87 protein-coding genes (2 of these 87 cut by a window edge) are annotated in these 115,343 nt (G+C 52.1%); 35 read left to right on the top strand and 52 right to left on the bottom strand.

Features of this window, described 5'->3' with window-relative positions; translation table 11 throughout:
* On the bottom strand, positions 1 to 2,912 hold the 5' portion of the coding sequence (locus tag K3T83_RS10110) for a type I polyketide synthase (RefSeq protein ID WP_220202847.1). The gene continues 1,036 nt to the left of window position 1, outside the view; only the first 2,912 of its 3,948 coding nucleotides appear in the window; its start codon is at positions 2,910 to 2,912; its stop codon lies off the left edge, out of view.
* 74 nt (positions 2,913 to 2,986) lie between these two features.
* Positions 2,987 to 8,257, bottom strand: a complete 5,271-nt coding sequence (locus K3T83_RS10115) for a type I polyketide synthase (RefSeq protein WP_220202848.1) — start codon at positions 8,255 to 8,257, stop codon at positions 2,987 to 2,989.
* Positions 8,258 to 8,666: 409 nt separating this feature from the next.
* Between K3T83_RS10115 and K3T83_RS10120 the strand changes: the two genes are divergently transcribed.
* The gene (locus K3T83_RS10120) at positions 8,667 to 9,236 is read left to right on the top strand and encodes a hypothetical protein (RefSeq protein ID WP_220202849.1); all 570 of its coding nucleotides are present in this window, start codon (positions 8,667 to 8,669) and stop codon (positions 9,234 to 9,236) included.
* 66 nt (positions 9,237 to 9,302) lie between these two features.
* Here the strand turns inward: K3T83_RS10120 and K3T83_RS10125 are convergent, their stop codons facing one another.
* A complete protein-coding gene (locus K3T83_RS10125; protein WP_220202850.1) occupies positions 9,303 to 9,692 on the bottom strand; it encodes a PPOX class F420-dependent oxidoreductase in 390 nt (129 codons plus the stop codon).
* A 155-nt stretch (positions 9,693 to 9,847) separates the two neighbouring features.
* Here K3T83_RS10125 and K3T83_RS10130 point away from each other — a divergent pair, with 155 nt between their 5' ends.
* A complete protein-coding gene (locus K3T83_RS10130) occupies positions 9,848 to 10,699 on the top strand; it encodes a helix-turn-helix transcriptional regulator (RefSeq protein WP_220202851.1) in 852 nt (283 codons plus the stop codon).
* A gap of 89 nt (positions 10,700 to 10,788) precedes the next feature.
* Here K3T83_RS10130 and K3T83_RS10135 read toward each other — a convergent pair whose 3' ends face one another.
* The 5 genes from K3T83_RS10135 to K3T83_RS10155 form a co-directional block, all read right to left on the bottom strand.
* Complete coding sequence (locus tag K3T83_RS10135) at positions 10,789 to 14,073, bottom strand: S41 family peptidase (protein ID WP_220202852.1); 3,285 nt, start codon at positions 14,071 to 14,073, stop codon at positions 10,789 to 10,791.
* Positions 14,074 to 14,352: 279 nt separating this feature from the next.
* A complete protein-coding gene (locus K3T83_RS10140; protein ID WP_220202853.1) occupies positions 14,353 to 15,336 on the bottom strand; it encodes a hypothetical protein in 984 nt (327 codons plus the stop codon).
* A 219-nt stretch (positions 15,337 to 15,555) separates the two neighbouring features.
* Complete coding sequence (locus K3T83_RS10145; RefSeq protein ID WP_220202854.1) at positions 15,556 to 16,620, bottom strand: glycoside hydrolase family 16 protein; 1,065 nt, start codon at positions 16,618 to 16,620, stop codon at positions 15,556 to 15,558.
* Between the two features lie 167 nt (positions 16,621 to 16,787).
* Positions 16,788 to 18,455 carry a M20/M25/M40 family metallo-hydrolase gene (locus tag K3T83_RS10150; RefSeq protein ID WP_220202855.1) on the bottom strand — a complete coding sequence of 556 codons (1,668 nt, stop codon included), beginning with the start codon at positions 18,453 to 18,455 and terminating at the stop codon, positions 16,788 to 16,790.
* Between the two features lie 56 nt (positions 18,456 to 18,511).
* Entirely contained in the window at positions 18,512 to 19,879 is a 1,368-nt protein-coding gene (locus K3T83_RS10155; RefSeq protein ID WP_220202856.1) for an MFS transporter, read from the bottom strand.
* A 926-nt stretch (positions 19,880 to 20,805) separates the two neighbouring features.
* Between K3T83_RS10155 and K3T83_RS10160 the strand changes: the two genes are divergently transcribed.
* The gene (locus K3T83_RS10160; protein ID WP_220202857.1) at positions 20,806 to 23,544 is read left to right on the top strand and encodes a DUF8726 domain-containing protein; all 2,739 of its coding nucleotides are present in this window, start codon (positions 20,806 to 20,808) and stop codon (positions 23,542 to 23,544) included.
* Between the two features lie 19 nt (positions 23,545 to 23,563).
* Here the strand turns inward: K3T83_RS10160 and K3T83_RS10165 are convergent, their stop codons facing one another.
* From K3T83_RS10165 to K3T83_RS10215, 11 genes are all read right to left on the bottom strand, one after another.
* Positions 23,564 to 24,337, bottom strand: a complete 774-nt coding sequence (locus tag K3T83_RS10165) for a 4'-phosphopantetheinyl transferase family protein (protein WP_220202858.1) — start codon at positions 24,335 to 24,337, stop codon at positions 23,564 to 23,566.
* A gap of 14 nt (positions 24,338 to 24,351) precedes the next feature.
* A complete protein-coding gene (locus tag K3T83_RS10170) occupies positions 24,352 to 24,732 on the bottom strand; it encodes a hypothetical protein (protein WP_220202859.1) in 381 nt (126 codons plus the stop codon).
* Positions 24,733 to 24,744: 12 nt separating this feature from the next.
* Positions 24,745 to 25,518, bottom strand: coding sequence for an enoyl-CoA hydratase-related protein (locus tag K3T83_RS10175; RefSeq protein WP_220202860.1), 774 nt, complete (start codon positions 25,516 to 25,518; stop codon positions 24,745 to 24,747).
* 70 nt (positions 25,519 to 25,588) lie between these two features.
* Entirely contained in the window at positions 25,589 to 26,470 is an 882-nt protein-coding gene (locus tag K3T83_RS10180) for a phosphotransferase family protein (protein ID WP_220202861.1), read from the bottom strand.
* Positions 26,467 to 28,101, bottom strand: a complete 1,635-nt coding sequence (abc-f, locus tag K3T83_RS10185) for a ribosomal protection-like ABC-F family protein (RefSeq protein ID WP_220202862.1) — start codon at positions 28,099 to 28,101, stop codon at positions 26,467 to 26,469. The genes K3T83_RS10180 and abc-f overlap by 4 nt, the downstream gene beginning before the upstream one ends.
* Positions 28,102 to 28,743: 642 nt before the next feature.
* Positions 28,744 to 29,568: a heavy metal-binding domain-containing protein gene (locus tag K3T83_RS10190; RefSeq protein WP_220202863.1), complete on the bottom strand. Its 825-nt coding sequence runs from the start codon at positions 29,566 to 29,568 to the stop codon at positions 28,744 to 28,746.
* 66 nt (positions 29,569 to 29,634) lie between these two features.
* On the bottom strand, positions 29,635 to 30,609 hold the full coding sequence (locus K3T83_RS10195; protein ID WP_220202864.1) for a heavy metal-binding domain-containing protein: 975 nt from the start codon (positions 30,607 to 30,609) through the stop codon (positions 29,635 to 29,637).
* 88 nt (positions 30,610 to 30,697) lie between these two features.
* Positions 30,698 to 31,093: a hypothetical protein gene (locus tag K3T83_RS10200; RefSeq protein ID WP_220202865.1), complete on the bottom strand. Its 396-nt coding sequence runs from the start codon at positions 31,091 to 31,093 to the stop codon at positions 30,698 to 30,700.
* 231 nt (positions 31,094 to 31,324) lie between these two features.
* Positions 31,325 to 32,506 (bottom strand): phosphoribosylaminoimidazolecarboxamide formyltransferase, encoded by a 1,182-nt coding sequence (locus K3T83_RS10205; protein WP_236064864.1) that lies wholly within the window; start codon positions 32,504 to 32,506, stop codon positions 31,325 to 31,327.
* 215 nt (positions 32,507 to 32,721) lie between these two features.
* Positions 32,722 to 33,840 carry a Gfo/Idh/MocA family protein gene (locus tag K3T83_RS10210; protein WP_236064865.1) on the bottom strand — a complete coding sequence of 373 codons (1,119 nt, stop codon included), beginning with the start codon at positions 33,838 to 33,840 and terminating at the stop codon, positions 32,722 to 32,724.
* Positions 33,824 to 34,588, bottom strand: a complete 765-nt coding sequence (locus K3T83_RS10215; RefSeq protein ID WP_220202868.1) for a sugar phosphate isomerase/epimerase family protein — start codon at positions 34,586 to 34,588, stop codon at positions 33,824 to 33,826. Before K3T83_RS10215 ends, K3T83_RS10210 begins: the two co-directional genes overlap by 17 nt.
* Positions 34,589 to 34,980: 392 nt before the next feature.
* On the opposite strand from K3T83_RS10215, the gene K3T83_RS10220 reads away from it, so the two are divergent.
* From K3T83_RS10220 to K3T83_RS10235, 4 genes are all read left to right on the top strand, one after another.
* A complete protein-coding gene (locus tag K3T83_RS10220) occupies positions 34,981 to 35,760 on the top strand; it encodes a TIGR01458 family HAD-type hydrolase (RefSeq protein WP_220202869.1) in 780 nt (259 codons plus the stop codon).
* 255 nt (positions 35,761 to 36,015) lie between these two features.
* The gene (locus K3T83_RS10225) at positions 36,016 to 37,251 is read left to right on the top strand and encodes a protein kinase domain-containing protein (RefSeq protein WP_220202870.1); all 1,236 of its coding nucleotides are present in this window, start codon (positions 36,016 to 36,018) and stop codon (positions 37,249 to 37,251) included.
* Between the two features lie 152 nt (positions 37,252 to 37,403).
* The gene (locus K3T83_RS10230) at positions 37,404 to 38,738 is read left to right on the top strand and encodes an FHA domain-containing protein (protein ID WP_220202871.1); all 1,335 of its coding nucleotides are present in this window, start codon (positions 37,404 to 37,406) and stop codon (positions 38,736 to 38,738) included.
* A gap of 149 nt (positions 38,739 to 38,887) precedes the next feature.
* Positions 38,888 to 39,979 (top strand): serine/threonine-protein kinase, encoded by a 1,092-nt coding sequence (locus tag K3T83_RS10235; protein ID WP_220202872.1) that lies wholly within the window; start codon positions 38,888 to 38,890, stop codon positions 39,977 to 39,979.
* 59 nt (positions 39,980 to 40,038) lie between these two features.
* Here K3T83_RS10235 and K3T83_RS10240 read toward each other — a convergent pair whose 3' ends face one another.
* From K3T83_RS10240 to K3T83_RS10260, 5 genes are all read right to left on the bottom strand, one after another.
* Positions 40,039 to 40,521 carry a response regulator transcription factor gene (locus K3T83_RS10240; protein WP_220202873.1) on the bottom strand — a complete coding sequence of 161 codons (483 nt, stop codon included), beginning with the start codon at positions 40,519 to 40,521 and terminating at the stop codon, positions 40,039 to 40,041.
* 59 nt (positions 40,522 to 40,580) lie between these two features.
* A complete protein-coding gene (locus K3T83_RS10245) occupies positions 40,581 to 42,737 on the bottom strand; it encodes a GAF domain-containing protein (protein ID WP_220202874.1) in 2,157 nt (718 codons plus the stop codon).
* A gap of 328 nt (positions 42,738 to 43,065) precedes the next feature.
* Positions 43,066 to 44,208 carry a hypothetical protein gene (locus K3T83_RS10250; protein WP_220202875.1) on the bottom strand — a complete coding sequence of 381 codons (1,143 nt, stop codon included), beginning with the start codon at positions 44,206 to 44,208 and terminating at the stop codon, positions 43,066 to 43,068.
* 33 nt (positions 44,209 to 44,241) lie between these two features.
* Positions 44,242 to 45,171 carry a heme-binding protein gene (locus K3T83_RS10255; protein WP_220202876.1) on the bottom strand — a complete coding sequence of 310 codons (930 nt, stop codon included), beginning with the start codon at positions 45,169 to 45,171 and terminating at the stop codon, positions 44,242 to 44,244.
* Between the two features lie 104 nt (positions 45,172 to 45,275).
* Entirely contained in the window at positions 45,276 to 46,298 is a 1,023-nt protein-coding gene (locus K3T83_RS10260; protein ID WP_220202877.1) for a cupin domain-containing protein, read from the bottom strand.
* A gap of 483 nt (positions 46,299 to 46,781) precedes the next feature.
* Between K3T83_RS10260 and K3T83_RS10265 the strand changes: the two genes are divergently transcribed.
* Positions 46,782 to 46,940, top strand: coding sequence for a hypothetical protein (locus tag K3T83_RS10265; protein ID WP_220202878.1), 159 nt, complete (start codon positions 46,782 to 46,784; stop codon positions 46,938 to 46,940).
* 67 nt (positions 46,941 to 47,007) lie between these two features.
* On the opposite strand, the gene K3T83_RS10270 is transcribed toward K3T83_RS10265, so the two are convergent.
* Positions 47,008 to 47,391 (bottom strand): antibiotic biosynthesis monooxygenase family protein, encoded by a 384-nt coding sequence (locus K3T83_RS10270; RefSeq protein WP_220202879.1) that lies wholly within the window; start codon positions 47,389 to 47,391, stop codon positions 47,008 to 47,010.
* A gap of 134 nt (positions 47,392 to 47,525) precedes the next feature.
* On the opposite strand from K3T83_RS10270, the gene K3T83_RS10275 reads away from it, so the two are divergent.
* Positions 47,526 to 47,870, top strand: coding sequence for a winged helix-turn-helix transcriptional regulator (locus tag K3T83_RS10275; protein ID WP_220202880.1), 345 nt, complete (start codon positions 47,526 to 47,528; stop codon positions 47,868 to 47,870).
* A gap of 210 nt (positions 47,871 to 48,080) precedes the next feature.
* Positions 48,081 to 49,187 carry a zinc ribbon domain-containing protein gene (locus K3T83_RS10280; protein ID WP_220202881.1) on the top strand — a complete coding sequence of 369 codons (1,107 nt, stop codon included), beginning with the start codon at positions 48,081 to 48,083 and terminating at the stop codon, positions 49,185 to 49,187.
* A gap of 53 nt (positions 49,188 to 49,240) precedes the next feature.
* Here the strand turns inward: K3T83_RS10280 and K3T83_RS10285 are convergent, their stop codons facing one another.
* A complete protein-coding gene (locus tag K3T83_RS10285) occupies positions 49,241 to 50,152 on the bottom strand; it encodes a dihydrodipicolinate synthase family protein (protein ID WP_220202882.1) in 912 nt (303 codons plus the stop codon).
* A 307-nt stretch (positions 50,153 to 50,459) separates the two neighbouring features.
* Here K3T83_RS10285 and K3T83_RS10290 point away from each other — a divergent pair, with 307 nt between their 5' ends.
* A complete protein-coding gene (locus K3T83_RS10290) occupies positions 50,460 to 51,344 on the top strand; it encodes a DUF5666 domain-containing protein (RefSeq protein ID WP_220202883.1) in 885 nt (294 codons plus the stop codon).
* Positions 51,345 to 51,510: 166 nt separating this feature from the next.
* Here the strand turns inward: K3T83_RS10290 and K3T83_RS10295 are convergent, their stop codons facing one another.
* On the bottom strand, positions 51,511 to 52,413 hold the full coding sequence (locus K3T83_RS10295) for a J domain-containing protein (RefSeq protein ID WP_220202884.1): 903 nt from the start codon (positions 52,411 to 52,413) through the stop codon (positions 51,511 to 51,513).
* 123 nt (positions 52,414 to 52,536) lie between these two features.
* Here K3T83_RS10295 and K3T83_RS10300 point away from each other — a divergent pair, with 123 nt between their 5' ends.
* Together K3T83_RS10300 and K3T83_RS10305 are read left to right on the top strand one after the other, a co-directional pair.
* Positions 52,537 to 53,226, top strand: a complete 690-nt coding sequence (locus K3T83_RS10300) for a DUF6062 family protein (protein WP_220202885.1) — start codon at positions 52,537 to 52,539, stop codon at positions 53,224 to 53,226.
* A 48-nt stretch (positions 53,227 to 53,274) separates the two neighbouring features.
* The gene (locus K3T83_RS10305; protein ID WP_220202886.1) at positions 53,275 to 54,348 is read left to right on the top strand and encodes a cation diffusion facilitator family transporter; all 1,074 of its coding nucleotides are present in this window, start codon (positions 53,275 to 53,277) and stop codon (positions 54,346 to 54,348) included.
* Between the two features lie 98 nt (positions 54,349 to 54,446).
* Here K3T83_RS10305 and gltB read toward each other — a convergent pair whose 3' ends face one another.
* Complete coding sequence (gltB, locus tag K3T83_RS10310; protein WP_220202887.1) at positions 54,447 to 58,973, bottom strand: glutamate synthase large subunit; 4,527 nt, start codon at positions 58,971 to 58,973, stop codon at positions 54,447 to 54,449.
* 1,163 nt (positions 58,974 to 60,136) lie between these two features.
* Between gltB and ppc the strand changes: the two genes are divergently transcribed.
* Positions 60,137 to 63,040, top strand: a complete 2,904-nt coding sequence (gene ppc, locus K3T83_RS10315; RefSeq protein ID WP_220202888.1) for a phosphoenolpyruvate carboxylase — start codon at positions 60,137 to 60,139, stop codon at positions 63,038 to 63,040.
* A gap of 66 nt (positions 63,041 to 63,106) precedes the next feature.
* Here ppc and K3T83_RS10320 read toward each other — a convergent pair whose 3' ends face one another.
* Positions 63,107 to 64,270 carry a cytochrome P450 gene (locus K3T83_RS10320; RefSeq protein WP_220202889.1) on the bottom strand — a complete coding sequence of 388 codons (1,164 nt, stop codon included), beginning with the start codon at positions 64,268 to 64,270 and terminating at the stop codon, positions 63,107 to 63,109.
* Between the two features lie 698 nt (positions 64,271 to 64,968).
* On the opposite strand from K3T83_RS10320, the gene argG reads away from it, so the two are divergent.
* From argG to K3T83_RS10345, 5 genes are read left to right on the top strand one after another with little or no spacing between them, the layout of a single operon-like run.
* The gene (gene argG / locus K3T83_RS10325; RefSeq protein WP_220202890.1) at positions 64,969 to 66,270 is read left to right on the top strand and encodes an argininosuccinate synthase; all 1,302 of its coding nucleotides are present in this window, start codon (positions 64,969 to 64,971) and stop codon (positions 66,268 to 66,270) included.
* A gap of 3 nt (positions 66,271 to 66,273) precedes the next feature.
* Positions 66,274 to 67,683 carry an argininosuccinate lyase gene (gene argH, locus K3T83_RS10330; protein ID WP_220202891.1) on the top strand — a complete coding sequence of 470 codons (1,410 nt, stop codon included), beginning with the start codon at positions 66,274 to 66,276 and terminating at the stop codon, positions 67,681 to 67,683.
* 53 nt (positions 67,684 to 67,736) lie between these two features.
* On the top strand, positions 67,737 to 69,011 hold the full coding sequence (locus tag K3T83_RS10335) for an argininosuccinate synthase (RefSeq protein WP_220202892.1): 1,275 nt from the start codon (positions 67,737 to 67,739) through the stop codon (positions 69,009 to 69,011).
* Positions 69,012 to 69,059: 48 nt separating this feature from the next.
* Complete coding sequence (locus K3T83_RS10340) at positions 69,060 to 69,809, top strand: metallophosphoesterase family protein (protein ID WP_220202893.1); 750 nt, start codon at positions 69,060 to 69,062, stop codon at positions 69,807 to 69,809.
* Positions 69,810 to 69,828: 19 nt separating this feature from the next.
* On the top strand, positions 69,829 to 70,308 hold the full coding sequence (locus tag K3T83_RS10345) for a GNAT family N-acetyltransferase (protein ID WP_220202894.1): 480 nt from the start codon (positions 69,829 to 69,831) through the stop codon (positions 70,306 to 70,308).
* Positions 70,309 to 70,411: 103 nt separating this feature from the next.
* Here K3T83_RS10345 and K3T83_RS10350 read toward each other — a convergent pair whose 3' ends face one another.
* Complete coding sequence (locus tag K3T83_RS10350; RefSeq protein ID WP_220202895.1) at positions 70,412 to 71,269, bottom strand: NAD(P)H-binding protein; 858 nt, start codon at positions 71,267 to 71,269, stop codon at positions 70,412 to 70,414.
* A 98-nt stretch (positions 71,270 to 71,367) separates the two neighbouring features.
* The gene (locus K3T83_RS10355) at positions 71,368 to 71,805 is read right to left on the bottom strand and encodes a DoxX family protein (RefSeq protein WP_220202896.1); all 438 of its coding nucleotides are present in this window, start codon (positions 71,803 to 71,805) and stop codon (positions 71,368 to 71,370) included.
* Between the two features lie 329 nt (positions 71,806 to 72,134).
* Here K3T83_RS10355 and K3T83_RS10360 point away from each other — a divergent pair, with 329 nt between their 5' ends.
* The gene (locus K3T83_RS10360; RefSeq protein WP_236064867.1) at positions 72,135 to 72,719 is read left to right on the top strand and encodes a GH25 family lysozyme; all 585 of its coding nucleotides are present in this window, start codon (positions 72,135 to 72,137) and stop codon (positions 72,717 to 72,719) included.
* A gap of 107 nt (positions 72,720 to 72,826) precedes the next feature.
* The gene (locus tag K3T83_RS10365; RefSeq protein WP_220202898.1) at positions 72,827 to 73,429 is read left to right on the top strand and encodes a nitroreductase family protein; all 603 of its coding nucleotides are present in this window, start codon (positions 72,827 to 72,829) and stop codon (positions 73,427 to 73,429) included.
* Between the two features lie 46 nt (positions 73,430 to 73,475).
* Here the strand turns inward: K3T83_RS10365 and K3T83_RS10370 are convergent, their stop codons facing one another.
* On the bottom strand, positions 73,476 to 74,009 hold the full coding sequence (locus tag K3T83_RS10370; protein WP_308441672.1) for an adenine phosphoribosyltransferase: 534 nt from the start codon (positions 74,007 to 74,009) through the stop codon (positions 73,476 to 73,478).
* Between the two features lie 240 nt (positions 74,010 to 74,249).
* The gene (gene mscL / locus K3T83_RS10375; RefSeq protein WP_220202899.1) at positions 74,250 to 74,738 is read right to left on the bottom strand and encodes a large conductance mechanosensitive channel protein MscL; all 489 of its coding nucleotides are present in this window, start codon (positions 74,736 to 74,738) and stop codon (positions 74,250 to 74,252) included.
* A 577-nt stretch (positions 74,739 to 75,315) separates the two neighbouring features.
* Here mscL and K3T83_RS10380 point away from each other — a divergent pair.
* A complete protein-coding gene (locus K3T83_RS10380; protein WP_220202900.1) occupies positions 75,316 to 75,891 on the top strand; it encodes a hypothetical protein in 576 nt (191 codons plus the stop codon).
* Positions 75,884 to 76,297: a GntR family transcriptional regulator gene (locus K3T83_RS10385; protein ID WP_220202901.1), complete on the top strand. Its 414-nt coding sequence runs from the start codon at positions 75,884 to 75,886 to the stop codon at positions 76,295 to 76,297. The genes K3T83_RS10380 and K3T83_RS10385 overlap by 8 nt, the downstream gene beginning before the upstream one ends.
* Positions 76,298 to 76,390: 93 nt before the next feature.
* Here K3T83_RS10385 and K3T83_RS10390 read toward each other — a convergent pair whose 3' ends face one another.
* A complete protein-coding gene (locus K3T83_RS10390) occupies positions 76,391 to 78,829 on the bottom strand; it encodes an endonuclease MutS2 (RefSeq protein WP_220202902.1) in 2,439 nt (812 codons plus the stop codon).
* Between the two features lie 293 nt (positions 78,830 to 79,122).
* Entirely contained in the window at positions 79,123 to 80,433 is a 1,311-nt protein-coding gene (locus tag K3T83_RS10395; RefSeq protein WP_220202903.1) for a hypothetical protein, read from the bottom strand.
* A gap of 299 nt (positions 80,434 to 80,732) precedes the next feature.
* Here K3T83_RS10395 and K3T83_RS10400 point away from each other — a divergent pair, with 299 nt between their 5' ends.
* The 3 genes from K3T83_RS10400 (at position 80,733) to K3T83_RS10410 (ending at position 82,649) form a co-directional block, all read left to right on the top strand.
* Positions 80,733 to 81,086 carry a peptidoglycan-binding domain-containing protein gene (locus K3T83_RS10400; RefSeq protein WP_220202904.1) on the top strand — a complete coding sequence of 118 codons (354 nt, stop codon included), beginning with the start codon at positions 80,733 to 80,735 and terminating at the stop codon, positions 81,084 to 81,086.
* 186 nt (positions 81,087 to 81,272) lie between these two features.
* Positions 81,273 to 81,704 (top strand): hypothetical protein, encoded by a 432-nt coding sequence (locus K3T83_RS10405; RefSeq protein ID WP_220202905.1) that lies wholly within the window; start codon positions 81,273 to 81,275, stop codon positions 81,702 to 81,704.
* Positions 81,705 to 82,049: 345 nt separating this feature from the next.
* Positions 82,050 to 82,649 (top strand): hypothetical protein, encoded by a 600-nt coding sequence (locus K3T83_RS10410; protein ID WP_220202906.1) that lies wholly within the window; start codon positions 82,050 to 82,052, stop codon positions 82,647 to 82,649.
* A gap of 78 nt (positions 82,650 to 82,727) precedes the next feature.
* Here the strand turns inward: K3T83_RS10410 and lepB are convergent, their stop codons facing one another.
* A complete protein-coding gene (lepB, locus tag K3T83_RS10415; protein WP_236064868.1) occupies positions 82,728 to 83,474 on the bottom strand; it encodes a signal peptidase I in 747 nt (248 codons plus the stop codon).
* Positions 83,475 to 83,506: 32 nt separating this feature from the next.
* Positions 83,507 to 83,638, bottom strand: a complete 132-nt coding sequence (locus tag K3T83_RS57175) for a hypothetical protein (protein ID WP_268963449.1) — start codon at positions 83,636 to 83,638, stop codon at positions 83,507 to 83,509.
* A 494-nt stretch (positions 83,639 to 84,132) separates the two neighbouring features.
* Here K3T83_RS57175 and uvrA point away from each other — a divergent pair, with 494 nt between their 5' ends.
* Positions 84,133 to 87,312 (top strand): excinuclease ABC subunit UvrA, encoded by a 3,180-nt coding sequence (gene uvrA / locus K3T83_RS10420; protein WP_220202907.1) that lies wholly within the window; start codon positions 84,133 to 84,135, stop codon positions 87,310 to 87,312.
* A 3-nt stretch (positions 87,313 to 87,315) separates the two neighbouring features.
* Here the strand turns inward: uvrA and K3T83_RS10425 are convergent, their stop codons facing one another.
* The 4 genes from K3T83_RS10425 to K3T83_RS10440 all read right to left on the bottom strand — a co-directional run bounded on the left by K3T83_RS10425 (position 87,316) and on the right by K3T83_RS10440 (position 92,268).
* Positions 87,316 to 88,575 (bottom strand): glycosyltransferase family 4 protein, encoded by a 1,260-nt coding sequence (locus tag K3T83_RS10425; protein WP_220202908.1) that lies wholly within the window; start codon positions 88,573 to 88,575, stop codon positions 87,316 to 87,318.
* A gap of 132 nt (positions 88,576 to 88,707) precedes the next feature.
* Complete coding sequence (gene prmC / locus K3T83_RS10430) at positions 88,708 to 89,592, bottom strand: peptide chain release factor N(5)-glutamine methyltransferase (RefSeq protein WP_220202909.1); 885 nt, start codon at positions 89,590 to 89,592, stop codon at positions 88,708 to 88,710.
* 7 nt (positions 89,593 to 89,599) lie between these two features.
* Positions 89,600 to 90,013: a DUF2203 domain-containing protein gene (locus K3T83_RS10435; protein WP_220202910.1), complete on the bottom strand. Its 414-nt coding sequence runs from the start codon at positions 90,011 to 90,013 to the stop codon at positions 89,600 to 89,602.
* Positions 90,014 to 90,300: 287 nt separating this feature from the next.
* Positions 90,301 to 92,268, bottom strand: coding sequence for a hypothetical protein (locus K3T83_RS10440; RefSeq protein ID WP_220202911.1), 1,968 nt, complete (start codon positions 92,266 to 92,268; stop codon positions 90,301 to 90,303).
* 300 nt (positions 92,269 to 92,568) lie between these two features.
* Here K3T83_RS10440 and K3T83_RS10445 point away from each other — a divergent pair, with 300 nt between their 5' ends.
* Positions 92,569 to 93,177, top strand: coding sequence for a sulfite oxidase-like oxidoreductase (locus K3T83_RS10445; RefSeq protein ID WP_220202912.1), 609 nt, complete (start codon positions 92,569 to 92,571; stop codon positions 93,175 to 93,177).
* Between the two features lie 57 nt (positions 93,178 to 93,234).
* On the opposite strand, the gene K3T83_RS10450 is transcribed toward K3T83_RS10445, so the two are convergent.
* The 6 genes from K3T83_RS10450 to K3T83_RS10475 form a co-directional block, all read right to left on the bottom strand.
* The gene (locus K3T83_RS10450; RefSeq protein ID WP_220202913.1) at positions 93,235 to 93,456 is read right to left on the bottom strand and encodes an AbrB/MazE/SpoVT family DNA-binding domain-containing protein; all 222 of its coding nucleotides are present in this window, start codon (positions 93,454 to 93,456) and stop codon (positions 93,235 to 93,237) included.
* Positions 93,457 to 93,548: 92 nt separating this feature from the next.
* Positions 93,549 to 94,163 carry a DUF488 domain-containing protein gene (locus K3T83_RS10455; RefSeq protein ID WP_220202914.1) on the bottom strand — a complete coding sequence of 205 codons (615 nt, stop codon included), beginning with the start codon at positions 94,161 to 94,163 and terminating at the stop codon, positions 93,549 to 93,551.
* A gap of 255 nt (positions 94,164 to 94,418) precedes the next feature.
* The gene (locus tag K3T83_RS10460; RefSeq protein ID WP_220202915.1) at positions 94,419 to 95,867 is read right to left on the bottom strand and encodes a SpoVR family protein; all 1,449 of its coding nucleotides are present in this window, start codon (positions 95,865 to 95,867) and stop codon (positions 94,419 to 94,421) included.
* Positions 95,868 to 95,882: 15 nt separating this feature from the next.
* Positions 95,883 to 97,028: a sporulation protein YhbH gene (gene yhbH, locus K3T83_RS10465; protein WP_220202916.1), complete on the bottom strand. Its 1,146-nt coding sequence runs from the start codon at positions 97,026 to 97,028 to the stop codon at positions 95,883 to 95,885.
* A gap of 153 nt (positions 97,029 to 97,181) precedes the next feature.
* Positions 97,182 to 99,077 (bottom strand): PrkA family serine protein kinase, encoded by a 1,896-nt coding sequence (locus K3T83_RS10470; RefSeq protein ID WP_220202917.1) that lies wholly within the window; start codon positions 99,075 to 99,077, stop codon positions 97,182 to 97,184.
* Between the two features lie 806 nt (positions 99,078 to 99,883).
* On the bottom strand, positions 99,884 to 100,717 hold the full coding sequence (locus K3T83_RS10475) for an SAM hydrolase/SAM-dependent halogenase family protein (RefSeq protein ID WP_220202918.1): 834 nt from the start codon (positions 100,715 to 100,717) through the stop codon (positions 99,884 to 99,886).
* A gap of 376 nt (positions 100,718 to 101,093) precedes the next feature.
* On the opposite strand from K3T83_RS10475, the gene K3T83_RS10480 reads away from it, so the two are divergent.
* A complete protein-coding gene (locus tag K3T83_RS10480) occupies positions 101,094 to 103,310 on the top strand; it encodes a hypothetical protein (protein WP_220202919.1) in 2,217 nt (738 codons plus the stop codon).
* 55 nt (positions 103,311 to 103,365) lie between these two features.
* Here the strand turns inward: K3T83_RS10480 and murA are convergent, their stop codons facing one another.
* From murA to K3T83_RS10500, 4 genes are all read right to left on the bottom strand, one after another.
* The gene (murA, locus tag K3T83_RS10485) at positions 103,366 to 104,706 is read right to left on the bottom strand and encodes a UDP-N-acetylglucosamine 1-carboxyvinyltransferase (RefSeq protein ID WP_220202920.1); all 1,341 of its coding nucleotides are present in this window, start codon (positions 104,704 to 104,706) and stop codon (positions 103,366 to 103,368) included.
* Between the two features lies 1 nt (position 104,707).
* The gene (locus K3T83_RS10490; RefSeq protein ID WP_220202921.1) at positions 104,708 to 106,255 is read right to left on the bottom strand and encodes a phytoene desaturase family protein; all 1,548 of its coding nucleotides are present in this window, start codon (positions 106,253 to 106,255) and stop codon (positions 104,708 to 104,710) included.
* A 155-nt stretch (positions 106,256 to 106,410) separates the two neighbouring features.
* Positions 106,411 to 107,934, bottom strand: coding sequence for an FHA domain-containing protein (locus tag K3T83_RS10495; RefSeq protein WP_220202922.1), 1,524 nt, complete (start codon positions 107,932 to 107,934; stop codon positions 106,411 to 106,413).
* Positions 107,935 to 108,193: 259 nt separating this feature from the next.
* A complete protein-coding gene (locus K3T83_RS10500) occupies positions 108,194 to 108,898 on the bottom strand; it encodes a hypothetical protein (protein ID WP_220202923.1) in 705 nt (234 codons plus the stop codon).
* 349 nt (positions 108,899 to 109,247) lie between these two features.
* Here K3T83_RS10500 and dnaA point away from each other — a divergent pair, with 349 nt between their 5' ends.
* The 6 genes from dnaA (at position 109,248) to K3T83_RS10530 (ending at position 114,300) form a co-directional block, all read left to right on the top strand.
* The gene (gene dnaA / locus K3T83_RS10505) at positions 109,248 to 110,816 is read left to right on the top strand and encodes a chromosomal replication initiator protein DnaA (protein WP_220202924.1); all 1,569 of its coding nucleotides are present in this window, start codon (positions 109,248 to 109,250) and stop codon (positions 110,814 to 110,816) included.
* A gap of 81 nt (positions 110,817 to 110,897) precedes the next feature.
* The gene (locus tag K3T83_RS10510) at positions 110,898 to 111,374 is read left to right on the top strand and encodes an RpiB/LacA/LacB family sugar-phosphate isomerase (RefSeq protein ID WP_220202925.1); all 477 of its coding nucleotides are present in this window, start codon (positions 110,898 to 110,900) and stop codon (positions 111,372 to 111,374) included.
* A 189-nt stretch (positions 111,375 to 111,563) separates the two neighbouring features.
* The gene (locus K3T83_RS10515) at positions 111,564 to 112,142 is read left to right on the top strand and encodes a hypothetical protein (protein WP_220202926.1); all 579 of its coding nucleotides are present in this window, start codon (positions 111,564 to 111,566) and stop codon (positions 112,140 to 112,142) included.
* A gap of 185 nt (positions 112,143 to 112,327) precedes the next feature.
* Positions 112,328 to 112,639 carry an ATP-dependent Clp protease adaptor ClpS gene (locus tag K3T83_RS10520; RefSeq protein ID WP_220202927.1) on the top strand — a complete coding sequence of 104 codons (312 nt, stop codon included), beginning with the start codon at positions 112,328 to 112,330 and terminating at the stop codon, positions 112,637 to 112,639.
* 331 nt (positions 112,640 to 112,970) lie between these two features.
* Entirely contained in the window at positions 112,971 to 113,486 is a 516-nt protein-coding gene (locus K3T83_RS10525; RefSeq protein ID WP_220202928.1) for a universal stress protein, read from the top strand.
* 217 nt (positions 113,487 to 113,703) lie between these two features.
* Positions 113,704 to 114,300 carry a GAF domain-containing protein gene (locus K3T83_RS10530; RefSeq protein WP_220202929.1) on the top strand — a complete coding sequence of 199 codons (597 nt, stop codon included), beginning with the start codon at positions 113,704 to 113,706 and terminating at the stop codon, positions 114,298 to 114,300.
* 137 nt (positions 114,301 to 114,437) lie between these two features.
* On the opposite strand, the gene K3T83_RS10535 is transcribed toward K3T83_RS10530, so the two are convergent.
* Positions 114,438 to 115,343, bottom strand: partial view of a DUF711 family protein gene (locus tag K3T83_RS10535; protein WP_220202930.1) — the 3' portion only. Its footprint extends 273 nt past the window's final position; only the last 906 of its 1,179 coding nucleotides appear in the window; its start codon lies off the right edge, out of view; the stop codon is at positions 114,438 to 114,440.

A 115,343-nucleotide genomic window follows, 5' to 3' on the forward strand; every position in this document is an offset into this window, starting at 1 on the left:
AAGAAGTCGAGCTTGCTCTTATCCAGCAGTTTGTGCAGCAACCAGCTTCCCACAACCTTTGGGCGGAATACCTCTTCCAGCGCTGTCGCATCCAGGTTCGCCAGAGGACGCACCAGCGATTGTCTCTGCGCATCCTGCCAGACAGAGGCGGCATGCATCACCCCACGAATCGGAGGATGACCCTGGCGAGCAAAGTTCTGGATGAAGGCCCGCAAGTCACGCTCATCAGTGACATCGACAGTGGCACAATAGACCTGAATACCCGTTCGTTCCAGTTCGCGTATCCCAGCGATCAGGCGAGCCAGACGACTTCCCGACTCGACGCGATCCCACTCGCTACGTGGCGGCACCTCTGTACGCCCCATCAGCACAAGATGGCGAGCGCCCTTTTGTCCCAGCCAGCGCGCGATCTCGAAACCAAGTCCCCAGAAGCCTCCTGTGATGAGATAGCTGGCGTCCGGGCGAAGCGTCACATGTTGCTGGGTCCAGTTCTGGCTACGAACCATCCGGGCGACGTAGCGCTCACCCTGACGGAATGCCACCTGATCTTCGCCGCTCTGATCGGCAACCACGCTGAGCAATTGCGCAGCCGAGTCATCGACGGCTGCCTTTGGATCGAGATCAACCAGCCCGCCCCATAGTTCGGGATGCTCCATTGCGCTGGTTCGGCCCAGCCCCCAGAGAGGAGATTGCACGACCGCTAGCGACGCAGCATCCTCGCTAACAGCCTGAGCGCCCTGGCTCACTAACCAGACGCGTGGCGGCTCAGCAGTATTAGCATGATGAATAACCGCCTGCAACGTCGATAGCGCGCTGCCTGTGCTTAACTCCTGATCTTCCACCAGCGACGCGGCTCCGGTCTGCTCAACGGGCGTCGTATCAAGGCTCCATAAATGCACGACTCCGCGCAATGGCGTCCTATCAGCCTCCTGTACTAGTTTGACGACGCGCTGAAGATCTTCCGGGCGAGCCGGGTTAACCTGATATTGTCTGTTCCCCAAAACCTGGAAGTTCTTCCCCGATACCACTTCAAAGCAGCTCGCGCCCTGGTTCATCAATATTTCTGCCAGCCGATAACCAACCCCGGCGTTATCCATAAAGAGCAGCCATTTGCCCACACGCTCCCGTGAGAGGCGCTGCGATGCTTCAATTGTTGCTGGCTCCCAACGCAGTTCATACAGCCAATCGGCCAACTCTTTTGACTGTTCCACACTCTGTTTCGTGGATGTAGTAGCACCAGCCGGGACAGAGCGCTGAAGCTGCATCCCCTCCACTTCAATCAACACCTGCCCATGTTCGTCCAGAATACGCACATCACCCTCGAACAGATCATCAGCCTGCTTCGTTTTCAGCAGCGCGTGACTCCATACTTGCTTGCCGGGTCGCTGATGAAGCTGGAAGCTCCCTAATCCTGTTGGCAAATACAAGGCTCCATCATCTGCAAATAGAGCGTCTGGCAATGCCGCAATTAAAACTTGAAGGCTGGCATCCAGCAAGGTTGGATGAATCTGATAGAGGTCGGCGTCCTGCTCAAAAACAGCAGGGATGCGTACTCTACCCAGCGCCTCACCATCGCGTCGCCACAACCGTTCAATCCCCTGAAAACTGTCTGCAAGCTGAATGCCTCGCTCGGATAAGCGATCATAAAAGGCTGGCACCGCAACCTCTTCTCGACACCGCTGCTGCACAGCTTCCAACGTATCGTTCTGCTGGTCTTCAACGGGCTGCTGTGCGCCATTTCCGTTGGTCGGCTTCGTCGCTGGATCTGTCTGCTCATGCATCACAACCCAGGGCGATACAGGCTGCTTCCCCACTAATTCTGCCTCGCTCCGCTGCCTCAATTGATCGAGATAGACCATGCTATTCAAGGCCACATCCACGTCTAGCCCGAAATCAAGCTGACAGGCGACCTCGTTCACACCGGCCTCTTGCAGTTGCGCCACCAGATTTAAACAGCTCTCCGGCGTTCCAAAGAGGACGCGTTGCGCCGAAATCAAACGATCCAGCACAAATTCCAGATATTCGTTGAAATCCTGTTCGGACAACGAGGCAAGATCAACCTTCTGTCCACGACTATAAGCAATCGCTCCAAAGAGATGCGAGGCTCCCTTCAGATAGTTGACAAAAGGCTCATGCACCTGCTCGCGAACAGTTTGCAGGTCCGCACCAATGAAGGTGTGCAGCATGACCGAAACCTGGCCCGTTGCTGGATCATAGCCATGCTTCGCCCTGGCATCGCGGTAAATACGAATCTTCTCTGCCAGTTCCTCGACGCTCTGATTGTACATGTGCGTGAGCAGATTGGCCCCGATCTCACCGGCTCCGGCAAACGTTTTGGGGTTGCCAGCTGCCGTCACCCAGATAGGTAATTCCGACTGAATCGGCCTGGGATAAACATGCAGTTCAACCTGCTTGCCGTCGCCTCCTGTCGCCTGAACCGTCTCTCCGCGCCAGATCTTCCGCACCGTCTCGATCCCCTGATACATAATTTCGTTGCGGTTAGCATAATTGTCAGGGGCCAGGGCAAAGTCGTTGGGGTGCCAGCCGGAAGCAAAGGAGAGTCCAACACGCCCGCCCGACAGATTATCCACCATCGCCCACTCTTCAGCGACACGAATTGGATTATGCAATGGCAACACAACGCTTCCCGCTCGCAGGCCAATCTGTTTCGTTTCACGCGCAATAGCCGCTTGAAGGACCGCCGGGTTGGGATAGAGCCAGCCCTCCTTCGTAAAGTGGCGCTCAGGAATCCAGATTGAAGAAAAATCATGCTGATCTGCGAACTTCGCGCTCTCCATCACCAGACGATACTTGTCTCCACTTTGAGGAGCCTCACTACTCGCAAAGAAAATCAGGCCGAACGTAATCCTTCTGTCATTCTTGTGTATTTCATATAATGAGTTCGATGTCACGATATCCTCCAGAAGAACATCCTTGCCGCCTGCAAAAATGAAGAAACGCAAGCGGCAAAAGAGTCTCTACTTCCCTAGCTATGACGGACCTTCCCGCTGGCATGCAGCGACCAGAGATTGCGAGGTTGATCCGGCACACCCACAGAATGACTGTAGACATGGAATGATACATGCTCATTCGCATCAGAGGAAAAAACGACCTGGACCTTTTGAGGCCCACGTTCTGGCAGGAGAAGGAGCTTCTTCAGTTCAATCTCTGTTAGCCTGTGCGCCCCCGGTCCAAAGACTTCCACAGTAGCGGCTTGAGCCATCTCGATATAGAGCGAGACCGGCACCGCCATAGCTCCTTGAATGCGATGATCGTTCAGGTAGGGAAGACGTTGCTTGTCCAGTGCGGTTTCCCACACGTGGACATTGGACGGGACCACAAGCTCAACATGTGAAGCCAGCAAAGGATGTCTCTGCGTCCCCTGCGCAATCTCGGTGCTGGTTTCCCGGGATACACCGTTGTTACTCTCACTTGCGACCTCGGTGGGGGTTGTCTCCACGTTGGTCTCAAACCAACAATACTCGCGCTCAAAAGGATACGTTGGCAACGCTACACGATGACGCACATAATCGCTATCAAATCCGGCCCAGTCCACTTTTACCCCTCGGACATACAACGCCGCCACGCTCTCCAGCAACACCTGCCAGTTATCTTGATCTTGCCGCAGAGATGGGAGCCAGGTATATGAGGCATCAGGCAAACAACGCCTCCCCATATTCGACAGCACCGCCTGTGGCCCAATCTCGATAAACAGATCATACCCCAGTGCCGCCAACGACTGCATCCCGGCAGCAAACTGCACAGCACCTCGCGTATGTTGACGCCAGTAGGTTGCGTTGAGCGTCTCCCCTGCCTCCACTACGCGACCGGTCAGATTGCTCACTAGCGGAATGCGCAGAGGAGCATAGTTGATCTGCCGCGCCGTTTGCTCAAAAGCTTCCAACATCGGCTCCATCAATGGCGAGTGGAAGGCGTGCGAAACGACCATCGAATGGGTGATGACCCCATCGGCCTCCAGATGTTGGACAATCGCTTTGACGGCCTCGCTCTTCCCAGAGATCACAGTGTTCTGTGGACCATTCACCGCCGCAAGCGATACCTGCTCGCTGAACCCTCCCAGAGCATTGACGACGCGCGACTGATCGGCGAAGATAACCGCCATCTCGCCACGCTCCGGTAGCTCTTGCATGAGCCGCCCACGCGCTGCGATCAACTTCAACCCATCTTCCAGGCTAAACATACCAGCGACACAGGCCGCGACATACTCGCCCACGCTATGGCCCATCACGATATCAGGCTCGATGCCCCACGAGCGCCACATTTCCGCCAACGCATATTCAAGTGCGAACAAAGCAGGCTGCGTATACGCAGTTTCGTGCAAAGACGAGGTTCCTTCTGGATAAATGATGGATAAGAGCGATTGATCCAGATATTCACGAAGTATCTGATCGCACCTGTCAAGAGCCTGACGGAAGGTTGGCTGCGTCTCGTACAATTGACGAGCCATATCATAATACTGCGATCCCTGCCCAGTAAACAGGAATGCCACACGTGGACGTCCAGTTGCAGCAACACGCCCACTCAGCACACCTTTTGTGGGCTTGCCGGCCACGAATGCCGATAAGCGCTCGTGCAACTGCTCAGCAGAATCGGCCACTACCGCCAATCGATGGGCAAAATGCGAACGTCCGGTATTGGCCGTATAAGCAATATTGGCAATCGAAAGAGCAGGGCTAGATGCCAGCGCCTCTTCGTAGCGACGGGCCAGCGTTTGCAGCGCCGTTTCGCTCTGTGCAGAGAGCGCCAGCACCTGACTCTGCCGTTCCAGTTCGCTTGCCGCTGGCTGCACCTGCGGCGCTTCTTCCAGAACGACGTGAACGTTGGTGCCACCAAAGCCAAAAGCGCTCACTCCGGCCAGGCGACGCCCACTTGTCGGCCAGGGACGCCGCTCTGTTGGGATGCTGAACGTCGTTCCTTCCAGCGAGATATGCTGGTTCAGCTTCTTGAGATGCAGGTGAGGCGGTATCTCGCCATAATACAGACTCAATACAGCCTTGATCAGCCCGGCAATTCCTGCCGCCGCTTCCAGATGTCCAATATTCGTCTTGACAGAACCGATCAGGCAAGACTGATCCGGCCTGCGATTGCGCATCAAGACGGCCTTCAGCGCATCGTACTCGATGGGATCACCAAGCGGCGTGCTGGAACCATGCGTTTCAACATAACTGATCTGATCAGCCGTGACCCCTGCATTACGCAGCGCTTGCTGAATCACCGCCTCCTGCGACGGCCCATTGGGAGCGGTGAGACCGTTGCTGCGTCCATCCTGATTTACAGCCGACCCGCGAATCAGTCCCAGCACCCTATCACCATCGCGCAGAGCAGCTGAGAGGGGCTTCAACACCACCAGTCCGCAACCTTCAGAGCGTACATAGCCATCGGCTGCATCGTCGAAAGTCTTGCAATGTCCATCCTCCGACATCATGCGCGCCTGCGAGAAGGCAATGGTCAATTCAGGCGTCAAAATCAGGTTGACGCCTCCCGCCAGCGCCAGATCACACTCACCGCTACGCAAGCTCTGACAGGCCAGATGCACCGAGAGCAGCGACGACGAACAGGCCGTATCTACCGCCATGCTTGGTCCGCGCAGATCGAAGAGATAGGAGACGCGGTTCGCCACGATGCTATGGGCGTTGCCAGTTCCTGTGTAGGCATCGATAGCCGCTGGATTCTGCCCTCGAAATTGCAGATGTGCATAATCAATGCCACTCACGCCAACAAAGACACCCGTTTGGCTGCCTGCCAGCTTCTCAACGGCAATCCCGGCGTTCTCCAGGGTCTCCCACGCCACCTCTAACAGAAGCCGCTGCTGGGGGTCCATACGCGCGGCCTCACGTGGCGAGATGCCGAAGAAATACGGATCAAACTGATCCACATTCTCGACGAAACCGCCCCAGCGCGTGTTCATCTTGCCGGGCATCGCTCGCTCAGGCTCATAGAACTTCTGCAAATCCCAGCGATTGGCCGGAACCTCGGTAATGCCATCCACCCCATCGCGCAACATCTGCCAGAACGCTTCAGAGTTTGGCGCACCAGGGAAGCGACAACCAACGCCAATCACAGCAATCGGCTCGTTTGCCGCCGTTCGATCTTTCTGCGCTGGCTCCTCGCTACTGTCTTCGTCGGACAGATGACGCGCCAATATATCGATATTGGGATAATCATAGACCAGCGTAGGCGGCAGATCGCGCTCTAACCATTCCTCCAAATCAGAGGAGAGGCTGACGGCTTGCAGAGAGTCCATGCCATAGTGGGCAAACGGCGTCTGCACGTCTACCTCTTGCGGCTTGATCTTCAACGCCTCCGCCACATGCGTTAACAGCCAGGATCGAATATCAGCCGCACTCTTTTTCACAACTGGCGGTTGGGCTGGTTTGATCTCGGCTTGCACATCCGCATCAGCCTTGCTCACTTCCTCAACTGGCGATTCGACCGCCTCGGTGCTCTCCTGGTGCTTCGTAACTTGCAGTGCGGAGAGATCTTGCGGCCACGTACCCACAATTTCCAGGCTCCCTTCAAGAAGAGCCTCTCGTGTGGTACGTCGCTGCACTTTGCCGCTGGAAGTCTTTGGAATGCTGCCAGTTTTGATCAGCACAATCGCATAGGTCTGTAGCTCGTGCAGTTCGGCCACCGCCTGACGAATAGCGCGAAATACCTCGCCGAAATCGTACTTGAGATACTGGCGCTCCACTTCCTGAATGAGCACCAGCTGCTCTTCGCCATCGACATCAATCGAACAGGCAACTCCACAGGCCGGGCGCAAAGCTGGATGAGCCTTCTCAACTGTCAGCTCGATGTCCTGGGGATAATGATTGCTACCACGAATGATGATCAGGTCTTTCAAACGACCAGTAATAAAGAGTTCGCCGTCCAGCATAAAGCCAAGATCGCCGGTACGCAGGAATGGCCCTTCATTGCTCTCAGCCAGATACGCGCGGAAGGTATGCTTGCTCTCCTCGTCGCGTCGCCAATAGCCTTGAGCCACGCTAGGACCAGCAACCCAGATTTCGCCCACGCGCCCCGGAGAACAGAGCAGGCGCGTCTCAGGGTCCACGATCTCCACGCGCTGATCGGCATGGCTGGCTCCGATGCTAACCAGCGTGCGAGTGTCCTTGCTCTCGTCGCCCTCAGCCACCGGCACAGCCTGATTCTGCTCAAGTTCCTTACCCTGGAATGTCTTTACGGTTGGGAAGACGCCCTTTGTGCCAGCCGAAACTACCAGCGTCGCCTCTGCCAGCCCATAACAGGGATAGAAGTAGTTGCGACGGAAACCACAGGAGGCAAAGGCTTCAGAGAAGCGCTCCAACGTCTCCGCACGCACCGGCTCCGCACCATTTGCGACAATCTCCCAATGGCTCAGATCCAGCGTCTTCTTCTGTTTATCCGTCACCTTACGCGCACAAAGGTCATACGCAAAATTTGGAGCGCCGCTGATTGTTGCCTTTGTGCGCGAAATAGCTTGTAACCAGCGAATGGGACGCTGTAAGAAAGAGGCGGGAGACATAATGGTGGACTCGTAGCCAGCATAGAGCGGCTGAAGCACACCACCAATCAAGCCCAGATCATGGTAGAGCGGCAACCATGTTACTCCATGTGCGTCTTCGGGATGCAGGCAATAGCGCTCCACAAGCGAAGAGTTATGTAAGAGGTTACCGTGATTGACCATCACGCCTTTAGGCAGCCCGGTCGAACCGGAGGTATACTGGAAAAAGGCCAGTGTGTCAGCATGTACCGTCGGAACCTGCCATTCCTCAGCCAGGTTGGTCGGTAATGTATCTGTCACGACGACAGGGGTAGCCTGTAATTCAGGCGAGAGCGCTAGAAGGCTATCAACGCGGGAAGCAAGAGATGAAGTGGTCAGAATAACCGCAGGTTGAGCATCGTTGGCAATCGCGCGAAACTTGGCTAACGTTCGGTCTGATCGTGCAGCAGAAGGAGGATAGACAGGGACGGCAATAATTCCACTATATAAGCAGCCAAAAAATGCAGCAATAAATTCGAGTCCAGAAGGATAGACCAGCAGAGCACGTTCCCCGCTTTGTATCTCCCTCTGAAGCGAAGCACCGATCATACGGGCCTGAAGGTCCAGATCCGCATACGTCAGGCGATCCCTCTCTATTTCTCCATCAGACAAGAAGGTATAGGCTCTCTGTTCCGGCTGCTGAGTTACTCTCCAGCGAAGAAGATCAACCCAGGAGGAAAGCGCGGAAGAGGAGGCCGAAATACGTTTACTCAAGGTCAAATGCGTCCTGGTAAAGAGGCGATAAAGCCTCCTTGCTACTATACTTAGGAACTAGAGTGGGGTAGCACATTTAATGTTCGGCTTGATTATACATTCGATATTTTGACGTGTCAACCGCAATGTGTGTTCCCCGCTTACAGATTATATATATTATATCTCCCACTACACCTCAGCCGAAAGTACAGGCAATGGTCAATATACTTCACCCTGTACCAATTTTGACGAGATGGTCATCAATCAGATACACGCCATAGCATCCATTATGACCCCCCTCCTATCCCTCTATCGGTATGATCCGCCTGGCGCTTCAATCCGTAAATAAAAGAAAGACATTTGATGGTATTCTATCATTAGAATATACAGTTGATTATTACTTCTATGAGGGGTAAAAGGAGAAAGAAACATGGCAACATCGTTCCACTTTGAGCCAGAGAGAGTCGCCTATTTTGAAGCAGCCGGGTGGCGTGCATATTATGATCGCCGCTGGTTCGCTATGTTACGCCTGATCGTCGAGTTGTGCCAGGAGCAGTTCCGTATCCCTTTTCCCCAATCGCTGCTCGCCGCCTACTATTCCATTCGCGCCGCCATTGCTTGGATGCCCAAACAACATAACGAGCAGAAAGTACAGCGCTACCTGGAGGAGTTCTATCGCATTGCACGACGCTATTCGCATCTCCCGTTCTCTCCGGCAAAAGTGGCAGGACTGGAACTGCGCTACTTTGAAGTGCATCGGCGGCTGGTGGGTGCCGCCGACAAGAGCGAATTTGTGGAGGCGCTGGTCCATCTCCACAGCGCGCTCTTCGATCTGACGCCAGAACAGGTACACGAATCGGCCCGTTTGCGCGTGCTGGCCGCTGATACCGTAGATCGCATTACCAGCGGCCAATCCACGAATCGCGAGGAAGATTGGCGACAATTAGAGGTGTATCTCCGCCAATGCTACCAATCGATTCATCAAGCGCTTTCGCAATAACTCAAACATCGCTGAATGTAAGGGTGAGGTCAAGCGTATCTCTATTCATCGTTCAATTTATCCTTCTTAAAGATTCTGCCCAACGATACGCTGCACCTTGACATATAGGACCACGCGTGGATCGCCGGGGTTGCGCCAGGGCGTTCCATAGTGTTCTGCTAGCGTATTGAAAAAGGTCGCATCAGCATCTTCTTCAATCCGTTCAACCACGCCACGAAACTCGGCATAGGTATAGGGCGCTTCAAGGTCCGTAATCGAAATCGAGACGCGCGGGTCGCGCTGGATATTTCGATATTTTTTGCGGTCGGTGGCGTGAGTGAATTTGATATATTCTCCATCCCATAAGAACCACATGGGAGACGATTGCGGCTCTCCATTAGGGCCAATTGTCGCAAGATGGGCAAATGTCTTTGATTGTAAGATCTTCTGAACTTTCGGATTATTCAAATCGGCCATCACAAAAATCCTCTTTTCTCTGCTATCTAAAATGGATGAACTTCGTTATCTCATCTTTCTGTGATAGAATTATGCAATCACTTTCCATCTGGAACCAGAACTGAAAATATCCTGGCATAAAAAGTGCCAGGATACCCCAGGAAGATTTTGCTGTGATGAACGATCAGGAACGACGCCAGGAGCTGGCACATTTCTTACGAACACGACGAGAGCGGCTCTCGCCAGAAGCGGTGGGACTGCCAACGGGAGGACGCCGCCGCACGCCAGGGCTGCGCAGAGAGGAACTGGCATTTGTAGCAGGGATCGGGGTAACATGGTATACGAGACTGGAGCAGGGGCGCGATATCACTGTTTCTCCACAAATTCTGGAAAGCCTGGCAAAAGTATTCGACCTGAACGCTGCCGAACGCAATCATCTCTTTGTGCTGGCACGCGAACAGGTGCCAGCCGACCCTCATCCTCTCACGGATATTATCAGCCCCGCGCTTCAGCGCATTCTGGACACGATGGGCGTTTATCCGGCCTATATAGCGAATCCGAGCTGGGATATTGTCGCCTGGAATCAGGCTATGTGCCGCGTCTACACAGATTTTAGCATACTTCCCATCCACGAACGCAATATTCTCAGATTCATGTTCACCAATCCCAAACAGCGCTCTTTGCTGGTTGATTGGGAAAAAGAGGCGCAAGGTCTGCTCGCCGTGTTTCGCGCCAGCACCGAGCGCTATGTCGGAGAGTCATGGTTCAAAGCGCTGGTGGCCGATCTTCAGCAAAGCAGTCCCGAATTCCAGGCATGGTGGCCGCGCCATGATATTCAAGCAGCTCACGCCAGTTCCAAAGAACTGAACCATCCCCTCGTGGGAAAATTAGCACTGCAATCAAGCTCGTTCCAGGTCATGGATGCACCTGATTTACGTATGGTAATTTACACCGCTTTACCAGAGGCAAATACAGAGCAAAAGCTGGCTCAACTGGCTAAAGCGCGAGAGGTTCAGTTCGCAGGCTAGAGTCTTTTCGTTAGATACAATAAATAAAATGCTATAAAACTGCACTTGTGTGGCTTTATAGCATTTTATTTTCTTAGCTCGCTTGTCTTTTATTCTTCTTTTTTGCTACGCCCCAGATATGGCCGCTCACCGGGCTTTGGTTCCAGCGCGGGTCGCTCTTCGATCATCTTGAGCGCTTCGGCAATGGCGCGGTCCAGTTGAGGATCAATATTGTTGGCGTAATCCTGCGGCGCAACATCGACCTCGATATCGGGATCGGTGCCATAGTTCTCGATGTTCCAGCCTACATCTTTGAACCAGAACGAGTATTCCGGTTGCGTGGTGACGGTGCCATCGACCAGCCGGTGACGCGGAGAGATGCCAATGACGCCTCCCCAGGTGCGCTTGCCAATCAGCGGACCCAATCCCAACAACTTAAAACCGTGACTGAAGATGTCACCATCTGAACCTGCCTGCTCGTTGGTCAGTGCCACCATCGGGCCTCGTGGCGACTCCTGAGGATAGGGAGAGGGCAATCCCCAGCGCGGGAAGTCATAGCCGATACGACGGCGCGCCAGCTTCTCCAGTAACAGGCTCGACACATGACCACCACTGTTCCAGCGCACATCGACGAGCAGCGCGGGATAGTCATACTCCGTCAGGTAGCTCCGGTGAAATTCCCCAAAACCTCTGACACCCATATCGGGAATATGCACATACCCCACACGTCCATCAGAGACCGTATGCACATACTGACGCTGGCGCTCCACCCACTCACGATAGCGCGCACGCCACTCGCCTCCTACCGCCTTCACCACAATGGTCCGTATCTCTTGCGTGTCCGCCTTTTCAATCGTCAACTGCACCTCATTACCGCTCTGATTGACCAGCAATTCCTGTGGGGTGCGCTCACGGCTCACGCGCTGCCCGTTGATGGAGAGTACAGCATCCCCAACAGCCACATTGAGTCCTGGCGCGAGCAATGGAGAAGTGGTCTCGTTTTCGGAGGGGTCGCCCTTGACCAGATGGGTAATGCGATAACGATCGTGTTCGGCATCGTAGGACCAGTCCACACCGAGGAAGCCTTGATGATAATGTGGCCGCACGCGATACTCACCGCCCATTTCATAGGCATGAGAGGTTCCCAACTCGCCCTGCACCTCCCAGAAGAGATCGGAGAGTTCCGAGCGAGACGCCACCCGCTCCACCAGCGGCGCATATTGCTTGTAGACCGCATCCCAATCGATACCCGACATATTTTCCACCCAGAACTGCTCTCGTTGCAATCGCCAGGCTTCCGCAAACATCTGCCGCCATTCAGACGGCGGGGAAACCGACACCTTGACGCGTCCCAGATCCACCCAGCCAGTCTCTTTGGTATGCCCGCCATTGTCCGCCTTCGGCTTCTCACCCGCTTTGAGCACACGCAAACGCTCATGCGAGCGATAGGCCAGCGTTTTATAATCGCGCGAGATGGTAAAACTGCTCACTCCGGTCAGCACTTGCTCGCTCTTATAGTTTTCAAAATCATAGGCATCGATAATTCCTCTGGGTTCTGGTCTGCTCCCAGGAGTGCTGTTGGCCGGACTTTCTACCGGAACCGAGAGATAGAGCGCTTTGCCTTTGATGCCTTGAACGCTCAGAAAGCGTCCCTCGCCAACAGGAAATGGCACTACACGTTCGGCGATCCCCTCCAGATCGATCACCACTGGCTTCTTCGCTTCGCCATTCTTTTTCTCGCCGTTCTCCTGAGCCTCACCCTTTTTCTCCTCCTCGCTCCCCTCTTCCTTCTTTGCCTCCTCCCCTTTCTCCTTCTCCTGCTTCTCTTTTTCCTTCTCCTCAGCGGATTTTGGCTCCGGCACAAACGGGGAGCGAGTATCGCGCTGCAACATAATCGCATATGGTTTGGCCCCACGCGGGAAGCCCAACTCAAACTGCAAGTTGTCGTAGGTGGGTTTGAAGATGCGATAGCCCAGGAAGTAGAGGTACTTGCCCTCGGGATCGAATGATGGTTTGACATCATACAAAATCGGCTCGGTGATCTGATGCGTCTGGCCACTCTCGACCTCACAGAGCTTGATCGCCGCTTTGCGCGAAGGCAGACCAAAGCCATAGGCCAACCAGCGTCCATCCGGCGACCAGGACACACCTCTGATCGGTTCGGCCTCGCTACGGTCCAACACCCGAGTTGTAGCGTTCTCCAGATCGACCACGACCAGTTCATTGCGATGATTGGTCAGCGCAACGACATCATCAGTGGGAGAGACATACAAACTTGATACGCGCCCAAATTCAATATCGCTCAATATTTTCGGCTCACCCGCCTCTTCCGGGTCAAAGATGATCAGCGCCTCTTGTCCGGGCGCGTCACAGACCGCGACGTAGCGCTTGCCATCGTTCAACCACTCCAGGAACCGATAGCGCACCCCATCCAGTTCCCCGTGCTGCAAGACGGGTCCCTCCCAGTTGCCCAACGAGAAGGCCTTCCCGCGTGTGGTCAGCGCCAGCTTATGGCCCTGGGGATGCAAGGCATAGGTATCCAGGTAGCGTCGGGCAGACACAAATTTGCGGTTGCGCTGCGTCCGAATGCTTGGCAGTTCTACAGAGAGCTGACGCGTCTCGCCAACCGCCGGATCATAGAGGTAGAGTTCAGCTCCCGCGTGATAGACCAGGCGCTCTCCATCGCTGGCAAGGCTGCGTGCATAAAAATCCTCGTGGTTCGTATGTCGCTGCACGTCTTCCCCCGCCGGAGTACAGGAATAGAGGTTCCCAACCCCTTCATAATCAGAGAGGAAGTAGATGCGCTCGCCCACCCAACAGGGATCAGCCACATTCCCATTGACATGCAGTAACCGCTGAAAGGTGCCGCTCCCCCGCGCATCACACCACAAGTGTCCAACAGTTCCCCCACGATAGCGCTTCCACCGCGCCATATCCCTGATATTGCGGCCAAGCACAATCCCTCCCTGTGGCCCATAGGCAATCGCGTTGGCCTGTCCAAGAGGAAGCTCACGCGGCATGCCTCCGCCCAGAGCAACAGCAGAAATGGTGTAGTAGCGTGGGGAAAATTGATGCGCATTGCTGGCATACAAGACTTCATCGCCCGACTGTGACCAGCCCAGCACACGACAATCACCGGCGTCATAGGTCAAACGGCGGGCAGGCTCGCCATTTGCAGGCATCACATAGACTTCACTTGGCCCCTCTTCTCTTCCCACAAAGGCCAACCATTGTCCATCGGGAGAAAAGCGGGGAGAACTCACCTCACCCACTCCCGCCGTCAGGCGCTCAGCACGCCCTCCCGAAGCCGATACCAGCCAGAGATCATCCTCAGCCACAAACACAATACGATCCTGAAATACATGAGGAAAACGCACATATCCTTGTGATGGCATATTTTCTCCTTTTGATGCAATCACATCTTTTGATACTTCAAGAGAGATGCACTTACTATTCGTAATTAAAGGCTCTTTTTTATGAACGGAAGTCCTGATAGAAATTGGCTATTATGACAGTATAGGCATTATATCACCACCAGAACAAATCGCAGAGGCAACAATAATCATTTCGATAAATGTAGATCCAGGGAGAATGCACTACTAATATGAGGATGTGCGGGACCACCGCGATAAGATGATCCCTATGGAAGGGGAGAAAGGCGAAAAATAGTTAGACTATCCTGGCTGGCTACTTTCCGTATGCCAGTGGAAAAGCTCCTGTTCAATTTGCTGCCAAACCTGTAACTCTGCCTGCACAATGGTTAAATTAAACTGTAACATGACGCGTGCCACACGTTGTTGAAAATCGGAAAAATACTGTATTTGTACCTCACGAGGTGGCACCGGCCAGAGCGCGATTAGCTGTGAATCATAGAAATCTTCGGGATCAAACGCTAGAGCCAGCAGCTCGGCATAACTCTCAACCAGTGCATAACGTGCGGAATGAAAATAATCGGGCTGGGTACTGGAAACAAGCAAACTACCAGCTATTTTGCCACAAAGCATGATAGGAACCGCAACGGCGCTCTCCTCCCAGGCATCCTGATAGCCCGGTGCAGCGTTCACAGCCTCGCTCAGACGTTGATTCATCTCCATGTGCCCGGAACTGACCACATGCCCGGTCAACGATTCCGCTCCCAGCAAGATAGCCTGCTGCGCCAGGTCACGCGGCCAGGGCGACGTTCCCTTGCCCGCACGCACTCGTAAGCTCCGTATCCTCTGATCAAGAGAGGGAGGCATACAGCTCGTCACAATAATCGCTATTCCCAACTGGCTGGGGTCAAGCTGTTCCAACGCCTGCTGTAAAATCAAATTACTCAACGAGGAAAAACGTAGCATCACGGGGAGATATGGCAATGTATGATGAATCTGTCGATAAAACTCTGCCGGGATTGCATCTGCAACCACCTGCGGCTCTTCTTTCGCCCCCACAAGAAACCCCTCAAACTCTTCTTCCAACAGCGGTAACAACAAGCTCCGTTGCTGAGGCAACGCCGCCAGCAAACCACGCAGATTATGCGCTCGCGGCTTCGATTCACCACTGACCCAGCGGAGGAGAGTCACCATGCTGACCCCCAATTCTCTGGCTAAACGTTGGCGCTCCTGGGCATCAGCAATGACCGATCCCAGCAATTCGCGCCATGTTCGCGGCTTTTGCATTGCATTTTAACCCTCATCAATATGGTTTTGCTTAACCTCATCTTTCTATGTAGAATAGCATAACAGTAGTACGAGCATATGTCAATCCTGAAAAGAACCGGAGAGCAGCTTCTATTCTGTATTAAAATATTATTAAGAATAGAAGCTCCACCTTATTAATACTCTTCATTCTATTATAATACAACGTCACAGTGTGGCTCTTCCGGCGTAGAGCCATTTCTATTGATACACACGCACGTAGTCAGTGTCGTTATATTGTGGAAAAAGGCTACTCGCATCGGGCGCACCGGGCCAATCCGAGGCATCTCCAATGGCAGTGCAGATCAACAGATACATGCGCTGATGAGGCACTGCTCGCGTCGTCGTCCCGACATGTTGCCCATCGATGTAGAACGTCAGCGACGAAGCGGTCCAGAGCAGAGAGAAGGTATGAAACCCCTGCGAGTAGTCGGTCCCCTGCAAACTATGCAGATATTGATCGATCTGTTGCTGGTCCTGATGCGTCGTCAGATACACGAGAGCCGGGTCTTTTCCGAGCAGCTCCATCATGTCAATTTCGTTCTGTTCATTCCCCTCTGACAACAGCCAGATGGCAGGCCAGTAGCCTTTGGAGATGGGGAGCCGCGCTCGCACGTCGATACGCCCATACAAAAAAGAAAACTTCTTCTCAGTCGTGACCGCACCGGAAGTGTAGTGCTTGCCGCCAAGATCTCGTTTCTGGCTGAGAATGCGCAATAGCCCGTTCTGTACAGTAATATTGTCTGGCGTATAATACTGCTGCCCGTCATAGAGGCAACACGCCTGATAGCCGCTGCCATTATCTTGCACATTCCATTTGCTGGCATCGAGCGAAGCTTCATCAAATTCCTCATCCCAGAGCAGGTGCATACCAGGATACGTTGAGACGCTGCTCGTAGGGGTGGGCGCGATGCCAGGCGTCGCAGCAGTATCTGTTGAGGTCGCCATTGAACTTGTTTTTACAGTTGGAGTTGGCGTTGGAGTGGATGTAATGCTTATGGCAGGGTTCGCAGTGAGTTCCTTTTCGGGCGTGGATGTCGGCATATTGCTTGCTGGTTTCGCCGGAAGAGTCACACCTGCCCCTGACATCGGCGAAGATAGCGTCGTTGGGCTTCCCTTCACAACATGGGCATCAGAGGGATTGGTATTCTTCATATGTGTCGAAATATTGGCAAAAAAGGCATACGATGTCACAACTATCATGAGTAGCGCTAACGATCCTGCCACATATTTCCACCGCATGAGATGCGGACGGACCTGCTTCATACAACGCTCCTCCTGACAATGCTCGTTTGCTCCCTTGCCCCACACAAATACATAATGGATTTGTACTTGAACCCCCTGTCGTAACTATACTGTACAGCGGACTGCAAAGCAAGCGCTATAGGACCAGGAAGAGGTTTCCATATAGAGAGGAATGGAAGAGAGGCACACTAAGCCTCTCTTGTTTCATCTAGCAGAAGAGCGAGTTGCTCTATTGTCTCATATAACAACTGGGGCAAAGCCTCAAAAGAATAGGGCATCTGCACACTCTCATCGCGCTGATGTGCTCCTCGACCATGCACGCCCCAGTTGAAAACAGGCGCACCTAGCTTTTGCATTGCCTCTAATGGCAAGCGGTACGAACCAGGGCGAGGCGCTGTTGCAGCATCATCCCAGACCGGCATATTGGCTGTCAGCGCGGTCAAATCGGCATCATCTGCCAGTTGTAAATAGCTCATATCAGAAAGGAGTGGGAAATACTCTCGCTGTATCAATTTTTGTTCAGGATGAGTCGAAATCACCGCTGTAATCGCGTCCTGAAGCAGACCAGGGGTGGCAGCTACATGCGGATAATAGGGAGGAGAATAATAGATCACTACAGTCGGTCCCTGCCTACCACTCAAGGCCCAGAGCCGATGCACCAGATGCAGGCTGCGTTCTCGCTTATCCAGCGTTCCTGGCCAGCGCTCCCACTCATCCGACAAAGCAGCTCGCACACGCTCTTCGCCTAACGCCTGCACCGTCTCGGCATATACTTCTGCATAGGTGAGAATGGATATAGAGCGTGCTTCCTGCATGGCGACCTCCTGCCCGCTCGCCTGTTGCCAACGCCGCTCGGTCGCATCGATACGCTGCAACATCTGCCCCAGCACAGTCTGACAACGCTGACGTAGAGTTTCCAGCAGTTCTCCGGGTTCGGTGGTCAGCGTCAAAATGTTGAGATAGAAATAGGCCATAAACGGAAGCTGCACATCATAATGCGTTTTGAGATCGGTTGCGTGCAACGTAACAGGGGGAGCCGTGACCAGCCCGCCAGCCGCATCACACAGTGCATCGTTCATAGAAAGGTCGCGAATAAGCTCAGCAGCTATTAAGTTGGCATCCAACCCCTGAAAAGGTGTGCCAACATGCGATTCGCGCCCTATACACAGGAAGCTGGGCAATAATTTCCCAACGGTGCCAGCATAAATATAATGATGAGGATCACCCGGATAGAGCGCCGTTGCATAATCGGTATTGATTACGCCAACATAGTTCAACCCATATTGCTCGCCGAGACGCAGCAAAAAGCGAACTCCCTGAAGAACGCCCGCCGATTCATTCTCCTCATCAGGAGTTGCCAGCAACACCACAGAGAACGGCAACGGCTCTTCGCGCGCCTGCATCGCCAGTTGTCGCATTAAAGCGATATTGACCGCAACGCCGCTCTTCATGTCGGCAGCACCACGCCCAAACATCCAGTCGCTAACATCATTGCTCACAGCTTGCTCTGATGCAAGCAGCTGCTCTGCCCGTTTAGCAAGTTCATCAGGGGCGAACGCCCAACGCTCTAACGAACCATAATCTATGGTATCGACGGTATCGATGTGTCCGAGCAACACCAGTGTTACAGGCAGCTTGCCCCGTAGAAATACAAATGCATTTTGTCTCTGATACGGATCATTCTCTATAGGATCAAGGCCAGACGCCGTATAGATGGCGCTCAAGTCATCAGCACAAAGCAGATCCAGTACAGCCTGAGCCACCTGAATCTCGCCCTGGCCGGGGCTGACACTGCGAATCGCCACCAATCGTTCCGTATAATCGCGTACCAGATGAAACCAATTCTTCTTATCCATGCATACGAGCATATCATACTTCTACGTAGGAACAAAGTGGCAGGCAGGCTCGCTTATCAGTGAGAAATGGTCTCCAGAACGCGCCCGGTACTTTTCGGTCCCAGCCAGGCCACATCCACGCACAACACTACAAGAATGATAGCGGTTCCAACAAAAACCGCGACGGGTCCAGACGATTTCAATACAGGTAAGGCCACAAAAGGCAGGACGGCACTGGTCACGCGGCTCAGGCTATAGGCAATCCCAACAGCAGTTCCCCGCATACGGGTGGGAAAGATCTCGGCCTGATAGATGTGAAACGAGTTCGAGAAGATGTTGCTAACAGTGGTTAAAAGAAAACCGGATGCGACGATCAGCGGCACAAACGTTGCAAAGCCAAAGCTCAGGCCAAAGAGGGCAATCAGAATGGCCGAGCCGACAATCAACCACTTGCGCTCGAAACGCTCCACCAGAGGGATTGATAGCAACGAGCCTAATGGATAGCCCAGAAACGAAAGCGCTGCATAGTTGAGGGAGGAGACGACGCTAAAGCCCTTTGAGACCAGCACCACCGGGGCCAGCGAACCAAAGCCATAATAGCCAACAGTTTGTAGAATCTGGAAGATCCAGAGCATCGTTGTACGCCGGGCATAGATACCGCTAAAAATTTCGGCAATCGTCGCCTGCTTTTGTGGCTCAACCACGACCGGTTGCGGCTCTGGCAGCGACTCCAGACGATGCTCTCGCATTACCTGTTGCTCAATCGTAGATAAAGTAGCGTCGGCGGCGACATCGTTGTTGCGGATTTCATGCCAGCGAGGAGATTCGGGCAAATTGCGGCGCAGAAACCAGACAATGAGCGCTCCTAACGCTCCGATGATCAGCAACCAGCGCCAGCCAGATAATGAAAGGATGCTGGTTTGAGCAACAAAATAGCGGCCCACAAATCCCGCCAGCGGCACGCCCAGGAACCCCAACGTATAAGACCAGGCGGTATAGCGACCACGCGCCTGCCTGGGTATCATCTCCCCCAGATAAATATCGGTCAGAGGAGGCTCGGCCCCTAAACCAAATCCGGCCAGGAAACGAAATATCACGATCCAGAGGAAACCGGGAGCAAAGGCAGCAGCGAGAGAAAAGAGCGAATAAATCAGCAAATTGATCATATACATCGCGCGCCGACCGATATAATCCGAAACCACACCCAGGACGACCGCACCCACAAACATACCCATAAAGCCAGAGCTGATAATCAGCGCCGTCTCCAAGGTCGTGAGATGGAACGGTTCCACCAGCACGGCACCCAGCAGGCCGCCGAGGAAGATATCATACAGATCGAAAAAGGTTCCAACACCTAAGACAAAGGCCAGTTTCCGATGAATAGAGGATAAGGGCAGGCGGTCAATACGTGAAGCGACAGTGATTCGACTCTCTGTTGTTGCCATAAGCAGCACCTCCAAACAGGTAGCTAAACAATATAGAGAGGAGACAGCATTCTTTGCTGAAAAACGTTCAACGCAAAATAGATTATATTTGAGGCTCAAGAGAAAGTATAGCATGGATACGCCAATACAATCAAGTTACAGCGTCTCATGTAAACAGCCCTGAAGACAATAGCAGCTCTTTTTTCGCAGAAATACAGCACTTCCTTCTTCCCTTTATAGCCAACACATCCATAAATTATGCGATGTCATGACGTAGATTTGTGCGCGGTCAGTCTCAATAGAAGATGGAGCGCGTATACCTTCACCCTAGAACGCATACGAAATATCCGTCAGAAAAAGCGCCATAAAATAGATCTTTTCTGTATAGTTTACTTAGAGAAAGCAACGAGAGAAAAACAGAGAGAGATGGCTATGGTGCGGTATCAAGAAAAGATGCAAAGAAGAACTGTTACGCCATGAAAACCGTAAGGCGTCTGCCATGATGTCAGGAGGACATGTTATCTGTAGCATTACCACAAGCGATCACATTCGCGCAACCAGCAGAAAGGAATGGGGCACCATGTCGCATTACGATGATTAGCTACCAGCAAGACATATACAAGACGCATAATAGAGTGGCATTTAAGAGCGGAGCAGGATCGCACCGCTCTGGTCGTTTTTGGCCTATCTCATTCATCCCCTCACGTAATGATCATTCTCCCCAAAGCTTGTGATACCTGTATTCAATGCGATATAAGACATTTTCTGCTCCCCTTACGATTTTCCCTGTAGGGATGATAAGATAGAAACACAGGGATGCATTCTCCTACATATTGACAATAGCGTTGTGCAGAGAAAAGAGTTTTGTGTATTCATAGAATAGTTTAGAAGCAACAGGCCATCCATCAACGTATCTCTATTGCTTAAAGCAGGAGAAGCACGTGCATATGAGCTTTCATTATCAGAGCCAACATTCGGATACTCTCATCCTGAAACTACTGATCGTCTGTAGCTTGCTTATCATAGCCATCTTCTTGCAGCCATCAGACAGCGCACAGGCTGCCGTCCACGCTTCTTCACCAGGACCGACAATGCAAGTGGCGGTGGGCTTCGATCAGGACTATCGAGAAGGCTACTGGGAACCAGTGTATGTCACCCTCAACAACAACGGCCCGAATTTTCAAGGCAAGCTTACGGCCAACGTTTTTACTGGACAAATAAGAACAGCCAATATCAACTTCTCCTCTCCCTGGAGCTTTCAGCGCTCCGTCGCCCTGCCAAAGGGTTCCCAACAACATCTGACCCTGTATGTGCCATTTTATCTTGGCAATCTGCCTCCACAGGGCGTCGTGGTAACGCTGCTTAACAGCAGCGGACAAGCCATTGCAACACAAATGGTGCCCAATGCCAATAAGCTCTACACGGTACAGATCGGCCAGTTGCTCATCGGTGCCTTATCTGATCAAGATCCAAATGCCGGTTTCGGGTTGCTCAAAAGCCTTCCTATGCCCAACCAGCAAAGCTCGTTTGATCTTATTTCATTCAACGCCTCAACATTGCCAACCAACACAGCCATTCTCAAGAACTTCGATGTCATGATCCTCGCCGATTTTGATACACGCTCCCTCGATCCTCAACAATTGATCGTGCTACAATCGTGGGTCAACCAGGGTGGAACGTTAATCGAGGCTGGTGGAACAGATTGGCAACGTACGCTGGCACCACTACCTGCAAGCCTGCGTCCTGTAAACGTTGGTAGCACCTCCATGCTGCCACAAGGCACACGGATGGTTCCTATGACCACGCCTTACACACTGCCACCACAATATACCGGCGATGAACAGCTTCCCGTCACGCTTCCCGCACCAGCAGTAGCAAGTACAGCGACGCTATCAACAAATCCTGCTTTTTCCAGCAATGAAATCATGTGGTCTTCTACGTCCACCGACGCCACCTCTATCCCGCTGATGGTGAAGGCACGGCAGGGGCGCGGCACTATTCTCTATCTCGCGGTCGATCCCAGCACAGCTCCCCTGGCAACATGGAGCGGCACCCAGGCGCTCTGGCGCTCGCTGCTGCTTTCCGCTATGGGCGATAAATTTCTCATTCCCAGCACCGTTGCAACTTATTATAGCGGGCCGGGGCAGATCTTGACGCGCGGAGGCATCCTGACTATGCTCCAGCCAGAAAGCTCGCTCGGTCCCTGGATCATCATTGTGCTGTTATTGGGGTATGTTATCGTACTCGGTCCCGTCCGCTTACTTGTTATGCGTCGCCTGAAACGTCCCCAGCTCTGGGGCTGGCGCATCTTCACAGTAAGCGCGCTTGTCTTCTCCCTGCTCTCCTTCGGCCTTGCCTATTATCAGAAAGGGGCCGCACTCACCGATTCGAGCATCTCACTGGTACAACTCAATCAGGGAGCAGCTTCAGCGCATATCACCACCTATATGGGCATCTACGTTCCCTACCAGGGAGACTACACCCTGCGCACACCCGATGCCAGCCTTGTCGAGCCGGTGCCAAACTCATTGCTGCTCAGCAGTCCCTTGAACACTCCCGGCGGCGATAGGCGCGCAGACTTCACCTATAGTGCCAATAGCACCACCATGAAAATAATCGATCCGGGTCCCTGGACCTTCCATCCAACCATTCTAGAACAGGATCGCCAGCTTCATGGCAACCTGACAACTCAGTTGACGATTCGCAATAATCGATTGGTGGGAACGATTAAAAATACAATGGCAACTGCGCTGAATGATGCTTATATTCTGTTGCCACATAACTTTGTGCGCATCGGCTCCATCGCTGCCGGAGAAACGCAACGAGTGGACCTGCAACTTCACGCGGTTGCCCCCTGGCAGACCATCACGGATGGGATTATCGAGAGCAGCGGTTTATCGTCTCCCTATTTTCCCTATCAGCAACATCAATATCCACGCAACGATTTCGAGCGCCACATGGCCCTGCTCTCCGCCTTGAATGGAAGCGGCTTTACCTATCTTCCATGCAACGGCCCTTGCAACAACCACGTCGTCATCAATGGAGACGCTCTCTATGTCCCGCTGGTCAACACGCAGGCCACCTCACTGAGCAGCATCCGCGATTCGCTGCTGGTCGCAGACGCCTCGGCAACCCTGATTGGCTGGACAGATCAGGATCTCGGAGGAATGGATAAAGTCACCATCAATAATCAAATACCGACAGGCACGCACGAAAGCTTTGTGCAAATGCCACTCACAGTAGATTTCGCCAACTCACAACAAGTTCCCAACGACTTTATCACAGGGCAAGTGGTGGATATTCAAAGCTATAGCGCCGAAGTAACATTACCAGGGCTGTATAGCATCTCGCAAAGCGCGGTTGAGGGCGGCATTACTTTTGAGTTTACCCTGCCCAACAAGCTCAATTTCCAGGAGCACAGCCTGACAATTAACGTGCCAGATCTCACCTCATCATCCAGCAGAATGGGGTCCCCAGATAATCTCAGCAGCAGCCATCTGACCGGCCAGCTCTACAACTGGCACAGCGGCAAGTGGGATACCATCACATTGCAACCGGACACCTTTATGACAACAGATGTCACAACCTACGCCAGTTCTAGCGGTCAGGTCTTGATGTACCTGATGCCTCAGAGCGGGTACACAGGCAAAGTGTTCTTTCGCAAACCAACGCTCAAGCTGGATTAACCAGCCTGAGCGTTGGCTACTACCATAGCTTTGCCTCCTCTGACCAGTCCCAGCAGAGGATACGTTGTTCTGTATACTTACACGTCTTCTCAACAGCCAGAGCCGCCGCATACTGCTCGCCTGGCATCAAAGCATGCAGCGACCAGCGCGCAACCTCTGCCGGATTCTCACGACACTGCAACAATGCGGCTGGTTCTCCCGGCCTCAACGAGACATCAAACAGGTCCAGCGGCATGGAGAGACCCTCGCCACGCGCCTTAATATAGGCTTCTTTACGCGTCCAGCAGTTATAAAACGTCTCCTTACGCAATACGGGAACCACATCCAGCAATACAGCACATTCAGTCGGGGAAAAGAAATGCTGTGCAAGCTGCTCAAACTCAACGTCGGGGCGCATATACTCGATGTCAACGCCGACGTTTCTGTCACGGGTAAAGGCTAACAAGGCCATTTGATGCGAATGGGAGAGGTTGAATTGCAATCCAGCCTGCGTGCCATCCTCCAGTGAAGGTTTGCCATAAGAGCTATAGCAAAAACGTATCTGTGCTGGCTCGCAGGCAAAATAGCGACCGAGCAGCACTCGCAGCAATCCACGTCCGATGATAAACTGGTTGCGATCTTTCGCAAAACGAAAGCGCCCGGCCTTCGCCAGTTCATCAGCAACGAGCAACCGGCTCAAACGCTCAATCGTCGTCTGAGGCCGATCCAACGAAACCCGCCAGACATGCACCTCATCACCCTTCAGCGCTATCTGAGCAGGCGGATTGTTCCATATATCTTCTTGCATATTCATAGGATAGGAAAGGTCTACGATGAGACACTTCTGGCAAAGACAGGCTTTACGGAACGATCCAGAAAGATGTAGCCAAGCGTAACGGCACTCAGGACGATTCCGAATAGCGGTCCTACTAGATGAATGTTTCTATATTCAGGCTGTGTCAGCAAAAAAAGCTCGTAGGCAATTTCTGTTGATTCATATATAGCTGTAAGCCAAAAAGCCCAGAATTGCAGCGTCCATAGCCCATAGACAACCACAAAGCCAAACACGGCTCCGATAATCAAAGCAATAAAATCACGAGAGCCAGCAGACGTGAAGGGAAGCAAGCCGAGACAGCCTATGGCTCCCATCAATTCAAAGATTGACAGAGTGGTAATACCGGAGGGACGTTGACGACGAGTTATTTTCATATTTTCTCTCTACTACGGTCGTTTAAAATTTGGTCTGCGTTTCTCAAGAAACGAGTGCATCCCTTCCTGAGCATCGGGCAGCTGAGAGGTCGAGGCCATCACTTCCTGCGCATAGGCGTAGGCCAGTTGTTGAGGCAGATCCATCTGCGCATAATACGCCTGCTTGCCAATGCCCTTCGAGATATAGCTACCTCGACAGGCGGCCTCTAAGAGACGTTGGGCCTCTTCCATCAAGCGATCAGGCTCGACCACGCGATTGATCAGCCCCCAATCTGCCGCTGTCTGTGCATCTATCGGATCACCAGTGAGCAGCATCTCCAGCGCTCGTTTGCGCCCGATGTTACGACTCACTGCCACCATTGGAGTTGTGCAAAACCAACCACCTTTCCCTCCGGGAGTGGCAAATGTCGCCTCAGTCGAGGCAACCGCCAGATCGCATGTAGCAACCAGTTGGCAACCAGCGGCCGTGGCTACGGCATGCACGCGTGCCAGCACAGGCTGTGGAATTTCCTGGATAGTATCCATCATCGTTGTGCAGACTTTGAGCAATTTACGAACCATCACCAGATTATTATCCACAACATCCGCGAAATCGTGACCAGCACAAAACGCCGGTCCATTGCCCGCCAGAATCACGCCGAGCGCTGTACTCTCGCCCACCTCGCGCAATGCTGCGGTCAACTCCTCCATATGTTTCAACGAAAGGGCGTTGCGGCGCTTCGGGTTATTCATCGTAATCGTGGCGTAATCGCCCTCATAGGTAACATTCACCAGTTCGTATTGCATCGCGACTTCCTTTCTTCAATCACCGTTGATATCACATGCCATTATACCTCAAATAGCTTGAGAAAGGGTATTATCGATAGGACGCAATTCCGCTTTCAAACGCTTTTTGATCGTTATCTTCAATACCGTAAAGAGCCTCCTGTAAAGCAAACGTTCCTGTATAAAATCGTGATCTTGAGAGGAGGGTATCAATCCCGGGATAGATACCTGAGAAGCGCTCAAGGAATGATTCCGGGTAAGAGACTGGACCACTGAGAGCTGCAAAATCGAGTGCAGGATCTCCCCATCCGGCAGAACTGAAATCGAGAATGCCGCTAATACTTCCTGTTTGAGCATCATAGAGGATATTGCTCGGACCAAAATCACCATGAATCAGCGCCGGAACATAGCTACAATTACGTTCATCGCTCAAGAAATCTTCAAAATGCTTCGTTACCCATACACATGCATCTGGCCGCATAAAAGGGAACAACTTGCTGCGAAAACGCTCATACATCTCTCTCCACTCCGCACACCCCTGAAACTCTGGCAATTTCACCCCGAGTTCCTCAGCAGATATACAATGCAATTGTCGCAGGAACAGCGCCAGTTGAGTTGCCAGATGTTGCAGTTGGCCCTCGTCCTTGAGCGATGAGAACGTCCCAGGCCAGAACGGTTCTCCTGGCAACAGACGATAGCCCATAAATGCCCTACCAGGAGGCGCAACATCTTTGCTCCGATAGATTGGATTGGGGATCGACAGTGTGACACGGCTCTGAAGATGCTGCAAAAGTCTGGTTTCTCTATCCAGCTTGAGAACTTCCCGCTGCGTCTTTGGGAAACGAAAGATGTACTCGCCATTGATGACGAGTACATCGTTAAACTGTCCCTGTCGATTGAGATTGCATGTCTCAATCAACAGGGAAGGATAAACATCATGAACAGCCTGAATATACGAAGCTAGCTCGTTCATGCGTACTTCTTCTCCTCATAATATGAGTAATTGCCCGGATAAACGCGCACCTGTTGATCAGGACCGATCTCGACAATTCGGGTCGCTATCTTGTCCAGAAAGTAACGATCATGCGAAACCATCAGGATCGTTCCTTCAAAGTCTAGCAGCGCCTCCTCCAACACTTCAGTTGAGGCGATATCCAGGTTATTCGTCGGCTCATCCAGTAGTAAAAAGTTGGCCTCGGTCAACATCAGGCGAGCAAGCTGCAAACGACTCTTTTCTCCTCCGCTCAACTGAGCAATAGGAGTGTGAACGTCGGCCATCGTAAAGAGCAACCTGCTCAGGAAGGCTATAGCCTGCCCCTCTGTGAGCTTTTTCAGCCGACGCACAAACTCCAGCGGCGTACTCTCAAATGGGAGCGTCTCCTGCTCCTGAGCATAATAGCCAAGCACCACACTCGCCCCGATCTTGGCGCTGCCGGTTGTCGCGGGCAACAGATCCATCATGGTGCGCAAGAGTGTGGTTTTGCCGCTCCCGTTACTGCCAACGATACCCACGCGCTCGCCATAGAGGATGGTCAGATCAAAAGGCGCAAAAAGCTGGTAGCCATCGATAGTTTTGCTGAGATTTTTGATCTCAACAACCTTTTTGCCGCTGCGATTTGCATCCAGATCCATCTGCATACGATCTCGTACCAGCACGGGCTTATCGATAGCGTCCTGCCTTGCCTTCTCGACGCGTTTCGCCATATACTCTGCCTTGCCAGCAAATTTAGAGTTCATCTTCGCCCAACCCTTCAAACGTCGCATACTTACTTCTAAGCGCTTGATCTCATCCTGTTGCGCGCTATAGACCTCGTATTGTTTCAGCAAGCGCCGTTCTCGCTCCTCCGCATAATAGCTATAGTTGCCGGCATAGACCGAGATTTCGCCGTCCTCAAGCTCGAAAATCTTCTTGACCATGTGGTCCAGTAAATGGCGATCATGAGAGATGATCAGGACGGAGCCGGCATAATCACGGATATATTGTTCTAGCCACGCTTTGGCACGCAAATCGAGATGGTTATCAGGCTCATCGAGCAGCAAGAGATCAGGCTTCTGTAAGAGAATGCGCGCCAGATTGACCAGCTTCTTCTCGCCGCCGCTCAACGAACCAAGTTCCAGATGATACTCGTGCGGTGAAAATCCCAGCCCATTCAGCACACTCTCTACCTGATGTTCCTGTGTATATCCACCCAGAGCATCATAACGCTCTTGCGCGCGACTATATTGTTCAAGCACAGTAGTTAGCGCATCGGGATCGCTGGCTAATTCGGGGTCGGCCATCTGCGCTTCGAGCCTGCTCATTAGTTGGGGAAGCTCGATCAATTCGGGCGAGGTGGCCGAGACAACCTCAAAGATGGTTTTATGATACTGAGCAGCATCAATCTCCTGTGTTAGATAGCCTATCGTCAGGTTGCGCTTGCGCGAGATCACGCCGCTGGTCGGCGTCTCCAACCCGGCCAACAGCTTGAACAGGGTCGATTTGCCACTGCCATTCTCGCCGACCAGACCGATACGCTCACCTTCAAGAATCTCCAGGCTCACATCATGAAAAACAGGGTTGCCACCAAAATCTTTGTTGACTTTCGCAAACGTCACAAGCAACATAGGTATGTGTCTCCTTACTCATAAAACAGGGCATAAAACAATAGAAAGGCGGTGAAAAGAGGTGTAGCCTGGAGCTAAATGTCCTATGCACAGAAGAGGAGCGCACAAGTCTGTATATTTGCGAGAACCAGAGAAAAAAGAGGAGGAAAGAGCAGCACAAACGAACATCATCTATAGTTACTCACGCTTGCGAGTAAGCCTATAGATTCGGTTTGGCGCTACTTTTCCGCCGCATAAGCAGAAGCGCCAGACTTATGCGGCCATGTCATGCGACATGTGTTTATTGGGGTGGTCAACGGCCATCAAGTAATCCATATGGCCGATATATTGATAGTTCATAGAGCGATAATACCATGTGCCCACATAAGAGTCAAGTAGTACGAGATGTCAGGCAGGGCTTTCCAATTCTCCCATCTAGCGGGAGTGCAGAGGGCGGCAGCCCTTTGCCGGGGTGCGGGGTGTCCCCGCAAAAAACTTTTTTCTTCTCTTTTGCGCGCCGCCGCAGGCGGCGCGCGAAGGAGGGAAGGAAACTGGGGACACCCCAGACCCCGGCAGGGAGACCCTGCACCCCTTTGAGCGGAGAACTGGAAAGCCCTGAGATGTCAGGCGGCAATCGAGCGTTTGCCCGATTGCCATACGCTCTTAATCGTTCAAGAGCAACGAAAGCGAGGGAGCGGGAATTTCGTGGCGATCCGCAACGCTGATAACAGCGGTGCCGACCGCAAAAAACTCGATCACGTGCGATCCCCAGCCATGACTGCGCTCAATAATCTGCGCCCCTACCACGCCCTGAGCGTTCAAGCTCATCGCCTCGCTCTGCATGCGCTCCATCGCCAGTTCGCGCGCATCGTACAAAGCCTGGGTGTAATTTGTCATTTCCACATTTCGTCCAACCTGGCTGAACCACTGTCCAATGCCCTGGTGAGCCACATGATACACACAATTTCCCATCACCATCCCAACGGGCCGATAGCCAGCACGAAGCAACGTCCAGAAATCCTGGCCCGATAGATCTGAGGTGAACGGCTTGCCATGCGTATTGCGAAAATGCTGTCCGTTGCGGGAACGAATCGCGGTCCCAATGGCCACAAACTCGGCCAGTGCTTCGCCCCATTCATGACGTGTGACTTCAAGTCGCACCCCGACTATACCATCGGCCCCCAGAGCATCGGCCTCCTCCTCCATACGCGTCATCGCCAACTCGCGAGCATGATACATCGCCTGAGTGAGTACCTCCATCTCCTGATTCTGGCTCCAATTTGCACGCTGATACCCGATATGATAGATTGAGCTTCCAACCACCAGACCAACCGGATCGAATCCCGCCTCACGAACCAGCAAAAATTCATTCACGCTCAGGTCGCTGGTAAAAAGCGCATGGTGTTTGGCATCGCCGCGCATGCTGGTGAGACGTTCACGAGCATGAACTGGTAAATCATTTCCCTGTGGAGGCATCTGCTGCGACATGATGAATATACTCCTTATAATGAGTCTCATAGAAATCAATGATGATAGATCAGCGCACCATTGATGCTATTCGCGAAAAGTCAATTCCCGATTCTGTCCATAGCGACCAGGGCGTAGATCGGTAAACGTGAGAGCGGATCGTGGCATAACTGCGGCGGTCTCGTGGTCCTTTTCCGCTGTCACAATTGCCGTCCCAATGACCGCAAAATGGGTACTCAGGTCCAGGTATTTTGCCTGTGGATTATCCGTCTCGTATTCTATGATGCGACGATCATTCTCAATATGCATGCCAACAATGCCCAACGATCGCATATTACGCGCCATCTCTTCCGCTCTGGTCATCGCAAGATGCCGGGCTGTATAGATCGCCTGCGCAAAAGGTGCTATCTCCTGATTGTTGCCACCCATTCCCCACCAGCCTTGCAGTTGTCGTGTCATCTGGCTTCCCAGCGCAACATAATACGAGCAGTAGCCAGTCACCACACCGGCTGGATAATACCCTGCCTGCAACAGCGTCCAGAACTCCTGACCCGAAAGATCGCTGAGAAATGGACGCTGGCCCAATGGTATGTTCGGCAACCGGATTGCCGTTCCAATCGCGGTATACTCTAGCAGATCGCTGCCCCACTCATAGCTGCGCCGCGTGAACCGTACACCGACCACCCCATGCGCCCTCAACAATGCCGCCTCCTGCTCTAATCGAGCGAGCGCAAGCATGGCCGCGTGCTGATGGGCCTGTGAGAGCGTGGTTAATTCCTGGGAGCTTGTCCCCCAGCCATATTGACGTGTGTACTGCCAGCCAACATGATAGATCGAGCTACCCATCACCTGACTCAACGGCTGATACCCGCGCTGCCGGGTGAGCAGGAGTTCATTGACGCTCAGATCGCTGGTAAAGAGAGGATGACCAGCTACCATCTCTTCGCTCAAGCGCTGGGTAGCTTTGAGAGGCAAGCCACCAGCTTCTAGAGAGCGTCGGCTCGCTTCAGCCTCCTGTTGCCGCTGTTTGTCCTCTGGCGAAGGTTGTTTCCAGAGAGGCATACGCTTCCCCTTCCTGACAATAGTACTAGAAGATCTTTATTCGTTTTTATCACACGACGTTTCACAAGTTTATTCCACATAAAGCGTATTAAAGCAGAAATTTTTCAAGGGCTGCTAATGCCTGTGAGCTGCGTGCAGCCTCCAAAGCTAACCCCTCGGCAAGCTCCTCGATCCATTGTTCCATCGGGATCTGATCCGTCTTCAAGACAATACCACGCACCACTTTTGCGCGTGACGCCATCAACGGTCCCTGGCGCTCTCGCGCAATGCGATACTGATTGTCTCCCAGCGCGATCACAATCTCCCTCACGGGATGCTCACGCGAAAAGAGGCTGCTATGACGCGTCACGCTCGTCTGATTGGGGAGCGCGCCCTGCAATTTGTTTGCCAGAGCTTCTAAAAACCCCTTTACATCCACGCTATCGGCTCGCAATGAGGCCGCCAGCATCTCTACCTGCAACGGGCGGTCTAATTCTCCCGACATCGGTCCGCTCCTTCCTGTTCTCTATTATTAAAGAAATAGCATCTCCATTGCCTGTAGTATATACTCGCAATTTGGCCCCAGTGTATCAACGTACACATACCATCACAAACGAAACGTATGCACAGCGATAAAATGGTCCACGAAAAGGTGTGAGTGTGCAGCATACAAAAAAGCAGACGAATCGCCTGTCTTGCGGCTATCGTCTGCATATAAGATCGGAGGGGAGCGCTCCTAGTGGTGAAAGAGCCTGACGCCCGAAAAGGCCATCGCCATGCCATAGGTATCGCAGGCATCGATGACATCCTGATCCCTAAGAGATCCGCCCGGCTGCACGACATACGAGACACCATGTAGTGCGGCGCAATCGATCGTATCACGGAAGGGGATATAGGCGTCGGAGCCAAGCGCCACGCCATGCAGATTCGCCAACCACATCTGCTTTTCTTCCTGCGTCAACTTCTGCGGCACCTCCTCAAACAGCTCCTTCCAGGGTTCCAGTTCGGCAGGCGTGATGTCGTCGCGCAAATACAGATCAATTGCATTGACCTTCTCCTGGCGCTTCACACCCTTTTTCCAGCGCAAACTCAGGGTCGCGGGATGCTGCCGCAAATACCAGAGCGCCGTTTTCTGAGCAGCCAGCCGCGTACAGTGAACGCGCGATTGCTGCCCGGCTCCCACACCAACGCACTGCCCATCAAAAGCAAAACAAATAGAATTTGATTGCGTATATTTGAGGGCAACAAGCGAAAGCAGCAAGTCGCGCTTCGCAGATTCGGGAAGCGAGCGATTACGAGTCGGGATCTGCTCAAGCATTGAAGCGTTGGCAAGTACCGTATTGCGCTTCTGCTCAAAGGTGATGCCAAAGACCTCGCGCGTCTCCATCTCCTGTGGCTCATAACCAGGATCGATCTCTAGAATAACGTACTTGCCGCCCTGCTTCTGGCGCAACAATGCCAATGCCTCCGGCTCATAACCAGGGGCGATCACGCCATCAGAGACTTCACGCTGCAACAGGCGCGCCGTTGGCAGATCCACCACATCGCTGAGAGCAGCCCAATCGCCAAAAGAGGCCAGACGGTCAGCGCCCCTGGCGCGTGCATAGGCGCTGGCAAGCGGCGATAGCTCCAGATTCTCGACTCCATATGATTGCCGGAGCGTCTCATTCAAAGGCAGACCAACCGCTGCCCCGGCAGGACTGACATGTTTAAAGGAGGCAGCAGCTGGCAATTGCAAAATCTGCCGGAGTTCTTTCACCAACTGCCAGGAGTTGAGCGCATCGAGTAAATTAATATAGCCAGGTGCTCCGTTGAGCACGGTAAAGGGCAATGTTCCATCTTTGACAAAAACGCGAGCCGGTTTCTGATGTGGATTACACCCATACCGCAACTCCAACTCATTCTTGTTCTGTTCCAAATTCACGGGTTCCTTCATTTCTATGTATTCTCTTCCTACGCGAAAGGTATAGAAAAAGAGGTCAAAAAAACTTCCCTGTAATAGTAAAACAAATTGCGCTAGACAAAAAGCCTGAAAGATCCATATTCACTTCGATAACAACAGCATAGATGTACAGATAAGCAGAAAAATAGGGAGCAAGCTCGTTGCTCCCATCTCTTAACATACATCTGTATCTATGTATCCAGTTGACCTTCAGGCAAACCAACCGGCAAAGGTGCTGGCCGCTCCACCTGGCTCTCGATCAGGATATGCTGGCCGCTATCCGAGGCGCGGTCAAAGGCGGTCATCACCTCAAGGGCATGATAGGCCAGTTCGCCGCTCGCTCGGTGTGGACGATGATAGGTGAAGGCATAGGCCATATCAGCAACGCCCACCCCTCTGGTCACTTTATCGCTGTGTGTCAAAGGAAGCTCCTTCCACACCACATCTCGCCACTGCACCTCACCAGGGGTCAGCAGCTTCACTGGTCCCACGTGAAAATTCGGGTCCGGCACGCTGAGCAGCCCCTTGCTTCCATAGACTTCGATTCTTGGCAGATTGCTGCCCCAGTACACATCATTGCTGATCATGATGGTGCCGATAGGTCCGCTTGCGAAGTCCATTGTGCCCGTTGCATGTGTAGGAACGGTCATCGGCACACGACGGCCCTTGAACTCGCCGTGCTGCACCTCGCGCTCAGGCGTAGAAATACGGGTCGAGCCGGTGACGCGCCTGATCGGTCCGAGCAGATTGATCAGAGCGGTGACGTAATACGGCCCCATATCGAGCATTGTACCCGCCCCTTTTTGAAAGAAGAAGTCGTGACGCGGATCACCGCCCTGAGCATAGACACCCCAGAAGGCAACCGCAGCCGTTGGTTCGCCGATCAAACCATCATCAATAGCCTTGCGCGCGGTTTGCAGACCTCCACCCAGAAACGTATCGGGTGCGCAACCAAGCAACACGCCCTTCTCCCTGGCAGCTTCGAGCAGACGTTGAGCATCTTCCAGCGTTGCGGCCAGCGGCTTTTCTGAATAGACATGCTTCCCAGCATTGATTGCTGCCAGACTGACCTCAGCATGCGCCAGAGGCACGGTCAGGTTGATTACAATCTGAATTTCAGGGTCGGCCAGTAATTCTTCCACAGTGCAGATCTTTGGAATATTGAACTGCTCGGCTACTGCCTGAGCGCGGTCCAGGAAAAGATCCGCACACGCTGCCACTTCCAGAATATCAAAGTAGCGACAGCCATTAATATACGCCTTACTGATCGTCCCGGTCCCGATCAGACCAACTTTAACCTTTGTTGCCACGTCCGAGTCCCTTCTCGACAAGATAACGATAACTCTTCTCGACTGCTTCCAGCATATCGGTCGCACACTCATCCAGTTCCACAATCAACCACTGAGTATGCCCTTCACCTGCCTGCACAACTCCCGCGATATCCACAGAACCTTCACCGACTGCAACCATCGGCTTGCCATGTACAGCTGGCCCATCCTTAATATGCAGGATTGGAATGCGCGCATCTCCCTGCTTAACGATAGCAACGGGATCAGAGCCGCCAGTCTGCGCCCAATACACATCGATTTCAAACTGCACTGAAGGACGTGTATATTCAAACAATAGTTGCAGAGCGGTACGCCCATCGGCCATCGGCTCCGCCTCTGCCCAGTGATTGTGATAAATCATCGTGAGGCCATGCTGTTGTGCGATATCATCGGCAGCGTTGAGCAGATCGCAAAGCTGTTTCACATCATCGACGGTCTTCAATTTCTCAGGCGGATACCAGGAAATACCCACATAGCGGCAACCGAGGGCGACCACTTCATCGAGGGCTGCGCGCTTGCTATCATCAAAGGGAAATCCGGTCAGAACGCTGGGCACCTGCAAGCCCAGATGCTTACACAAGCGAGCCACTGTTGGTTCACCCGTTTGATCGGTCAAACCCGTCTCTGCACCTATATACCCCATTTCGGCCACCCGCCTGAGTACGCCCTCGGCATCCTGGCTCATCGCATTACGAACAGTGTACAGTTGGAGCGCAATCGGTGAAAGCATAATAACGGTTCCTCCTGGCTACAGTCTACATAGCGGTATTGCACACGCCACATCGCGTGATCGGCCAGTGCTAGAAAACAGCATGAACCCTCGCCGTCTCTGTTTCACTGGTCAGCGCAACTCCCTCATCATCATATGAAGTGGCAGATGCTTGCTAAGGATTATTATATGTTATCGATACGCGATTGCCCTTGAATATCCATAAAGAGATGAATAGATATGGAGAATTTCTACACAACGTTTCGCCATTTCTTGATCTCCCAGAATTTCACCCGGAAACGGGGGCATATACCTCTTGCATTCTCGTAAATAGGATATATATACTACTGATATTGGATCAACAATAGACTCCTCGCGTATCAACAAAAACTGAACAAGCAGAGAGAGGGAAGATGGAGCCGATACGTGGTGTGCTTCTTGATATCGATGGTGTGCTACACGTGAGCATGCAACCGATCAACGGGGCAACAGAAACGCTCTACTGGCTGGCGAAACACGGCTATGAGACCTGCTTTGTCACCAATACAACTACGCTGGCGCGCCAGACGTTGTGCCAGCGCCTACAACAGATCGGTCTGCCCGTTGAAGAACAGCGTTTGATCACAGCACCAGTTGCCACAGCAAACTACATTCGCCAACACTTTTCCGGGAAACGCTGCTGGGTATTGAGCAAAGGAGATACCACCTCCGACTTTAAGGGCATCGAACTGGTAGAGGATCGGGCAGATGTTGTCGTGATTGGGGGAGCCGAAGAGCTACTCACGTATGAGACCATGAATCGCGCCTTTCGTATGCTCATGGAGGGTGCAGCACTGCTAGCAATGCATACCAATCTTTACTGGCGCACAAAAGAAGGATTACAGCTAGATAGTGGACCATTTGTGCGAGCGCTGGAACTGGCGAGCGACAAAAAAGCGGTGGTGCTTGGCAAACCTGATCAGGCATTCTTTGCTCAAGCTCTCAACGCTATTAATGTCGCAGCACATGAAAGCATCATGGTAGGGGATGACATTGATAACGACATTCGAGGAGCACAAAAAGCAGGCATGCGCGGCGTTCTAGTATCTACAGGGAAGCATAATGCACATTCTCCCCAACTGCAACAGACCCGGCCAGAGGCTATTCTCGCATCGATAGCAGATCTACCGAAGTGGCTGGAGAACAAGGGTTGAGAGAAGAGATAGGGAAAAATGGCATGAAATCGGCGTCCATAAAAGGAAGCCATAAAAACATTTTTCTTAAAGAGTGGTAGGTATCATTTTTTTCTAGTACATTATAGCTATATAGTGAGCATGCTTAACTCTATCCGTTCTTAAAATCCAGAGGTGCGCGAAAGAGAAGATGAAACATCCTCTCATGACACAACAGCACGGATGGTGTATAATGAAGCCGCTGAAAGTAGCATAACGAATGAGGAGTTCACACCAATGAACGGCGACATGATTGGTCGCGTCATCAAAGGCCGCTACAAACTCATCGACGAACGTGGACGAGGCAGCTTTGCCACCGTATATGTTGCGCGTGACCTGGAAAATAATCATATATACGCCGTGAAAGTCATGCATTTAGAACTTTCCAATGATGGAGAGTTATTGGCGCGTTTCCAGCGCGAGGCCCATATTCTACTCAATCTGAGCGATTCGCATATTGTGCGCATAATGGATTATGGGAACGATAACAATATGCATTATATCGTGATGGACTATATCGACGGACAAAGTTTGAAATACTATATGATTAATGATGGTCCAATGGACCCTCTGCGCTCCCTTAATTACACCCATCAAATAGCAGAAGGGCTAAGCACAGCTAACAAGCAGGGAGTCGTACATCGCGATATCAAGCCACAAAACATACTCATCAACAGTAATGATATGGTGAAAATCACCGACTTTGGCCTGGCGCGCAGCCGGGAAACGGTAACGCTGACGCAATCGAACGTTTTTATGGGTACAGCCTACTATATCTCGCCTGAGCAGGCAGAAAGTGGGCGTTCAGCGGATACGCGCTCTGATCTTTACTCGGTCGCCACAGTTCTGTTTGAAATGCTAACAGGACACCCACCATTTCGCGGAGAGACCGCTGTAGACATCGTTATCAAGCACATGAACGAAAAGGTACCATCGATCTGCCGTCTGCGTCCAGGACTACCGATGGAAATGGACCTTTTTATGCAGAAGGCCTTAGCCAAAGCGCCAGCTGATCGTTATCCTACTCCACAAGAGTTCATGGTGGCCCTCGAACAATTACAGGAACGCATCCAGGCCATGCCACCAATACCGCGAGTCGAACGGCCTGGAGGGAATGAACAGAAGCCAGGGAATACAGGTCCGCAGAAACCGTCTGTACCTCCGCAAAAAGACGCATGCATTATAGTTCTCTCCAGTGGACAAACCATTCCTCTCAAGGGGGAGTTGATGGTAGTGGGCCGCCAAGACCCAACCCTGGGGATCTTCCCGGAGATCAACCTGGCGGATAAGACGGTCGGGCGACGACATGCGTATCTGCGTAACCAGCAGGGGACGTACACCGTCGAAGATCTCAATGCCCTGAACAAGACTCGCCTGAATGGAGTGATCTTGACGCCACACGAAGAGCGCTCCCTCAAAGATGGAGATGTGCTTCGTTTTGGTAGTGTCGAGGTACGTTTTGAGTATCGCTAAAAGGTGGTGTTAGATACGCACTGAGTCGCACTAGTAGGGGTATCCAGATGGGATGCCCGATTTATGATCGGGTGGCGAAGTTGATTTCGTGAGATCTGTCGCAGAGGGAACGAAGAAGGCTTGCTGCCCCTACGATCAGAGGGGTGAACTACATGAGTGAAGGAATGTCAATAGTTTTACTGGCTGCTCCTATCAGTACACCAATATTGATTGGCGCAGGCTTGGTACTGGCAATTATCATCCTTGTTGCAGCGCTATTGCTCTTTCGTAGCAGTGGCAAGAAAAAAGCCGATGCGTCAGCCGGTAGTGGTGCCAGTGGTTGGCAACCGCAAGGACAACAGGGTGCCTGGGGTCAACAACCGCCGCAGCAGGGTGCCTGGGGCCAGCAACCTGATCAACAGGGTGCCTGGGGTCAACAACAGGGCCAGCAAGGTGGTTGGGGTCAGCAACCCGATCAACAGGGTGCCTGGGGTCAACAACCGCAAGGACAACAGGGCGCCTGGGGTCAGCAACCCGACCAGCAAGCTGCCTGGGGCCAACAACCGCAAGGACAACAGGGTGCCTGGGGTCAGCAACCTGACCAGCAAGCTGCCTGGGGCCAACAACAGCAGGGTCAGCAAGGTGCCTGGGGTGCTTCTCCCAGCTCTCCCGATCAGCAGGGTGCCTGGGGCCAACCTGCTCAGGCTCAACAGCAGCAAGGTGCCTGGGGTGCTTCTCCCAGCTCTCCCGATCAGCAGGGTGCCTGGGGTCAGCCCGCTCAAGCACAGCAACAGGGCAATTGGGGTCAACAACCCGCTCAGGCGCAGGCATCCTGGGATGGAGGATCTGGCGCGCAAGATCCCTGGGGTCAGCAGCAACAGCAGCAGCAAGCCAGCGGACCACAGTGGGGCGCTGGCGGCCAATCTCAGCCGGGTCAGCAAGCACCAACGGCCTACGGTGGCAATCAAGCAGGAGCGTGGAGCCAACCTTCAATGGGCGGCGCTCAGGCCACGCCTGATCCCTGGGCAGCAGGGCAACAACAACAGCAGAGCGGTTGGGGGAATCAGGGAGCGCAGGCTGGAGCAGCGGCGGCACCTTCCTGGCAACAACAGCAGCAGGGCGGCGCTGCACCTCAAGAAGCTGGCGCAATGTTCGGAGCAAACGATGGAGACCGCACGATGTTGCGCACCAGTGGTCCACAAACGGGCATTGGCCTTGTACGTGTCGAAGAAGGCAAAGAACCGGGCCGCATCTATGAAGTACGCAAAGAGTCATTGAGCATCGGAAGAAGCCGCGAGAGCGATATCTTCCTGGAAGATCTGGCAGTTTCGCGCCTGCACGCTTCAATCCTGAACATGGGCAATGGCAACTATGCACTTAAAGATGAAGGTAGCGCCAACGGGACCAAAGTGAATGGGCAACTGGTGAACAAATACCAGACCTATCCACTCCAGGAAGGTGATCGCATTCAGCTGGGTCAGACCGTACTCGTCTTTGCCAGACACTAATGCCATCAGCAGAGCAGCATCCACTGCACCATTTAGAGAAGGGAAGCGGGAAAACTACGTGAATGGACATACTGCGCCTATTATATTTGTTGTGCATATGTAGACAAGTATAATAGGCGCTAGTGTTCCTGACGTGGCCTGAGAGCAGCATGCAGCAGCAAGATGATCTTATAGGAACAGTGCTGGGTAACTACCGCATTACCGCTGTATTGGGACAGGGAGGAATGGCGAAAGTTTACAAGGCGTACCAGGAAAATCTCGACCGAGAAGTGGCAATCAAAGTACTACCCCCCTGGTATGCAGCCGACCGCAGTTTCGTTGAACGCTTCAACCTCGAAGCCAAACTGGTGGCGCGCCTCTCACATCCTAATATTGTTACCGTCCACGATGCCAACGAGATCAATGGGCATCTCTATATCGTTATGCAACTGGTGGACGGAGGAACACTCAAAAATCGCCTCGATCAGCACTATCGCAGCGGCAAGGCAATGGACTTTGCTGAAGCAGTACCAATCTTCACACAACTGGCCAGCGCGCTGAACTATGCCCATGAACAGGGGGTAATTCACCGCGATATCAAACCCGTCAACGTCTTGATGGATCGCTCAGGGCGTCCAATCCTTTCAGATTTTGGCATTGCTAAAGTCCTCGCCAGTACAGAGTCCAATCTGACGCGACCAGGGGCGGGCGTTGGCACCCCTGAATACATGTCCCCGGAACAATGCCAGGGAGGGGCCATCGATGGTAGAGCCGATATTTATGCACTGGGGGTTATGCTCTTTGAGGCTCTTGTAGGAAAACCTCCTTTTCAAGGAAACAACTACCCCGCGCTGGCTCATAGCCATATTTATGAAATGCCACCTCGCCCGAGTCTGTTAAACCCTGCTATCTCCCCTACCGTTGAGCATATTATCTTAACCGCGCTGATGAAAAATCCTCAGCAGCGCTTCCAACATGCCACCGATCTAGCGGACGCTTTGCAACGAACGCTAGTAAACAGCAATAATTATGCCACCCCTCCCATGCAAGTGGGAGGTAATACACCCTTTACAGGCCAGGGAGCGGCAATCGATCCACGCCAGCTTGCCATGTACCCCTGCCAGTATTGTCAACGCCCCAATAAACCCCAGCAGCGTTTTTGTACATATTGTGGCAATCCAATGAACCAATGCAGAATATGTGGTAAGTTTAACGCCGCGAACAATCGCTTCTGTACCAGTTGCGGAAAACCATTAGCATGAGTTATAAACAAACAGAGCTGTGAGGTCTAGACGAATCATCACAGCTCTGTCTGGTCGATTTAATACACAAACTCGTCCATTTGCGCCGCATGAATACGCTCCAACACCTTGCGCCGCTCGTCGATACGCTTATGTTGCAACATAAGACGCTGCTCACTATTCATCGAAAGGATAGTACGCACACGCTCAACGATGATGCTGGGCTGAGTTGGCTTGGTGATATATTCAATGGCACCTTCCTCAAACCCCTGCACCTGTTCCGTCAGGTTGACCAGCGCGCTCAACACAAGGACAGGCAGCGGCGGTGTAATCTGATGATCGCGCAACCACTGCAAGACCTCCCAGCCAGAGACAGGACGCATAATAAGGTCGAGAATAATTAAATGGGGCTGAAACTCAGGAACGACACGAATAGCCTCCTGTCCGTTAGAAACCGCGAGGGTATTAAAACCATTGTGCTCAAGGAAGAAGGAGAGTACCTGCTGAATAGCAGCTTCATCTTCAACAATCAAAATCCGCTTTTGTTCGGGAACCTCACCCATATGTCACCTCTACTAATCCACCAGAAAGTAAGGAGAAACAGTTACATCATGCAATGTTACTATTCTCGCGTACGGCTACGCCTCACAAGTGGGAAACGTACTTCAGCAACAGTATATTCCGCCGGGCCATCACCAGTAGTGTTTGTTCCATTTTGAGACGTCAGATCATGTTCGCGGCGCAGCGAGAATTGACCCTCAAGATCTCCTGCCAGGTTTTTGATCAGCGAAAGGCCCAGTCCCTCAGAACTGCTCTCGCTATTTTCGCCAAATTGCAGATTAAACGCTGGCCCCGTGCCATTATCACTCACCTGGACATAGACCCAGCCATCCTCTTCGCGCCCACGCACAATAACACGACCGACAGATTGGCCTGCCAGCCCGTGTTTAATCGCATTAGAAACCATCTCATTAATGATCAAAGCTAATATAGTGACTGCTCGTGAAGGAATAACAATACCACAGGGTTCAACTTTAAAAGTAATATGCTTCTCAGGAGGAACAAGATTAGTACTGGCAACGCCCACAATTTTACGCGCGACCTCATCAACGCGAGCCTCGCTGACATCTTCGTGAGCCAGCAAATCATGCGTTGCCGCCAACCCTTGCACACGATTGACGCTTTCAGCCAGAATGTGGCGCACATCTGAAGATTTCGAGCGCCTTCTCTGCAACGAGAGAATACCCGCAACGTTCGCCAGATTATTCTTCACCCGATGATGAAGTTCACGTAAAAGGACCGATTTCAGTTCCAGGCCGCGCCTCGTCTCCTCATACAAACGGGCATTTTCAATAGCTATGGCGGATTCGTTGGCAAACAGGTTCACCAACTGCATCTGCTCTGCACTCAACAAATGTCGATGGCTACTATAAACACACAGGCAGCCAAGGATTTTGTCCTTCACTTTGAGAGGGACACAGAGAACCGAGTGTATTTCGGAGGAGATAAACGGATCGCTACGAATAAAACAGTGTTCATCAGTATGGAAACAATCAACGGCCATACTCGGCCTGCCAGTTTGCACTGTACGGCCCGCACAACACTGTCCAACGTTAATATATAACTGACCAACTAGATTGGCATTGAGGCCATAGTGAGCAAGCACATGCAAGCGCCGACGATCAGGATCGAGTTCAAAAATGCACGAGCGCTCGGCCCCGGAAAGATGGACGGCCTGTGTTGTAATCATTTGCAACACTTCGTCCAGATTCAACGTAGAGGCAATGACTGAAGAGACGCGATGAATAGTGGCAAGCTCGTGAACTTTGCGGCGCAATTGCTCATCCGTTTGCTCATACAGGCGTCCATTTTCAACGTTGATGGCAATAATGCCCGCCACTATTTCGACAAAGCTGATCTCCTCTCGCGTAAAATCTCGCGGCTCTTGCGAGAGGACGCTAATCACGCCGATCAAGCGCTCAGCATCGCCGAAAAAGATGATCGGCAAGGACATCAAGCCATGATAATCGCTACTATATGCCTGCACTTCGGAAGCAAAATTTGGCGAAGCCATGACATCATGCACCAGTAATGATTGGCCTTTTTCGGCAACCCAACCACTATATCCCTCACCTATGCGCTGGGTAAAATGCATCCCTCCCAATGGACGTGGACCATTGGTGGCACGCAAAGTCAGAACGCGCTGCATATCATCATAGAAAAAGATTGAGCAGAGATCGACCTGTAATTCTTCCGCGATGGCCTGGGCCGTGATCTCCAACGTCTGATCCAGGTCCATTGCCGAATTACTGACGCCATTAATGCGCTGCAATGCCAGCAGACGATGCTCTAACTGTTGAGAAAACATATCTTTGTCCCGCAGGCATTGATCTGTCACACTCTGATAGCCACGAGTAAGTGCCTGAATAGACTCAGACTGCAACAGATGAAGACGCTCAACAGTTTCAACGAGCAAGAGAGGTTGTTCGGATAAGATCTGTTTCAGTTCGGCGACAAGAGCGTCGATATAGCGCTGTAAAGCGACAATACGTACATCCAGCTTCCCTCCCTGCTCAGCAAGCCAGTGTCCCGACTGTTCAAAATTCGCGAGCAGGGTGTGCCAGTTTTGTGGGTCGTTTTCAACGAAGGCATTGAGCAACAACCACGCATCGCTGCCCTCCTCCGGTCCTGAGCCTTCGCCTGAAGCCTGCTGCAAGCTTGCTTTTAGCCGGGCTATATGTTGCGCCAACATCTGCTCTATATCTAAGCCTTGTGTCACGATTTCGCTTCCTACCTTACAGCTACCCGCCGGTCATGATTTGTGGAGAGCCAGACGCTCCACGCCTCACCTCCAAACCTCAACGGTTATATATTGATCACCTTACGATCATATAGTGTATTGTAAATGGGCGATCTAGCAGTGTCAAGCACTCCATACGAAAAGCACGATTGCAAGGCTTGCGCGCATGTTCTTTGAGCATAGCAGAGTTGCACACCATTGCTCAGAATAAAGTACCGTTACTGTCAATCTACTGTCAAAAGAACGTACCTCAAATGCTCTTCCTGAACGATTATAACATATACACAATACCCTCATGTCTGCCTTGTCACTTTCTGGTGAAGACATCAAAAATTGATGGAAGCAATGCCATGAGAGCTGGTAAGAGCCAGGCCACCGCTAATCGACGCATCTCTACAACCTGGACGGGCCAGATGGGAAAGGTCTCTTGTACTAATTCATAGCGCTGTTTGAGAGCAGCTAGGCGCTCTGTGCCTGCTACAATCTGCGCTGCCTCTTCATCGGCTGTTGGCCTTGTCTCTACAAGCATTCGTTCGTACTCCTCGGTGAGCGGCTGTAGCTGTTGATTACGCGCTCGAACCATGACCTGATGAGGCAGCGCTAACCATCCGATGGCGAGTACTATGAGCAGAGTCAGGTAGCTGATTGTTGCGCCAGCGATATCATATGGGGATAAAGAGATTGGAGGGAATTCGTGAAATGCCAATAAAAACAGAGTACTCGCAACCATGATGGCTGCACCCATCCACCCAAGCTGTCCTAGAGCCGCCAAACCACCAGAACTATCGGGAGAGAGTGGCCTGACGCGAATGCTGAACAAAGCAAACAATTGATTGAGAAAGCTCAGAAGCAGAATCATGCGCAGCAATCCGAACACGAAGGTATAGAAGGCTGGAAACGTGATAGTGAGAAAACTCACGAGCAATAACCAGGGCGACACTGTAAGTGATTGCGGAGCAAGAATGAAAATGCCATACAGGAAATAGAAGAGCGCGAGTACGCCAATGGCAAGGCTCCACCACCAGCTATCCATTCGAGAGATCATGTGTTCCAAAAAGCGTGCATAGGACATCGCATTTGCTGGCTCCCTCCGAGATGGGCCAATGACTCCATTGGTCTTCAAACTGTTAAAAATCGAAGCCATCCAGGAAGGGAGCAGCAGGTAGATGAGCAGGCTCAAGGTCGTACCGAGCGTAAACAAGAGTACCTCGAACATGTCGCCTGGAGAAACAGACGGCTGGAAGCGGCTCTGAAAAAGAGGAGCGAGGAGAAAAAAGCAGAAACCTACCACAACGAATCCCCCCACGACGATCCAAACCGTAGCTAGATGCAGTTTATCTTTGAGTAGTACGAGCAGAGGATCATGTTGATACAAGCTTCGCGCAGAGAGAAGCGTACTGTCGCCTTCGCTCTGCGCCGCTCCCTTCCTGGTTGAGGTTTCTGCCTCCATTGCTGTTCTCCCGAATAGAGCAGACAATATTCTTTATTGTTTCACCAGTGTTCCTACCGAAATATGCGGCCAGAGCAAGTTTTCAAACTCAAGAATAACTGTCTGTATGTATTGGAGTTGCAAATACTGGCGGCCATCTGTGTCCTGCATCGTTTCGATAAAAAACCGCGCTGAAAAACTGCTCACATTGGCATTGACGCGAACGAACGGCATATTCACGATGCCGCCAACCTCTTCCGGTTGGGGCTGCACTGGAGTATCGTTAATGCCACCGACCGGCCTCGCATCTACCTGGATGATATGCGCATGGTCCATCGTTTGCCCTGCATTGAATTCGTTGCGCAGCACTTCGGTGAGAACAAGACCTGGATCAAATTGGGATCTGGCAGGAATGCCTGAGGGCAACTGAGCATTGTCAAAGGGAGCAAGAAACTGTTGATCGGTCACATCAACCCTGGCACCAGTCTTTGGATCAAGGGTAAATGGAAGCGCGTCGGTTGATGCAAATGGCGGAGAGAAACCTCTGTTAGAGGTGGCATGGCCTTGTGCTAACAGAGAGTCACCATGAGGAATAGTACTCAGACGAACGATACTGTTTTTTTGTGCAGGAGCGGTCGTCTCCGGCACATGAAGCCACATACCCGTTTCAACGTGCAATCCTCCACTGGTGAAGGCATCGCTGATTTGCTGGAAATAGTGAAGCCCTACAAAGAAAATATCGTTTTGAAAAAAACCGCGATTTGGGATTGGCGCACCTATGGAGGTAAACGTCAATGCTTCCTGTGTGGCATTCAGCTTCAGGCGAAAGGAGTGTTGTTTCTGAAAATCTGGCAAGGAAATCAGATTGAACCCTCTGCCCATCCAGGTTCCTGGCAATTCGGCCAGAGGGCCTAGTTTTGCAAGGAGCGTGGCAAATGGTGCGCTGGCGCGTAACTGTACTGGGGGTGTGATCACCTGAGTCATCGCTTTTGTCCCTTCTTTCTTCAAATAAGATTATCAAGGTTTTTCTGTAAGAGTAGCAATGTGGAAATCCTTCTTGTTAGCACTGACAAGCCTGAAGGAATTGATCAGGCGTCAGGTTGTTGTCTTTTTGCCGCGAGAAAGACATTACCTGGTGTGGGAACCTTGTTGAAGATGCTCAAATCTGACCCAAAACTGGCTGCCAGGAGTTCGTGCGAGAAAGAGGTGAACACCTGTGAAAAGTCTATATTTGTTGGAGCGCTGTTGGAAAAGAATACTAAGAACTGTAATGGGTCATTACTTGCATTGTCAATGTAGTGCAAGTAATTTTGCGGAATGTAGGCTACATCTCCAGGCTTAATGACAAAGCTCTCCCGTTGTCCATTCGGCCCCTGAATTTCCATCCGGGCTGTGCCGCTCACACAATAGTCCAGCTCGCCAGCATTCGGGTGCCAGTGAGGTTCCCGTAGCGCTTCTGGATAAGCGGTCAGGAGGAACAAGGTGAGGCCATCGAGAGAAGGTATCTGCGAAGTGGTCAACTCATGGGTCGTTCCTCCCGCAAAGATATGAGGGGAGATCATATTCATATTGAACGTGAAGGGATTGGAGAGACTCGTTTTTATTCCCCCTCGTATGCTGTTGACTGCTTGTTCACTCTTGATGAGGAACTGGTCGCCCTGTTGAGGCAGATCTGGAAACCAGGCATTGGGAATGTTAAACGTCTGTGCCCATAGGGTTCGCGAAATGTTTCCAAGCGTGCTGGAGATGTCAATGTGTTCTGGTTTTGCAGAACTAAAAACAGTGACCAGGTGAAGCGTTTCCCTGCTCTCGTTGAAGATGAAGTGAGCATAACCGGTAGGAATAAAGGAGACGCTCCCCGGTTGAATGTGAAAGAAATCGGCCTCTCCTTCTGGTGTGAGCAGCCCTATGATACCCTGACCTTGCAAGCAATAATTCAATTCGCCCGCGTTGGGATGCCAGTGCAGTTCGCGCAACCCCCCAGGTTCTATGCGCATCGAGTACATGGCAATATCCCTGAGATCAGAGATATTTTGCCGGCTAGCAATTCTGTTTGTACCTCCTGCAAAGGAATCTGGCGTGGCTTGTTCCAGTCGATATTTGAAAGACATATGGTCCTCAACTTTCTACACTCTTTTCAGGCACTCAATATCTTTCTCTCGATTCATATTCTGTGTCCAGTATATATAAGCATGAAAAATAGCTCTCGTTTGGCTTGATTCCTGGCTCTTACGTCATCTCCTCCGAATCCATTTGTACGCGTTGGACGCCAACCGACTATTATTTGCCTCCCGGCCCTCGGCGTGAAGGCGAAATCGCTTGTATCCTGAGAGGATACTGTTTTTAGCTCCGATATACTGCTTTCAGGAAGATTGAATACTCTTTTCGCAGGCAGATGTGAGTGACGCTAACTCTGCCTTTCGTTTTTTTGTCCTGTCATGAATACAGTCTAGATCGGGAGGTCTCAGAAAGTATGCATCATTTTACCAACATGGCAAGTGGAGTTGGCGACAGTTCTACCTTCATCGTATATAGTGCTGAATTTCAGGCCGTAATCGGCAAAGATCCACAACTCGTCAAGGTGATAGCAACTGATGCGCACGAGGGGCCTGTCTATCTCTATCGGGGAAATCATCCTGGCCGGGACGACCAATTTCGTTTTTGGTGGGTCGCATCGCAACATTCTCTTTATTGAAACAGACAACGCAATCTGGGCAGCAGTACTGGCAACGGCAGGAGCGGAGCGGCCGTGAGGCTGATCTTTTACCAAAAGCGAGCAAGCACAGTGGTCATACCGCTCACTGTGCTCGCCCTGCCATCCTAGTTCACTTTACCTAATCGATCAAACAGCTCCTTCCATTCGGGATCAACTGCAGCATCCAAACATTGCTTGATCTTTGCAGCAAGATCGGGATCGGGATCATCCGACACCATCATCTGAGAAAGCCTGGCAAGCAAGGGTATAAACTGGAAATCTCCCTCACGGTGAACCGGCTCACGCAGATAGCGATCAAGAGCGGCGAGGTTAGGGATGCCGACGCAATAAGCGTGTGTGTAGCTATCAGCGCCGAAATAACGACCGATGGAGGAAAAGGCGACCGACTTCGTCGATGCAGTACGCGTGATTACTTTCAGCGCCCGTTGCCTTTCTGCCTCATTGACTTCATTCCTGAATTGAAACCGCAAGATGTTTGTGATCATCATTTACCTCCGTTGAGTCAATATTTTTCAGGTACGTTGACATTGTAGCAAGCGCAGTTACAAAATGTAAGAAGGCAAACACTTTGGATATTATCCTCTAAACTTGACTTACTTATTTTTTATAAGGAGCACAATAGATGACGTCTTCTCCCCAAGAACCAGCGGCTAACACTATCTCTTGCGAAGTGATGCAAATTCTCAGCTCCAAGTGGGCCTTCCTCATCATCACTTTCCTGGATGAGCGTCCTCTCCGCTTCAGGCAATTGCAGCGGAAAGCAGCGATCATCACCACCCAATCATTGACAAACTCGCTCCGACATCTGGAACAGATCGGCGTCGTCAAACGCAAGGTGATTCCGACCGTCCCGATTACAGTGGAATATTCGCTAACGGAGAAAGGCAAAGATTTCCATCTCTCGGTGAAGGAAATGGCAAAATGGGAGGTAAAGTGGGGAAAAGGCCGCCCAGTGTATCCAGGCTAATCACCTGCACTCTTCTTTATGAGTTTGAATTAATGAGATGCCAATAATTTATTGGTCTGCACTTTTGAGCATATCGTGAGTGATAATAAAAGACGAATCTCCTATAGAGAGGAAGGTTCCATTTACCAAAGTGGCAATACTTCGTTATATGAAATGACATCCCCGGATAAATACGATCAAAGGGAATGTTTTACAAGGGGGTTTTCATCCATGAGATGCTCAAATTGCGGATTTCCGCTCTCGCCATCCCGCAAACGCTGTTCTCGCTGTGGGGCAGAGGTGGCTGGCAAAGTTGAAAAGCGCAACAATGAAGCCGAGGAACTGTCAACAGCCTTACAGGGTGGCTCCGGTATCCAGGAAGGAGGTCTACACCAGCAACAGTGGGGACAGGCGGCAGTTTCAGCTACCTGGGATATAAACGGGCCAGTGGGAAATGGCGAATCGGCAACGCCATCTCTTTATCAAGGAAATCAAGCATCGCAGCACGAGCAACTGCCATTTACCAGCACGGCCACATTTGCGGAACAGCTTTCGTTTCCAGAACCAGAAGCGCCATTTCCGGCAAGCGTGAATCCAGCACCAGCGGCCCAGCAACCGATCAGGCTGTCAGCGCCGCCACCAAACTCACCACCACCGCCGACAAACACGCCGCTCCCTGCGTCAAACTGGGCACCAGACATGCTCGCTGGTCACGCTGCAACGTACACCACCAGCCCAAAGCCATATGGATCGCATAGCTCATTTCTGGCAAGCAAGCTGACACCACGCTTTGGTTTTACCATATCCGGTGCATTTATTCTCACAGGAACACTGCTCCTGATCTTTGTCTTCCTTATTTCTTTAAGCCTTCCTGTATCATCTATTTCATCATTTCAAAAAGCGGCACCAACCATCACCACAAAAGCGAAGGATAAGCCGACGGCGAGCGAGACGGCCTCGCCTGAAGCCACCATCAGTCCAACGGCTGGCGCTTTTCCGGGGCAACAATTCATTGACAATGGACAAACAGCCAGCGCGGTGAATACCAACACAGCAACGGCAACACAAGTCACCAGTAGCTTCAAAGTCAACCAGCAAATCTACGTCACGTTCGCGGTCCATGCGAGCCAGAGCGGTACGGTTTGCTTGATGTGGTTTTTAAACGAAAAGCAATTTGACAGCTACAATTTTGCGATGAGCGGTGTCTCCACATCTGCCTACTCATACACAACCGCCAGCACTCCGGGTACAGGTTACGTCCAGATCTATTGGGCAACAAAATCCGATTGCTCAGACAAAACTCTGGCCCAACAGGTCAACTTTACCGTTACTGCATAATACATTTCACTGAGGTTCCAGTATAAGTTGTGAACCTCAGTGTCTTCTTTAGATCATTCCACATCAACCAGCGTTGCAGCCAGAATCTGCGCCAGCGTCTCGCACTCCTGAGCAGCAAGAGGGAGCAGCGGCAAACGTGGTTTCCCGCCATAGCCAGCGGTCAGCGCAAGAGCCGCTTTCAAACCTGACACGCCATAGGTTGTAGTAACAGCAGCATTGGCAGGAATAATCCGCGCCTGAAGCTCTCGTGCCTCCTCAAATTCTCCAGCTTCAAACAAGGCCTGTAGCAAGCACACTTCGTGCGGAAAGATATTGGCAAGGGCAGCAATCGTGCCAACGGAACCAGCGACAAGGGCTGGCAGGAAAAAGCTCGCGCTCCCTGCAAAAACACGAAACGATGCTGGAACGCTGTCAACAATTTGCGCTATCTTCACGATGTTGCCAGCGCTATCTTTCAATCCAATAATATTGGGATGCTCCGCCAGAGCAGCGATAGTGGCAACATCCAGATCAATCCCGGCGGCACTGGCAGGCATATTGTATAACAAGATGGGGATGCTACTCTGATCGGCAACGGCCCGATAGTGAGTAATAAGCGCCTGACTATTCATCTGTCCTCGATAGTACGATGGAGGCAAAACAAGCGCCACATCAGCCCCATGCTGAGCAGCCTGCTGACAATGGGTAATAGTGACACGCGTCGATTGAGCGCCACAACCAACCACAATCGGTACTCCATGCTCACCGCTCTTAACCACCTCTTTTGCCGTCGTAATGAGCTGTATTCGCTCATCATCCGTCAGATGAACGGCCTCTCCATTCGATCCCATCAATACATAGCCAGCAATTCCACTATCTTCCAGACGACGCATATGACGCCGCAACGTCGCAAGATCAAGCTCTTCCTGGTCATCAAAAAATGTCGGCAGAGGTGGATAAACTCCACTTGGTAAAATACTTTGCACGTTCTAGCTCCCAACCAGTAATACTTGTAGTTTCTATACTCTGGCATTATAGCATGGCTCATCATAGGCGAGATGAGGTCAACAGGTGATGGCAGAAACACATCGATAAAAGTTACAGTAACATATTTCTTTTGTCTTTATCTGCAAAATCATGTACGATATGAGAGCGCTTGCTTCTGGCACTATGAAGTGAATTATCTCACAGGCACAGTGTGCCATAAAGCATAGCGCCTCCCAAAAAAGGATGGTATAGTCGTCAATAAATAAGGTTGATGCGAAAATAGGGTCACAACGAGGGAGCAAGACAATGAAAAAATCTTTATTAAATCAAATGCGTTCATTGCTCATATGTATTGCAGGTCTCTGTATTATGATCTTTTTTGCTGCCTGTTCTGGGGTCGCCACCACCACAACCAACGCCAATGGCAACCAATCTGTCACATTGCAGGGCGAGGTACAATCAGTCAATCCATCGGCTCATAGCGCGGTTTTTCTCGCTCAGGGCCAGACCGTGACGGTTAGCCAGTTGACAGATCAGCAGGTTGCAACATTACAATCGCAAATTGGCAAAACCTTCACATTGCAGGTCACAAAAACGGGCGATACAACATACACGATTAACGTTGGCACCAACATTCAAGAAGGCGCGAATCCCGTAGCAACCTCAACAACCGCCTCCACCAATGGGCAACCAACAACTACGACGACCTCTTACCCCGGTACGATTGATTTTATCGGCAAGGTACAGAGCATCAACGCAAACAGTATCACCGTCACTATGCCCAATGGCGATGCGCTGCCAATGGCTCTCAACACCTCTACCCATCGAGACGACGATTTTATGAATGGACAGCCAAACGTTGGTCAGATGATTAAAGTGGAAACTTACACCAATCTTGATGGTTCATTCACTGCCAAGAAGCTCGGCAGCATTAGCCTTGAAGATCAGAACAACACCTTCAAAATCAATAGCGTGGACTTTGAAGGCGTCACCACGAGTGCTGTCGGTACCGACAACGTTCTACACTTCAACGTCGGTAACAAAAGCTACAGCTACGCTATGAATACTTCTACCAGGCTCAAACACTTCATGAATCCACAGTCTATCGTTGCCAATACACCAGTCGATGTCGAAATACGCTTCAATGGCTCAAATGGCACCGTAACACAAGTTGAAAACAATAACAACTAACAGAGAAACCATCGATCCCTCTCACATTCGCCCCTCTCTGAAAAGAGAGCCAGAGCACCGGTTCTGCCCTGGCTCTCTTTTCATATCTTAAAGTTAAATTCTCCTAATTTCGTAGTTGCGCGATAAATCGCGCAACTACGAAATTAGGAGAGATATCGTGTAATAGCTATCCATGCAGCATGCCTAGTGCCATCATACTGAGCACCACGAGGGCAACCACTGCAACCCCGATCCATAAAACACGCATCCGTGAATCGTTTTGTGCTGCACGCTGACGTAGTTCGTGGACGCGCACGTCTTCGGCGGGACACCAGTGAGCAGTGCTACAATAGGGACACAGAGGAAACAGCTCATAGGGAGGACAGAGCGCGCCCTTGCCTTTGCGACTCCCATCGCCATAGGCATACGTGCCAATTTCGTAACGAATCTGCTCGCTCTCAAACGCGGCGCTACAATGGACGCAGCGCAACAGCAGATACTCGGCCCAATCTGTCGCGAGACAATTCGGGCAATTATGCGGTAACTGACCAGCTGCGTTTCGATCCTGCCAGCGATGATAACAGCGGTGGCAGTAGTAACGATGGGTTGGCGTTTCAGGAGCAATGCCACGCAACATGCCCTGCTGCAAGAGCGTTTGTGCCTCTCTGGGAGAGAGTGCATAGGCCATCTCGCCCAGTGCGACGCGTGCTGCTCGCCCCTCGCGGATGCTGGGAAAGTCATAGTGGCGTTCACGATCTCTCCGCGCTGATGATGGCTTCTGGCGACTGGAATTGTGAGAAGCGCCACGCGGCGAACGAGGTGTTGCCTCATCAGAACGCGTACGCACGGTCTGCGAGATGGAAACGTCTGCAAATTCCGTATAGCGAGCATCGTAACGCTTGCGTTCCTCTGGATCATTCAAGGTCTGATAGGCCGCCAGCAGCAGACGCATGCGCTCATGGGCATCATTGCCTTTATAAACATCGGGATGATACTGCAAAGCGAGCTTTTTAAATGCTGCCTTAATTTCCCCGGGAGGTGCATCCTTGCGAACGCCTAAAAGAGTGTAATAGTCAGTAAACGAATCCATCTGCAACCCACAACGGAACTAGGATACAATAGCCAATGAGCCATGCAACAAACTGGCAATTCTGGTCAAAAACATCTATCTTCTATTTCATAAGACGAATAACGAACGAAAAGGTTGTACTGAATGCGCAAGACACGAGAGTATCAGGCTCTATTTGAAGCATGTTCACAAGAGGGTTGCCCGATCTGTCGGCTGGCCCTGGAAGGAACGCGCCGCTACCTGGAAGCATGGAAATATGAAATGTTTACCGATGTCAGTATACGCGCTGAACTGAGACGTACACAAGGCTTTTGTCATCGACATACCTGGCAACTGGCAAATATGGGCGCGCATCTGCCACTGGCCCAGGCATATCGCGACATTGTGACCGATACCATTGACCAGCTCAAGCGAGGGAACGATATCGCATCGCCAGCGTCTGGCAGCCTCTTTCGTCGCTTTTTCGATACCCACAGGGAGCAACCGGCTTGCCCGGCCTGCACACAACAGGCAAAAGCAGAGGGACATCTTATTCACACATTACGCAAATCGCTGTCCGATGAGGAATTTTACCAGCATATGCAAAACTCGGACGGCCTCTGCCTGGAACATTATCGGCTGGCCTGTGAACTGAAGCTGCCCGATACGCCGGGTGGGGACTGGCAATCGTTACTACGTAAAATCCAATTAAGCTGTCTACAACGCTTAGATGAACAATTAGGAGAGATGATACGTAAACACGATTATCGTTTCAAGGATGAAGCACGTGGACCTGAGATGATATCATGGAAGAGAGCAACAGGTCTCATCGCTGGAGAAGAAGACCCCTCATGATTGTCAACAACATACGCGACATGGACATCAAGTAAAAAGGAGTCGGCGATGGCTGAACACGATCACCAGCACAACACACACGAACATGTTCACGACGAACATGAACATACTCATCAGCATGACGAACACGAGCATACAGAAGATGAGCATGGCGGACACGGACACACACACGGCACGGTCAACCCGGATCTCTATGGCAACAAAGCCGGGCTACGAGCCGTCCAGATATCCACCGCGGGAATGCTACTCGTCTCGATCATTCAATTTGTGATCGCCATCGTCGGCAATAGCGCCGGCCTGTTTGCCGATGCGCTGCACAATACGGGTGATGTGCTGACCACAATAGCGCTCTGGATCGCCTTTGCGCTCTCCCGCAGAGCCGCGAACCAGCGCTACACCTACGGCTACTATCGCGCTGAAGATCTAGCGGGTGTGTTTATTGTGCTGGTCATCATCGCCAGCGCCGTTGCCAGCGCCATTGAGTCCATCAACAAGCTCACCAGTGGCACGCCACCCACGCAATTGTACCTCAGTATGACAGCGGCGGTGGTTGGCATCGTGGGCAACGAAGTGCTGGCACAGTATAAAATTAGCGTTGGCAAGCGCATCAACAGCGTGCCACTCATTGCTGATGGGCAGCACTCACGGATCGATGGGCTAACCTCGCTTGCCGCATTTATTGGTCTGATTGGTGCCGCACTCGGCTTCCCCATCGCGGACCCTATCGCCGGTCTGGTGATTACCGTCGTCATCCTCACCGTCGTCTACTCGACCGCCAAAAGTGTGTTGCAGCGGCTGCTCGATTCGGTTGATGCGCGGGTTGTGCCAACGATTATCCGTGAGGCCAGCGCTGTACCAGGCGTTGAGGGCACCGACGAGGTGCGCGCACGCTGGGTTGGTCATACGCTCCATATCGCCATGAATATCGAAGTTGACGCCGAACTCACCCTGAGAAAGGCCCACGAAATTGCAGAGGAGGTCCGCCATCGCCTGTTCCACAATCTTGAGGGCGTCTCAGAGGTCATCATTCATACCGATCCTCACAGTCACGACGGCAAAGATCCACATAAACTGACTGCTCACCATATGCAAGAGGCACAGCGCTCAATCGCGCCAAGATAAGACAACAGGCCCGTCACCATCATTGAAAGTGGTAACGGGCCTGTTGCAGTCCAGTCAGTCTATAATAAACAGCACAATTTTTTGCGGCGTCATTGTTCCTAGTGAGAAGCGCTCATCAGAGAATGATCGTACTCACCAGTATCGACGAAATCGCAGGCTGACGTGCTGGTGCCGCGTGGCAGGACACGCCAGAACTGACCCTGGATCGTATCCCACTGCTCCAGAATATGCTCAGCATGCTTACTACGCGTCTTGCGGGCGTGCCACTCGATCACCGTCCGCAACGCTTCAAGTTCATTAGCGTCATCGATGCGACTCAAATCTGCCAGTTCAGTATTGCAACGTGTGGAGAACAGGTTTTCGGTATCCAACACGTATGCGACACCAGAAGACATGCCAGCGGCGAAGTTCTGCCCGGCCTCGCCAAGCACAACGACCATGCCACCAGTCATATATTCACAGCCATGATCGCCAACGCCCTCGACAACCGCCAGCGCACCACTGTTACGAACGGCGAAGCGCTCACCAGCACGCCCGGCTGCGAAGAGATATCCACCCGTCGCGCCATAGAGAACAGTGTTGCCCAGGATCGTATTCTCGTGTGAAGCAAAGCCTGCATTCGTGGGGGGCGCGATCACAATCTGCCCACCAGTCATACACTTCCCAACATAGTCGTTGGCTTCGCCACTGAGAATGAGGCGCATGCCCGGAACGCTGAAAGCGCCAAAGCTCTGACCTGCTGATCCCTGGAAGGAGCAGGTGATACTGACACCGGGAAGACCCTTGTTCCCATAGCGGCGAGCAATCTCACCAGCCAGACCCGCACCAATCGAACGATCATAATTGTGAATGGTATGCTGAGTCAACACGCTCCGCTCGCCCGCCAGCGCCTCCTCAACCTCTGAAAGCAACTGCTTGGAGACCGGAGAAGCCTCAACGCTGGATCGGGCCTCTGGCGACGACATGACGGGAATAGAGACGCGCAGAGCCTCAAGATCGATTGGACTCTCCTCAGAAGCCTGAAGCAGATCAGCACGCCCGATCAGATCTTCAAAGCGAGCTACACCAAGCTCGGCCATCCATCCGCGCACCTCTTCGGCAACGAGCGTCAGGAAGTTGATCAAGAACTGCGGGCGACCCGTAAATTTGGCCTTGAGATCTTCGCGCTGCGTGGCGATACCAGCCGGGCAGGTGTTGAGATGACACTGACGCGCCATATCGCAGCCCAGCGAGACGAGCGCGGCTGTACCAAAGCCGAACTCTTCAGCGCCCAGCATCGCACCGACGATCACGTCGCGGCCAGTCTTGAAACCACCATCGACACGCACGCGGACCCGTTTTCGCAGTCCGTTGCGTACCAATACCTGCTGAGTCTCGGCCAGACCAAGCTCCCAAGGCATACCAGCATGTTTGATGGATTGCAACGGCGAAGCGCCAGTACCGCCGTCATGACCGCTAATCAACACATAATCTGCATGCGCTTTTGCCACACCAGCAGCAATCGTGCCAACGCCCACGCTGGAGACCAGCTTCACGCCAACACGCGCTGTAGGGTTGATCTGATGCAGATCGTAGATGAGTTGAGCAATATCTTCGATACTATAAATGTCGTGATGTGGTGGAGGCGAGATCAGGGCCACACCAGGCGCGGTATGACGCAGGCGGGCGATAAACGGCGAGACTTTTGAGGGTGGGAGCTGACCACCTTCGCCAGGCTTGGAACCCTGTGCCATCTTGATCTCGATCTCTTCGCCACGCACCAGGTATTCAGCGGTTACACCAAAGCGCGCCGACGCCACCTGCTTGATCTTACTGCTGACAGGATAACCCTCAAGGGTCTCATGATACCATGCGGGATCTTCACCACCTTCACCGGTATTATTGCGCCCACCAATGCTGTTCATCGCGGCGGCAATCGTGCGATGCGTCTCCGCGCTCAAAGCACCAACCGACATGGCCGAAATCACGAAGCGCGCACGAATCGACTCCATCGACTCCACCTGCTCCAACGGAATAGGATTGGCGGGAGCGAAGGAGAACTGATCGCGCAAAGCTGTAGGAGGCCGATGATAGACCAGCGAAGTATACTGGCGATAGTCATCAGGCTCGCCGGTTTGTGCCGCTTTCTGCAACGCCCGGATGATCAGCGGATTGTACGCATGGTACTCAGCGTCACGGCGGAAGCGGTAACGGCCCAGATCGTTCAGCTTGCGGCGCTTGACGTTTGTCTCGGCCCCTTCCTGTGCCTGTCGCAGCGACTCAAAATGCTTGATTACCTCTTCAGCAATGCGGGTAAACGTGACTTTGCCAGGAACTACAGCCGCCCCAGCGAAGCAACGCTCGATGAAGTCAGGATGGAGGCCCAGCACCTCGTACTGGCTACCACCAACGACATTGCGAATCGTCGATATACCCATGCGGGCCATGACTTTACGCAGGCCCTCTTCAACCGCGTGCAGATAGTGTTCGACAGCCTGCTCGTGCGTCAGATGCTCAAGGCGGCGATCAGTGGTCAGAGCGCGCACGCTTTGTAGGGCCAGCGTAGGCACAACAGCCTCTGCACCAAAGCCAAGCAGCAGGCCGATCTGGTGGATATCGCAGACAGTGCCGGTCTCGCAGATGAGCGAGGTCTTCATACGCAGGCCGCGTTTAATCAAAGCGCGATGCACAGCGCCAATCGCAATGACCATCGGCACAGGTGCGCGGTCCAGCGTCGCATCATTATCGCTCAAGATCAGGAGCGTAGCACCAGATGATACGGCCTCCGCCGCCTCTTGCTCCAGGCGATCCAGCGCTTTCTCCAGCGCACTCGGTCCAGCCGCTACCTCAAATGTGGTGCTGATGGTTCTGGCTCGGAAACGTGCGTCTTCGAGTTGACGCAGCGCCTCCAATTGTTCTTCGGTCAGCAGCGGCGTCGGCAGATGAAGCAGATGAGCCTGCTCTGGCGTCTCGTTCAAAAGACTTTCGCGCGGCCCAAGATAACAATCCAGCGACATCACGATACGTTCGCGCAACGGGTCAATCGGAGGGTTCGTCACCTGAGCGAAACGCTGGCGGAAGTAATCCGAGAACGAACGGGAGATAGTGGAGAAGGCTGCCAGTGGCGCATCGTCGCCCATGCTCCAGGTAGGCTCCTTGCTCTCAGCCAGGATCGGGCGCAACACCATCTCAACATCTTCATGCGTATATCCAAAGAGCTGCTGACGGGCAAAGAGGCGGCTCGCATCCAATTGCTCAACTTCGCTCTCTCCAGAGGGAAGCGAAGCGGAATGAAGGAGATGCTGCTCCAACCATTGCTGGTACGGCTGACTCTGAGCCAGGGTCTCTTTGATCTCTTGATCGCGCAGGACAGCCTTCTGCTCCAGATTAACAGCAATCATCTCGCCAGGACCAAGTCGCCCTTTTTCCAGAATCTCATGAGGCTCGCAAGAGAAAACGCCAGCTTCCGAAGCAACGACGACAAATCCTTGAGAAGTGATCATGTAGCGAGCTGGGCGCAAACCATTACGGTCAAGAGCAGCGCCGACCGTGAGGCCATCCGTGAAGACAAGAGCGGCGGGACCATCCCAGGGTTCGATCAAACCTGCATGGTATTCACACCATGCACGCTGGGCCACATCCAATTCAGGATCTTGCTCCCAGGCGGGAGGAATCAACATCTGCATGCTATGCAAAAGGCTGCGACCAGAGTATGACAGCAGTTCCAGCGCATTGTCCAGTTGGGAAGAGTCGCTCGCACCAGGTTGTACAACAGGCAAGAGATCCTGAATAGTGTCTCCCCAGACAGGGGAGGTCAGAGAACGCTCACGTGCCTCCATCCAGTTGCGATTGCCCTGAATGGTATTGATCTCGCCATTATGGGCCAGCATACGCATCGGCTGAGCGAGAGGCCAGGCAGGAAAAGTATTGGTGCTATAGCGTTGATGGAAAACAGCAAGAGCACTGGTATAGCGAGGATCAGCCAGGTCAAGATAAAAACGTGCCAATTCAGCAGGAGCCAACAGCCCCTTATAAATCAGTGTTGTGCGAGAGAAGGAAACGACATAGCCATCAGCGATCTGAGCTTCAGAGAATCGCTGCTCTACCAGACGACGAGCACGATAGAGAGCGCGATCATATTCTGGCAGGGAAATTTGAGCAGGACGCGTTACAAGTACCTGTTTTATACAGGGAGCAATTGCTCTAGCACGGGTTCCCAGAACAGAGTAATCGATTGGCGGTGTGCGCCAGGAAAGGATTGCCAGACCAACTTCGGCGAGCGTTTGCTCGATAATCTGACAACTCTGGGCGTACGCCTCCGCAGTGCGCTCCGGCGAGGGCAGGAAAAGCATACCAACAGACAGGTCATCAGGATTAGCTAACGAGATGTGCTGCTTTTCAAGCTCTTCGCGAAGAAGGGATCTTGGGATTTGCGTCAGGATGCCAGCACCATCACTCGTTTCAGCATCAGCACCTTGTGCGCCACGATGGGTCAAACGAGCCAGGGCGTCAAGAGCGGACTGAACAAGGAAATGACTAGCTTCGCCGGAAACCTGGGCGATAAAGCCAGTTCCGCAAGCGTCGTGTTCCCAACGGTTATCGTAAAGTGGATAAGCAAACTTAGGGGCATGGTGATTGTGCTTCATGCATTGCTCTCCCAGTAAAACTAATTACTCAATGCTAGAGGCACCAACATTGGAGCCTTGGGGGATTCGACGATCAAGCACCGTTCATCGAGTTCATTACGACAGTACACAAGAAAAAGGTCCGAGTCTTTCACATCATTCTGATTCTGATCTGGTGGGCGTCAGGTATAAGAGCAGACCTTGAGCATGTTACATCATTGGAAAGAGAGAGCACCTTAGCTCAGCGGAGAGGCACCATCACCTATTTACGAGAGTATAACATACGCTAAAGCGACCGGGCAAGCTTTCCATATGTAAAAACTATCCATACTCGCCATCGAAAGATAGTTCTCTTTTCTATCTTTTCCTGAGAAGGAGTGGAATTCTAGACGAAGAAACTTTGGAGACATCTCTGCTACTACAGTGTAACACAGATGCCTCCAAAGTTCAAAAAGGGAGGAGAAGCGCACGTTTGTCGATAGAATCGCAACGGCATCTACACAGGTTGCAAGACTGTTGAGAAACATGCACTATAATAATTTCATTTGAAGCATGAGCCATAGCAATAGTTGAGCCAGCCCATTCTAACGTGATAAAAGAGAGGGCCGCGCTTACACTTTTTTTGCTATTCCCTCCATTTGTATACTTTGCACATGCCGCTGGTGATTCTATCCAGGATACCCGTGCAAATTATCTGTCTTTTTCATGTAACACAAGACAAAAACAAAATAGAGGTATTTATTCGACGGCGGTCTCTTATCTTCTCCTATTATACAGGAGTAACCCATGCTCAACAAATAGACAATTTGCGAGAAGAAGATCCCAGTAATTTGTTATATTTGCACAAATACCATGTGTTTTCCCTTTCGCCACCGGAGATAAAAATCAAATACCTATCAATAATACCATCATTCTTTCAATATTATTGTACATTTCACACAAATTCGTAATACTGAGAGGAAAGCAACTGGCCACTACACTTTCGGAAGATGATGGGCAAACAGATGATGAGCATTGCTTCTTTCATGGCTATGATAAAATTATAAAGACAGAGAAGTGATTATTCAGTCAACTTGAGTACACTGAAAGTTACGAACAAAAAGATGCCGCCAGGCGCAAAGATGAGCCAGCAATTACGGCAATGTAAGCTGTCTTTTTCATGACATAGTAGGAAGAACTTACACATGCCAGAACAAGATATCCGCCGCGAAAAAGATGCGCCGCTCCGCCATGATATCCGTACACTGGGGAATGCTCTGGGTCAGGCCATTCAACGACATGGTGGACACAGCGTATTTGAGACGGTCGAGCGATTGCGCACAAATAGCAAACGCTTGCGGGACTGCGCAGAACGATTATCTGAAGCCCCCCCCGCAGAAGCCGTCCAGATCCACAATGAGATAGAGGCGCTGGATCAAGAGATCGTACAGATCGTAGAAGGTTGCGATCTCGCTACAGCTATTGACGTTATACGCGCCTTTACTATGTATTTCCATCTTGTGAATACGGCTGAGCAATATCACCGTATTCGTCGCCGTCGCGCACATGAAGGAGGACCGCAGCGAGGTTCCCTTGCCTCGCTGATCGAATTCTTCAAAAAAAACAATCTAACCACTGATACCTTACAGCAGCTATTGGATGAATTGTCTATAGAGCTGGTCTTTACGGCCCATCCGACCGAAGCCACGAGACGCAGCCTGATCACCAAATCCAATCGGGTTGCCGAATTGCTGGAGGCATACGACCACAAAGAGCAGATGACGGCCCGGGAACAGCTCCACTGGCAGCACCAATTAGAGGGCACGATTGATCTGCTCTGGAGAACCGATGCAGTCCGCCGCGTGCGCCCACAGCCAATCGACGAGATCAAGATGGGCATCTACTATCTCGATGATATCCTCTTTGATGCCATCCCTGATCTCTATCAAGAGTTCGACGAGTTGCTGCATGAAGCCTATCCGGGCCTGACAATTCCGCCATTCTTGCGCCTGGGTTCCTGGATTGGCGGCGACCAGGACGGCAACCCCTTTGTCGGTCCCGACACCATGTTTACTGCCCTGCGTTTGCAGCGCGAACATGCCATCAAGCACTACCGCGACTCTATTGAAGCGCTGGCTCAGGAATATTCTCAGTCGCTCAATCACGCTCACATCTCTCCGGCTTTGCGAACCTCGATTGAACACGACGCGGCCAGCATGCCAGAATATGATCGGGAGCTTGGTGCGCAGACAGCCCTGGAACCTTACCGTCGCAAGCTCTCGTTTATGTGGAAGCGCCTGGAAGGAACGCTCACCTACACGCAACCAGCCGACATGTATGCTGGATCTCCGCTATTAGCCGCGAACAGAGAGGCACAGGGAACCTCGATAGCAGCCTATCATAGCGCGGACGAATTGCTACACGATCTCCGGCTCGTCTATCACAGCCTGCTCGAAGATGGAGAGATTGCTCTGGCGGAAGGGGCACTGACTCGCCTGATCCGACAGGTTGAGGTGTTTGGTTTCTATTTCGTTGGCCTCGACGTGCGGCAACATAGCGAACGCCACGCTGCAGCCCTGGCCGAGCTATTACGCGTAACTGGCCTGCGTTCTGATGACTATATGACGCTGAACGAAGAGGAGCGGCTGCATATTCTCGAAAACCTGTTGCGCGACCCACGCATTCTGACCCGTCCAGGTCTGCCTCTTAGCGCCGATACCTGGCATATCTTAAACACCTTTCACGCGGTCAAACGCGCCAGAGAAGAGTTCGGGCCGCGCGCCGTTACCTGCTACATCATCAGTATGTCTCACACCTTGAGCGATCTGCTTGAAGTGCAGTTCTTTTGCAAAGAGGCGGGTATCGATGACCTCCCGATTGTGCCGCTATTTGAAACGATTGATGATCTCAATGATTGCACAAAGATTCTGGAACAGGCTTTCACCCATCCAGACTATCATCTCTATCTTGCCAACTGTTGCCAGCAACAGCAAGTGATGCTTGGATATTCTGATAGCAGCAAGGATGGTGGTATCCTGACCTCCGGCTGGGAACTCTACAAGGCTCAGCTCAGGCTGGCAGAACTGGGGCGAAAGTATAACGTGGGCATCACCATGTTTCATGGTCGCGGCGGCGCGATAGGACGCGGCGGCGGTCCCATCTACGAAGCCATTCTTGGACAGCCGCCCAATACGGTCAATGGACATCTGCGCATTACAGAGCAGGGCGAGATGCTTTCATTCAAATATGGGCTGCACGAAATCGCGATCCGCAATATGGAGCTGGTCGTCACGGGCGTTGTGCAGGCGAGCGTACCAGATCAACACATCATCGAAACCAGAGTCCATCCCTATGCATCCGAAGAGTGGGTACAGATCATGGAGCAGCTTTCGGCCAGTGCCCATGCCCGCTATCGTGCCCTGATCTACAATGATCCGACCTTCATCAATTTCTTCGAGCAGGCAACCCCTATTCTCGAAATCGGCTGGCTCAACATTGGTTCGCGCCCGGCGCGCCGAACCAGGGGCCGTAGCATCGAAGATCTACGCGCCATCCCCTGGGTTTTCTCATGGATGCAGAGCCGCTACGTGCTACCAAGCTGGTACGGCGTAGGAGGAGCACTGGAAGCATTTGTCAACGAGCATCCAGAGCGGCTCACCCAGCTGCAACAGATGTATCGTCAATGGCCGTTCCTGCGCGCCTTCCTGGATAACTTACAGATGACGCTCTCAAAGGCCGATATGCTCATCGCCAATCATTATGCAAGTCTGGTTGACGACGAAGCCTTGCGACAACGCATCTCACAGGCGATTCAGGAGGAGTACGAGCGCACCCATCGCATGGTCACGGCAATCGTTGGCGGCAAGGAGCTGCTAGATACATCGCCTGTGTTGCAACAGTCGATACGGCGGCGCAACCCCTATGTTGACCCGCTGAGCTACTTCCAGATGGTGCTACTGCGTCGCCTGCGGGCGCTGGGTGGCCCCCTCATGCTGGATAAAGAGGCCGAACTGGAGGCCAGCGAGGAAGATCTGGAGCGCACCCGCTTAACCTACGCGGTCCTGCTCACTATTAACGGCATTGCAGCAGGGTTGAGAAATACCGGTTAATCTCTTTGTTTCCTGCAATCTCATGTTTTTATAAGATTACAGGCATGAGATTGCAGGAACACTGCTCTAGCCCCAGTTCATCGGCAGATTCTTCACACCAAAGACGATCTCGCTTTTGATCGGTTGCAGCGGAACATCCGGCACGCGCCACTGTCCGGGGAAACGTTTCAACATGGCGGTCAATGCGATCTTTGCCTCCAGACGAGCCAGGGGAGCACCCAGACAGAAATGAATGCCATGCCCAAAGGCGAGGTGTCGGTTGGGTTCGCGCTGGATATCGAAGCGATCAGCATCTGGGAACTGGTTCTCATCACGATTGGCAGAGGCCATCCAGGCAATTACCACCTGCTTCTCAGGGATGCGCTGATCGCCCAACACCGCTTCAGCCTTTGTAAAGCGAGCCATCGCCTTGACGGGAGAGATGTAGCGCAACGCCTCCTCAATTGCGCCCGGGATCAGCGCTGGATCGTTACGCAGCCGCTCGACGACCTCTGGATTGCGATCAAAGCTGAGAATGCTATTGGCGATCAGGTTGGTGGTGGTCTCGTTGCCAGCGACCAGCAAGAGAGCACAGAAACCAAGCAGTTCAACGTCGCTGAGATGCTGCCCATCAACCTCAGCAACCAGCAGATCGCTGATCAGATCCTTCTGGGGATGTTGTCTACGCTCCTCAAGCACCTGAGTAAAATACGCATACATGCTCTTGATCTCCGCAAAGAGCGTATCTCTGGCTTCCTCGCCCTCATCAGAGACCAGGGCGTCGGACCAGCGTTTGAAATCGGCGCGCATCTCGGACGGAATGCCGAGCAGTTCGGCAATAACGGTAACAGGGAGCGGATAGGCCAGATCTCGCACCACATCCAGCTCGCCAGTCATGGGTATCTTATCCAGCAGATCGTTTGTAATGGCTTCAATACGCGGAGCAAGCTGTGCCACAACACGCGGCGTGAATGCCTGGGTTGCCAGACTGCGCAGTTGGCGATGGCGCGGCGGGTCCATACGCAGAATGCTTTCTAGAATAGGCTCCGGTCCCTCCGGCTCCCACTCCATCGCCGATCTTGGATCTGACGAGAACACTGCATAGTCGCTCAATCCACGCAAGACATCGGCATAACGAAACAGGTGCCAGACACCATGCTCTTCATCGTGATACACTGGCTGCGTCTCACGCATCGTACGATACCATTCATACGGAGCCAGTAGTTGATCTTTATATGTGGATATTTGCATGTATTACCCTTTCATTTGCTCTCACGTAAAGTCCATCTCACAGATCAAGCGATTGCGTTCGCTTGATCGTCTATTACTATACGGCGGGCCGCAGTGAAGGTTTGAAAAGTCAGCAACAACGCTGAAAATTGGTGCAAAGCATAGATAAAAGCATACATGGGAAAGAATGAGCAGAGGAAACAACTATACGAGAAAGTCTATAGACAGGCAAAATTCGTGGACAGAACATCCATGCCACTCAATTTGACTTTTTAAAAATTTGCTGGTATGCTTGTGAACATACAATTACATACGACACGAGACTGACCCGCGTTGATCGAAACAGTATGAGAGCGGCGGCCAACAGCGATCCGAAGCAGAGTGGAAGTTCGGAACGGATACGTACTCTTCAGAACGCCTTCGTGAGCGGCTGACCGAAGAAAATTTGCAGCTTGCATGTAGAGCAGCAAATAAGTAGGTCAGGTGGGCGGTTCCCACGCAGCATATAACCGTAAAGAGGTCTTTCCATCTGGTCCCAGTGCGATAGGACAGGAGAGTCAGGTAATGGTTCTCCCACAAAAGAGGAAAGACAAGTAGGGTGGCACCACGGGGTGTGTAGCGAATACACTCTCGTCCCTTCAAGAGTTCGCGGAAGGGGCGGGGGATTTTTTTATGTCCTGCTCCTTCCAGACTACATCATTTTGAAGGAGTATCGCACCATGTCAACAATCAATCAGGAAGGTAACGCACAGGTCAACACCAAGAGCAGCGCCCTCGAAGTGGCGCTTCAGAAAGTGGATGTCGTTGATGTCCCCCAGGGCAAAACGATTGCCCTCGCCTACTCAGGCGGCCTTGACTCCACTTTATGCGTCAAGCTCGCAGAGAGCAAATATCACGCCGCAAAGCTATTCGCCATCAACGCCGATGTTGGGCAGGGTGAAGACGAACTCAAGATGAGCCGGGAGAATGCTGAGAAGCTGGGCATCACCCCTATCGTCATCGACATCAAAGAAGAATTTACCAATCACTGGCTGACGAAAGCGATTCAGGCCAACTCCAACTACAATGGCTACCCTGTCTCGACCTCGATGACCCGTCAGTTGATCGCAGCAAAAGTGGCGCAGAAGGCTGTCGAGCTTGGTTGTAATGCCTTGATGGAGGGTTCCAGCGGCAAAGGCAACGATCAGTATCGTATGCACAACGTCTTTAGCCTCTTCGCTCCTGGCCTCTCGATCTTTGTTCCTGTCCGTGACTTCGACCTGACTCGTGGCGAAGAGCAGCTCTTGATGGAGCATTTTGGTATGCCTATTGACGAGTTGATCGCAGGTGGAGATGACAAAACCATGTGGTGCCGCTCGATTGCCAGTGGAGGTATTGGCCTGGATACGAAACTGCCCAATTCGATCTGGCTCTGGCTCGTGCCACCAACGAAGGCTCCAGACAAGCCAACCACCCTCAAAATCACCTGGCAGAATGGCCTGCCCGTCGCGCTCAACGGCGAACAGTTGCCGCTTGATGAGATCATCAAGCAGCTTAACGTGATTGGTGGCGCGAACGGCATCGGCAAGATCGACATCTTCGAGGACGGCATCATGGGCCTGAAATCGCGCGAGATCTATGAGGCTCCCGCTGCCACCATCCTGCTCAAGCTCCATCACGACCTGGAGTTTTACACCCTGACCAAAGAAGAGGTGCAGTTGAAGCAACAGCTTGATGCACGCTGGGCGCAACTGGTCTATCATGGTGAGTGGTTCCACCCCTTGAAAAGCGCCATCGACGCCTTCATCGCCAATACGCAGAAGGTGGTCAACGGCGAATATGTGGTTGATCTGTACAAAGGCAACATCGATATTCGCGCGCGCGCATCCACGAGCGGCCTCTTTTTCCCCGATGTTCGCTCTATCAACAGCGCCAGCTTCAACCAGAAAGAATGTGCCCCCGCAGCTCATCTGCGAGGCATCCCATATGAACTGATTGCCCGCCGCAACCAACTGGCAGGAATCGCAGTGGAAGAGGTATAACAGATGACCAAACTATGGCAGAAGGGCTATAGTTTGAACGAGCAAATCGAGCGCTTCGAGGCCGCCCAGAACAGCGTCCTCGACGCTCGACTGATTCGTCACGATGTGTGGGGATCGCTCGCTCACGCCGCCATGTTGCAACACATCGGCATTCTCAACACGGGAGAGCACGAAGCCCTGCACAAAGCCCTGTGTAGTATTCTTGAATTGGAGGCCGACAACGCCTTCACGATCCAGCCGTCAGATGAAGATGTCCATACGAGCGTCGAGAACTATCTATCGGTCCACACTGGCGCGGCAGGAAAGAAGATTCATACGGCCCGTTCGCGCAACGATCAGGTCCAGGTGGATATGCGGCTCTATAGCAAAGAGCAGTTGCAGTACGTCAGTCAGAAATTAATGACTCTGTGCGCCACGCTCCTGCACTTTGCGCAAGAGCATGCCGACGTGCCAATGCCCGGCTATACCCATATGCAGCGCGCCATGCTCTCCTCGGTTGGCCTGTGGGCCACCAACTTCGCTGAGGCGCTGCTGGACGATGAGCAACTGCTCTCCGGTGCCTATGCTATTGCCGATCAATGCCCACTTGGTTCTGCCGCCAGCTATGGTGTACCAATTGCCATTGACCGCCAGCTTGTAGCTGATAAGCTCGGCTTTGCACGTGTGCAAAACAATGTCCTCTATGCTCAAAACAGTCGCGGCAAGGTCGAAGCGGCCATCGTACAGTCGTTATCACAGATCATGCTCGACCTCAGCAAGCTGGCTCAGGATATCTTGCTCTTCACCACTGTTGAGTACGGCTTCTTTCAGGTTCCGCAAGATCTGTGCGAGGGCAGCAGTATTATGCCACAGAAGCGCAATCTCGGCATGATGGAACTGATCCGCGCTCGCACCCAGACGATGCTGGCCTGGCAACAGCAGATTCTCGGCATCGTGTCGGGCCTCCCCTCCGGTTACAACATGGACTATCAGGAGACCAAGCGACCCTTTATGGAGGCGCTCGATCTCGTACAGGAGTGCCTAGACATCTCTTCGCTGGTGGTGAGCAAATTGACGGTCAACACCGAGCGCACCGTTGCAGCGTGCACTTTTGAGCTGTTCGCCGCTGATCGTGCTTATGATATGGCCGCGACTTCAGGCATACCCTTCCGCGATGCTTATAAAATTGTCGGAGCAGAGGTAACAGCTCAGCTTGATCGGGGTATTCCATCTCCCGTTGAGACTCAGGAGCAGCTTGTCGCACGCTTGCATGCCCGCAGCCATCTGGGAGGTCCGGGCAATCTCGGATTAGCGCTGGATCAAGAGCGTCTGGAAGAGGCGCAAAAGACATGGACAGGCCGCGCCATCAAATTTAAAGAGGCAATTCAACAACTGGTCGGTCCTTATGACGTTAAAATTTTCGAAGAATTATAATCTACGGCAAAAGTCGTTTCTGCCGTTTCTTATCTTGGAGGATGCATAAATTCATGGCAACAGTTGTTCTTGCCTATTCGGGCGGCCTGGATACTTCAATCGCGATTCGTTGGATTAAAGAAAAATACGATCTGGATGTCATTGCCCTGACTATCGACGTTGGCAACGATCGCGATCTCCCGGCCATCGCCGAGCGTGCCAACAAAATCGGCGCGGTTAAATCGTTGATTGTTGATGCGCGTGCGGATTTTGTGAAATACTTTGTGTGGCCCGCGCTACAAGCAGGGGCGGTGTACGAGGGAGAATATCCTCTGGCAACAGCCCTGGCTCGTCCGCTGATCGCGCGCCTGATGGTTGAGGTCGCCAAACAAGAGGGTGCGGTTGCCGTTGCGCATGGCTGTACCGGTAAAGGCAACGATCAGGTTCGCTTCGATGTCTCCATCAATACGCTCGCGCCCGAGATCAAGATTATCGCGCCCGTTCGCGAGTGGAGCATGACGCGCGACAACGAGATCGCCTACGCCGCCGAGCGTGGCATCCCCATTCCTGTTACCAACGCCAGCCCTTACTCCACCGATCAAAATCTGTGGGGTCGCAGCATCGAATGTGGCATTCTGGAAGATCCCTGGGCCGAGCCTCCCGCCGATGTCTACGCCTGGACCGTCGATCCCGACACCGCAGCAGCGAAAGAGCCAAGCTATGTGGAGATCACCTTCCAGAATGGCGTTCCTGTAGCGCTGAACGGCGAAGAACTGGATGGCGTCACCATCATCGAGACGCTCAACAAGCAGGCTGGCGAATATGGCATCGGGCGTGTCGATCATATCGAGAACCGTCTTGTGGGCATCAAGTCACGCGAAATCTATGAGGCTCCGGCTGGTGTGGTGCTACTCGCTGCGCACAAAGCGTTGGAGAGCCTGACGTTGAGCCGCGACCAGATCCGCTTCAAAGAGATTATCGCCGGAGAGTACGCCCGCCTGATCTACAATGGACAGTGGTACAGCGCCCTGCATCAAGATCTGGCAGCGTATGTACAGAGCACGCAGCGCTTCGTCAGCGGCACGGTCCGTATGAAGCTCTCACGCGGACGCTGCGCGGTGGTTGGTCGCAAATCAGATCACTCGCTCTACAGCCTCGGCCTGGCAACCTATGAGACCGGAGATCAGTTCGATCACAATGCGGCGCTAGGCTTCATCAAGCTGTGGGCCTTGCCGCTGAGTACACAGGCACAGGCGCAACTTCTGCCATCCATCGGACTTGAGGGCAATCTACTCAACAGCAACGGCACGAAAGTCCAGATCGCAGAGAAGAGCGAAAGCCAGTCGTAGAGCGTAGAAAAAGGGACAATAAACAGGCAACAGAAAGGATGAGCAGGGATGCGCCTGGCTCTTATCTCCGATATTCACGGAAATCTCGTCGCATTAGAGGCCGTTCTAGCAGAGATTGCACAACAGAATATCGCGCATGATTCTCAACATATACTTTGCCTGGGTGATGTAGCGGCGTTTGGGCCTCAGCCGCTACAAGTCCTCGCCCGGCTCCAGAGCATCGGTTGCCCCGTAGTGATGGGCAATACCGATGCAGAGCTGTTGAATCCATCATTGCTACAACCTGCCAACGAGCCTGGCAACCGCTGGGAAGATATCGGACGCTGGTGCGCGCAGCAACTAACGGAGGCGGATAAAGCCTATATCAGCAGTTTCCAACCCACCATCAGCTATCCTTTTCTCAATGGGAAAACGCTGCTGGCTTATCACGGCTCCCCGCGTTCGTTTAGTGAACTCTTGCGCCCCACAACATCTGAGGAAGATCTGGAGCAGGCCTTCGCCGGCTATAACGCTCACATCATGGTAGGAGGGCATACCCATATGCAGATGTTTCGTCGTCATAAAGACATGCTCGTTTTAAATCCTGGTAGCGTGGGATTTGGAATGGATCGCGTCTCTCCGCTTGCAGAGGTGCGCCATCCAGCCTGGGCGGAATACGCAATTCTCAGTATAGAAGGTGATGCATTAAATGTGGAGTTACGACGTACTCCTTTTGACACAACCCTCTTGCTTCAAGCAATACAGAGCAGCGGTATCTCTCATGCTGAATGGCTTGCAAATACATGGACGAAAGTATAAATGAGAGCGAGAAAAACGTATGGCGGAATCAGATATTCTTATTCGTGAGGCACGGCGGGAAGATGCGGCGGCTATTGCGGCTATATTGCGCTCTTTATGTTGGATTGAACATATGAAAAACGAGGCTCCAGCTTCAACAGAGCAGCGTGTGGCTCATCTGCTGGAACAGGAAGAGCGCTCTGGCTGCAATACGGTACTGGTGGCCGAGCGTGAACAGGGAACAGTGGTTGGGTATCTCGCAGTACACTGGTTCCCCAACCTGATGCGCGGCATCGATGGCTATGTTTCAGAGCTGTTTGTCCATCCAGACGAGACGGGCAAAGGCACCGGGAGCCATCTCTTAGAGACCGTTCACTCCTATGCCCTCAAGCGAGGATGCACACGACTGATGCTGATGAACCGCCGTATCCGCGAATCGTACCAGCGCAGCTTTTACGCCAAACATGGCTGGGAGGAGCTGCCCGATGGAGCCTTTTTCAGTCTCAGTATAACCGCATAGTGAAGGTGTACAGGCCGATACTCTTGTTTCTAATGATGACAGATAGCAATTTTTATCAAGCGAGACTTTTCACATCCGCGTGGATGTGAAAAGTCTCGCTTTTTCAACTCCGAAAAGCTACAGCATGCTCGGCTGCCCATTGAGCGAAGGTGAGCGCAGGACGGCCAAGAATCTGCTCTACGGTATCCGTAGACGGTCCCGGCTGCTGGACGCGATCGACCCAGTAGCCAATCACCCTGTCGGGGACATCTTCGGGAAGGCCCTGAGCAAGCATCGCCTGGCGGAATTGCTCAGGAGCAACTTCCACCCAGGGCACATCTTTGCCAATGGCCTCGCTGATTATGTGGAGTTTAGCGCGTTGGGTGAGTGACTGTGGGCCAGTCAGCGCATAGGAGCGCCCCGCATACTCAGCGTTCACCAGTACACGGGCGCTGACGGCGGCAATATCTCGTTCATGGATGGTCGCCGTCGCTCCATCACCGTAGACTCCGCGCACGACACTCGCGTGGCGGATTTGTGGTGCCCAGGCCAGAGCATTCGACGCGAAATCAGCGCAGCGCAGAATGGTCCACTGCAAACCAGAGGCACGAACCGCATCCTCGACGGCCCTGAAAGCATCGGCAAAGCGCTGATATCCACCGCCATACTCTACGGTAACAGCCGACAGCGCAACCACTCGCTGTACTCCCTGCTCAGCCGCAAGCTTGAGCAGTTCTGCGGTCGCGGCCCCAGCTGTGGCATCCCCCAGAGCGCGTGGGCTAATAAAGATCGTCTCAATGCCACGCAGTACCTCTACCAGGGTATGTGGGCGGGTGGGATCGCCGCCTACCACGTGCGTGCCCTCAGGTAACACAGCAGTAGCAGGATGGCGAGTGACAGCCACGACTTTCTCGCCGCTAGCGAGTAGCAGGTTCACAACCTCACGTCCGACGTTTCCCGTCGCTCCAGTAACCAGAATCATAATATGTTCCTCTTTTCTATCGTTAAGCATCCGAATAACCATCGCATGGTTGTTATCTAGAAAGAGGGTTGTAGTCTCCTTTTTGGGACAGCCTCCCATCAGAACTTGACGGAAGAAAGAACTCCGAGAGTACGGCTTTGTGGTCGCAGCGCCCAGGAAACGAGCGTCAGAACGGCGAAGCCGAGGGCGAAGAGAGCATACACAGCATAGCCACACAGTGCATCCGAGACCAGTGCGCCTAGCAAGCTGATAAAGGAGCCAGCATATGCCCATTCTTTGAGCCGGGGCCAACCTGGTATCAGCAAAACAACGCCTGCAAGCGGCTTGCATATTCCGAGGATTGTGAGCAAATATACAGGGTAGCCTAAGTGGTCAAAGATGGTGACAAGAGGCTCGCCGATGAGCATGTTTCGCCCATGTACCAGGGCCATCACGCCGCCTAATAAAAGCTCGAAGGCCACGATTGCCGTAGCTGTCCAATAGCCAATTACCTTCAATTTTCTCACGCGCTCTTCTCTTCCAGTTATCGTTGACATACTTCTTTTCCTCTCCTGATTAAACACATCCAGGCATTTCTTTCAGTTTTACCCGGTCAGATTTTTATTGCGATCAGATTGCTCTGTCATTTTTCTGACACGCCAGATCGAGAGAATGTGACCAGGAGGCGAATATGTTATCATCGACATAAAGTCATATCAGTGGAAGGTTGGTATCATTGAGCATGACGCGAAAAATTTTCAAAAGAGGCTTCTTCTCGCTTCTATTCTTACTCCTCTGTTTCTTTCTACTCAGTGCCCTTATGTACGCGGGGATCGTCTGGCCTAACAATCTATTTGTCTCCAATTACAGGATGCGCGGCCTCGACGTGTCGAATCATCAAAAGCAGATCGATTGGCGCAGCGTGGCCCAAACTGGCGAGTATACCTTTGTGTTTATCAAAGCAACCGAGGGTACAGCATACAAAGATGCCTATTTTCAGGCAAACTGGCGTGGGGCAAAAACCTATGGACTGCTCCGAGGCGCATATCATTTCTATATTGAGTATCTCAGCGGCGCGGAACAGGCTCACAACTTCATCAGCGTGGTTCCGAAAGAACCCGGAATGCTCCCGCCTGTGTTGGATCTGGAAGTGACAGGGAAGGATCGCATGGCGATGATCCGTGAAATCAAGGCATTTCTTGATCGGCTCGAACAGCACTATGGGATGAAACCAATTATCTATACGGATAGTGATAGGTATATCGAATACGTCAAAGGCAACTTTGACGAGTATCAGGTCTGGATGAATTCGTCACTGCTCCCCATCCAATGGAGTGGCGTCAACACCTGGACGTTCTGGCAATACTGTAGCCGTGGCCGCGTTTCTGGTATAACCGAGTTCGTAGACTTCAATGTATTCTACGGCAATAGAGATGAGTTAAATGCGATGACAAAACAATCCTCTGCATAACCCACTTGTCGAATAACAAAACCGATCTATAATAGAACATATAGTTTACATTTCTGCTGAGATACATAATAAACTCAACAGATATATCAGTAATAGACATGAGAAGAATGGATACATTTCAGAAAAAGATTACGACTACGGTACGTGAAACTATTCAACAAAGACGCAGTATTGGCAAGATGACGGAACAATGTCCTTCTCGTGAGCAGATCCAACAACTGCTGGAGGCGGCAACGCACGCACCCAATCACCATCGCGTCGAACCCTGGCGCTTTTTTGTGTTCGCAGGCCGGGCACGTGAAGAGTTCGGCGAGGTGCTGCAAGAATCGCTGCTAGCGCGTATGGAAGACAAAACCAGCGAAAAGGCTCAGGCATTATTGCACAAAGAGCGCAACAAGCCGTTAGAGTCGCCGGTTGTGATAGCGGTTGTAGCAGACCATGCCCAACAAGCCAAAGTGATGGATATCGAGAATATCGAGGCAACAGCGGCAGCAGTACAAAATATGTTGCTGGTTGCAGAAGAGATGGGGCTGGCTGCTAAGTGGCGTACGGGAGATGCTGCCTATGATCCCCTGGTCAAGCGCTGGTTAGGAGTGAGCCACGAAGATCACATCGTTGCGTTTCTCTATGTTGGTTTCCCTGCGATCACGCGTGAGGAGCGCCATCCAACGCCAGTCGCTCAGAAAACAACCTGGCTTGGTTGGGAGTAGCACGTGTATGCGGATGGGAGTTGCTCCCCTCATCCGCATGCATCGATCAGTATTTGATGAGGGCAAAAACGTCGTGCCCCTTCAACTGCTCGCGGCCCTTGAGGAAAGTCAATTCCACCAGGAAAGCAATGCCTGCGATATGGCCTCCCAGCTTCTCCACCAGTTCCATCGCCGCCGAGACGGTTCCTCCAGTCGCCAACAGATCATCGACGATCAGGACGCGCTCTCCAGGCTGAATCGCATCCTTATGAACCTCGACGACATTTGTGCCATATTCCAGAGCGTATTCGACGCTAACGGTCTGGGAAGGGAGCTTGCCGAATTTGCGCACAGGCACAAAACCGCAGTTGAGCAGATACGCCAGTGGCGCTCCCAGGATAAAGCCGCGCGATTCCACGCCAACGACGGTTTGAATACCGGCACCGGCATAATGGGCGGCGAGACGATCCAGAGCGGCATGAAACGATGGACCATCCTGTAACATAGGAGTGATATCCTTAAACAAGACCCCTTTTTGTGGAAAGTCGGGAATATCACGAATCCGATCTTCCAGGCGTATTGGCTCGGATGTTGACGACATGAGCAGTGTTCTCCTCTGTCCTTACAAAATCTCAGAATAAAAAGGGGTGTCAGCAAATATCTCACGCACCCCGGTTTTCATCAGCAGGCGACATCAGCCACATTACAGCATCATCAGTTGTCCACCGCAAAGTATACTCTAGCCTACGCGCTCTGTGCAAGCAGCACAATTTTTATCGTCAGTATCATGTGCTGCCGCTATCCACTAAAGGCATGTGCAGAGCAGCAGCACAGTTAACCCTTACGACTCCTCGGCGGGAGGCAATTGGGCAGTACAATAGGCACAACGGGTCGCCTTCAATGGCACGGTACTCAGACAGAACGGACAATCCTTCGTGTGGGGAGTTTCAGGCTCCTTCTTAGGGAGAAAACGATCCTGTAAAGCGGTGACGGGACGCACAACGAAGAAATAGATAATGGCCGCCACAATTAAAAAGCTAATGATAGCGTTAATGAAGTCGCCAACCAGCAGTTTCCCTCCTCCATAGAGCGGGATAAACAAGGTTGCCAGGTTTTGATTGCCAGTCACGGGAATAAGCGGAGTGATGATATCTTTGACAAAAGCAGTGACGACGCTGGTAAAAGCTGCGCCGATCACGATACCAACGGCAAGATCTACAACGTTGCCGCGCAAAATAAACTTTCTGAAGCCACCTAACTCATCTACGCCGATCCGCCAACCGCGCGAACCAACGTTTCTCACCGTCTCAAAAGCACTGTCCCTGTCCATAGTTTACAATACAACTCCTTCATGTATTTGATGGAACCGAGTGGATGTATCGGGCATCCACTCACAAATATACCACGAAATACCACCAAATTCCGCTATATTTGTATTCACTTCCCAGGTCGTTATCGAAGGTCTACCAGATACTCAGGCAGGGAGAAAAAAAGAGGATGAAACCTGTACGTTTCATCCTCTTAAACAGTATTTTTAGCACATAACTCTGGGACGGGCCAGCACGACTCCTACTGACAATCCAGCAATGAAGGAGACGAGCATGCAGATGATGATCCCCCAATCAAGATTCATAGGTGTTGTCCTCTCTGGCAAAAACGCAGATAGCTTCTGTAGTAATAAAGACGCTTGGCACACAGGGTTTATTCAATCAAAGTTATACGTCTCTATCCCTGCCAAATCAATGACCAGCGTGTGCCATCTTTGTGCCAGTTGGAGGACAACAACCCAATAACCCTGATCAACTGTATCAACCTCTTGACACAGTCTCTGATTATCTGTATCATATGGGTGATACAGATAACAAGTTTTTTTCTGCAAAAACTATTCAGAAGGAAGTACCTATATAGTGGTCAGGCAAACCATGCAATCTCACGTTGCTTATGCTGATGTCAGTGAACGCCACCTCTCTGATTACCGTTCAGGGGTATTTCCCTGGCTCTTTGCATTGCTGTTCGCTGCTAACTGTTCACTTCTCCTTGTCCTGCCTCGATTGTTGGGCCAGACAGAACAGTCTGTACCAGCTCTCTGGGTGCGTCTTGTGATCTGCCTGGGTATGCTCCTTATCATGCTTGTTGGAGAAATTTGTCAACGTCGTGTTGTCACACTGCCTCGCCTGATCGTCACAACCGATCCAGCCGTTTCCAGACATGCAGACGAACTCTTGCGCGTGCTGGTTATCAACTTTATGTATCGAGGAATTGTGAACAACGTACGCAATTATATTACCCTCCAATGGTTCTTTTTCCTGCCCTGGCTTCTCTCGTCGCCTTCCCTGCTCGCAGGCCAGTTGTTCGTAACGTTCCTCTGGCTACTGTGCTGGCTACCTACAGTGTGGCCGGGGCAAATGATGAGCGCTATCTATCTGGGTGGCAGAAAGACAGGATGGCCCTGGAGAAAAAGGAGCCTTGTAGTACGTGCCTGACCTTTTAATCCTTCTCAATCACAACAGTTCAGTGCCACCATATGAACAGATTCGCTTACAACTACGTACACTCATTGCCTCGGCAAGCTTGCCACCAGGTCAACGCTTGCCCTCAGTACGCCAGTTTGCCAACGATCTTGGTGTCGCACCTAACACCGTCGTCCGGGCATATAATGAATTGGAACGCGAGGGGTGGATCGTCACGTCGGCGCGAAAAGGGGTCAGGGTAGCAGATCGATCGCCGCAGTTCTCAGAGCAGGAGCGTCGTAAGCAACTTGCCAGCGCTCTACACCATCTGCGTGTCACTGCCTACCAATTGGGGATGAGTGTCACGGAAGTGCATGCCGAAATCGATCGATATTGGGATCAACCACTCTCTGTAGATGGAGATCCAGAGCTTTTTTGATAAGGAGAAGAGAGAGGAGTCATCCTAAATTTTTCTGAAGAAGGTATTGGGTCTAGTAGAAGAAAAATTTGGGATGACTCCGCCGCACTCAATTTAGCCACTTAATTTGACGACCGTTACGCCATCGCCGCCTTCCTGTGGAGGTGCGGAGGCGTATGATTTTGCCAGAGGATGACGCGCAAGTTGCTCACGAACAGCGGCACGGAGCGCCCCCGTTCCCTTGCCGTGAACGATACGGACCGACGACATGCCCGAAAGCGCCGCGTCGTTGAGATACGTCTCCAGCTCTTCCAACGCCTGCTCGACGCGCCAACCGCGCATATCGAGCTGGGTGGAAACAATGGGACGATCGTCATTACGCGGGAGCACAACGTTAACCGTTGCATATTCCTCTTTCGCCGCTTTGCGCTTGCTGAGCCGCTCGATATTATCCACATTGACGCGGAAACGTAACGCACCCATCTGCACCTCGGCCTCACTTCGATCAGCGGAGAGTCCAACCAGTTCCGCATTCTGACCAAAGCTGAGTACACGCACCGTATCGCCAATTTGCAACGGCCCTGCAAGTCGCTCTGGTTCTGGCTCCCTCTTCCGTGTGCGAACTGGCTCTGGAACGGAGCGTACTTTCTCCTCAAGCTGACGCGCCACTTGACGCGCTTCACCCAGGCGCTCACGCGTCATATTGACACGGCTGACATCGATTTTGATCTTTGCCAGTTGCGTCTGCACCTCTTCCAGTTCGCGTCGTGCCTGAGCACGTGCCTCGTTGAGAACTCTCACACGCTGCTCTTCCAGGGTATGGCGCTCCTCTTCAAGCTGTTTGCGCTGATACTCCGCTTCGGCTCGCTCCATGTTGAGATGGAACAGCTCATCCTCAACGGCCTTGCGCTCCGTTTGCAGCCCTTCAAGCAGATTTTCCATCCGCACGCCAGCGCTGCCCAGGAACTCGCGCGCCCGCTCGATAATATCTGGCTCCAGGCCCAGCCGATTTGCAATTGCCAGCGCATTACTGCGTCCAGGCAGACCAATGCTCAACTTATACGTTGGTGACAGCGTCTCGATATTGAACTCGACCGAGGCATTGACCACCCCTGCCTGCTCATGAGCGAACGCCTTCAATTCCGAGTAGTGCGTGGTCGCCACTGTCGTTACGTGGCGCTCCAACAGATAGGTCAGGATAGCACGTGCCAGCGCCGACCCCTCGCTCGGATCGGTACCAGCTCCCAGTTCATCAAGCAGTATGAGAACCGGCAACTGATCCCGCTTCTTCACCAATGTTTCTGACAATCTGCCGCGAATATCAGGCTCAAGCCGCTTCTGCTCCTCATCCACGCGCCGCAAGATTTCGATGATGCGGCTCAGGTGAGACGAGAAGGTACTCAGGCTCTGCTCAATACTCTGTTCGTCTCCAATATCGGCAAACACATCGTTGAAAACGGCGATCTCCGAACCGAAATCAGCCGGAATATGCAAACCCGATTGCGCCATCAACGTAAGCAAACCGACCGTCTTCAGCGCCACCGTTTTACCGCCAGTGTTTGGACCAGTAATCACAACCATAAAGAAGTCGCGCCCAAGATGGAAATTAGTCGGAACCACTTTCCCGGTCAACAACGGGTGGCGAGCATTGCGCAAATCGATGCGTCCCTGATCGTTGAGGCGCGGCGCGTTGGCGTGCGTCAAGCGAGCATAGCGGGCCTTTGCCAGATGGAAGTCAAACTCAGCCAGCAGTTCAACGGCAACCTTGAGCGACTCTGCCTCCTGCCCGATCTCGCCCGAAAGGACGCGCAGAATACGCTCAATCTCCTGCCTCTCCTCGATTTGCAGTTCGCGCACTCGGTTATTGAGTTCTACAACCACCATCGGCTCAATAAACACTGTCGCACCGCTGGAGGATTGATCATGAACAATGCCGCGCACGTGGCCGCGACTCTCCGCTTTCACAGGAATAACATAACGATCATTGCGAATCGTGATGATCGGCTCCTGCAAAGCGTTGCCGAACTCGTTGACCAGCGTTCGTAAGCGCTCCTGCAAGCGCTGATTGGCACCGCGAATATCGAAACGTAGTTTGCGCAAAGTCGGACTGGCGGTATCCAGAATCTCGCCATCTTCGCTCACCGTCTCCTCGATGCGATGCGCAATGCGGGGTCGCTGTGGCATATCGCTACCCAGACTGTGCAGCAACGGGAAGGTCTCGGCATCAAGCTTTGTCAGCAATTGAGCGACGTAGAGCGAGCTACGAACTGTCTCCAATACTTCTACCAGGTCGGAAGGCAGCAGGACACCATCACGAGCGGCACGAGCCAGCAGCGAACGCACGTCATGAGCGCCGCGCACTCCAGCATCAGCAGACAGATCGATCAAACGGGAGGCTTCAGTGGTATAGGCAAGACGACGCCGCGCCTCCTCCAAATCGGGAGTTGGCTCCAATGCCATGACCAGATCTTTGCTGGCAGAGAAAGCGGCCTCCCCCGCAATCTTCGCCAGAATTTTGGGATATTCTAGAGTTTGTAAACTTTTCTCGTGCATAGTCGTGTCAAAGTGTCCTTAACATACAAGACGCGCCCCGCAGAGCGCTCAATTCTACCCGATTTACAAAAAATAACTCCTGTAAGATATCACATCTCACAGTCCGATGGAAGAGGAAAAGCGATGTTCTGGTGATTATCCACAGATTATCATCTACTGATCGTTCATCAAGCGGGAGTAACAGACCACCAAGGGGGATCAAAGCAATAACACAGAATAGTGAATAGCGTACGCGTATTGATATTTCCTCTCTATATTACAAATATTCCCAGCTTTTTATTCCCGCTCACCTGCTATTGCTCTTTACGTTGTTTTGACTTTCGCATCCAGAGCGAAACATGCGTCGGGCGCATAGCATCTTCAACGACTTTTAAAAGATGGGTACTCAACTCCATTGGGTCGGCTCTATTATGCGATGTCGCGCTGAAAGCTGCAATCACCTGCGCTGCATTATATTTACTGCGATAAAAACGACGGTCAATGCTCTCCTGCAAACGCCTGCGCAACGGCTGCAAGAGCGCTACCACAATCAAGGTAGAAATAATCATCGCGGGCGCATCGGACTGGCCGATCAGATGACGCGATAAAGTGCCGAGTGCCAGCACAAGTCCAACGTAAACAAGAACCAGGATGATCGTCAGCGTGCCATAGACGAGCGCCCGATTAATGAAGACATCGACATCCCAGAGGCGATAACGCAACATCGCCATCAAAATCGAAAGTGAGAGCAAAGAGAGAAACGTGCGTATCGCTACATAATAAAACATATTAAAAAGTGAGCCTGGTTCGTTCAGCACAGGAAATATCCATTGCAACGAGTACTGAATGGTCTGCTGAAGCACCACCAGCACGCCGCAGAAGAGAACCCATTTGGTTTGCTGGCGCTCTACAGGCCCATAGACATGTCGATAGCGATAGACTTGAGCGACAAGAACAGCCGCCATACAACCGTACCAGCAATAGCTAAACACCAGCCCGCACCACTCCTGCCACTCAGGAGAGACGGAAGGCATATCAGCCAGCAAATTGCAGGGCAGCCCGATGCTAAACCAGACGATCAAAATCCAGCGGGTCCAACGAGGAGCCAGCTTTCCGTCTGGAAAAAACACACCTAGCAAGGGATACATCGTCTCAACGAGGCCAATAAAGCCCATCAATACCCATTGCCAGAGCATGGGCAAGGGAGATAAAAAATCTGGTGGGCGCGTATCCATCGTTGCCTGTAAAGCGGCCAGCAGAGAGACGCTAAGGGCAAACCAGTGATTGAAATTCTTCCAGGCGATAATTGCAGCTACCAGCCACCAGACCAGCGCCGAAGCCACCATCAGTACGGCAGAAATCCACACATACCTATCAAGGGTGAGACCTATTGCATGTAACGCCTGCAATGTATGCATATTGGGCTGGAAAGCTGAGCAGGTAGCAGCGCTCCCATGGCATATCGTACTCATCAGCTCAAGGTAGCGGGGAAAGAAGAAACAGGAAAGAGCAACCAACGACGGAATCAAAAGAGACCATAGAATACGCACACAGACGAGAAGCCGATCTGATGGAGCGGCCTCTGACACGTAAGAAGATGTCTCTTGTGTTTGTTTGACCAGCATTGATTGTGCCTCTTCGCTTCGCAACTATACATGAGAATGGACGACAACACCTGACGGGGATCAAATCCTCATCATCAGCTTAACATAATTTTATGGCAGTGAGAACAGAGATACTATGCTCTTGCTCGCAAATAGAAGAGGCCTCGTTCCGCCATAATCGAGCCTTCATCACAAATTATCTCTTCAGTTCCCATCACGTGAGAAAATGGCCACACACCAACAATAGAGTTTTGGCGAGTATTTACAATAAAAATAGGATTACGCTTCCTATATTAACTACAACGAAGGAGAATATATCAATGAACAATAAACTGGTACGAACGCTCACAATCGGCGCGTTTGTCCTTTGTGCTCTCTTATTTGCAGCAATCACTTCTACGCACACATTTGCCGCAACAAGAAACGTCGCAGCGGCAAGCCCTCTCATGGCCGCCAATCATGCTTGTCCACAGACGGTACGAGAAGGATCAACGGGAGAGGCAGTGGTTACGCTCCAGGTTGAGTTAAGCTGGATTTTTGGCTACAACGTCCGGGCTGATGGGCGTTTCGACACACGAACCGATGCGGCTGTACGAGATTTCCAGAGCAAACATGCTCTGCCCGTTACCGGTATAGTCGATCCCATAACCTGGCACGCATTGGGCGAATGCTAACACCTGATATGGCAGCAAACGGTGATCTGAGCACAGAGAGCCTCCCTTCTCCGTACTCAGATCACCGTTTTTTCATGGCGCACTCTGCATGGTCATCACTCCACAAATTTTCAGGTGGAACTTCTCTGGTATCTCAACGTATATATGTATTAGGCGAGATATAGACAAGGATTGGAGCCACAGATCATGATGCTTCACAAGGGAGAGCGCGTCTATTGGGGAACGCCAGAGGTTATCTATCTGGAAGGAACGATCACTGCGTTCGATGAAGAGAAGCAGACGGTCACAGTTCACGTTGAGCGAGCCACGCCACATTCGGCCCATTTGATCGGCTCAAACGTGCCTTTTGCAGCGAATGGCATCAAACCCTTACAGGGAGAGAGTCCTCCTGGCACAACCAGCGAGCACAGTTCTCAGCAACAACCACCGCCACCGATGAGCGACGACGAAAAGATACACAGAGCGGCAGCGGCGGCTGTTCATCAACAATATGGATACCATCTGCCTGCCACACAAGAGGAACAGCTTATTGCTCAGGTGGTCCAGGTAATACAGAGCGATGCTACAATGAGACGGCAAATCATCGCTTCCATGAACGAAATTTTGCGTAGAGAGTAGCAGACAGACAGAGTGGCAGGTGATCATATGAATTGTAGCCAGTGCAACCAACCTCTAGCCCCAAATTCCCACTTTTGCGGCAACTGTGGTATGTCCATCGCTCCCGCACCATCAGAGATCGCGTTGGATGAGACGCAGCGCGTCTACCCATTACCTCCTCATCACCAACCGCCGCCAGTATCTCCCGGCCTTCCAATAACGCCTCCTGCATCAGCGAGAACCCAGCCGCCATTCATGAGGCCGTCAACAGCCAATCCGTCATACCCACAGAATACTATGTCTCCATCAGGTCCACCTGCTCCGTTATCATATTATCAGGCAAATCAAACTCAATCAGGAGCAAACATGTTTCCGGCGACAATGAATGCAAATCCCAGAGCAGCGTCTGGACCGGCAAGGCGACCTGGACGGGCCGCGGGTTGTATAGGATGTCTGACAGTAATTGTCCTTCTGCTGGTTGTAGTGGGGGCAGGTTGGATATTCGGAATGCAGCCATATCTACATACAATGGCACAAACACAGATCGATAACGCAATGGAGCGGTCCGTACAGCAGATTCCACCCCAGGCCGCGCAATTACCATCTGGTAGCACCATTCCAGTACAGGAGAGTGCATTGACAAATATGATCGTACTCAACCTGGCTCCATCAGACCCCATCAAGCAACCTGCGGTAAGCATTACACCGCAGGGTGTACGGCTGGATTTCCAGGTAGAGACGCCAATTGGCACGATGTCAAACGCCATCACAGGCGTTCCTAAAACGGTCAATGGTCAGCTGCAAATGAGCAATGTCACGGTAGAAGGGCCAGTCGGACTGGTCATGTCCTCCGCCGATTTCACGACCTTATTAAACAAACATTTTGCAGAAGCACAAACGCGCATACAACATCAAATCAAATCGGTCCAATTGAAAGATCATGAAATGGATCTGGTCCTTAGCTAGCCATTATGACCGCAAAAATTATTATCCATAAAAAAACACTTTGTCCGGGCAAAGTGTTTTTTTATGCGTTTTGTCTTATTAAGAGCGCTTCCACTCATGTCTGCGTCGCCAACCAACAAACATACCAGGCAACACCACCACCAGCAGGGCCATCGTATTAAACGGCGTGGTATCACCGGGCGACGTTGTACCAACCTGGGGATTATGAATGATTGGGCAGACATCTTTGGTCGTCACACCAGCAGAAGAGGGCACGCTGGTAAACACACTGGAGAAATTGGGGAGCAAGCCATTATTGTCCTGCGCAAGTGGCCAGTAGACGACGGCGGCCCGTCCGATCAGATTTTTCTGCGGCACGCACCCCCAGTCGCGCGAATCAGAGCTGCCTCCGCGATTATCGCCCATGACAAAGTACGCACCGGGCGGCACGACGCGATTGGTAAAGGACGGGTAAGGATTGCCCTGATGATGTGGCTCAACATAGGCTTCGGTCAACTTCTTGCCATTGACATACACATCCGTATTCTGGACGGTAATCACATCACCCGGCAAGCCCACAACCCGCTTGATATAATCCTGAGCAGGATTCGGTGGAGCAACAAAAACAATGACATCACCACGTGCTGGCGCATGAAACAGATAGGACCACTTATCCACCAGGATCAATTCCTGGTTATGGAGGCTCGGCTCCATGCTCATACCGTCAATGTTAAAGTTCTGAACCGCTAAACGAATAATGAGAAACATCAAAACGGTCAGGACAATCGTTTCGATAATCTCTCGAAAGAGTCGATAGCGTTTCTCAAAATCAAACTCTGAATCCACCTGCGCTCCTTAAATGCAACTATGCACGTTTCCTAAAGGATCAACAGCATCAAAGGCAATATTCGACGCACTTCATGATCGCCTGGTGAGGCGCGCACTCCGGGTTGCACAGAGAACGCTGCTTCTGACAGATGAGGGTCGATATAGACCGTGTCAGCATCCATGCTTTTTCCCTACATAATGTTCTGCTTGCTACTCAATGTAGGAGGTAGGACAATAAATCTGATTGCTGCCCGTCCAACCTATTCTATTGTAGACCATCCTAACAAATGGCTCATCTATTTATAGGCTATAATTCGTAAATTCATACTTATTTTTAGGAATTATTTGCTATCTCTTTGCTGTTATATAGTGGGAATACACAATTTCGTTACGGCACTCTATTGAGCATGCTTTTGCACTCTCTCATAAAGATACAATTACTCTGTAACCATCTGCACGCTCCCATTACCACTTGACGGAAAGGCCGCAGTATAGTAGTGTTAGGTGGAACGTTTGTTTGCATCATACTATTTTCTGTATGTTGTTTATTTTTCGACTCTTGCCGCAAGCAACCAGCACTGGCGGCATTTTCAGGTGAAGCTATGAAATCTCGCTGGTAACTCGCAAGTATCTCATACATATTGTAACGATTGACAGTGACGGATGGTTGGATTTTATGTCCCAAGATAAAATTGTAATTCGTGGTGCCCGCGAGCATAATCTAAAAAATATTGATGTGACCATTCCCCGCGATAAGCTGGTGGTGATTACCGGCCTCTCCGGTTCTGGTAAAAGCAGCCTGGCCTTCGATACGATCTTCGCCGAAGGGCAGCGCCGCTATGTCGAGTCGCTCTCGGCCTATGCCCGGCAATTTCTGGACAAGATGGAGAAGCCGGACGTGGATCATATTGATGGCCTCTCACCAGCCATCTCGATCGACCAGAAGGGCGCGACACACAACCCACGCTCGACTGTAGGGACCGTCACTGAGATTTACGACTACCTGCGTCTCCTCTACGCTCGCATCGGACATCAGCATTGTCCTCAATGCGGACGCGAGGTGAGCCAGCAAACACTGCAACAGATCGTCGATGCAGTATTGAGCCTGGGCGAGGGTACACGTATTCTCCTGCTCGCTCCTCTGGTGCAGGGACGCAAGGGCGAGTATAAAAACATCTTTGAAGAAATGCGACGTTCGGGCTATGTCCGCGTGCGCGTCGATGGTAAGATCCTCGATCTGAGCGAAGAGATTGAACTGGACAAACAGAAAAAGCACACGATCGAGGTCGTCGTTGATCGCCTGATTATCCGCAAGGGCAAAAAGGAACACGCAACCGATACCTCTGATGGCAGTTCGTCGCGACCTCAACTCAAGCGCGTGGCAGAACGACCCTCGCTCTACGATGTAAACGCTGGCAGCGAACTGCGACAGAGCGAGCCAGACGATGCCGAGCCACTCCCAACGTTCCACGACGATGTTGACCCGGCCTTCCGACAGCGCCTCAGCGATTCGTTAGAGACGACGCTCAAGCTTGGCAACGGCGTAGTGCTGGTCTCGGTCGTGGACGGCGAAGAGATCCTGTTCTCAGAGAAGGCGGCCTGCGTCTACTGTGGCATCAGCCTGCCAGAAATCGCGCCGCGTACGTTCAGCTTCAACAGCCCGCACGGTGCCTGTCCAACCTGCACGGGTCTGGGCATGCAACAGGTGATCGATCCTGAACTGGTCGTAACGCACCCTGAGCTGAGCATCCTGGAGGGTGCTATCGCCCCCTGGAGCAAAGTTGTCAATGGCAGTACGTGGTATCGCACGATCCTAGAGGCGGTGGCCCATCGCTACGACTTCAGCCTGGAAACGCCCTGGCGGGAGTTAAGCGAGGAGGTCCGGGCAATGCTGCTCAACGGCTCACCCGAACCTTTGACCATTCGCTATACCAATCAGATGGGCAACACTCGCACGCATATCGTGCATTTTAAGGGCGTGATTACGACGCTCAACGACCGCTATAGAGAAACCGATAGCGAGGGCGTGCGCGAGGAGATCGAGGGCTATATGTCGTCTCGCCTCTGCCCCGATTGTCGCGGCGCTCGCTTGAAGCCAGAGGCACTCGCAGTCACGGTGGGAGCGCGCAATATCGTTCAGGTCACCCGCCTCTCGATTACCCTGGCCCAACGCTTCTTCCAGGAGCTGGAGGCCGAAAATGGCACGGCCAGTGCTCCAGCACAGGCTGTTGGAGTAAGCAAAAAGAAAAATGGCAACGGCAAAGCCAATGGGCTGGGTGATCCACTGGCAAAGATCAACCCCCGCGAACCGCTGGTACAGGGAACGTTGAGCGAACGAGAACGCTTCATCGCCCGACAGGTGTTGAAGGAGATTCGCGCCCGCTTGCAATTCCTGATCGACGTGGGCCTCGATTACCTCACGCTGGATCGAGCGGCCATGAGCTTATCAGGAGGCGAGGCACAGCGCATTCGTCTGGCAACTCAGATCGGCTCAGGGTTGATGGGCGTCCTATACATTCTGGACGAGCCGAGTATCGGCCTGCATCAGCGCGATAACGAGCGCCTGATCAAGACGCTCACCCGTTTGCGCAACCTGGGCAATACGCTGCTGGTTGTCGAGCATGACGAAGATACGATGCGCACAGCAGACTATATCATCGATATCGGTCCCGGCGCGGGCGAACACGGCGGACATATCGTAGCACAGGGCACGTTTGATGAGATCGTTGCCAACGAACACTCGTTGACCGGCGATTATCTCTCGCACCGTAAACGGATTGCCGTTCCAGCAGAGCGGCGACCCGGCAACGGCAACACATTGACCATTCACGGGGCGCGTGAGAACAATCTGAAAGATATCGACGTTGAGATCCCGCTCGGCAAGTTCGTTGCGGTGACAGGCGTCTCCGGTTCGGGCAAGAGTACACTCGTGACCGATATTCTCTATCGCAAACTGGCTCATGCTCTGCATCGCGCCCACGAGAAGCCGGGTGAGCATGAGAGCATCGAAGGGCTGGAACACCTGGACAAAGTGATTGATATCGATCAGTCGCCGATTGGTCGCACACCGCGCTCGAACCCCGCAACCTATACGAACGCCTTCACAGGCATACGTGAGTTGTTCGCACAGGTACCGGAGTCGCGTATCCGAGGCTACATGCCAGGGCGCTTCTCCTTCAACGTGAAGGGTGGACGCTGTGAGGCCTGCAAAGGCGAGGGCATCGTGAAGATCGAGATGAACTTCTTGCCCGATGTCTATGTTCCCTGCGAAGTCTGTCACGGCAAGCGCTACAATCGTGAAGCGTTGGAGATCCATTACAAGGGCAAATCAATCTCTGACGTGCTGGATATGACAGTTGAGGAAGCAACGGAGTTCTTCGCCAACGTTCCCTCAATCTACAACAAGATGAAGACGCTCAACGATGTGGGTCTAGGCTACATGAAGCTGGGTCAACCCGCCACCACACTTTCGGGCGGTGAAGCACAACGCGTCAAGCTGGCAACAGAGTTGTCACGCCGTGCCACTGGCCGCACGATGTATATTCTGGACGAACCCACGACGGGTCTGCACTTCGCCGACGTTGATCGCTTACTTGATGTCTTACAACGCCTCGTCGATACTGGCAACACGATTGTCGTGATTGAGCATAACCTGGATGTTATCAAAAGTGCGGACTGTTTGATCGATCTTGGACCGGAGGGTGGCGACAACGGCGGTCGCGTCATCGCCGAAGGCACACCCGAGGATGTCGCGGAAAACCCACAATCCTACACTGGGCACTTCCTCAAACGCATGTTTCTAGAAGAGGCAGAGTTCGCGCGTAGGCAACAAATCAATGAGGCGGTCGCAAGGTAGCAGCTAGCTCCCTTGCCCTGCCTCGGCTTTATCTTTGCGAGAGCGATCTGACGATTGCTCTCCAACTTTTCCCCCCGTAAGCTCCTGCGTAGTGGACTGAACTGGAACGCCCCGTTTTCTTTGCCGGTAATCGATCCAGATAATCAACGCCGCCATCGTCAGCACCACCAGGGCAATACCGATCAGCTTATAGACACGTTCAAATTCAAGTGCCAGAACACCAAAGATCAGAGTGAGGCCATAGAAGATATAGCAGATCTGACGTGCTGTTAAGCCCGCTGCCAGCAAGCGATAATGCAGGTGCGACGAGGTATCATGCTGAGCAACGGAGCGCCCTCGCCTGAGACGGCTAATTACAACGACAACGACATCAAGGATTGGAATGCCAAGCAACATCAGTGCCAGAGCAACCTTTGCCCCACCTATGACCGAGAGTACCGCCAGACAGAGGCCGAGAAATTGCGAACCTGTATCGCCCATAAAGATTTTTGCCGGGTTCCAATTATGAGGAAGGAAACCCACCACAGCGCCGGTAAATGTCGCCGCCAGGACAGCGATACTGTATTGCTCCAACGTGCAACTGATAATAGTGATAAACAGTCCCGCAATGGCCACCACTCCAGTTGCCAATCCATCCACCCCATCAATGAAATTGACGGTATTCATCATCCAGACCATCCAGAACCAGGTACACAACACCGCCGGGATCGCCATCCAGGTAATATCAGCAGAGTCAATAAAGATCGTAATCTCCGGCCTGAGATACCAGGGCAGGAACAGTGCCTCGCTCGGAGTCGTATGACCCATTCCGAACGGATTGCTAAAGCCAAACAGCAGCACACCATGAAATTGTGAGCCGAACGGTCCAAGAATAATAACGACCGCGATTGTCTGTGCAATCAGCTTCGGCAGTGGCTTGAGACCTTTGATATCATCGTAAATATGCACCAGCACAATGAGCGTAGAGGCCACCAGCAAGAGCCAGTAGCGCACCATTTCGTCGGCTGGCACCTCTGTATCAAGCTTGTAGAAAATCAACGAAGCGATAACAAAACCCAGAAATATCGCCACACCCCCCAGGCGTGGGACCGGCACCTTATGTATTCTGCGGCGCTCTACCGTCGAGCGATCCAACCAACCCAGCTTGCGACTAATCCTGATAATACCAAATGTGAGTCCATATGAGAGGAGACAGGCACAAACCCCACCACCCACGATAAAAAATAGCTGAGAAAATAGTTCAGCCGATCCTGCTAAAGCCATCGAGATACCCCCTTATGGGAGAAGTATTTTCGTGCAATCCAGGCAAGATACAAACGAGCTCCTACCTCTCTGCCGCTATAGAAAACCATCCTACTAAGAAAACGCGCAGATAGACGATCTTTCGAGTCCCTATTACTTTCGTCCGTGTACGACTATCTGTAATATGCGATCCCATCCAGCATAATCTTTTAGAGATGTTACAGCAGATTGCGGCCATAATTCAAGAATCAGACATTTCAATGATTCTTGCTGCTGATACCCAATCTCCAGGAGCATAACAGCGGCAGGCTTGAGCAGATCAGATTGGTGTAGCTCTCGGCAGAAACGCTCCAACAGATCGAGACCTTCCGGGCCGCTGAAGAGAGCCAGTTGAGGTTCATAAGCGTACACGTCGCGCGGCATGGCGTGCATTTCTTCGGTGCCAACATAGGGCAGGTTGGCGGTAAGAATATCCACCGGCTCAGGCAACGGTGCCAGAAGATCGCCCTGCAACAGACGCACACGATTCGTAACATGATGACGCTGACAATTGAGTTGAGCCACTGCCAGGGCATCATCAGAGATATCGCAGGCATAGAGATAGGGCAGGCGCGGCTCTTCAACTGCAAGCGTAATGGGGATAACGCCGCTCCCTGTCCCGATATCGGCCACAATCGGAAACGCTTCAGCGGTTATTTTCTGATGAATTTGAGCCAGGGCAGTTTCAACCAGTAATTCGGTTTCGGGCCGGGGAATCAGTACACGCGGATCAACTATGAAATCGAGACCATAAAACTCTTTATGCCCCAACAGATAAGCCACAGGCTCCCCCTTGCTCCGACGCTCGATAAGCCCAAAGAACTGCGTTGCAAGTGTGGGAGGTATCTCGCGTTCGGGATAGGCATACAAAACACTGCGCTCAACGCTCAAAAGATGTGCTAATAAGACCTGGGCATCGAGCCGTGCCCCTGAGAGGCCAGCCTGTGTCAGTTGCCGCGTTGCCTGCTCCAGTGCACCTTGAATAGTTGTAGCGGTCATCAACGCCTCAATCTAATGGCTGGCGACCAGCAAAGCCCGTATGCAGATAATGCCAGAACGCGACGCTCTGCTCACCAAGCTTCCAGCACAAATAGACCTCTTCCCCATCGCGCAGGCTGAGAAAATCAATCAGCCCAATCGCGGGATCTTTCAACTCGCACCCAAAAGGTTCTAGCTCCTCCAAGGCGTCGCGCAATTGCTGCATTGAGGCAGCGACATCTTGTTGCAAGCGCAAGATTCGCTCATATAAATGGTGTCCATTACCCATCGCTTGCGCCTGAATTTCCTCCAACTCAGTTTTCAGCGCCAGCACGTTTCTATGGCTCTCCTGAATTTTATACAACACGACGGTAATTTCCGGTAAAAGAGCTTCTGCCTCTTCTCGCGTAAAATAGTGAGCCATCTCCCTGTCAGCCTCCATAGCCGTACACCTATCTAGCGCTATTGTCTGTAACAGCCAGCTTGCGCCAATCTCATCTTATGCCACAAATCAACTGTATAAAAGAGAGTTGCACAACACTGTTCCCGGTCATTATACACCACATTCGAGCAAGACGAAAACATTGTTGATAGAGAGGGGAAGCTCTACCTGTAGAGCTTTCATAGAGAGGAAAGAGAGCATACTCACCAGGAACGTTATGTACCCGGTGAGTAAACAAGCGTTCAGAATACTTACTTTTTAATATACTCTTTCTGGATCACCTTACATTAAGGCTTCGGCTTTGTCGTTGCCGTTGGCGTGATGGCAGGTGTAGCACCAGGCGTCGGCGTGCCTGAAGGCACAGGTGTTGTACCACCAAGATTGATGCTCGTATCATCAAAAGACTGGAAATTGACGACCGAGTTACTGGAAGTCTGGAATGTTCCTGTCACCGTATCGCCGGACTGCACCAATGGAAGTTTTGGTGAGAGCGAAAGATTGGCGGTAAAGATGTTCTTCTGCCCCTCGATTTGCAGGTAATAGACGGTGCTCCCTCCCTGCTGAACCGAGGAGATGCGCAAGACCTTCCCGGTAACGGTCTGCTGCCCGCCACTGGTCACTCCCCCACCTGTGCCTTGTTGCGTTAACCACTGCTGATAATCCTGCAAAGCCTGAGTTAGCGAGGTATCAAACTGCACATTGCTCCCATTCAAGTTCCTGGCGTCCACCAAGCCCACCGCCTGGAAGATACCGCTCACGGTCTCGCTGGTTCTGCTTCCGCTATCGCTGGGAGAGCCGGTACTCTGCACATAAATGGCAACCCAGGTCGGCGTATTATAGATCTGGTAGAGCTGCACGCTGGAAACATCGTAGTTGCGGATGTTGGAGCGCGTTGATTTGAAGGTGCTGACAACATTATCGCCAATACCGATGCCAGCCAGCGGATAGAAATCAGCCTCGTTCTTGTAGGTGTTGAAGAGGAACACGCCTGTACTTGAGTTATTGTTGGACGAAGAGGAGGTCATGGGAATCAACCACACCGGCTGATCGACGCGATTATAGAGCAATTCGGGATCGCTAGCCGGTGTCTCCTGTCCCAGACCAGAAGGATTGAACCAGGGGGCGGCATGATAGAGACCCCACCATTGCAGGTATTGCGAGACGGTCGAGGCGGGCATCACGCGATCAACCCACTTTGGCACGCCCTGTGGCGCGTATTTTGTAATGACGCCGGTATGTGCATCAACAATCAACACATCGCTCAGCACATCACCAACATAGCCGCGAATAGGCTGCATCAAGGAAACCGTCCAATATGGATGGTAGTTATCGTCCACCTCCAGCGTAGGATCAAGCAGGCGACCATTGGTATATCCGCTCAGGTAGACATGACGCAAGAGATCTTGATTGAGCAGCGCGCCTGGCAGAAAACGCAGCGAGGTTCCCGCCTGTGTGTCTTCGGTGCGCAACTGTGGCACCGCCTGGGGATTCTCAGCATCCACCACGACAAACCCGGGCGTCGTAGGATTGGAGAGATTCACAAAGATATTGTTATATGAAAGCGGAGCAACATAATAGAGATGACCTTTGATCGACTGCAACGTGTAGCTATCAGGGTCAAGCCCGTAAGCAGAGCCGAGGTTTTGTCCATTGGAGCCAAGCACTTGCTGTCCCTTATAGGCCGCCACACCCTTGCTGACAAGCACAATATGATTGGCGTCGGTTGGCGGCAGCACCGCAGATTTCTGTATCCTGACATTGGGAATAGCCGCCAGTGCCTTTGCATTGATATCAAACCATGTGGAAAAAATGGTGATCAACAACGGAGCGACAATACCCACCAGACCAGCAATAATCAGGCCAAAGATGGCTGCGGCGACGGCCCCACGTGAGAAATCACGCGGCATACTCTGCTCAGAACCGCCAACAGTGCGAAAGCGTCCGCTCTGTGCTGCCGCCGAAACATCCTCCAACATCCCCACCGCAGGACGAGCAAAGGCAAACAGATTCGCAATGCAGCTAATGATGAGGGGCCAGACCAGCCATTGCCATCCCCAGAACGGTCCGGTTAAAGCTGGCAGAGAGAGATACAGGATGAGCAGACAGAAGAGGTAGTTAAAGATGAAGTAACGGAGCAGCCAGGGGAAAAACTTCCGCCGATCAAATTTTTCGCGGCGGCCAAAGGCGAGCCGTCCAATGGCAAGCACAATCATCACGGCAACAGCACCGATCAGAGCCAGCAGAAAGATAACCATGACAATAACTCCCATTAAAGGTGTAACATAATGATCTTAGAGTGAGTCATATACAATATACGCTAAAAATAGGCATCAGGGTATAGAAGATCGCCTATTCCACAACTCACATTGCGATATTCCCAGTAAGGAGAGATATGGGAATATCTCTCCTCTATCTATGCGTTTAGGAAGGTATCTGGTGAGTAATTTTCACAGTAGAATAAAAAGCAACTCTTCAGCATATACCTTCACAGCCTATTGTCACCTTACGACGCAGACAAACATACATGAGACTCTCTCTTAATAAAGGAGCGCGCAATGCATTTATTCGGGAAAAAATCAGCCAATCATGATGAGAAACGTGCGGATGGACTGGATCGCCTCCCGCCCGGCCAATACCTGACGGCCAAATGGCCCGTATTGAGCTATGAGCGAACGCCGAAAGAGCTGCCGCCGGACTGGAAGCTCAAGATCAAGGGACAGGTAGAGAATCCGTTTGAGTTGACGTGGGAAGAGTTTTTGCAACTTCCACGTACCACATTGAAGGCCGATATTCATTGTGTGACGACGTGGAGCCGCTACGACAACATCTGGGAAGGTGTCCATATCCGCGAGATCTTACAACGCGCAAAGCCACTCTCAACAGCAAAGTTCGTCATGGCCCACTCGTGGACGGGCTATACAACCAACATCCCGCTCGAAAATCTTGACGACGACGATGTAATGATTGTTATTAAACACGACGGACAGGATCTCGAACTGGAGCATGGCGGCCCCGTACGTCTGTTGATTCCGAAGCTCTACTTCTATAAGAGCGCAAAATGGCTTTACGGCTTAGAATTTATGGCCAATGATCGTCCCGGCTTCTGGGAACAGCGCGGCTATAGCAATAGCGCCAATCCCTGGAAAGAGGAACGTTACTGGTAGGTGTGGTTGGAGCGCGTCGCACGCTTTCCAGAGAATGTAACGCGCTCCCGCTGCCTTTTAACTGGGGACATGAGCTACATTTTGACAATACTGAGCAAGCGTTTGATATACGACCCGCACATGACAAAAACTGGCTGGAACTCTGGTCAGCACAATCCGCTCGCCCTCTACCTCAATAGCCAGCTCCTCGCCCGCATGCAGATGTAACGCCTTAATCACAGAAGCAGGCAATGTCAAGACGATTGTATCACCGAGTTCACCTAATGTCGTTATTTGCATTTGATTACTCCTAAACAGCATTGCAGCATAAAAAAAGTACAGAGGAACCAGTAAACAAAACAATCATCAACAAAAGTTTATCAATTTCAAGACTATACGAAGTCAGAGAAACCAACCTGAGAGTTGGAGATAGCAGCGCTCCTCGTCCTGCGCACGCAAGCGCCACCAGCGAGCCAGAGAGACACGTACCAGCGTTTGAGCAGGAATCGTTGCAATCGGCTCGACAAAACCAACATATTGATCGCCTTTTGCGTTTTGCATTCTCCCGTTTCATCGATATGGGCTACTGTGATGCCCTGCTCAAATAGCGTATTGCCGATCAGCTTGCTGCGATGACACTCCTGCGGCTTCGCTTCGGCACACAGGAGAGCGACACACAACTGCTTCTCCCAGGCGGTACGGAGACGCTGAATGCCTTGCAGATAGAATGCCTTCGTCCCGACTATAGCGTAATCTACCCGCCCATCCACATAACACGTTTTATCTTCTGGTCGCCCACCCAGTAGATTGCCCATAAAAACGTAACCGATATTTTGTTGCTCTAAGCGCGCTTCAAGCGTTTTCTTCGCAAAGTCTGGGCTGTAACGAGAGTAGGGTTGAGAACGGACATCGATAATATATTCGATGTGATAGCGCAGTAATAGAGCAATAAATTCATCAACTGAACGATTACCATAACCAATCGTGTAGATAGGAACATGCTTCATAGAACTCTCCAAAGGACAAGCATGCAATATATATGCATTGTCCTATACAGCACAAAAGCTGTGATTGATTGACCCTAGTATATCGAATAAGAACATTTGCGTCAATTCCTATAAATTACTATCTTTTACATCACAAATGCATCACAGACTCATCCTTTTTAACTACTCGCCTCTGGCTATTTACTCACTATGTGGGCAACAAAAAAGAATGGAGACCGCACGTGATCGATCTCCATTCTTTCTGCTACAGAGACGCTATTTTTCCAGCGTACTCTTCGAGTTGCGCTCTCCATCGTAGGTGAGCAAGATACGCTTGTTATCGAACATAGTCTCAAGGTGAACGGGGCGTCCCCAGATCAGATAGACATGTTGCAGCGTCTTCTCGGCATAGGCCAGATCAAGCTCCTGCCCCTCATACAAGTGTTTGATATAGAGTTCGCGGTTCCCTCGATAGTCGCCATTCTCCACAACGAGATAGGGATACCCAAAGTTGGTCATATTGCCGACGATCATATCGCGCACTTTACGCCAATCTTTCTCGACAATCACCCACTCGTCGCCCTCTTTCTTGTAGAGATAGAGGTCGAGATCCTTGATCAGATCTTCGGTCAGGTAGTTCCGCAAGAATGAGACATCATTCTCCATCTCACGAATCTCGAAGAGCTTCTCGCGCCCACGCCCTGGCTTACGCCCAAGCCGCTCCCGCTCCTCCGTCGTGGGACTATCCCAACGGCGCTCAATATCTTCCAGCATCTTGAAGCCGATGTAATAGGGATTGAGCGAGGTACGCGATGGGGAGAGAACACCTGAATGCAATTGGGCAAACTCAAGCATTTCAGCGTCCGTAATTACGCCTCGTTCCGCCAATTCTCGCATTATACGCGAGTGCCAAAGAGATGCCCAACCCTCGTTCATAGTCTTAGTTTGCATCTGTGGCACAAAGTACAGCATTTCGGACCGTACGATTTCGAGGATGTCACGTTGCCAGTCTTGCAGATGCGGGGCGTGATGCATCAAGAAGAGCAGAATATCTTTCTCAGGTTTTTCCGGGAACTTAGGCGGCCTGATATGGTGTAGATCGCGCTCCTCCTCGGCCCTTTGCTGGCGCTGATCCAGGTTCCACAGATCGTCATATTCGGTGGCTCGCTCCTTGAACTTCTCCTCTTTCTGCGGCTCATCCTCACGTAGCAACAGGTTGTAGTCCACGTGTTCCTGAATGGAAAGGGCCGCATCGAGGAAATGCTCTACCGCATCCTTGCCATGATCGAACTCGTATTTGGCGATACGGTCCGCATGCACGCTGACCTTATCGATCATGCGGCGCGAGGTATGCTGAAAGTAGGCGTTGTTCTTGAAGAAATCGGTATGACCAAAAACATGCGCTGCCACAAAGGTATTTTGCAGCAGGTTGTTCATCTCCATCAGGAAGGCATAGCTGGGATTGGTGTTTACCACCATCTCATAAATCTTGCTCAATCCGAAGTCATACTGCATCTTCTGCCGATAGTATGCCTTGCCGAAAGTCCAATGGCTGAAACGGCCAGGCAGACCATAGGAGGCAAACTCATACATGATGGACGCGGGCACCAGCTCAAAATGAGTGGGGAATGGATCGAGGCCGAACTTGCGGGCTTCCTCCCAGGCCGCATCGATGCCGTCACGCAACCGCTCAATATCGGGATTAGAACCATCAAGTGTTGTCATATAGGAAGCTCCTGACTATCTAACCGGAACAGCATCGCCACGTTGAGCAAAGAATTTGCGCAGAGCTGGATACACCTCTTTCTTATCGGAAATGGTCACTGCAATAAACTTCTTGTCGGTAATCTTGTTATACGCCGACATCAGCGTGCTGGGCGAGCGATAATGGCCCTCACGGATCTCGCCATAGCCAAAGATGTTACATAGCTCCATCAGCTTATTCACAAGCTGCACGCAGCGATCATTGTCCCAGGGCAGGTTATCTCCATCGGAGAAGTGAAAGGGATAGATGTTCCAGTCATACGGATTGTAGCGCTCCTGAATGACCTGCAAGGCCAGTTCGTACGCAGACGATACCTGTGTACCACCGCTCTCGCCCTTATGGAAGAATTCCTCTTCAGTCACTTCTTTCGCTTCGGTATGATGGCTGATGAACACGATATGCACATTGTTATATTTCGTACGCAAGAAGCGCACCATCCAGAAGTAGAAGCTTCTTGCAATGTACTTCTCGAATTCACCCATACTGCCCGAAACATCCATCATAGCAATTACAACCGCATTGGACTGATACTTGATGGTTGGCTCCCAGACCTTGAAGCGCAAATCCTCATTTTTGATATCTTTGAAGCGAGCCTCACCTCTAGCCGCGTTGCGCTTCATATTTTCCATGATCGTGCGCTTTTTATCGAGGTTGGTCATCGGCCCCTTTTTGCGCACATCGGTAAAGCGCACCGCCTCGGTCTCCATCTCCTGCTGGCGCTTCTGTTCGAGGTTAGGTAGGGAGAGATCCTCGAAGATCATCGCGGCCAGCTCTTCCATCGTGATCTCGGCCTCATAATAATCATAGCCAGCTTCTTTGCCGGCATCGCCCTTTTTCCCTTTGCCCTGTCGGGGTTCCTGGGCCACGACATCACCAACCTTGCTCTTACCATTGCCCTGTCCGGCGTGCGTCTGGCGGCCCGGATCGTAGCGGAAGCGATACTCTTCGAGGGAGCGAATGGGAACGCGGACCATCTTTTTGCCATCGGAGAGAATAATGCTTTCCTCGCTGACAATCTCACCCAGGTTCTTCTTGACTGCCTCGCGGATCTTCTCTTTGTGGCGCTCCTGGTCAACCTGCCCCTTGCGGTGCAACGACCAATCGTGCTGTGAGACAGACATAACACTTCTCCTTCATATATGCCAAAACGGGGATGTGGATACCTGTGCAGCCATCCTCGTTGGAAGGACGTTGATCGATCTCAGGATACTTCACCGAGGTTCCCGTGAGGGAAACCCCGGTGGAGCAAACCTGAATCTGGTATCTGCCAACAACTAACGGTTCAAGAGGCTGCCCGTGTAGCGGAGAATTTCGTTCGCGCACACATGACAGTAGCCATGCTCTGTCATCAAACGATCAACGACTTCATTGATCTTGCGCAGTTGCTCTTTATCAGGAGTACGCGCTGATGTTGTAATCTTCACCACATCGCGCAGATCAGCAAACAGCTTCTTTTCAATCGCTTCTTTGAGGCGCTCGTGGCTGGTGTAATCGAAGGTCTGTCCCTTACGAGCCAGCGACGAGATACGGATCAGAATCTCCTCGCGGAAGGAACGCTTGGCATTCTCAGAGACGCCAATCTGTTCTTCAATGGAGCGCATCAGATGCTCATCTGGCTCCACTTCCTCGTCGGTGATCGGATCACGCAACTTGGTTTTATTGCAATACGCCTCCACGTTATCGAGGTAGTTGTTCAACAACGTGCGAGCCGACTCCTCATAGGAGTAGACGAAGGCGCGCTGCACTTCTTTCCGTGCCAGTTCATCGTATTCTTTACGCGCTTCACTGACAAAGTTCAGATAACGCTCGCGCTCCTCGCGGGTGATGCTGGTATGCTGATCCAGGCCATCGCGCAGCGCACGTAACGCATCAATAGGATTAATGCAGGTAACATTTGGCTTGATGAGTGCGTTGGAAAGACGGTTGATGACGTAGCGAGGCGAGATGCCATCCATGCCCTCGCGCTGTGCCTCATCCTGTAGCTCGCGCACATCCTTCTGCTTGAAATCCTCCATATCCTCGCCATCATAAAGTTTGAGCTTCTTCATCAAGCTCATACCCGCTTTCTTGGACGCTTCCAGACGGGTCAGAATGGCAAAGATACTGGCGATGCGCAGGGTATACGGAGCAATATGGACGTTTTGCAGAGAGCTTTGCTTGAGCAGTTTCTCGTAGATTTTCACCTCATCGGAGACGCGCAGATTATACGGAACCTTTACCAGAATGATGCGGTCTTGCAGCGCTTCCGACTTCTTATTGCCAACGAATGACTGATATTCATGCTCATTGGTATGGCTGACTACCACCTCATCGGCGTAGATCATGCTGAAGCGCCCGGTCTTGATGTTCTGCTCCTGGCTGAGCGTCAGAAGGACGTAGAGGAACTTCTCATCCGTCTTCAACATCTCAACAAATTCCATGATACCGCGATTGGCAATATTCAGTTCGCCATCGAAACGATACGCGCGGGGATCGCTCTCGACGCCAACCTCGCCGATGGTAGAGAGGTCAATGCCACCCACCAGCTCACTGATATCCTGAGACTTAGGATCAGAGGGGGTAAAGGTACCGACGCCGATACGATATTTTTCGCTGAAGGAGATGCGCTTCACCGGGACATCTTCAATACGCCCCTTATACTCATTATCGACCATGTAGCGGCAGTGGGGACAAAGATCACCTTCAATGTAAAGGCCAAACTCTTTTTCAACATCAGCACGCAGCTCATGTGGGATCAAGTGGAGGGGTTCTTCATGCATCGGGCAACCCTTAATCGCATAGATCGCCCCGGCAGGAGTGCGGCTATATGCCTCTAATCCTCGTTTCAGCAGGTAAACAATTGTAGACTTACCGCCGCCAACCGGTCCCATTAGCAGCAGCACGCGTTTACGTACTTCCAAACGCTGAGCGGCAGAGTGGAAGTAGTCAACAATTTGCTGGAGAGGCTTTTCAATACCGAAGATCTCCTGGCTGAAGAATTTATAACGCTGATCACCAGTCCGAGTCGTTTCGACCCCAGCATCCATAATCATATGATAAATGCGCTCATGGGAAAGTTGCGTGACTTCAGGTTTTTTGCCTGCAAACTCGAAGTACTGTGCGAAGTTCCCTTCCCACATGAGTTCTCGCTCACGATCTCTATATTCCTCCAACCGCTTCACCAGATCCATGGTTCACCCTCTCTCTGTTGTAAGACTATGGTGTAAGAAAGCCTCTTGACCTCAAGAATGCCAGGGAAAAAATCCTACACCATTCCTTTAGACAATGCTACAAGTGACAGCCAGGGAAACACACTCCTTGCGCGAATGGAACGAGAAGACAGGGGCGACATTAAGCGACATTAAAAGTGGGAGGGATGGATTATGCACCTCCCGGTTTGCCTACAATGTCCACTGCCATCCAGAACCACCCAAACATCCAGGTGCAATAAGACCGAAAGGGCCAGTTTCTTCCGCGACCTCAACGCGAGAGAACCAGCCCTTATCTACATATCGGAGGATATTCTTCTTGTGACCGATTGCATTTTTTGCCCACACCCATGATCGGGTACGATGGGATAGTGTCGTAAGACGCATCATGCTGATGCTCCTGCAATGTTTCAATCTATCCTTTCTTAACGCTACCACTGGTCATAAAAATGAACCACTGATACGGCTACGTCGCCGCCCCCCACCATCAAAACACTGCCAATCACCCTTGCCCATCTAAAAGGGTATAAGCTCATTATAGCATATTTCTGCCAGGAAGTTAAGTCTATGCCCCCTCAATCTTCCTTCTCTAAGAATTATAATCTCAAGCTTTCAATCTCAAGAACGAGTGAGATAGCAATTGCTCGCTTGCTAGAAGTCGATTGACAGAGCATCTTTTCCTCCTGGAAGATAACTGCCATAGTCATCTATTACTAAGAACGCAGATCATCCATGAAAAGTTACATCCAACCATGCCAATAGGATCAGGCAAAAATGCCCTTTCCGGCCTATGCATTTATCGTTCCAATTATCTTCTCCCCATAGCTCACGTGCAACGTACGCGCTGCGTTCCCATTTCGTATGGCAATACCCACATAGCCCGAACTATCGCCGTAGATAAATGGACGCGCTTCCTGTCCATCACCCCCAGGCACATCGGCAAAGAAGCGACGGCGCTCCGCCACGGCCTGATTGAGAGCTGGGAAGCCAAGCTGTATGGCGTGGCTGGAGAACAGATCAGGGACCAGGCTCAACGGAATATTGGTAATGATATTGCCAAAATTATCGATATGCAACACCTCGGCCTCTATGCGCTCTCCCTGCCGCGCGGCCAGAGAGGGGTCAATATGTACCAGATCTGCCAGTTCCAGCCGTTCCCCCAGTTCTGCAAGAGCGACGCCACCAGCGAGGTGTGCTCCCGCTGGAGCAAAGATATCGCGCCCGTGAAAGGTCGAACTCACCTGCTGCAAGCGATAAGCGGGATTGGCAAGCGTAACTGCCTCATGGAACGTCTGCTCGGCCAGCACGCGGTCAAATAACCCGTTATCAGGCCCCACAAAGATCCAGTCACCCGCCCTGACAGCAATAGGGCGACGCGTACTACCCACGCCCGGATCAACCACGCAGACAAAGACGGTGCCTTTCGGAAAATAGCGATAGCTGGCGGCGAGTATCCAGGCTCCCGAAGACACATTTTGTGGGGCAACATCGTGCGTAATATCCACAATCTGGGCCTCCGGCGTAATCCCCAGCGCCACGCCCTTCATCACTCCCACATCGCCATCGCCAAGCCCAAAATCTGTCATAAAAGCAACAACGGGACGAATTGATGATTGACTCATGCTCAACACTACTCCTGCTTCTCTGAATCTTCTTACATCATCGGGTCATCAATAACACACGTCGATGGTGTGTCTATTATTATGCACACAATCAAGCAGTGATGTCATTGTGGCTTCCGTACGACGGCTCTTCTGCTCACTTATCTGAACAATTGACAGAATTGCGCGCATCACGGGTTACTTCTGTCGCACCCATTATGACATTGCGGGAGATGTATGCTATACTAGCGCCAATAGATAAGACTTAGCTATACGAAAAAGGTACCGTGAAAAATTATAAAGATACGCAGATAGATCATGGGTCAGGCAGCCAGCGACGATGCTGCCGCCCTGTACACTCAATCAACGTGCGTACAGTAACCGGAGTGATGCGGATATGAACATCAGTACTGGTGGACCTCATATTCTACTTTTTGAGCGAGATCAACAATTAGCAGTATTACTTACCAGCGAGTTCCAGCTTGCTGGCTATGAATGCCATACGGCTCGGACAGCCGTGGAAGTATTTGATGCAATCGCTCGTTATCCCATTAAAATTGTGCTTGTCAATGTAGCGCAGGCAGCGGCAGCGCGACGAGAGTTCTGGGTAGCTCTGGATTCGCAGCGGCGAGGGCGCGGCGTCCAGGTATTGACTCTCCGTTGTACGAATATCGCAGGTTATGGGCCGCACGACTCGGAAGACCGCTCGCAGGCTATGGTAGACGTTGAAATTGATGGCATGCTCGGCATTGTCAATCTCATTGATACAGTACGAGCACGAATACCCGGGAATGGTGTCAAAGCTAACACAGGCACAATGCCACGAATGCCCAGGATGGTAACACCAGCACCTCCAGCCCAGATGCCTCCCTCGCCTTCAACTATTTCAAGAACGACGGCCCCTCAATACTCACCATCCTTAAATGCTCTATTTAATACCAGCAGTACTATAGCCCGACCTTCTGCCAATGATACATTATCATCACAGCTGCCCAGGCCGCCCTCTCCGGTCCAATCGCCGCCCAGCACTCCAGCTGCCGCTACGCACATAGCTTCGACCATACCAACATCTCCCTTAGCAGACACGCCATCTGAAGCAATGGGTAGTGGCACATCAACCTATACGGATAAAATACGTGCTGTGCTTTATCCCAATCAACGCGTCTGGACGCCACAGGGAAATGGTACCGTCTCGACGCCACCTGAAAACAGAGCGACTTACGAATCATCCTCTTACGCTCCCTCGCCGCCACCTATGCCCTCAGCACCGGTCGAGGCTACAACATTGCAACGGCTGGCAAACGGACAAATCGGCACAGAGGGACAACAGGAATCGGGGTTAGCGCAACTTTCGCGCATGCTTCAAGAGCGTCAGTCGTCGCAACAACAGGTGACAGACTACCCGATAAGAAATACGTATTCTTACCAGGCTACTGAGCCACGGCAGACCGAGGAACCATCTTTTCCCGCTCCCAATATTCCGCAGAGCACAACCAGTGCAGCAACGATGAACTACGCAGCTCAGGCTCCGGTTCGTCCGATGCCCACTCCTGAGAACCCGGTAGAACCCGTGAGCTATGCCGCACCCGCACCAACTCGGCCTGCGCAAGCTCCAGAACCTCCGGCAACGCCTACAGGTTACGCCTCGCCTGCTCCCGTGCGCCCGGCATATAGTCCAGATATGACGACAGGCACAACTGGCTTTATTACCCATACAACGCCCCCTGCACCAGTTCGGCCAACCCAGGCTCCTGAGCATACAATCATCAGCGCACAGCCATTACGCGCCTCTCCCATTCAGGATATACCGGCTGAGCGTCCTGACAGTGGTCATTCCAACACAGAGGGAGCCAGGCGTACTGAAGCGATTGCACGTGCTGCCTATGGGCAACCACCGCAAACTCCCGCAGCTATACAACCGCTGGCTTCTATTGCAGCACAACCAGCACCACAGCCGATGAAAACTCCACCAGTGTCGGAACCGCCGCTGGTAGAAGAAGGGCAAGCATATATTACCGAAGAGCCTGAAGAGGAGACGCTGCATCAAATTTCAGGCGAACTCGTCAGCAATGAAAAGGTGAAAAACAAGGCCAGCGTTCCAGAAACAACCATCTCTGAAGAGGCGCTCCTGATTTCAGAACTGGGAGCAGAAGTAGATCTGGGGTTGTCTCCCAATAACGCTTTGCTGCTCGACATTATGCAAAGCCTGCCACCTATGCCACCTGCCCCACCACAGCCATCACAGGTGCAACCGCAGGTACTCAACGGCAGGGCAACCCGCACACTCAACAGCGTGCTGCTAGAAGGACATCTCGTTCCCCAGAATCGGCTGGAAGTGGCTCAACGAATACAGCGTATGTTACGTGGTGTGGATTTGAACTATCAACTCGGTGAAATTTTGCTTATGTTTAAGTTACTCACTCCCGATCAACTCCTGGCGGCCAGCCTGGTCAGCTATGGCATGATTACAACGGCACAAATCAGTGCACTCGGTCGTATTCGCCAGGAACTACATGCGATAGGACTTGAATATGACCTGGAAAATCTAGTCATTCTCTTCAGGATTTTAACCCCAGAGCAATTACGGGAGGTTCGCTCAAGCTGGCAAGGATAAATAGAACAAAGAGAGCAGATCGGAGCGTTCCGACCTGCTCTCTTTGTTTCCAGCGCTAAGCGTTTTCCACCTTCTCGATCTTCGCTCCCAGCGCGCGCAGCTTGGCATCAAGTTCCTCATACCCGCGCTCGATATGCTCGATACCATAGACTTCAGAAGTGCCTTCAGCGCACAAGGCAGCTAGAATATATGAGCAACCAGCACGGATATCGGGAATAAAGAGCTTCGTTCCCCTGAGAGGCGTTGGACCCCGCACAACGCAGCTATGCATATGCTCTTTTTCCCGGAAACGGCAGGGAACTTCGCCGAGGCACTTGGTATAAAGGCCAATATGAGCGCCCATCCCTCTCAGGGCACTGGTATAACCAAAACGATCCTCATAAATCGTCTCATGCACCACAGAGATGCCCTCGGCCTGAGTTAACAAGACCGTAAATGGCTGTTGCCAATCGGTCATAAACCCTGGATGGACATCAGTCTCTAACGCGATAGCTGGGGGAGGGCTATCGGTAGCACAGAAGCGAATGCCCTCGTCATCTACCTCAAAGCGCAACTTCATTTTTGACAGAGTATTCAAAAAGGTGAGCAGCGTATCCTGTTGCGCACGTCGCAGATAGACATCGCCCCTTGTGAGATAGGTTGCAATCGCCAGCGAAACGGCCTCGTTGCGGTCGCTCAACAGCGTGTGACCAGCTCCCCGTAAGCGATCCACGCCCTCCACAACGATACGCCGATCCACCTTTAGCTCAATGATCGCTCCCATCTTTTGCAGCAACTTGATCAGATCGATAATTTCCGGCTCGTTTGCGGCATTCTCAATGATCGTCACACCCTTCGCCAGAGAAGCCGTGATCAGAAAGTTCTCCGTCGCCATGACGCTGGGAAAGGGTAGTTTGATCGTTGCACCGTGCAGCCGTTTCGCGCTCGAACAATAATACAGGCCATCGCGCTCAACGATCTTAGCCCCCATCTGTTGCAAGCCCTGAATATGAAAGTCAATCGGGCGAGGTCCGATACGATCGCCGCCCGGACGTGGGATCGAGACCTCACCACAACGATGCAACAACGGCCCGATCGTCATTACCGCAATGCGATTCAGACCGCCAACGGTGGTGGAAATCCTGGTTTCGCCGACCTCTGGCGTGTGGATCGTCAACGTATGATCTTCAAGCTGCACCTGGGAGCCAAGACCCTGGCAGAGCTTGATGGTCAGATCGAGATCGCCGAGCAGCGGCACATTGCGCAATGTGCATTGCTCAGCGGTGAGTAGCGACGCGATCACCATTTTTGTCACAGCATTCTTCGCACCGCTAATAGAGACCTCTCCCCGCAACGGCATACCACCAGTTATCAGGTAGTATGGAGCGGTAGAAACAGGCATATCAACAAGATCCATCTCAACGAACACTCCTCATCTTTTTATCCCCATTCCCCGGAGCCTTCCACAACCACCTCAAAGGATTGAGGCGAGATGGGGGAGAAGCCATATGCTTCATTTGTCGTCGGGTGGTCTTCCCCTGATCCAGTTCATCAAGCAATGCCGCAAAGCGATTGACGCTCTGTGCGACCCCCTCGACCATTAAATAGCCCGATGGTTTGACTGCATCGCCAACCAGATACAGCCCTCGTACAGCTGTCTCTGGCTGCGTATCTTCACCCTGAGCAATTCGATTGACCGGCCACTCCCCACGATAGGTTCCCATTGTCAATACGCGACAGTGGGTATCAAAGGCTTCACCAAAGAGCATGCGTAGATCGGCCAGAGCAAGCGCTCGCTCTTCCTCCACATTGTTACTCTGAATAACCTGGTGGCTAATCAACAGATGTTTGCCAGCAGGCGCGAGAGCCGGATCACTGTTTGTTGGCTGCACAATCCCGGCAATTCGTTGCGTATCCAGGCAATACATGATGCCTCGATGCGGGATCAGCGACACATCGCTCAGCACATGGACCTTCAAGCCCACCGCCTCGTGCAATGCCATCTCTTCTTCTACAGAGTCTTCCCGATCGGCCACTGCCGCTTGCCGCGCAAAGCTGCCTTTCTTCAAGACCTCTGCCTGGGTCACGCGATGCCTATGCAGCAACGCATTCGTAGCACGAGGCCCGATATCGCTGACCACCAGCGGAGCATATAAAACTGCCTCTGCCCCATTTGCTTTCTGACGAACGCGCACGCCAGTAACGCTCTCCTGCTCTTGCAGAATCTCAACCACATCGCAGGAGAGCCGTATCTCGCCCTGTTGCTGGACAATATGGCGCTGCAACTGGCGCGTTATCTCGCCACAGCCGCCCTCCACAATGGCAGGGGCACCGAAGCGCAACATATTTTTTGTCGTCCTGACCACCTCTTCAGTACTGACCTGATGCAATTCAAGGCTAAGGGCAAAGCGCGAGATACGCTCGAAAAATGCCACAAGCTGCGGATTCCGCCTGACATTGATATGCCGCTCCAGCCATAGGTCAAAAGGCAGAACACGCTCGTTGCGAGGAAGAGGTTTGAAGAACATTAAATAACCGATACGAGTAAACCAGAAAAACTGACGCGGCCCCAGGAATTGATAGACGCCCAACAATCCACGCGCACGATAAGACTTACCATGCACATGAAAAGAGCCGAAGACATCAGCGTCGAAGAAATGGTGTGGTATGCGCAAGGCGCGCAACATCTGCGCGAGGACGCCACTGCTGCCGAAGGGAACCATATGGACAGCACCGGTGCTGACCTGAACGCCCTGAAATGTTTTCGCTGTAAAACGCCCTCCACAATGAGGCAAGCGTTCCAGCACAACAACACGTTTTCCCCGTGCGAGTAACTGAGCGCTGCTCAGTAGACCACCCAGACCCGCACCAATCACAATAGCATCAAAATGTTGAGTCGTCTCAGATGGAGAGGCCGTGTCTACGGCCTCCTTTCCATCGCTGGTAGGAAGTTCAGGTTCATGCATGCAAAAGCCCGGTGTCCAATCTGACTATGCAGGCCGATGCTCCCGAAAAAACCTGTCAGGGATGGTAGGAAACGCAGGAAGCAGCCCATCAATCAGCCCACACAAATTTCGGGGGACACAATTGTACGAGCGTGCGTACGTGTCCCCAACAGCACTTATTTATCCTCGCCAATCATGCTGCGCAACAAGCTGTTGCATTCAGCCATAGCATTGAGGACATTCTGATGAATCTGGAAGACCTTATTCAACTCGCGTGCCTTGCGTGCCAGTTTCGTGACATACTCGATATCGCGAGGATTATTCATAACATCTTCCATTAACTGAAGCAGGTCCGCCCAGGCCAACGCCTCGCGACTTCGTGCCACATCAGCAATCGTGTTATCCATCCGTTCGGAGACGCGCCGGATACCAGAACGCAACTGACTGGCCGTCTGGTTCAATTCGGCCTCATGATTGCGCATAGCATCTTGCGTTGCGTTAAACTGTTGCTGAAGGGTCGTAATCTGTCCATCCAGAGAAGAGAGGGCCGCGATCAAGTTCGTGAGATCGGGCAATGAAGGCTGAGACAGACTGGTCAGGCGATTGAAGGTCACGTCGGACGAGCTAGACGCCGAACTACTGCGCTCTGGCGTATACTCCTGATAGACAGGTGGTGGCGGACTGACCGGTTCCACGACAGGAGTAGGTGGTGGTGGCGGTGGTGGTGTCAAAGGCGCGCTGGAAGCAACGGGTGTGTTGACTGGTACGCTGACAGGAACGACAGGAGGTGGAGCGGGTGTGCTGGGAACATCTTCATATGAAGAGCTTACAGGAGCACTCGCAGCCAAAAACCCATTTCCCAGAGAAGCAACAGCAGGCTCTACTGCCAGGGGTGTTGCTGGCACAGGCGGAAACGCAATCGGAGCGGGAGCTGGCTGCTCTTCTTCCGGCACGTCAACCGGGCGTGTGCCAAAATCATCGCTGGAGGGAACCGTCGCCAGATCATCGGGCTGCGTACGGAACGTCTTCTCCTCGTGATCGAAGGGAACCATAACAGTTTGCAACTCTTCCAGACTGGTGGCAGGAGACTCAAAAGCACGGAAGATCAATTCATGCTCACCGATGCCCACATGGTCGCCATCCTGCAAGATGCGCGGAACACCTTCCTCAATCTGTTGCCCATTGACAAAAGTACCATTCGCACTGCGCTCATCGCGCAACAGGTATTGACCATTTTCATAGCGAATGGTTGCATGGCGGCGTGAAGTCAACTTATCTTTCGATAACAATATATCGCTGCTAGGAGCGCGGCCCACGACCACCTCTGACTTATCGAGCGGGTACTCCTGCAACACCTCGCCGCTTTCCGAACGCAATATAAAACGTGCTGGCTGCTCAATGTTGTCACCAGATGCCGGAGCTGCTCCCGCAGAATCAGGGCGACGGGTAGCCTGGTCGTTGCCCGCAGCAACGGTAGCAGAGTCGTCCGATCCCCATCCGCTGGCAGGAGTCGTTCCTCCCTCCTGAGAAACCGCTGCCCCCCAGTTATCAGGAGCCGCCAGCGTCGCATCACCGACGATAGGCTGCGCCTGCTGTTGAGGTGATGCTGAGGGAGTAGCCGAAAGCAGGCGATTGCCACAATTCAAGCAGAAATTATCCCCTGGCCGTGTCTCGGCCCCACAAAAGGGACAGTTACCCATAATAAAAGTTCCTCCCATTTGTACGCGCATAGGCAAGAGAGTGTGCAAGCGCGAAACTTCTGACATTATATCAGAAGTGAAAGTTGAGCGTCGAGGGTCTGTTCGCAAAACAGCCTCTCCAAAGCTACGAACGATGCTTATTTACAGTACTCCAACAGTACTATAGTAGGGACGAATGACCATACGAATATTCACACAGCAGTTTTTTTGGAGCGCATCTCGACCCATTGCAGGATATACCAATATGCCTTTTCACCATTTATGCCGGAATCCATGCGATATTCGGCTGCAAGTGTTGAAAAAATTGCGCTAAAACTGGTGTGGCTCCCTGCGCGGAGAAGACGATATGTGTTGTATCGCGCGCCCCTGAGCATAGTTGCATACTACTTTGCGTCTTTGCGCCAGTTTTTGTTGTCGCAACCGGTTTAGTACTATTTCCCGCCGGAGAGGGACTGCATTGAAAGGCCGTGTTTTGTGCACGCAAAGGAGCCTCTGAAAAGCTGATAGAGCTATGATCGGGCAAAAGGTATCCTATCGTAAAATTCCCGCCAAAGATAGGATCATGAATTGTGGCCGAGGCACTCATCAGGCAGGCACCAGCCGGCAATGCTGCTGGGAGAAAAACGGTAAAACCGAGGTCCGCCTTGACCTGGACCCAATCAGCCACCGTTTTTGGCGCACCACCAGAGCCCGTAGTAGCGCCCTCATCGCGAAACACCATCAATGGCTTGCCACACCAATGAAATTGCGAGAGCGCGATCTGCTTTACAGCAGCAGTTCCCTGAGGCGTCGCGCTGCCACCGAAAGCGGGGCCAGAACAGGCCATCAACATCACCCCTGATACGAGCATATATCCAACAAGCTGTATCCATCTCCATTTTACATCCACAAAAAACGGCGTTGTTTTTTTCCATTGCGGATACAACCATTGTCTGAAACGAGCGGCAAAACACAGCGTACCCATCCAGCTACTCCTTACAAATTACTGCAATAAAAAGCCATGCAATGTATAAACGATCAGACACACCAGATATCTCCATAGAACCTGAGAGTCCAGTATACATTTCTTCAAAAGAACACAATGCCGGTAAACTAAATTCTATGAGCATTGCAAAGAGAAAGAAAAAGAGGGGATAAGAGGGCTTTACAGCCTTCAGATTTAATGCTACCATTACATTCCACCGCCATTACAATTGAATCAGGAAGCTGGTGTTTCGCTTTCCTCGATGCCAGTCGCATCTTGTGTTAAAGCGGAAAGAGAATTCAATACATTGCTAATAGAATACTACTAGCCCTGAAGGGGTAATAAACGTGTGAATGCAAGACAAATTTGGCAAACAACAATAGAAAGATTACAGGCACGAATAGCTCCTGCGGCGTTCACAACCTGGTTTCAAGGAACTTCGGCGCTCTCTTTTCAGGATGGCGTCTTTACTGTACGTGTTCCCTCAACGTTTGCCAAATCGCATCTTGAACACCGCTTTATAGAACCAATCCGCTCCATCCTTTCAGAGGTCACGGGAGGCGCAGTTGAGGTCCAGTTTGTGGTGGCAAAGGAAAATTCTGAGCAGGCAGGCGAAATGACAAGAGGCAATATGTTCACACCTCCTAAACGCCCCCATCGTCTTGGGCGCAGCCGTTTCTCGGCACAGCGCGAAAAACGCATCGCCGATGCCGCCGCCAACGCCATGCAATCGGTCACATCCAGGCTCTCACCTCCACGCACACCACGCATCGTGGAAGACGAACAGGTTGAGCAGACCGCCAACGAAACAACAGGTGTAGCTGAAATCAGCGGTGTCCAGGAATATAATAGTACCGTCACGGCAAAGCCTCCTACATTCTTCAACGAAGGCGGTCTGCTCAACCCGCGCTATACATTTGACGCCTTCATTGTCGGCAAGTCAAACCAGCTGGCCCATGCTGCTTCGCTTGCCGTCTCAGAAAACCCGGGCCGTATCTACAATCCCCTCTTCCTCTACGGAGGAGTCGGATTGGGCAAGACGCATCTACTGCACGCAGTCGGGCACGTTGGCGAGGCAGCGGGATTGACCGTACTCTATGTAACCTCGGAAAAGTTCACCAACGAGATCATCAACGCCATCCGTTTTCAGAAAACGGAAGAGTTTCGCGAGAAATATCGCCAGATCGATATCTTGCTGGTCGATGATATCCAGTTCATCGCCGGGAAAGAGTCAACAGAAGAAGAGTTTTTTCATACCTTCAACTCTCTGCATATCGCCAATAAGCAGATCGTCGTCACCAGCGACCGCCCACCAAAGGCGATCCCCAGTTTGCAGGATCGTTTGCGCTCTCGCTTCGAGTGGGGGCTGCTAGCAGACGTACAGGCTCCCGAATACGAGCATCGACTGGCAATTCTCCGCTCAAAGGCCGATTCGTTGCACTTTGCGATTCCCAGCTCAGTTATCGATTATATCGCCCGCGCCGAATCCCACAGCGTACGAGAGCTTGAAGGCTCACTCAATCGCGTGATTGCATACGCGACGCTGCAAGATGCACCAATTACGGTTAAGCTGGCCTCGCAAGCACTCGAACACATTTACTCTGAGAAAAAGCAACATACAGCGCTAACCGTCTCCGAGGTACTGGTTGGCGTTTCTCGCTACTATAACGTCGATGCCGACCTCCTGCGCGGCAAACAACGAGACCGCGATATCGTCTGGCCTCGTCAGGTTGCCATGTACTTGATGCGCGAAGAGACCAGCGCCTCCTGGTTACAGATCGGCACAGAACTGGGCGGACGCGACCATACCACCGTCATACATGGGTGGGAGAAAGTGCATGCGGAGATGGCCCACAGCGACCGTGTGCGCCACGAAATCGCCGCTGTGCTGGAGTCATTGCAGCGCGGACAGATCTAACCGCACCCTACAGGCCTGCTCTGTATTATAATCTCCATAGAGACGATATATTTCGCAATCAAAAGAAAGCAGGCCCTTTTCATGAAAATAGCCATTGGCAGCGATGAGCGCACGCACCTGACCGATTTCGTCATCGAAGAACTCAAGAGGCGCGGTCATGATCCCCTACCCTTTGGTCCCCTCGCAGAAAATGATCCCGAAAAAGACTGGCCGCAGACCAGCAGCAACGTCGCTACAGCCGTCGCCACCAGCCAGGCAGACGAGGGGATCGTTTTTTGCTGGACGGGAACTGGAGCCTCCATAGCCGCCAACAAAGTATCCGGTGTTCGTGCCGCACTCTGCCATGATGCAGAGACAGCTCAGGGAGCGCGTACCTGGAACCATGCCAACGTTCTTGCACTGAGTTTGCGGGCAACGACGGAAGGCATTGCAAAAGAGATCCTGGATGCCTGGTTTGCCACGCCCTATTCCGATGATGCCTGGAACCACCAGCAGATGGAGCGCATTCGACAATTGGAAGAGAGGACAAACGCGCACATGGATTCCTCATCCGCGTAAATGATCACTCGCAACGCCTGTGTACTTCACTTCGTACTCTCTAATAGAAGATCCAACCAGTAAGATACAAACTCTCGGCAATAGGGAGAGAGAGAAGATATAATATAGCGAAAAATTGCCAGGTTGGACATTCCAGATCGAATGTTAGCCATTCTGTGCAATCTATCCTGTTCTATTAGGAGACACCATATGCAGCAACAACAACATGCCGACTATGATCTGTTGGCAGTTTTCGCAGAGGAGGCAAAAGCAGATGCAGCCGTTACCAAACTCCGTAAAGAGGGGTTCAATGAGGAGGAAGTCTATCAGCTAGCATCGGGAGCAGCTGGCAAAGGCGAGTTCCGCGATCATCGCTCAAACAACAGCCGCAGCGAGTACTTTTTGCAAACGAAACGCAGCGGCCCTAACCCATTGCTGGTGGTCGCCCTGGCGATTATCTTTGGCCTCGTGGTGGGTGGACTGAGCTATCTGGCAAGCTTTGCCCTCCCGAATCTCTCGGAACCAACCACGCTGATTATCGGCGTTATCCTCGGCCTGATTATTGGCGCGATTATCGGCATTGTCCCAATGACCCGGGTGCGTGGCAACATCGGACAAGACCCTGCCAAAGGGAGCGCCGCGCCGCCAAAAGAGCGGGGAAACGGCGCAAAAACGGTGGTTGCCTTACGCTTTCCCGATACAGACAATCCAGCCAGAAAGTCCCGCGCCCGCGCCATCCTGCTCAACAACGGGGGAAGGATCGATAGGAGCGTGGGAAGACGAGAATAGACCGATAAATAACTGGATGCCTCTCATGATTGAGAGGCATCCTTTTTTGTCCGACATTGGTGGGGTAATAAGCAACCAGGCGTAGGATATTTGTTAGGAGACTGGCAAAATACAGTATACTTCGTTACAATAGACTTTGTTGAAAAAACACATTCCTGTCTTAGTTCACTATTCGGAGAATATCAGTGGTGTTTCAAGATCAGTTGGCGTTTCCCCGGCTGCAAATCAAACCGGAGAAGATCATCCGTCAACATACAAAGCTGCTTCCTCCGTATAAAGTCATCCTTTTCGACGATGATGTCAATGAGATGAATTATGTCATTTTCGCGCTTCTGCACTCCGTCAACAATCTTTCGGCACAGGAAGCTGAATCTATCATGCTTTCAGCACATCTGACAGGAAGTGCAATTGTCGTTGTTTGTCCGAGAGAACTGGCCGAGTATTATCAAGAACGCTTGCTCAGTTATGGATTAACAGCAACGATTGAACCAGAGTAATTCGGTACACGCTGAGGCGGCCCTGGTGGTCGCCTCTCTCTTTTACGGCTCGATCCTATTTTGGAAAACTGAGGCAGGAACAGCACGTTGTAGCGGTAGGATATGAAAGAACAACACAGGATTGATCGCAACCGTATATCATAGTAGCGCGATATGATAGTTGCCTGACACAAAGGACGGTTTTGTGTATACAATTCTGCCATTGACGGAAGGAGAACTGGAGAGTAGAATTCAGAGAGATGGAAACCTGAAAGACGTTGACTAACGATGTCGGTACGACTTAAAGGTGTTTGATGCTGTTTTATCATACTCCATCAGGAGGAGACAAATCATGGTTCACTTATGGGGTTCCAGAGCCAGGGAAGAAACAGAGATAAGCAAATCTGCCCTTGGAGAGGGGGCCACCGGGGATATCGCAGTTGTCCTATGTGGCGATAAACTGGATGCCAACCTTGTATACCTGGGATGCCAAATGGCAAAAGGTGCCAAACGAAAAGTACACCTCGTTCACGTAATTGAAGTTCCGCGCGCATTACCACTCAAAGCTGTCTTAACTCAGGAATCTGATCGTGCAGATAAGTTGCTCAATGCTGCAATGGAAATTGCAGAGAAAGTTGGGTGCGAAGCCGTCGCCGAGGTGGTCCAGGCGCGCGATGCCGGACCTGCTATCGTTGACGAAGCCAAAGATCATCACTGCGCTTTGATCCTGATTGGCCTGGTACGCAATGGCAACAAACCCGTGCAGGAGCTTGGCAAAACTGTCCAATATGTTCTGGCAAATGCTCCCTGCCGCGTCTGGCTTGTGCAAGATCCTGCGCCACGACCGCAGCACGCGTTGACGCATTAGTCCAGGGAACAAGATAAAGAAAATAACGCACAGATACACATAAGCGTTCGCTGTCATGAAGACAACCACCTGTCAAGCACATATGGTTTGTTGAGAGATATGATATGCTCCTCGACCTGAACCTGAATACATATGTTACAATTGAAACGTAATAGTTAGTGACCCTTGCTTTTCTAGCCAGTGTACACGACCACTGTATTCGGGGAGACAGACGAAGATGACAACGAACTCTAATGTGACAAACTCTTCACCTCGTTCTCACAGAGATTACTATACAGCCCTCTATCAGGCTGCACTTACCATCTCATCCAGCCTTGAACTCGATCAGGTGTTGCAAAGCGTCGTGACGAGTACAACTGAGGCAATGCAGGTGAAAGCGTGCGGACTACGCCTACTCGATCCAGATACAGGCCAGCTACGCCTGAGCGCAGTGTATGGCTTGAGTGGCAGTTACCTGGCAAAAGGACCGGTTGATGTTGTACATAGCGCTATCGATAGCGAAGCGCTACGCGGCTCTCCCGTCTTCATTCCTGATGCCAGGGATGATCAGCGCTTTCAATACAAGGGAGCCGCAAAAGAAGAGGGAATCGTATCTGTACTCTGTGTGCCTCTGGAAGTACATGGAGAGGCCATTGGCGTGATGCGCGTTTATACCAGCGAGCCAACGACCTTTCACGAAGATGACATCCAGTTTCTTTCGGTTCTTGCCAGCCTCGCAGCATTGGCAATCGATAATGCACGCCTCTATGAGAACATCAGAAGTTCCTACAACGGGGTGATGAGCGCCCTCTGGGGAACGCACATGAATCCCTAGACAATCTCACAAACAAAATTCGTAGTGGCACGATTTATCGCGCTTGTGGACATTTTTGAATTAAGTGCCACAAGCGCGATAAATCGTGCCACTACGAATTTTGTTCAATATTTCATTACAAGCAGTTAAGCCTCTCATTAGATACGTGTATTGGTCAGATATGGCGAGGTGAACGAGGTATATTCGCCTGCTTGCTTGCCTGGTACTGGAAAGAGACGAGCAGAAAGCGGCTTATTCAGGCGGTGGGCAAGCGTAGCAACGTCCAGCAGGAGATGAGCAATAGAAGCAGCAGAGCTATCGCCGGGCAGCGGAACTGCGTCCAGTCCAGTCCCGCAGACAGACGAGTACAGCAGCAGGCGATGTGCATCGACGCGTCCCTCCGTCCAGCGCTGCCCCAACACCACATCCTCTAAAACTGGCAACATCAAGCCACAATACCCGCAGGTGGGGAGACCGCTGCTTTTCAATGCCGCCGTAATCGCAGCCGCCACTGCCAGCGTGCCAGAACTTCCCAGCGGTCCATACCCGCATAGCTCCATCGCCGCGACAATGCTATCCTCACCAAGCGGAGCTGGTGACACGTCGATGCCACCAAAAGCAAGGCCAGCATCGCGTGCAACTTGCTGCCCCAGCTCTACGATAGGTGCGGCCTGCTGTTGTAAGGCTTCTCGTATCCATTGCGTCACCAGTCCCAGATTTTGCGGGTGTGCTCCATCCGCATGCTGCGTTCGGAGCGCTGCGGCGACGATCCCTGCTCCCTGTACGCCAATAGACAGGTTGGAGGGGCCGGCATGATATGCAGCTGGAAAGAAGGGCGAGCCAGGCGGCATGCAGGCCAGCATCGCAAAGCGGAAATTGCCGAATCCTTCCTCTGTCTCCACAGCCAGACGTTGCATGATCTGTGCAGTCGGTAAAGCCGCCTCTGTCCTGACCCCGTGTTCAGACGTTGCAAGCAGCACGGTCGCGTTCAAAGCCGGGGATGGCCCCACAAGGTCCGCAATACAATCCAGACGGTCAAGGTCAAAGGCTGGATTGGCCGCTGC

The organism is Reticulibacter mediterranei (assembly GCF_016587455.1).

Excerpts from the sequence above, each read along its gene's own strand:
- K3T83_RS10395 (WP_220202903.1), bottom strand. The coding sequence starts at position 80,433 with ATGCTGGTCAAACAAACACAAGAGACATCTTCTTACGTGTCAGAGGCC.
- K3T83_RS10440 (WP_220202911.1), bottom strand. The coding sequence starts at position 92,268 with ATGGTTATCTTTCTGCTGGCTCTGATCGGTGCTGTTGCCGTGATGATT.
- K3T83_RS10220 (WP_220202869.1), top strand. The coding sequence starts at position 34,981 with ATGGAGCCGATACGTGGTGTGCTTCTTGATATCGATGGTGTGCTACAC.
- K3T83_RS10500 (WP_220202923.1), bottom strand. The coding sequence starts at position 108,898 with ATGGGTACGCTGTGTTTTGCCGCTCGTTTCAGACAATGGTTGTATCCG.
- prmC (WP_220202909.1), bottom strand. The coding sequence starts at position 89,592 with ATGACCGCTACAACTATTCAAGGTGCACTGGAGCAGGCAACGCGGCAA.
- K3T83_RS10155 (WP_220202856.1), bottom strand. The coding sequence starts at position 19,879 with ATGGCAACAACAGAGAGTCGAATCACTGTCGCTTCACGTATTGACCGC.
- K3T83_RS10390 (WP_220202902.1), bottom strand. The coding sequence starts at position 78,829 with ATGCACGAGAAAAGTTTACAAACTCTAGAATATCCCAAAATTCTGGCG.
- K3T83_RS10130 (WP_220202851.1), top strand. The coding sequence starts at position 9,848 with ATGAACGATCAGGAACGACGCCAGGAGCTGGCACATTTCTTACGAACA.
- K3T83_RS10300 (WP_220202885.1), top strand. The coding sequence starts at position 52,537 with ATGCGCAAGACACGAGAGTATCAGGCTCTATTTGAAGCATGTTCACAA.
- uvrA (WP_220202907.1), top strand. The coding sequence starts at position 84,133 with ATGTCCCAAGATAAAATTGTAATTCGTGGTGCCCGCGAGCATAATCTA.
- K3T83_RS10265 (WP_220202878.1), top strand. The coding sequence starts at position 46,782 with ATGCGCACGAGGGGCCTGTCTATCTCTATCGGGGAAATCATCCTGGCC.
- K3T83_RS10195 (WP_220202864.1), bottom strand. The coding sequence starts at position 30,609 with ATGCCTCTCTGGAAACAACCTTCGCCAGAGGACAAACAGCGGCAACAG.
- K3T83_RS10305 (WP_220202886.1), top strand. The coding sequence starts at position 53,275 with ATGGCTGAACACGATCACCAGCACAACACACACGAACATGTTCACGAC.
- K3T83_RS10165 (WP_220202858.1), bottom strand. The coding sequence starts at position 24,337 with ATGAATATGCAAGAAGATATATGGAACAATCCGCCTGCTCAGATAGCG.
- K3T83_RS10270 (WP_220202879.1), bottom strand. The coding sequence starts at position 47,391 with ATGATGATCACAAACATCTTGCGGTTTCAATTCAGGAATGAAGTCAAT.
- K3T83_RS10460 (WP_220202915.1), bottom strand. The coding sequence starts at position 95,867 with ATGACAACACTTGATGGTTCTAATCCCGATATTGAGCGGTTGCGTGAC.
- K3T83_RS10255 (WP_220202876.1), bottom strand. The coding sequence starts at position 45,171 with ATGACTCAGGTGATCACACCCCCAGTACAGTTACGCGCCAGCGCACCA.
- K3T83_RS10530 (WP_220202929.1), top strand. The coding sequence starts at position 113,704 with ATGACAACGAACTCTAATGTGACAAACTCTTCACCTCGTTCTCACAGA.
- ppc (WP_220202888.1), top strand. The coding sequence starts at position 60,137 with ATGCCAGAACAAGATATCCGCCGCGAAAAAGATGCGCCGCTCCGCCAT.
- K3T83_RS10125 (WP_220202850.1), bottom strand. The coding sequence starts at position 9,692 with ATGGCCGATTTGAATAATCCGAAAGTTCAGAAGATCTTACAATCAAAG.
- K3T83_RS10425 (WP_220202908.1), bottom strand. The coding sequence starts at position 88,575 with ATGGCTTTAGCAGGATCGGCTGAACTATTTTCTCAGCTATTTTTTATC.
- K3T83_RS10290 (WP_220202883.1), top strand. The coding sequence starts at position 50,460 with ATGAAAAAATCTTTATTAAATCAAATGCGTTCATTGCTCATATGTATT.
- K3T83_RS10170 (WP_220202859.1), bottom strand. The coding sequence starts at position 24,732 with ATGAAAATAACTCGTCGTCAACGTCCCTCCGGTATTACCACTCTGTCA.
- K3T83_RS10180 (WP_220202861.1), bottom strand. The coding sequence starts at position 26,470 with ATGAACGAGCTAGCTTCGTATATTCAGGCTGTTCATGATGTTTATCCT.
- K3T83_RS10410 (WP_220202906.1), top strand. The coding sequence starts at position 82,050 with ATGTTTCCGGCGACAATGAATGCAAATCCCAGAGCAGCGTCTGGACCG.
- K3T83_RS10175 (WP_220202860.1), bottom strand. The coding sequence starts at position 25,518 with ATGCAATACGAACTGGTGAATGTTACCTATGAGGGCGATTACGCCACG.
- gltB (WP_220202887.1), bottom strand. The coding sequence starts at position 58,973 with ATGAAGCACAATCACCATGCCCCTAAGTTTGCTTATCCACTTTACGAT.
- K3T83_RS10490 (WP_220202921.1), bottom strand. The coding sequence starts at position 106,255 with ATGCATGAACCTGAACTTCCTACCAGCGATGGAAAGGAGGCCGTAGAC.
- abc-f (WP_220202862.1), bottom strand. The coding sequence starts at position 28,101 with ATGTTGCTTGTGACGTTTGCGAAAGTCAACAAAGATTTTGGTGGCAAC.
- K3T83_RS10480 (WP_220202919.1), top strand. The coding sequence starts at position 101,094 with ATGAACATCAGTACTGGTGGACCTCATATTCTACTTTTTGAGCGAGAT.
- K3T83_RS57175 (WP_268963449.1), bottom strand. The coding sequence starts at position 83,638 with ATGGATGCTGACACGGTCTATATCGACCCTCATCTGTCAGAAGCAGCG.
- K3T83_RS10135 (WP_220202852.1), bottom strand. The coding sequence starts at position 14,073 with ATGCCATCACAAGGATATGTGCGTTTTCCTCATGTATTTCAGGATCGT.
- K3T83_RS10435 (WP_220202910.1), bottom strand. The coding sequence starts at position 90,013 with ATGGAGGCTGACAGGGAGATGGCTCACTATTTTACGCGAGAAGAGGCA.
- argG (WP_220202890.1), top strand. The coding sequence starts at position 64,969 with ATGTCAACAATCAATCAGGAAGGTAACGCACAGGTCAACACCAAGAGC.
- K3T83_RS10295 (WP_220202884.1), bottom strand. The coding sequence starts at position 52,413 with ATGGATTCGTTTACTGACTATTACACTCTTTTAGGCGTTCGCAAGGAT.
- K3T83_RS10260 (WP_220202877.1), bottom strand. The coding sequence starts at position 46,298 with ATGTCTTTCAAATATCGACTGGAACAAGCCACGCCAGATTCCTTTGCA.
- K3T83_RS10225 (WP_220202870.1), top strand. The coding sequence starts at position 36,016 with ATGAACGGCGACATGATTGGTCGCGTCATCAAAGGCCGCTACAAACTC.
- K3T83_RS10200 (WP_220202865.1), bottom strand. The coding sequence starts at position 31,093 with ATGTCGGGAGAATTAGACCGCCCGTTGCAGGTAGAGATGCTGGCGGCC.
- K3T83_RS10150 (WP_220202855.1), bottom strand. The coding sequence starts at position 18,455 with ATGGATAAGAAGAATTGGTTTCATCTGGTACGCGATTATACGGAACGA.
- K3T83_RS10355 (WP_220202896.1), bottom strand. The coding sequence starts at position 71,805 with ATGTCAACGATAACTGGAAGAGAAGAGCGCGTGAGAAAATTGAAGGTA.
- K3T83_RS10230 (WP_220202871.1), top strand. The coding sequence starts at position 37,404 with ATGAGTGAAGGAATGTCAATAGTTTTACTGGCTGCTCCTATCAGTACA.
- K3T83_RS10335 (WP_220202892.1), top strand. The coding sequence starts at position 67,737 with ATGGCAACAGTTGTTCTTGCCTATTCGGGCGGCCTGGATACTTCAATC.
- K3T83_RS10475 (WP_220202918.1), bottom strand. The coding sequence starts at position 100,717 with ATGAGTCAATCATCAATTCGTCCCGTTGTTGCTTTTATGACAGATTTT.
- K3T83_RS10445 (WP_220202912.1), top strand. The coding sequence starts at position 92,569 with ATGCATTTATTCGGGAAAAAATCAGCCAATCATGATGAGAAACGTGCG.
- K3T83_RS10450 (WP_220202913.1), bottom strand. The coding sequence starts at position 93,456 with ATGCAAATAACGACATTAGGTGAACTCGGTGATACAATCGTCTTGACA.
- K3T83_RS10400 (WP_220202904.1), top strand. The coding sequence starts at position 80,733 with ATGAACAATAAACTGGTACGAACGCTCACAATCGGCGCGTTTGTCCTT.
- K3T83_RS10250 (WP_220202875.1), bottom strand. The coding sequence starts at position 44,208 with ATGGAGGCAGAAACCTCAACCAGGAAGGGAGCGGCGCAGAGCGAAGGC.
- K3T83_RS10280 (WP_220202881.1), top strand. The coding sequence starts at position 48,081 with ATGAGATGCTCAAATTGCGGATTTCCGCTCTCGCCATCCCGCAAACGC.
- K3T83_RS10350 (WP_220202895.1), bottom strand. The coding sequence starts at position 71,269 with ATGATTCTGGTTACTGGAGCGACGGGAAACGTCGGACGTGAGGTTGTG.
- K3T83_RS10275 (WP_220202880.1), top strand. The coding sequence starts at position 47,526 with ATGACGTCTTCTCCCCAAGAACCAGCGGCTAACACTATCTCTTGCGAA.
- K3T83_RS10215 (WP_220202868.1), bottom strand. The coding sequence starts at position 34,588 with ATGCTTTCACCGATTGCGCTCCAACTGTACACTGTTCGTAATGCGATG.
- K3T83_RS10190 (WP_220202863.1), bottom strand. The coding sequence starts at position 29,568 with ATGTCGCAGCAGATGCCTCCACAGGGAAATGATTTACCAGTTCATGCT.
- K3T83_RS10160 (WP_220202857.1), top strand. The coding sequence starts at position 20,806 with ATGAGCTTTCATTATCAGAGCCAACATTCGGATACTCTCATCCTGAAA.
- K3T83_RS10495 (WP_220202922.1), bottom strand. The coding sequence starts at position 107,934 with ATGGGTAACTGTCCCTTTTGTGGGGCCGAGACACGGCCAGGGGATAAT.
- K3T83_RS10470 (WP_220202917.1), bottom strand. The coding sequence starts at position 99,077 with ATGGATCTGGTGAAGCGGTTGGAGGAATATAGAGATCGTGAGCGAGAA.
- K3T83_RS10320 (WP_220202889.1), bottom strand. The coding sequence starts at position 64,270 with ATGCAAATATCCACATATAAAGATCAACTACTGGCTCCGTATGAATGG.
- K3T83_RS10525 (WP_220202928.1), top strand. The coding sequence starts at position 112,971 with ATGGTTCACTTATGGGGTTCCAGAGCCAGGGAAGAAACAGAGATAAGC.
- yhbH (WP_220202916.1), bottom strand. The coding sequence starts at position 97,028 with ATGTCTGTCTCACAGCACGATTGGTCGTTGCACCGCAAGGGGCAGGTT.
- argH (WP_220202891.1), top strand. The coding sequence starts at position 66,274 with ATGACCAAACTATGGCAGAAGGGCTATAGTTTGAACGAGCAAATCGAG.
- K3T83_RS10145 (WP_220202854.1), bottom strand. The coding sequence starts at position 16,620 with ATGAAGCAGGTCCGTCCGCATCTCATGCGGTGGAAATATGTGGCAGGA.
- K3T83_RS10370 (WP_308441672.1), bottom strand. The coding sequence starts at position 74,009 with ATGTCGTCAACATCCGAGCCAATACGCCTGGAAGATCGGATTCGTGAT.
- K3T83_RS10240 (WP_220202873.1), bottom strand. The coding sequence starts at position 40,521 with ATGGGTGAGGTTCCCGAACAAAAGCGGATTTTGATTGTTGAAGATGAA.
- K3T83_RS10235 (WP_220202872.1), top strand. The coding sequence starts at position 38,888 with ATGCAGCAGCAAGATGATCTTATAGGAACAGTGCTGGGTAACTACCGC.
- K3T83_RS10365 (WP_220202898.1), top strand. The coding sequence starts at position 72,827 with ATGGATACATTTCAGAAAAAGATTACGACTACGGTACGTGAAACTATT.
- K3T83_RS10345 (WP_220202894.1), top strand. The coding sequence starts at position 69,829 with ATGGCGGAATCAGATATTCTTATTCGTGAGGCACGGCGGGAAGATGCG.
- K3T83_RS10510 (WP_220202925.1), top strand. The coding sequence starts at position 110,898 with ATGAAAATAGCCATTGGCAGCGATGAGCGCACGCACCTGACCGATTTC.
- K3T83_RS10515 (WP_220202926.1), top strand. The coding sequence starts at position 111,564 with ATGCAGCAACAACAACATGCCGACTATGATCTGTTGGCAGTTTTCGCA.
- K3T83_RS10340 (WP_220202893.1), top strand. The coding sequence starts at position 69,060 with ATGCGCCTGGCTCTTATCTCCGATATTCACGGAAATCTCGTCGCATTA.
- K3T83_RS10455 (WP_220202914.1), bottom strand. The coding sequence starts at position 94,163 with ATGAAGCATGTTCCTATCTACACGATTGGTTATGGTAATCGTTCAGTT.
- K3T83_RS10405 (WP_220202905.1), top strand. The coding sequence starts at position 81,273 with ATGATGCTTCACAAGGGAGAGCGCGTCTATTGGGGAACGCCAGAGGTT.
- mscL (WP_220202899.1), bottom strand. The coding sequence starts at position 74,738 with ATGGACAGGGACAGTGCTTTTGAGACGGTGAGAAACGTTGGTTCGCGC.
- murA (WP_220202920.1), bottom strand. The coding sequence starts at position 104,706 with ATGGATCTTGTTGATATGCCTGTTTCTACCGCTCCATACTACCTGATA.
- K3T83_RS10120 (WP_220202849.1), top strand. The coding sequence starts at position 8,667 with ATGGCAACATCGTTCCACTTTGAGCCAGAGAGAGTCGCCTATTTTGAA.
- K3T83_RS10140 (WP_220202853.1), bottom strand. The coding sequence starts at position 15,336 with ATGCAAAAGCCGCGAACATGGCGCGAATTGCTGGGATCGGTCATTGCT.